Raw genomic sequence first — 115,343 nt, forward strand, 5'->3', positions numbered from 1 at the left:
ATGGAAAATTTTTGGCAGTCCTGTTCGACGCAACTGGAACTCGAGCTGACGCCGCAGCAATACAGTGCGTGGATCAAATCACTGGTCGTCATCGATTACGAGGACGGCAAGCTGCGCATTGGCGCGCCGAACCGCTTCAAGCTCGACTGGGTCAAGACCCAGTTCGCCAAGCGCATCACCGAGCTCGCCTGTCAGTACTGGGAAGCACCGGTCGAAGTGCAGTTCGTGCTCGACCCGAAGACCAACCCGCCGCGCAAGCCGGTAGCGCCGGGCTCGTCGGAAGTGCCTGCCAATACCCCTGCGCAAGGCGGCATGGTGCGCTCGATCGACCAGCCCAGCAGCCAGGGCAATCTCAATATCGCCAATTCGCCCAAGCGCGAGCAGAGCCGGATCAACACCGACCTGACTTTCGATAGCTTCGTGACCGGTAAGGCCAACCAGCTGGCGCGCGCTGCCGCGATCCAGGTGGCCAACAACCCGGGCGTGTCGTACAACCCGCTGTTCTTCTACGGCGGCGTCGGCCTGGGTAAGACCCACCTGATCCATGCGATCGGCAACCAGGTGATGGCCGACAACCCGAACGCCCGCATCCGCTACATCCACGCCGAGCAGTACGTGCGCGACGTCGTCACCGCCTACCAGCGCAAAGGCTTCGACGATTTCAAGCATTACTACCATTCGCTCGACATGCTGCTGATCGACGATATCCAGTTCTTTGGCGGCAAGAGCCGCACGCAAGAAGAATTCTTCTATGCGTTCGAAGCCCTGATCGCGGCCAAGAAGCAGATCATCATCACCTCGGATACCTATCCGAAGGAAATCACCGGCATGGACGACCGCCTGATTTCACGCTTCGACTCCGGCCTGACGGTGGCGATCGAGCCGCCGGAGCTGGAAATGCGCGTGGCGATCCTGCTGAAAAAAGCCCAATCCGAAGACGTGACGCTGTCGGACGACGTCGCCTTTTTCGTGGCCAAGCACCTGCGCTCGAACGTGCGCGAGCTCGAAGGCGCACTGCGCAAGATCCTGGCCTATTCGCGCTTTCATGGCAAGGACATCACCATCGACGTGGTGAAAGAAGCCTTGAAAGACCTGCTGTCGGTGCAGAACCGTCAGATCTCGGTAGAGAACATCCAGAAGACGGTCGCGGACTTCTTTAACATCAAGGTCGCGGACATGTATTCGAAGCGGCGCCCGGCAAACATCGCCCGGCCGCGCCAGATCGCGATGTACCTGGCCAAGGAATTGACCCAAAAAAGCCTGCCCGAAATTGGCGAGCTGTTCGGCGGCCGCGACCACACCACCGTGCTGCACGCGGTGCGCAAGATCTCGGCCGACCGCCAGAAGAATGCCGAGTGCAATCACGAGCTGCACGTGCTGGAGCAGACGCTCAAGGGGTAACACGCAGGGCGGCCGGCTTGCCGGCCACCCCAGGGTTTGTGTTCTTTCTTAGCAGTTGGCAAAATAGTGCACTAGCAATAAACATCTAATAAACAAACTGAGGATATCTATGCAACTGGTCAAAACCACCCGAGACACGCTTCTCCGGCCACTGCAGATCGTGAGCGGTATTGTCGAGCGTCGGCACACTATGCCGATTCTGGCCAATATCCTCATTCGCAAAGATGGCGCGAGCGTCTCGTTCCTCTCGACCGATACCGAAGTGCAGATCACCACGCTGGCCAATATCGGCTCGGGCGATGATGTGACCGGCACCACGGTGGCCGCGCGCAAGCTGCTCGACATCCTGCGCGCGCTGCCGGAGTCGGGCGACGTCACCATGACGCTGACCAACAAGCGCCTGGCCGTACAGAGCGGCAAGTCGCGCTTCGCGCTGCAGACCCTGGCCGCGGAAGAGTTTCCGACCGTGTCGGTGGCCGACAGCTACAACGCCTCGGTCACGCTGCCGCAAAAGACGCTCAAGCACCTGTTCAACATGGTGCACTTCTCGATGGCCCAGCAAGACATCCGCTACTACCTGAACGGCCTGCTCCTGGTGCTGGACGGCCAGAACATCATCGCCGTGGCCACCGACGGCCACCGCCTGGCCTTCTGCCAGGTGGCCACCGAGCAGACCTTCGAGCGCCAGGAAGTGATCATTCCGCGCAAGACCATCATCGAACTGCAGCGCCTGCTGGAAGAAAACGACGACACGGTTCGCCTCGACATCGCCGCCTCGCAGGTAAAACTGACCTTCGCCGACATCGAGCTGGTCTCAAAGCTGGTTGAGGGCAAGTTCCCTGACTACACCCGCGTGATCCCGAAGGGCTACAAGAACGAGTTCACGATGAGCCGCGACGAGCTGCTGCGTTCGCTGCAGCGCGCCGCGATCATGACCAGCGACAAGTTCAAGGGCGTGCGCTGCATCATCGAGCCGGGCGTCATGAAGATCAGCTCGACCAATGCCGACCAGGAAGAAGCAGTCGAAGAAATCGAAATCGACTACGGCGGCGACTCGATCGACATCGGCTTTAACGTCACTTACCTGCTCGACGTGCTCAACAACCTGAAATGCGACCAGATCAACATCGCCCTGGGCGATTCGAACTCGTCGGCGCTGATCTCCATTCCCGAGAATGGCGATTTCAAGTATGTCGTGATGCCGATGCGGATTTAAGCATTCGCGCAGTCGATATTGTTGAATGAAGAAATAGCCTATGTACGTCATTTGCGCGCAGGCGGAAGTGACGTCACTCAGGCTGCAGGTTCCGGTAATTGCCTGAATCACCCGTTTTATAGAGAAAGCAGTCCATGTCCGAGAACACCCAAGCACAAACGTCCCCCGCTCCTCCAGCGGATGATTACGGCGCCTCCTCGATCCAGATCCTGGAAGGCCTGGAAGCGGTTCGCAAGCGTCCGGGCATGTACATTGGCGATACCTCGGACGGCACCGGCCTGCACCACCTGGTATTCGAGGTGCTGGACAACTCGATCGACGAATCGCTGGCCGGCCACTGTACCGAAATCCACGTGACGATCCACGCCGACAATTCGATTTCGATCATCGATAACGGCCGTGGCATCCCGACCGGCGTCAAGATGGACGACAAGCACGAGCCAAAGCGCTCGGCGACCGAGATCGCCCTGACCGAACTGCACGCCGGCGGCAAGTTCAACCAGAACTCCTATAAAGTCTCGGGCGGCCTGCACGGCGTGGGCGTGTCGTGCGTCAATGCGCTCTCGAAGCTGCTGCGCGTGACCGTTCGCCAAAAAGGCAAAGTGCACCAGATGGAATTCGTGCGCGGTGTCCCGCAAGAGCGCATCATCGAGATCGTCGACGGCTTCGAGGTCTCGCCAATGAAGGTCATTGGCGACACCGACAAGCGCGGCACCGAAGTGCATTTCTGGGCCGACGAAGACATTTTCACCCACGTCGAATTCCACTACGAGATTCTCTCGAAGCGGATCCGCGAGCTGTCGTTCCTGAACAATGGCGTGAATATCCGCCTGAGCGACCATCGCAACGGCAAGGAAGAAGTCTTTGCCTTCGAAGGCGGCACCCGCGGCTTTGTGGAATACATCAACAAGACCAAATCGGTGCTGCACCCGACCGTGTTCCAGGCCACGGGCGACCGCATGTCGGACCAGAACACGAACATCTCGGTGGACGTGTCGATGCAGTGGAACGACGCCTACAACGAGCAGGTGCTGTGCTTCACGAATAACATCCCGCAGCGCGACGGCGGCACCCACCTGACCGGCCTGCGCGCGGCGATGACCCGCGTGATCAACAAATACATCGACGAGCACGATTTCGCCAAGAAGGCGAAAGTGGAGATTTCGGGCGACGACATGCGCGAAGGCCTGACCTGCGTGCTGTCGGTGAAAGTGCCGGAACCGAAATTCTCGTCGCAGACCAAAGACAAACTGGTGTCGTCGGAAGTGCGCGGCCCGGTAGAAGAAATTGTCGCCAAGACGCTCACCGACTTCTTGGCGGAAAAGCCGAACGACGCCAAAATCATCTGCGGCAAGATCGTGGAAGCGGCCCGTGCCCGCGAAGCGGCGCGCAAGGCGCGCGACCTGACCCGCCGCAAGGGCATCATGGATGGCCTGGGCCTGTCGTCGAAACTGGCCGACTGCCAGGAACGCGACCCGGCGCTGGCCGAACTGTACATTGTCGAGGGTGACTCGGCAGGCGGCTCGGCCAAGCAGGGACGCGACCGCAAGTTCCAGGCGATCCTGCCGCTGCGCGGCAAGGTGCTGAACGTGGAAAAGGCACGCTTCGAGAAGATGCTGTCGTCGGAGCAGATCACCACCCTGATCGCCACGCTCGGCACCAGCATCGGCCCGGACGAATTCAACGTCGACAAGCTGCGCTACCACCGCATCATCATCATGACCGACGCCGACGTCGACGGCGCCCACATTCGCACCCTGCTGCTGACCCTGTTCTACCGCCAGATGCCGCAGTTGGTGGAACGCGGCCACATCTACATTGCGCAGCCGCCGCTGTACAAGGTCAAGGCCGGCCGCGACGAGCGCTACCTGAAGGACGACATCGAGGAAGCCAGCTACATGATGGCGGTGGCGCTCAACAGCGCCTCGCTGATTCCACGCGAAGGCGCCGAGCCGATCACCGGCGAGGCCCTGGGCGAACTGGTAAAACAGTACAACCTGGCCAACGCCATCATGATGCGCCTGACCCGCGTGATCGACCGCGCGGCGCTAACCGCCATCATGAGCGGCGTGACGCTGCAAATGGACACGCTGGAGCATTCCGTCGCTTCGGCCCAGGCCATGGAAGCGGCGATCAATGATCCGGCCGTGAAAGTGCTGGTGCGCTCGGACGAACTGAGCGAAAAGCATTCGCTGCGCATCGAGCGCATGCGCCACGGTAACGTGCAGGTGACCTCGATCGATGCCGACTTCGTGCTGAGCAACGACTACGCGGTACTGGCCAACGCAGCCGCCACCTTCCAGGGCCTGATGGGCGAAGGCGCCATCATGCGCCGCGGCGAAGGCGAGAAGATGAAGGAATTCGCCGTGCGCGAATTCCACGAAGCGATGATCTGGCTGCGCGAAGAAGCCGAGCGCGGCGTCAGCAAGCAGCGCTACAAGGGTCTGGGCGAGATGAACCCGGAGCAGCTGTGGGAAACCACGATGGACCCGAAAGTGCGGCGCCTGCTGCGGGTGCAGATCGAAGATGCGATTGCGGCGGACCAGATCTTTACCACCTTGATGGGCGATGAAGTGGAACCGCGCAGGAACTTCATTGAGAGCAATGCGCTGAGGGCGGGGAATATCGACGTCTGATGCGCGCAGCCAGTGCCGCTACGCCGGCACTGGCTGCATCAATTGAATCGATCGTTACTGATTGACCGTCTAGCGACACGGCGGGATGTCTGCGCCTGGCAAAGGAAGATCAATGTGAGTGCTGCGGCATGCGTCACCCGCCCCGCCCCCGGGCGAATGGGCGCTGCACTCGCGCTCTCCCTGCTGGCGCACGTACTGCTGCTGAGCATGACCCTCGGCGGCAACGGTGCCGGACTTCCAGGACTGCAGCTTCCCTGGAAAGAACGGCGACTCGCCGCAAACGATTTGCAGGTGCTTCTGGCGCCAGCGCGGCCTGCTAGTCCTGTACCGGCGGCGCTGCCGCCGGCAGCAGTCGCCGCACCTTCCAGTATCGTCCAACCCGCCGCGGTGAGCGCGCCGCTGCCCAGGGACCTTGTACCGCCAGTCGTCCAGCCGCGCGACGTGCCCGGCGTGTCGTTCTCGCCTCCTCCCCTCGCCCTTGCATCCCCGCCCGCGCCGACACCAGCGCCAACGAGCACGCCGGCCCCGTCCCAGGCAGCCGTTGTGGCACCCCTCCCGCCCGCTGTGAAGCTCCCGATTGCATTGGACGCTACGCCGACGCCACTGCCCGCCGACAACTTGGCGCGCGCCGTTCCGGCACTGGGAAGTGTTGCACCCGCGCCCGGCAATACTGACAGCGCCGCCCAGAAGCAAACCGACAACTTGGCGCGGGATCGGGCGCTTTCGCAGGCCAGGCTCGAGCAGGAGCAGCGAAATACCGAACTGCTGCGTCAGGCGACGCTGGCGGCAGCGCAGCGAGAAGCGGCACGACAGGAGCAGCAGCAATTGGAAACTGCCCGTGCCGAACAAGCGGCCAGGAGCGAGGCGGCACGGCTGGATGCTGAACGCCAGGAGCAGGCGCAGCATGACGCTATCAAGGTAGAGGCGGCACGGCAGGCACAGGCAAAGCAGGAAGAGGCGCAGCGGGAGCGCGCCCAGCAGGAATCCAAGCGCGAGGAGCGCTTGCGCGCGATTGCCAATCAGCTCAAGCAGGAAGCGGCGCAGCCCACGACGAGCAGCCTGCGCCGGGGCTGGCTGTTTGGACGCGCCGACCCGAACGCCGATCTGGTGCTCTACGCGGAAACCCTGCGCCGAAAAATCGAACTGAACATGACCTTCGACATGGTGCGCGATGTAGTCAAACGCCCACATACCCAGCCGATCGTCACGGTGGCAATCCGTGCCGACGGCACCGTCGAAAAAGTGAGCTTCGTGGTGTCCAGCGGCGTGACTGCCATCGACGACGCAATCCGCAAGGTCTTGGCCAGCCAGGCTCCCTACGGAGCCTTTCCGCCGGGCCTGGCGCGTCAGTACGACGTGATTGAAATTCGCCGCACCTGGCTCTTCGATACTGCTATTCGGTTGCAGTGAAGACGCAGCTGTGAGGCCAACTCGCCTCACCGGCTCCTGCTTGCCGGAGGCGGCTCGATATTCTCCTCGAACTCGTTCAAACGCTTCATCACGGCTGGATTCTTGGCGTACTTGCGCTTTAACTTGACGAGCTTCTTGTTGGTGCCGTTACAGAGCTTGCGGATCTCGCGTTCGATTTCCTGTATTCGCCGCTTGTGCGGCGGGTCCGAGATCTCGCCTCGGAAGTAGTCGCAGGCTTCGCGCTGCTCTACGTAGTTGGCGGCATCAGCGGGGAGGCGGGCTTGCGCCACCGCTGCTGCACCGAGACCGATGCATAGTACGGCAAGCGCTGATGTTATCGTAAGGCGCACTTACATGCGCCCGTGTCTGACCAATGAGGATCGTCGCGACCCCTGCGGTTATATTTTGACAACGCCATAGTTCGCACCAAGGTCGTGCTGTTGCTGCTTCAGTCAGCGCGCTACTTCCGCCTGGACTGCCGGAGACCCCTGAACGCGTTGCGAAGCTCGATGGGCAGCGCGTCGAGATCAACCCGCTGGCGCTTCAACTCCACCGCCAGCCTGTCAACGCCTCCGAACGCCCCCGCGAGCCGGGCAACGAAGTCGGTGGCAAGCCGTTGGAGCACGTCTTGAGGCAGCTCCTCGTCGAAGATGCGGTCATCGAAAACCTGCCGAGCGTCGGCGTCGATGAGCGCGCATTGATCACCCTGCACGCTCACGAGCATCCCAAATCCGCCTGTCTCGTATTTCGGAAGATCGGGCGGCGCCGGACGGCGCCTGATCTCATAGCCGTTCACGAGATAATAGGACTTCCCCGTGGCGTCCCGCGCCCGCGCGTAGACGAACCACACTCCGCCCATGTTCTCGGATCCGGCCAGCACGGAGCACTTCGCCGCCAGGTCGGCTGGCAGCGGCTCGAACCTGGTTGTCGCGACTTCATAACGCAAGCCGAGGAGCGGGTCTTGGAGAACGCTGAGTGAGGCGCTGACAGAGGCCAGCGGGGCCGTTATGACGATAGCGACGGCTACAGCGACGATTTTATGGGCGATAGAATGCATGAGCGGGCCTCTTTGTGCGATAACCTCGTCCAGACCAAAAGTCTCGCAGCTTGAAGTCGGAGATCCAGATCTGTGACTCGCCTTTGATGCCGTCGATGTGCAAATAAACGTCGGTTGCCATGCTGTTTTCGTTTGAGCGTTGGAATGCGAAAATCCATTCTGGCTCAGCGCCACAGTAGGAGAGTTAGGCGCTCTCAAGAGCAAGAGCTCCCTGGCTTGAGAGTTGTCCTTGGCCGCCGCCCTCGGCGAGCGGATGAGCATAGCGAAAGCAGGTGAAAGCAGGTAAGCGTGCAGCTTAGTCCTGCTCAGGTATAGACCGGACAACCAGGAATTGATAAGCCATCGCTCCCAAAAACGCGATGCCAGCACCAGTCAACAATGCCGGCACAAAGGACCAGGTCTGCGCTATGAAGCCTGTCAGAATCGGTGCCAGTGCTCCGCCGATAAAGCCGCCGAAATTCTGGATCGCGCCCAAGGACCCAATCCGGCTACGCGGCGCCACGACGGTGACCAGCGACCAGGAGCAAGCCGAGGCTGCATTGGCCAGGAAAATCACGATCGAGATGCAGGCAATTGCCACGGTATTGCTCTCGACCAGCGCTGCCGGAATGGTAAACGCCACCATGCCCAGCATCGAGGCTACTACCGCCCTGCGGCGACCGGCCAGCGGCGAGACCGAACGGCGCGCTACCTGGTCTGACGCCCAACCGGCCACCAGGGCGCCAGCAAACCCACACGCGAAGGGAATCGACGCCGCGATGCCGGCGTAGGCGATATCCATGTTGCGCTCGGTCCGCAGATAACCCGGCAGCCAGGTCAGGTAGACCCAGTTCAGGTAGACCGATCCGGAAAAGCCGAACAGCATGCCCCAGGTAGCGCGATGCCGGAACAGCGCACGCCAGGATGCAAACGTGGTTTCAGGCACAGGCTCCGATGTTTGGCCGGCGTCCAGATAAGCGAGCTCGGCTTCGGACATTTGCTCGCGAGCCGGGTCGCGATAGAGCGCGACCCAGATCACGGCCGCCACCAGGCCCATCGCGCCAGTCACAAAAAAGGCCCAGTGCCAGCTTGTTGCCACGATCAATGGCGACAAGAGCAGCGGTGCTAGCGCGACGCCCAGCGGGGATGCCGAGTTATAGATTCCTGTCGGCGTGCCGCGTGCCCGGATCGGAAACCAATTGCTTACGACCCGCGCCGCTGCCGGGAACTGCGGCGCTTCGCCAATGCCAAGCACAATGCGCGCAATCACGAACCAGCCAAAGGTCGACACAAGGCCACCTGCCGCCTGTGCCAACGACCACACCACTAACCCTATGCCGAGCAGCCAGCGCGGGCCAATCTTGTCGACCAATGCGCCGACCGGCAGTTGGCAGAGCGCGTAGCTCCAGGAGAACGCCGACAGCAGCAGGCCCATCTGGCCGAGCGAAAGATCGAGATCGGCGCGGATGTACTCGTTGGCAACGGCGAGGGTAGCGCGGTCGAGGTAGTTGATGACGCCGGTGACGACCAATAGCACCAGGGCTAGGTTTTGGCGACGGCGGATGCTCGGAGGGGCGGCGGCGTAAGCGGGGATGGCGTTCATTTCAGAATGCTATCAAATGAACGTTGATAGGGGGAAAGGTATTCCAACAAGCCTGCGAGAAATTCTGACAGGCTCGCGCGCCATCAGCCAACGAAGCCCTCGTTGGCTGATGGCGCGAGCCCCAATCTGCTTGGTTCCCGCTTCATGCATGCTCGTTCATGAACACCTTCCATACGCGTAATACCCCGCCGACGTCCTCCTGACGTCCGTATACGCCGTCGTCATGTAATACCCCAGGTACTGATTTGAATTCACCGCATACACCTGCCCATTAGCCCCGACGTACGCGCGGCCGGCCGTCACATGCGAGTAGTTGCTGCTGTACCAGGAGCTGCAGCTGAACGGCGCCGCCACATTTCCACCGACGATCTTGTCGATCATGGTCTTGATCGCCACCATCTGCCCGCCGCTCTTGCCCGGGAAGTTGGCATCGTCATATCCCCACCAATCCCAGCAGCCGCCCGGATTGTTAAAAGTGCTTGTCGCCTGCGGGTACAGGACGACGATCTTGTTCGTATCCGCCCAGCGGTTGTAGCCGGCGTTCTGGTAAAAGGCCGTGCCGACACTCGCGACGTTCTGCGTGCAACCGTGGAAGGCCACGTGCAGGCGGCAGGATTGTCCCGCGGCGCAGGCGGCGGGCACGTAAGCGTAGCCGCTGCTCGCCATCCCGTGCGTGTTCGGATTGCGGTTGCCCCAGAATGCGGCCTGGTCGAAGTTGACGAAGCTGCCGCCCAGGGTGCTGACGTTCTTCGCGCTCAAAAGCCCGTAAATCCATTTCAGGATCTCGCCCGCGGTATCGAAGTTGCAGTTATTGACGTAGGGCGAACTGTTGACGCTGCAGCCGCTGCCAAAGAAGTCCGTCGGGATCGAATGCTCGGCCGTCAGGTTGTTCTTGTAGCTGATGTTCGCGGTTGGCAGGTAATTGCCGTACATGCTGTGCAAGTCGTTCATGACCGGCTGCTTGACCGTCGAATCGATCGTTCCCGACAGCAGGTACACCTTCGATGCGGCCATGTTACTGGTCGGGTCGATATAGCCGTTGCCCGACCAGGTATTGACCACCGACAGCAGGTAAGGCAGATTGCGCGATCCGTTATCGCGCATGCACGGACCGACCGAAATGCTTACGCTGCCCTGGGAGCAGTAGACAGGACCGCCGGCGACAATGCCGGCGCCCTTCTTCACCGTCTTCGAATAAGCAAAATGCATCTGCGCTGCCATGTGGGCGCCGGACGAAAAACCGGAAACCGACACTTCGCTGACGCTGACGTTATAGCTCGGTAAAGCAACCACCGCGCCGTGGGCGCTCGTGGCGAGCAGGCTGATGGCCAGGGCGGCGAGCCCCATGGATGCGCCAGATTGAACTGTCATTCCGTCTCCGTTGTCATTGTCTTTGTGGATCGTTCTAGATGACGATCCAGCCAAATTGCAGGTGGCGGATTCAGAATAGTTGAGCTAGGGACATAGTCAAGGGAACATCGGTCGCATGGACGCACAGGGGGTGTGCATGATTGCGCCGATGCCATCCCATGTTCAATTCGTTCCGATACCTTATGGCAGCCGGATCTTGATGACGGCATTGCCGGTGGTGGCGTACAGGCTACCCTTGCCGTCCGTGGTCAAGCCTTGGATGTTCGGCAGGCTGCCCGGCAATGCACCGGTCGCCAGGGTCGTTGCCTTGAGCGTACCGGCAAACGTCGACACGACGCCGTCAGGCGTGATCTTGCGGATCAGGTTGTTAGTGTTGTCGGCCGCGTACACATTGCCCTGCGGGTCGACCGTCATCGCCACCACGTCTTCGAACCTGGCCGCCGCGCCCGTGCCGTCGGCGTAGCCACGCACATTCAGCGCGCCGGCCAGCTGCGTCAGGGTGTTCGAGCCGTTGGTACGGGCGATGGTGCGCTCCAGCGTGTACACATAGACGTCGTTTTTGCTGTCGGTGGCCACCCCGCGCTGCAAGAACGCGCGGGTGCCGCCGACGCCGGTCAGCACCTGGCTGCCTTCCAGCATGGTGATGGCGCCATTCTGGGTGATACGGCGCGTGCTGTGGCCGTTGGTCACGATGACGTCGCCACGCGTGTCGACCGCGATGCCGCCGATGTCCAGCAGCGGTGTGCTGCGGCTGTCCACATTGCCGCGCGGGATCTCGGAAAAAGTATCGACCTGCCCGCCCGTGCCCACCCGGCGCACCAGGCGGTAGTCGCCTACGTACAAGATGTTGTTTGGACCAATGGCGAGCGCCAGCGGATTGCTGAAACGGGCGCCGCCGCCGACGCCGTTGATGAACTCGCTATCACCTGCGGAGCCGGCCAGCGTAGTGACCACGCCGCTTGCGGTAATTTTACGGATCGTAAAATTACCCCGGTCCGCCACATACAGGTTGCCTGCGGAATCGACGGCAATGCCATGCGGATTACGGAAACGCGCGGCGCTGCCAGTGGCGTCGATGGCACCGGCGGTGGTGGCATTACCGGCAACCAGCGTGATGGCCGCCGGCGGCGGCGCGGGCGGCTTGTCGCCATCCGGCTTGTCCTTGGGCGGATGGTCGCCGCAAGCCGCAAGCAGCACCAGCAATGCCGATGCGCCCAACACATTAAGGCGCAGCCGTTCGGCCTTTGCAGGCACCTGTTTCTTCATCACGTAGTCCCCTTGAATCGATTAGCAAAATGCTAGCACGCGTCAGGCAAGGGGCAACCCTGATTTCCATCCCGCCCGCATAAAACGCAGGCAGCAGATGCATTTATGTCGGCATCACACGTTGAAGGCGCCGTTATTGCTCATCCGGTCGAGTATCTGCACCGAGGCGCGCTCGCTCATGACCAGCACCAGTTTCAGGCGCGCGCGGGTCATGCCCACGAACAGCTTGCGCAAGGTGAGTTCGTCCATCTCCTCGAAATCGATCTCGGTGAAGATCAGCGCCGGTGCCGACTGTCCCTTGAAACGATAGACCGATTCGGCCAGCAGCCCACCCTCGCGGAACACCGGGTTACCGAACAGGTCGTACTCGCCGGTGAACGAACGCAGCGTGTGGGCGTCGTTGAGTTTGTCGAGCTTGAGGATGCTGGATTTTTCGCGCCCGCGAAACGAGCAGATGGCAATGTCCTGGCGCCCGAAACCGGCCGCCAGGCAAGAGGTGACGGCGCGCCGGGTCTGGGCCAGCATCGCATCAAGATCGCCTTCAGGGTAGGTCAGCTCTTCGATGTCGGCGCCCTTGAACGGGCTGCCGGCCTCCACCGGCTGGCTTACCGCGCCGATCGAGGTGAGCATCTGCACGATCTGGCGCGGGCTGCGGTAGTTGGTGTTCGAGTGCAGCACCACCCAGCCGGGCAGCGGCACCATGGCGCGGCCGTACAGGTTCTGGTCGGGGTCTTCCAGCCAGATGGCGCGGCCACTATCCTTGAGCATGCGCAGCACGATGTCGCGCCACATGGTCGAAAAATCCTGGCCTTCGTCGATGATCACGACGTCGTACTGCCAGGTCTCGGGCAGCGCGGCCGTTACCAGCGCGGCTTCGATGTCGGCCCAGACCTTGGACGAAGCGTAGTCGGGCGTCTGGCCCTGGGCACGCAGCCAGGCGTCGCACAGTTCGTGGAAGTTGGCGACGCGTCCGCCAGGCGGCACCAGGCGCTGAATATGGTCGGCCAGCGGCCGGTTAAAGCAGACATAGAGCGGGCGCAGGCCGGCGTCGAGCGCTGCGGTGTATTCGGCCAGCGCCAGCTGGGTCTTGCCGCTGCCGGCAGTGCCCATCACGCGCAGGCGGAACGGCGAGAATTCGAGCCGGCGCGCCCAGGTGGCCAGGCCGCCGGACAGGCGCGTGACCATGCGCGTGGCGCAGCCGATCATCGAGCTCGGGTCGGGGCGCAGGCTCAGGGTGTCGCCGAGGTAGCGCGTGACCTTGTCGAATGCTTCGGTGCGTTCTGTGATGGGCAGGATGTCGCGGATGGTTGCGCCCAGCTTGCCCTTGTTGGTGGCATCGATGATGTGGGTCGGGTCGATGCCGGCTTGCTGCGGGTCGCGCACGATGTAGTCGGGGCAGTACAGCAGGTAGTCGATCGACAGCTCGCCCTGGTAGCGCTTGGAGAAGCCTTCGATGGTATGCAGGATCTGGTGCCGGATCTTGCGCGGCTTACCCTGGTAGTTCTTGACGAGCCCGTCCTTGGATTCGTTCAGGAAACCGGCGATCTGCTCGATGAGCAGAACCCTGCCATTGGGTGCGACGATAATGAAATCGATGTCGCCATAGGCCGAAAAGCCATGCTCGACATTTGTCCAATGGACGCCGTGGTAGATCTCGTAGGGTGCATCCGACAGCCGCTTGTCGAGGAGGGTGAGCGTTTCGATCTCACGTACGGCAGAACCGGTGACGGACATTTCGCGCCAGCCGGCAGGATGGATATGGGCCATGGATCATCGGTGCTTGTCGTTTTGTGAACACATTGTAAAGCTGTTCACGCCACGCAATCACACCGTTGGCACTGGGGCCAGGCGATCCGCCGGTCTGTCCTGGAAAGGACGAGACCGGCGCCTGCTGGGATCAGCGGCGGCGCGGTGCCGGACGCTGGCCGCCGGTCGATGGGCCACGGGTTTCGATGTGGCGGAACACGATGCGACCCTTGTTCAGGTCGTATGGGGACAGCTCGAGCGTGACACGATCACCCGCCAGGATGCGGATGTGGTTCTTCTTCATGCGACCCGAGGTGTAAGCGATCAGCTTGTGGCCGTTGTCGAGGTCTACGCGGAAACGCATTTCCGGCAGGATTTCGGACACGAGGCCGTTCATTTCAATCAGTTCTTCTTTTGCCATGCTGGTTCTCCTAAAGCGTGCGTTACGGCCCGGGCGGCGCGCGGGTTCGTTAAATTCGGTCGCACCGCCAGACATGTCACGAAGGCGGCGATTGGTGCTGGCCTGACCGGAGCCAGGGCTGAAAACGGAAGCGCGCAACCTGGAAAGATGCGGAGGCTCGGGCGGTGGCGTATTGCAGCATTGCCAATACGGCATTGTTGCTGGTACGTCACCGGGATGGTGCCGCGAAGCACTAAAGCTTCAGCGACAGGGAAAGCACAGTATACCAGTAAACATCGTGCGGTGCAGAAAGAGGTGTTGAGCGAGGTCGTGGCGTCCGGAGATTCCTGGGTCCGCCGGGCGTGCTCGCCACCTCGGCGCGGTGGTTTACCGCAGCGCACAAAATATGCTTGACATGCCCTTCCCTAGTCTTTTACAGTCAATGCATGTCTTTTCACCCGCATCTGTCGATTTCCCTACCTGCCAGCGGCGCGCTAACGCCCGCTGCCCTGCTACTACGCGCGTAAATCACGCCGTAGGTCCCCGGCTCCCATTCCCTGCCGGCCGAACAAGCATAGTAGTCCAGGAAAGTTTGACCAGATGTCCAGGCTCCCACCTTCAGCACCATCGCTTTGCGCTACCAGCTTCACCCTGGCTACCGGCGCCCGTGCGAATTGTCGCCTGCTGCTAAAGCTACCGACCGGTTGCCGGGCCTGGCGTTTCGCGGCCCGTCCGGCAGCCCTCTTTGCCGCATTCCCGCCCCGGTAGCCCGCCCGCCGTGGGCCTAGAGCCTTACCGCATCAGGAGCAAACGATCATGTTGAAGAATCCAGCCGCCAAATACCGTCCCTTCCCCGCCGTTCCACTTGCCGACCGCCAGTGGCCGTCCCGCTCGATCACCCAGCCCCCGGTCTGGATGAGCACCGACTTACGCGACGGCAATCAGGCGCTGATTGAGCCGATGAGCCCGGAAAAAAAGCTGCGCTTCTTCCAGATGCTGGTGAAGGTCGGCATCAAAGAGATCGAAGTGGGTTTCCCGTCCGCCTCGCAGGCCGACTTCGACTTCGTGCGCATGCTGGTGGAAGAGCGCCACATCCCTGACGACGTCACCATCATCGTGCTGACCCAGGCGCGCGACGAGCTGATTCGCCGCACGGTGGATTCCGCCGTGGGGGCGCGGCGCGCCATCGTGCACGTCTACAACTCGGTGGCGCCGGTATTTCGCCGCGTGGTGTTCAACATGGAGCGCGACGACATCGTGCAGATCGCCGTCAACGGTACCCGCCTGATCAAGGAACTGGTGGCGCAGCATCCACAGACCCAGTGGGGCCTGGAATATTCACCGGAATCGTTCTCGACCACCGAACTGGACTTCTCGAAGCAGATCGTGGACGCGGTCAGCAATGAGTGGCAGCCCACGCCGCAGCAGCCGATGATCGTCAACCTGCCCTCCACGGTAGAGGCCAGCACGCCAAATGTCTACGCCGACCAGATCGAATGGATGTGCCGTAACCTGGAGCGGCGCGACTCGCTGGTGATCAGCGTGCACCCGCACAACGACCGCGGTACCGCCGTGGCGGCGGCCGAACTGGCCATCATGGCGGGCGCCAACCGGGTTGAAGGTTGCCTGTTCGGTAACGGCGAGCGCACCGGCAACGTCGACCTGGTGACGCTGGCCATGAACCTGTACACCCAGGGTGTCGATCCGGGCCTGGATTTCTCGGACATCGACGCCGTGCGCCAGCTGGTGGAAGAATGCAACCAGTTGCCGGTGCATCCGCGCCATCCGTATGCGGGCGACCTGGTGTTTACCGCGTTTTCGGGCTCGCACCAGGACGCCATCAAGAAAGGCTTTGCCCAGCAAGACAAGGATGGGATCTGGGAAGTGCCTTACCTGCCGATCGATCCGGCCGACTTGGGCCGCAGCTACGATGCCGTGATCCGCGTCAACAGCCAGTCGGGTAAGGGCGGCATGGCCTATCTGCTGGCGCAGGAATACGGGCTGGAGCTGCCGCGCCGCCTGCAGATCGAGTTTTCGCGCGCGGTGCAGCGCATGGCCGACGAAACCGGCCGCGAAATCGCCGCGTCGAGCATCCACGCATTGTTCTCTCAAGAATACCTGGAGCAAGAGTCGCCCTATCGGTATGTCTCGCACCGCATGACCGAAGACAGCCAGCACGGCGTGCAGATCGATCTGAACGTCATGCGCAGCGACCTTCCGCAGGCGTGTCATGGCGAAGGCAATGGTCCGATCGACGCCTTCGTGAAGGCGCTGGGCCTGGACATTCGCCTGATGGATTACCACGAGCACGCGATCGGCCGCGGCGCCGATGCGCGCGCTGCCTGCTATGTCGAACTGCGGGTGGGCAACGGCCAGACCCTGTTCGGGGTTGGCATCGACAGCAATATCGTCACCGCCTCGTTCCGCGCGGTACTGTCGGCGGTCAACCGTCACCAGGGCTCGGCGGTGCAGGGCGAGACGGCAATCGCCGCATAAGACAGAGGCTGGCCAGGGCCTGCACGGCGCTGCAGTGTGGCCCCGGCGCAAAGAAAAGCATTGCTTTAGCGAAATTCATTGTCGCTTTGCGGCAACTGATGCACACTTTCGGGCATTGATGCTCGTTGATGCTTTGATGCAGGCTAAGCCTTGTCCATACCGTCCCTCTTCGCGATCCTGTTCGCCCCTGCCCACCTGCCGCGCCGCCGCGTCTTCGCGCCCTGGCTGCCCGCGCTCGTGATCGCGCTGGCCGGGCTGCTCGGCAGCAGCCTGGCCCAGGCGACGGTCTATACCTTCAATGGCAGTACCGACGTCTACGGATGCTCCCGATCTGGCACGGTCTATACCTGCCCGAACCCGGCGTATCTCAATGCCGACGATGGCATCATCATCAACAGCGGGGTGACGGTTCGGGTAACCAACAACGTCATCGTCAAGTACGGCCAGTTCCTGCAGATGTCCGGAACCGCCAAGCTGATCGTGACCGGCTACCTTGATCTTTCCGCAATCAATCCTGCCAACCTGAGGGTGTCCGGGGGCACGATCGATGTCGGCGGCACCATGACCGTGGGCGATATCGCGCAATCCCTGACAGCCAATATCATTGCCGGAGCAGTCGAGTTCGGTCCCGACCGGGTGAGCATCACCGGAACAATCGTCTCCAGGGGCGCGGTCAACCTGAGTGCGTATTCAAAGATTACTGCGCCCGGCGGAAGTACGGCGCTCAGCGGCACCGTGATTACCACCGGCGCCGGCGTGAGCATTACCGGTAACGTGCTTGCGAGCAGCTCGTTGACGATGGGGTCGGGCAGTTCGATCGCCGGCAACGTCGATACCGGCAACCTGATGCTGCAAGCCTCGAACGCCACCATCACCGGCGACGCCAGCGTCAATTGGGCCACGCTGGAACAAGGTGGCCGGGTGACCGGCACCATCTACTGCAAGAACGGCACCGGGCGCAATAAATGCGACTGCGTGACCAACAACAGCGGCTACCAGGTCAACAAGAACAACGGCCCGTCCTGCGAAAGCCTCCAGCCGAAAGGTCCGCACCATTTCCTGATCACGCACGATGGCGTGGGCGATACCTGCGTGCCGGAGAAAATTACGGTGCTGGCCTGCGCCAATGCCACCTGCACCGCGCCACATTACACCGCAGGCGTGAGCGGTACGCTCGGGCCCTTCGGCACCGCGTTCAGCATCCCGGTCAATGCCTCGACCACTGTGGTCGACGCCATTCGCACCGTCTCCGGTACGGCGACGCTCGAGATCCCCACCGCCACGCCCCAGCCGCAATGGGCCGACGTCTGCTACAACGATGTCAAGCGAACCAATAGTTGCGCCATGGAGTTCATCGGCGGGGCCAAGCTGCTGCTGGGCCCCGTCGGGAGCCATATTGCGGGAGAGAGCAAGACGCTCGCGATCAAGGCGGTCAAGCAGAGCGCGGACCAGTCGGCCTGCGTCACCGCCTTTGGAGGCGCCACCTATGATGTGCAATACCGCTGCGACTACAGCAAGCCAAAGACAGGCACCGTCGCGCTCACGCTCAACGGCAACCCACTGACATGCAATGCCGCGGCAGGCACGATCCAGACCCGCAGCACGACCTTCAACGGCAATGGCGAAGCGTCGTTGCCACTGCTCTATGCCGATGCCGGCGAACTGGACCTGAGTGGATCGATCAACACCGGCAAGGGCATTACCGCCAACGGCAATACCTCGTTCATCACCGCCCCCAAGGAATTCGAGCTCGTCAAGCCGGCCGGACCGCTGCGTGCTGGTGCCGATTTTTCGGTCACTATCCGTGCCAGGAATGCCAATGGTGCGGTCACGAAGAATTTTGACACCGACGGTTTGAACGGCGCCGGCGCCAGCGGCCACACGGTCGCACTGGACGTCGCCTGCCGCGCCCAGGCAGGTGAGCCAGGCACCCTGAGCACGCGCGCCATCACGTTCCGGGATGGCGAAGCGAGCGTCACGACCTCATGGTCCGAAGTCGGCAAGATCGAACTCGAAGCCAGCTTGACCAGTTTCCTCGGTGGCGGCGTAAATGTCGCGGGAACTACCCGGGGCACGCTCACGAGCTGCCCGGGCAACGTGGGGCCCTTTGTTCCGGCCTACTTCGAGCTGTCGCGGGCAGACGCACGGCCCTCGTATTACTCGGGCGAGCCGATCGAACTCAAGGTCTCTGCCATGGGCGCGGGCGGCGCACCGACCAGGAACTATGCGCACGCACTGGGTCTGAGCGAAACGGTCACGCTGGCGGCCGTCAAGCAGGACGGCACCGCGTTCGCGCTGCCGGCGCCGGGCGCGCTCGCCCCCGCCACGGTTGCGGCGGAAACCTTCATCAATGGCCTTGCCACGGTCAAACCGGCTTATACCTTCACTGCCTATCCCAATAGTCCGCTGCAGATCCGCCTGCGCGCCAGCAACGGCAAGACCGGCGCACTCGAAGTCGTGTCGTCCGCTCCGGCTTCGGCCGAAGCGCAGGTGCAGCCTTTCATCCGCAGCGGGCGCCTGCGCCTGGGCAACCGCGTCGGCAACCTGCGCTCGCCCCTGGCAATTCCGGTGACAGCCGAATACTGGACCGGCCGCAGCTGGCTGATCAACGACGAGGACGACTACACGGTCATTCCGCCCGGCGCCTTCGTCTTTACGCCAAACGCCACCGGCATGACGCTACAAAAAACCTTCGCGCCAGATCCTTTCAAGCTGGCCAAGGGCGCGGCGGCCTTCACGCTGCAACTGAGCGGGGGTGGCCCAGGCTGGTACGACATCGCGTCGAACCTCGGCAGCACCGGTACCGACAATGCCTGCCTGGGCGCTGCCCGTCCGGCGTCGACCGGGGCCGGCGTGCCGTGGCTGCGGCCCATGGTGTCGACCTGTTCGCCAGCAGGGCGCCGCGACCCGGCAGGACGCGCGAGCTTCGGCATCTTGCCACCGGAACAGCGCCGCCTGATCCACGTGCGCGAGGTGTTCAATTGAAGGTTGCCACCCTTGGGCGTGCGAGCGGCTTCACGATGGTGGAGCTGGTGATGGTGATGGTGCTGATCGGCGTGATCGCCGCCATCGGCGTGCCTCGCATGATGGGCAACAACACGATGGCCGCAGCCGCCTTCGGCGACCAGGTCGTGAGCGCCTTGCGCACCGCGCAGAAGTCGGCCGTTGCGCGGCGCAGGCTGGTGTGCGCAAGCGTGGGCGCCAGCGCCGTCACCTTGACCATGTCCCCCTCGTCCACCAGGCGCAACTGCACGGAGCCGCTCAATGCCGAGACCTACTCCACCAGCGCCAGCGGCGTGACGGCGGCGGCAAGTCCGTCCACCCTGTACTTCCAGCCGAACGGCATGATCACGTCGGACGCGGACGGCCGCACGCCAGTCAGCGGCACGGTCGTGATCCAGAGCGACACCAGCCGCACCATTACCTTCGAAGGAAGCACCGGCCATGTACAAGTTGTACCGTAAGCGCATGGCCGGGGTCACGCTGATCGAACTGATCGTGGCCATCGTCATCGTCAGCGCGGCACTGGCTGGACTGGTGGGCGCGTTCATGCAGGCCAACCGCGCCAGCGCCAATCCGGTGGTCACCCAGCAAATGCTGGCGATCGGCGAGAGCATGATGGAAGAGGTGCTGCTCAAGCCTTTCAGCGATCCTGACGGCGCGCCGCCTGCCACGGCCCGCAGCCAGTTCAACGACGTGCGCGATTTCGATCCGGCCGACGACGCCCGCGACGGCTACGCAACAAGCGGCATCAAGGATATCGACGGCGCCGCCATTGCCGGCCTCGAAAACTACAGCATCGGCGTGCGCGTGAATGTGAATGGCGTCGTGCTGCCCGGCGTCGCACAGGGCGACGCCCTGCGCGTGACGGTCACCGTCGCCAACGGCGCCCAGCAACTGGCGCTGACTGGCTGGAGAACCCGGCCATGAGGCGGCAGCATGCGGCGGCAAACCAGCGCGGTTTTTCGCTGGTCGAGCTGGTGATCGTGATCGTGCTGACCGGCGTCATCGGCGGCATCGTGGCGATGCAACTCGGTCCGACGATCCAGGGCTACATGAAGGTCGGCCGGCGCGCCGGCCTGACCGACCAGGCCGACACAGCGCTGCGCCGCATCGTGACCGATGTGCGCGCAGCAGTACCGAATTCGCTCAGGCTGCAGGGCGCGCAATGCCTGGAGCTGGTGCCGACCAGCGCCGGTGGCCGTTACCGTACCGGGCCCGATGTCGCCCAGGCCGGCAATGAAGCCTTTCTCGAGCATGACGCCGCCACCACCCGCTTCGACGTGGTGACATCCTTTAACGTGGTACCGGCCGGAGGCGACCTGGTCGTCATCGGCAACCAGAACCCGGACGACGTCTACAACCGGCGCAACGCGGTCTTGATCGATACCGTGGAAACCCGCGACGCCGGCTCGGCCAATGCCTGGATGGGTCCACACCGGATCAACCTGAGGGCGCCCATCAGCATTCCGTTCGGCTATGACGGCGGGCGCTTCGTGGTCGTGCCTGCCGCACAGGCAACCAGCTATGTCTGCAACGGCGACAAGCTGTTTCGCATCACCCGGCCGATCGCAGCGACCCAGGACTGTAGCGTGCCGTCCAATTCTCCAGTACTGGCGACCGGGGTCACGGACTGCCAGTTCGTCTTCAGTCCCAACCAGGGAGCTACGCAGCAGAGCGGCTTTATCCAGCTGCAGCTGACCCTGAGCGCCGGCAATGAATCGGTGCCGCTGACGCTCGGCGCCCACGTGAGCAACGTACCATGAGCGGCGCCGTGAACCAGCGCGGGCGCCAGTCCGGATTTGCGTATATCGCGGCGGTCGTCCTGTTGATCGTGGTGGCCGGCGTGTGCGTGGCGCTGCTGCGGCTATCTGGCACCCAGCAGGCCACCACTAACCAGGCGATACTCGGTGCGCGTGCCAACCTGGCGGCGCGCGCGGGCATCGAATGGGGCTTTCACCAGTTGCGGGCGGGCGGCGCCTGCTTCTCCGGCCAGACCTTGAGCGCGTTCAACGCCGACAGCGGCTTCATGGTGCGCGTCGACTGTACGGCACGGGGCTTCAATGAAGGCGAGTCCAGCCCCGGGGTCGCCATCGGCAAGACGATCTACACAATCGATGCCCTCGCCTGCAATGCTTCTGTATGCGGGTCCGACGATCCTGCAATCGTCACGCAGCCGGATTACGTCGAACGCCGCCGCGTCGCCATGACCTGCATGGTCGACGGCGCCCCGGCCACGGACTGCTGATGGCGCGTCTTGCGTAACACCGGGTCGAGGATAGTGGCCTGGTTGTTGAGACGCCGCAAAAGTGTAGTGCCGGGCGATTTCCGTAAAATGCTTCATCATGGTGGCTATCCCTTCCATACGCCAAAGGAGCATCCGTGAATCAGGACACCCTACAGGGCCCCGTGTCGCAGCCGGACGCATCGAGCTCGATCTGCGGATTTATCGCTTGAGCGAAACGGCAGCGCCGATGCCCTACCGTCTCGCCATCTTCGACTTCGACGGCACGCTGGCCGATTCGTTTCCCTTTTTTGTGAGCGTGTTCAACCAGATCGCCGACCAGCACGGCTTTGGGCGCATCCAGGCGGGCGAAGCACAAGCGCTGCGCCACCACGACCTGCGCGCCATCATGCGCCACCTCGGCATGCCGGCCTGGAAGCTGCCGCTGGCATCGCGCAGCTTCATTGCCCTGATGCGCGAGAACGCGGCGCGCATCCCGCTGTTCGATGGCGTAGGCGAGGTGTTGCACGCGCTCGACCGCGCCGGCGTGCGGCTAGCGATCGTGTCGTCGAACTCGGAGCAGAACGTACGGCTGGTGCTGGGGCCGGTCTTGAGCGGTTTGTTCACGCAATACGAATGCGGGATGGCGATGTTCGGCAAGGCCGGGCGCATCCGCAAGGTGGTGCGGCGAGCCTGCCTGGCGCCAGGCCACGCGCTGTATGTGGGCGACCAGGCGCTCGATGCCGCAGCGGCGCGCCAGGCCGGGGTAGCGTTCGGGGCGGTCAGCTGGGGATATGCGCCGATCGAGACCTTGCGAAAAATGGCGCCGGAGCGCGAATTCGGCATGCCGTCCGAGCTGCTGGACATCCTGCGCGGCTAATCAATGGCAGGCTGGGCGCGCCGGGATCACCGCGCCCAGGGTCGGGGTGTCGAAGATCGCGCACATTGAGAAACCGGATTGTCCGAATTGAACCCAGCCATTTGCTGTTGCAGATCAATAAGGTCGTCAGGGAGAGGTCAAGACTGGAGGATATTTCAATAAAGAAAGGACGACCATGCGCACCGCGGCCAGCGTCATCACCCTCCTCGCCTGCCTGCATGCGAGCGCCTGCAGCGCCTCCGAGGCCCGCTACGTCACCTGGGACAACGATAGCTGGTTCAAGACCGACCGCTATTACACCAACGGCATCCAGTTCAGTTCGCGCACCACCGATGATACCCGGGGCGAATCCACCCGGCGCTGGACCGACGCCGCCTGCCGCTGGTTCGGCTGCGCCGATGCCCGCTTGCTGTTGAGCCAGCACAGCGTGGGGCAGCTGATGTACACCCCCGCCGACATCACGATCGCCGCCCGGCAGCCCTTCGACCGGCCTTATGCCGGCCTGCTGTATGTCGAGCGGGCGTGGTTGTTCATGGAAGCGGATGGCCAAGCGATCACGACCTTGAGTGCCCAGGCCGGTGTGACGGGCAAGCTGTCCTTGGCCGAACCCGCCCAGAAACTGTTTCACCGCATTTTCGATCGCCCGGAACCGCGCGGGTGGGATCACCAGGTCGGCAATACCCTGGCCGTGCTGGTCTCGGCCGAACGGCGCTCGGCCTGGCCGAGCCTGTCCGGCGCCGTGGTTGGCAATATCCGCCTGCACAGCGCGGGTCATTGGCGCCTGGCGGTGGGCAATCTCATGAGCTATGCCGCCGGCGGCGTCACTGTCACGTTGGGCAAGAACCTGCCACCAGTGTCGCCGGCCCCACCCGGCATCGTGAACCGGGCCGCGCCGCTCGACACGGCGTGTCGCTGGCAATGGGTCCAGTGCACGGTGACGGTGGGCGCCGAAGTGCGCGGCATGGCGTACAACCTGTTCTTGCAGGGCCGGCCATGGCGCGACGATCCGGGAGTGCGGCCACGGCGCTGGGTTGGCGACCTGACGGCTGGCCTGAGAATGGATTTTCCGAGCACGCGTGGCCGCGACCACGGCCCATGGTTCGCGCAGCTGCGGGCAACCCGCCGTACCGCCGAGTTCCGGGTGCCTGCGGGAGAGGCGCTGCGGGTGCCGCGCCATACGATCGGCTCGCTCACCCTGGGCGTCGACTTCTAGCCGGTGAGCAGGTCGAGTCCGGGCGCGGTTGCGCACGCTCCATGGCGCTTCTATACTCCGTCACGCGATGCACTTCTGCATCACCGCTACCGGACCCGCCCATGCGCCATCCCTATTCCCTGCTCCTGCCGCTGCTTGCACCACTGCTCCTGACCGGCTGCGTGAACGATTCCGCCAGCTACCGGATCGACAACAACGACCACGCGCTGACTTTACGTGTCGTGCAAGATTATTTCTGGAGCAAGGAAGGCCAGGTCAAGCTGACTGCCGCGCGGCTGCCGGACTGCCAGCGCATGATCCAACTCGGGCCACGCACCTTGACGGGCCTGGAAATCGAACTGTTCGCCAGCGGCCCGAACCTGTACATCCTGCGCTCGGGCGACGACACCTGGCAGGTCGATACCGGAGATTGCACCGAGCTCGCAGCGCCGGCAGCGCAAGCCGTGACCGGCAAAGCGCTGGGGGTATTCCACTTAAATGACGACAAGAAACTGATATTCGAGGCGGTAGACGCCGCCCCGTAAGGCTCGCTGTTGGTCGCGATGAATACTCAAGGCCGTAGCCACCCGCGGCCGATTGGCAGTGCCAGTACGCGGCGGTAGATGTTTTCAAGCAAAGGCAGCTGCTGTGCGCAAGCGGCGCGCAGCGCTGGCGTGCTCACCAGCCAGGCCATTGCCGCTGACATTACCAGTGCGCCAGCCATGTCTTTTGGCCAATGCACGCCGAGATAAACACGCGACCAGGCCACCACCAGCGACAGCGGCAGCAGCAGCAAGCCGATGCGGCGCGCCAGTGGAGCCTGACTGAAGGCCAGCACCAGCGCTACCGAAAGCATACTGGTGGCATGGTCGCTCGGAAACGAGCTGTCGGCTGCATGGAACAGGAAGGTATGGCCGATCTCGGCGACGAAGGGACGCGGGCTGTACCAGAATTGTCCGATCAAGCCATTGAGCGTGAGCGCGCAAACGGCCGCAACCAGGGCGTGCAGCGCGGCTTCGCGGCCGGCCCTGCCGCCGCCGGTCCAGAGCAGTACCAGCGACAGCGGCATCAGGTAGATCAGCCATTGCGCCGCAAAGACGGCACCGATCAATTGCCAGCCGGTCAAATCGGCATCCGCGTTCAGGACAGAAAACAGGGTGAGGTTCAGGTACTCGAGCATGGAAATCGCCAAACGATATTATATTGATAACTTTATCGCTAGCTTAACCCATCCATGCCCGCGCACATTTCGATCATGGCAACAATGTGGCGATGAATCGACAATTGCGCCATGTAGAACGTCAGGCTAGCGGCGACCCTGGATCTTGCGCAGCTGGGCCAGTTCCACCTCGCGCCCCGATTTCTCGAGCACGCTCTCGAGCAGGCTACGGTCGCCGGCCCGCATCATGGTCCATTGGGTGAAATATTCGTGCACGGTTCGCCACGGCGGAAATCCTGGCGGCATGTTGCGCCAGGTCGTACCCGTATTGAGAAAATACAGCACCGCGCAGAACACGTCGTACAGGTCGTGCTTGCGCGGCCGGGTCTTGCGGCGTGCCGCTTCCAGCACGCCACGCAAGGCCTCGAAGCCTTCGCGAGAAATATCGCTGGGATAGGCGGGACGTTCCATGGCAATCCCCCAAACTAGCTTGGAGGCGCGGATCCGGAACAGGTTCCCAGGCGAGGGCGGCAATGAGCCGCAGCGTGAACCGCGCCCTTAATCGCGCGCCAGCGCGAGAAACTCGGTGCGCAGCCCGAGATTCGGCTGCAGTTCGCCCAGCATGGCCGAGGTGATGGTCTCTTCGCCGATGGCGCGGATGCCGCGGCTTTCCATGCACAGGTGGCGGCATTTGATGACCACGCCGACCGCTTTTGGCTCGAGCACTTCCATCAGCGCATTGGCGATCTGGATCGTCAGGCGTTCCTGTACTTGCAGTCGCTTCGAGAAAATGTCTACCAGACGAGTCAGTTTCGACAGGCCGACGATCTTCCCGCTGGGCAGGTAGCCAACGGTGGCCTTGCCAAAGAACGGGGCCAGATGGTGCTCGCAATGGCTATACACCGGAATGTTGCGCACCACGATCAGCTCGTTGTACTGCTCGGCGCCGTCCTCGAACGCCTTGAGCACTTCGACCGGATCCTGGTCGTAGCCCGAAGTCCAGTGTTTCCACGCCTTTGCCACGCGGCTTGGCGTCTCGATCAGGCCGGGACGGTCTGGATTCTCGCCCAGGCTGGTGAGCAGGCGACGCCAGTCGTGCTCGGTGAAAGTTTCATTGTCAGACATGGTGAATCCCAGAAAAATCGATTTGCCGCAAGTATATAGAAAATGCGCTTGAGGGTCGGGGTGCTGCCGGTTTCTTGAGCAAGCTTAATGTCTCGGCGTCAGGTCCGGCGTAGCGTGGACAGTGGTTCCAGCCTCGGGAGATCACCATGTTCGGCAGCACGGTCCTTGAAGTGGCCATCGGCCTGACGTTTTGCTACGGCACGCTGGCACTGGTTGTCAGTACCTTGCAAGAAGCATTGGCGGCGGCCTTCAGACTGCGCGCCAACATGCTGCTCGCGGCCATCAAGCGCATGCTGGCCGACCCGCGCTGCGAGGCGCTGGCGCAAAGCCTGTACGACCATCCGCTGGTCAATCCGCACGGCAGTTCGACTGCGCGGCGCCCATTGTCGGTGCGGCCATCGTATATCGAACCAGCGCATTTCGCGATCGCGCTGCTCGATTCCCTGCGCACCAGCCCGGCTATCCCGCTGCAGGCGGCCATCGAGGCCTTGCCCGACGAGCAGGTGCGGCGGGTCTTGCTGGCGCTGTACCGCCAGTCGGGCGGCGACCTGGCGCGCTTCCAGGAAGGCATCGCCGGCTGGTTCAACAGCGCGATGGAACGACTGTCCGGGGTCTACAAGCGGCGCCAGCTCCTGATTTCTTTTCTGCTGGCCCTGCTGCTGGCGATCATGCTCAATATCGACAGCATCCACCTGTTCCAGACGCTGTGGCAGACTCCAACCCTGAGCGCCCAGATCAAGCTGGCTCCGACAGCGCTCGACGCCGAAGCGCTACGCCAGCTGTGGGCAATGCCGATCGGTTGGACCAGCTTCCCGCCCGTGCTCGATGCCGCCTTTGCGCTGCAGGTGGCCGGCTGGCTGATCAGCGCCGGCACTACCCTGTTCGGCGCGCCGTTCTGGTTCGATCTGTTGCAGCGCGCCGTACAGCTGCGCAGTACCGGCGCCAGGCCGCAAGCTAGCCGCAACGCCGGCGACAACCCGGCGTTGCAGCCATGATGCGGTCCCTTACCGGCCTGGCGGGCGGTGCGCGTCGACCAGCACGCTGGAGATCGATACGTGCGGTATCCGTTCGGGCCATTCGTCGTGCGGCCCGAACCAGCGCGCGTCCGCGATCTCGGTGGCGTCGACCCGGATCTCGCCATCGAGGTAGTCGGCCGTAAAGGCCAGCATCAGCGAATGCGGGAAAGGCCACGACTGGCTGGCGAAATACTGCAGGTTGTGCACCCGCAGCCCGACCTCTTCGTACACTTCGCGGTGGATCGCTTCCTCGACCGATTCGCCGGCCTCCAGAAAACCCGCCAGCGGCACATAGCGCTTGGTGGGCGAGGCCAGGTGCATCGCCAGCAGCACGCTGTCTCCCTTGCGGATCAAGACCATCATCGCCGGCGAGATGCGCGGATAGGCCATGTGGCCGCAGGCGCTGCACTTGAAGCAGCGCTCGCCCGCCGTGAGCGCGGTATCCTTGCCGCAGGCGCCGCAGAAGCGGTGGGTACGGGCCCATTCCGCCACCTGCGCGGCGCGCGCCGCCAGGCCCACCAGCTCTGAGTGCATGTCGGCGAACAGTGAGCGCAGGCTGCGCCAGGCAAAGCCGGGCGGTGGCAGCGGTTCGCTGTCGAACCAGCCTGCCTGGCAATAACGTTCGCCGTACATGCCGAGCGGCTGCAGGCGGGCGCGGTCGACGCCCAAGGCATCGAGCACCAAGCCATCGGGCAGCGACAGGTCGCTTTCGCGCACCAGCAAGCGGCCATCGTGGAACAGGAAACTGCAGGGCGCAGGGTCGGGGCGTGCCGCGAACAGCGGCGTAAAGGAGGCGGGAGTCTGGAGCATGGTTGCTTATCCGGGCGAGTCGATCCCTGATGATACCGCCAATCCAGGCTCCGCCTCCGGGCCGCCGTCAGTCCTTGACTTACTTGAGCAGCCGGGTACGGCTAGCCACCAGGGCGATGACGATCGACAGACCGCCGAGATAGCCGATCGCGGCCTGCATGCCGACGAAGTGGGCGACCGCGCCAATGATCGGCGGGCCAATCAGGCTGCCGCTATAGGCCATGCTGGCCACCGCCGCCAGCGCCATCGGGCCCTGGGCGCCGGCTGCGCTGAATACGAAGGGGAACAGCAGCGCCAGGCCGACGCCAGCGACCGCGAAACCGCCCAGGGCGACCGGGGCACTCGGCGCCGCCACCGCGAAGAACAGGCCGGCGGCGGCCACCAGCGCGCCGAGCGAGACCAGTCGCTGGGCGCCGAAGCGGCCCTTGAGCCTGTCGCCCACCAGGCGCGAAAGCAGCATCATCAGCGAGAAAGCCGACAGGGCCAGCGGCGCCATACCGGCAGGGGCGCCGAAGTGCGCTTTCAGGAACACGCCACCCCAATCGGCAATGCTGCCTTCGGCCATCGAGCCCATGAAACCGAGCAGCCCCAACAGTGCCAACGGACCGCGCGGCAGCGCGAACGATTTCTTTTCCACGGCTTCGGCGCTGTCGCCCTCGTCCATCATGGCGAAGGCGCACCACAGCACCACGACCAGCGGGCCGGCCAGCATCAGGAAGTGGGTGCCAGGAGCGATCTTCAAGCTGGCCATCAGGCTGCCGAGGGTGGCGCCGGCCAAGCCGCCGGCGCAGCAGATACCATGCAGCGTCGACAGCCCAGCCTTGCCGGTCTGCTTTTCACGCCGGGTGGCGGCCGAGTTGATGGCGACATCGAAGGTGCTGGCGGCCAGTCCCAGCATCAGGACCGCCATCATCAGGCGCGACACGTTCGGCGCCAGGCCGATCGCCACCAGCACCGCCAGCAGGGTCATGCCCGAGCCGAGAGCCAACTTGCGGGCGCCGTAGCGACCCATCAGGAAGGACGACACCGGAAACGACAGCACGGCGCCCACTCCGCCGCACAACAAGACCATCGACAGCGCCGCGTGCGACAGCTGGATCCGCTCGGCCAGTGCCGGAATGCGGCCGGCCCAGGTGCCCATGATGAGGCCGAATAGCGCGAACAGGACCGGCAGTGCGAACTGATTGCTTAGCGCGAAAGAGATCCTCCGCGGAGCGGAAACAGAAGTGTGCATTGAGCGAAATGAATTGTTAAATGTTGGGAGAAAGGCCTGCCGGTGAGGGGCCTTGAAATGCACGAGCTGACCTGGACAGAAAACGTGGAAAGCTGATGAGAAGAAATTTTACCGTCTGGAAAAATTCTGTGTTTGTCGTACGAAAAAAAATCTTCGGACGTTGTAACGGCTCCACACAATTAAAACAACTTTATTAACTGTGTATCAACCAAATCCTGAGATTCGGGACTAAAAATTCAAAAATACCGAAATATGTAAGCAAATATTGCTGAAACTATCGAAAACCTTCAGTTCTGAAGCATTGTCAAAAAGCATCTATCAGAACATGGCCCAAACCTTGGCTGCCTAAATTGTATGCAAGCAGACATGACCAACTTGCGTGGCAAGACGATATATTCCAGGCAGCGACATTACACATCGGCATCTGCTTCAATTGTGAAATAGCGTGTCCTGCCTGGACGCACATCGCGTGATGCTGCTTGCCGGATCCGGTGCCTGGCGTGGACGTGTATTTCTGGTAACCCCGGCATTCGTGCATGCTGGCGTGTGACCTATGCTGCCGCGGGATCGGAATGCTGGTCTAACGCGTTGCCGTATCCCATGCAAAAACGGTAAAGTGGACATACTTACCACTTGACCCGGCCCGGAGAACAGCGTGAACGACAGTACCCATGCTTTCCCTCCATGGCACCCGCTGCTTGCAAGCGGCCTGCGTGCGGGCCGCAACCGGAACGCAGCGGCGATGGCTGACGGCCGCATCCAACCGGGCCGTCGCCCGCACGGGAGCTGAGCGGCATGCTCCTGTTGCTGCTCCTGCTGCCCTTTGCCGCTGCCATCGTCGCCGCCAGCATGCCGGGCAAGTCGCGTGAGCGCCCGGCGGCCGTCGCCGGTAGCGCCACCCTGGTGGCGCTGCTGCTGGCCATTTCCCAGTTCAAGAATATTGCCAGCGGCGAGGTGCCGCAGGAGCGCTTCGCCTGGCTGCCTGCGCTCGGCCTCGACATTATCCTGCGCATGGATGGCCTGGCCTGGGTGTTCACCATCATGGTGCTGGGCATCGGCCTGCTGGTGCTGCTGTATGCGCGCTACTACATGTCGCGGCGCGACCCGGTGCCGCGCTTTTACGCCTATATCATGGCGTTCATGGGCGCGATGCTCGGCGTGGTGCTGTCGGGTAACCTGATCCAGCTGGTGGTGTTCTGGGAACTCACCAGCGTTACGTCTTTCCTGCTCATCGGTTACTGGCAAGAGCGCAACGACGCGCGGCGCGGCGCACGCATGGCCTTCACGGTCACCACCGTCGGCGGCCTGTGCCTGCTGGCCGGCGTGCTGCTGCTGGGCCAGATGGCGGGCAGCTACGAGCTCGAGACCGTGCTGGGTGCAGGCAACCTGATCCGGGCGCATGACTGGTACGTGCCAACGCTGGTGCTGGTGCTGCTGGGCGCACTGACCAAGAGCGCGCAATTTCCCTTCCACTTCTGGCTGCCGCATGCAATGGCCGCGCCGACACCGGTGTCGGCCTACCTGCACTCGGCCACCATGGTCAAGGCCGGCATTTTCCTGCTAATTCGCCTGTGGCCGGCCCTGGCCGGCTCCGAGCAATGGTTCTGGATCCTGGGCTCAGCCGGGGTCTGCACCCTGCTGCTGGGATCCTTCTTTGCGATCTTCCAGCACGACATGAAGGGGCTGCTCGCCTATTCCACCATCAGCCACCTGGGCCTGATCACAGTGCTGATGAGCATCGGCACGCCGCTATCGGTGGTGGCAGCGATTTTCCACACCATGAACCATGCTGTATTCAAGGCTTCGTTGTTCATGGCCGTAGGCATTATCGACCACGAATCCGGTACCCGCGACATGCGCCAGCTGCGTGGCCTCAAGCGCGCCATGCCGCATACCGCGGCACTGGCCATCGTGGCCAGTGCCGCCATGGCCGGGGTGCCGCTGATGAACGGCTTCCTGTCGAAAGAAATGTTCTTTGCCCAGACCATGATCGTGGGCGGTACCGACAACTGGTGGATGTCGGTGGCCGCGGTGCTCATGGGCCTGTTCAGCGTGGTGTATTCGCTGCGCTTCATCAGCGTGTTCTTCGGGCCGCTGGCGCGCGATTTGCCGGACGAACCGCACGAGCCGGCGCGCTGGATGCGGGTGCCGATCGAATGCCTGGTGCTGCTGTGCATTGCGGTCGGCGTGATGCCCGAGCGCGTGGTGGGCGACGTGCTGGCGGTGGCGGCGGTCTCGGTGCTCGGCCCCACCATGCCGGCCTACGACCTGGCGATCTGGCACGGCTTCAACCTGCCTTTCATGATGAGCCTGGTGGCCCTGGGCGGTGGCGTATTGTGCTACCTGCTGCTGCGCTACCGCTTCGAGCTGGCCCAGCGCGACCGGGTGCCGCTGCTGCATCGCCTGAAGGGCGCGCAACTCTACGAAAGCGCCATGCTCGGAATGTCGCAGGGCGCCGCCTGGCTGATCCGCCTGGCCGGCACGCGCCGGCTGCAGCCGCAGTTGCTGGTGCTGCTGAGCGCTTTTGTAGCGGCGCCTTTGCTGCTGACCCAGCCGCACTGGCCGGCGCTGGATAGCTGGTCCGGGCCGGCGCTCGGCGATATCCACCCCTTGTTCGCGCTACTCTGGCTGATCGGCGCCGGTAGCGCGCTGGCCGCTGCCTGGAAGGCCAAATACCACCGGCTGGCGGCGCTGGCGCTGGTCGGCGCCACCGGCGTGGCCACCAGCGTCACCTTCCTGTGGCTGTCGGCCCCCGACCTGGCGCTGACCCAGCTGATGGTCGAAACCGTCACCACGGTGCTGATCCTGCTCGGATTGCGCTGGCTGCCGCCGCGTTTGCGCCCTCCCCACCTGGCCGAGCGCGCGCCGCGCAGCACCCGGTTGCGGCGCGCCCGCGACGCGGCGGTGGCGGTGGCGGGCGGCCTGGTGCTGGCCGTGGCAAGCTATGCGGTGCTGAACCAGCCGGCCGTGCCCAGCATCCGCGATTTCTTCGTGCTGCGCGCGCTGACCGAAGGTGGCGGCGCAAATGTCGTCAACGTGCTGCTGGTCGACTTCCGCAGCATCGACACCCTGGGCGAGATCACGGTGCTGGCGGCGGTGGCACTGACCGTCTACGCGCTGCTGCGCCGCTTCCGCCCGGCGCCGGAAAGCATCGCCATTCCGCTGCAGCAGGCCAGCGACGTCGATCCGGCCATCACCCAGAAACCGGCGCAGCAGGCGCGCGACGGCTACCTGATGATCCACGCGGTCTACCTGCGCTTCCTGCTGCCGGTGATGGGCGTGATCGCCGTGTATTTCTTCATGCGCGGCCATAACCTGCCGGGCGGCGGTTTCGTCGCCGGCCTGATCTTCGCCACCGCCCTCATCGTGCAGTACATGGTGGCCGGTACCGACTGGGTCGAATCGCACCTGCGCCTGCGGCCGCACCAGTGGATCGGCTGGGGCCTGGTATGCGCCTGCGCCACCGGCCTGGGCGCCTGGCTGCTCGGCTATCCGTTCCTGACCAGCCACACCGCCCACGTTACGCTGCCGCTGCTGGGCGAGCTGCACCTGCCCTCGGCCTTCGTGTTCGACCTCGGCGTATTCTTTGTGGTGGTCGGCACTACCATGCTGATCCTGGTGGCGCTGGCGCACCAGTCGCTGCGTAGCCGCCGCGCGCCATCCGGGGTCAGCGCCAGCCGCAAGGCAGTGCTGGCGATACTTCCGCCCACCAAGGAGATCAGGTAATGGAGTTCGTCATGGCGCTGGCCATCGGCATCGTGTTTGGCTCGGGCATCTGGCTGGTGCTGCGTCCGCGCAGCTTCCAGGTCTTGATCGGGTTGTTGCTGATGTCGTACGCCGTCAACCTGTTCATCTTCGCCATGGGCGGGCTGACCGTGGACCGGCCGCCCCTTACTCCCAGCGGCACGGTGCCCGACCCGGCGGCCCTGGCCGACCCCTTGCCGCAGGCGCTGGTGCTCACCGCGATCGTCATCGGCTTCGCCACGACCGCGCTCTACCTGGTGGTCATGATCGGCGCACGCGGCCTGACCGGCACCGACCATGTCGATGGCGAGGAGCCTGAAGCATGAGTCTTGACTGGACCTTGCACCTGGTGATCCTGCCGGTTTTGCTGCCGCTGCTGAGCGGCGCGGTGCTGGCCACGGTCAAGCAAGGCCGGCACCGCCTGAAGTTCGCGCTGTCGTATGGCTGCGCGCTGGCGCTGCTGGGCAATGCGCTGGCGCTGGCCGGCCTGGCCGACGGCGACTGGCCCGACGGGATCGGCGTGTATTTCGGCGCCAACTGGGCCGCGCCGTTCGGTATCGCGCTGGTGGCAGACCGCTTGTCTGCCGCCATGCTGGTGCTCACGGCGCTGCTGGCGCTGGCGGCCCTGCATTACGCACAGCCGCGCTGGAGCCGCATCGGCGTGCACTTCCACTCGCTGTTCCAGCTCCTGCTCATGGGGATCAATGGGGCCTTCCTGACGCACGACCTGTTCAACCTGTTCGTGTTCTTCGAGGTGATGCTGGCGGCCTCGTATGGCCTGGTGCTGCACGGGTACAACGCCGCGCGCCTGCGCGCCAGCTTGCAGTACATCGCCGTGAACCTGGTCGCCGCCTTGTTCTTTCTGGTCGGCGTAGCCCTGATCTACGCGACCACCGGCACCCTGAACATGGCCGACATGGCAGGACGGATTGGCGCCATGGCCGTGGGCGACATTGGCTTGCTCAAGACCGGGGTGGCGGTACTGGCGCTGGCCTTCCTGGTAAAGAGCGCCATGTGGCCGCTGGGCTTCTGGCTGCCCACCACCTATGCCGCCGCATCGCCGCCAGTCACGGTGATGCTGGTGCTGATGACCAAGGTCGGCACCTATGTCGTGCTGCGGATCTGGCTGCTGGCATTCCCCGAAAGCGCCGGCGAGATGGCGCACTACGGCTACCAGGTGCTGCTGTGGGGCGGCATGGCGACCATCGTGTTCGGCGCCGCCGGCATGCTGGCCACCGATACCGCCGGCCGCCTGGCGGGCTACGCGGCGGTCGTCTCGTCCGGCACCCTGCTGGCCGTGATCGGCTACGGCCAGGCCTCGCTCGTCACCGCCGGCCTGTACTACTTTGTTGTGTCCACCGTGGCCCTGACTGCCTTTGTGCTGCTGATTGAACTCATCGACCGCATCCGCACTCCGGCGGCGGCGCTGCTGGCGCTGACCGCCGAAGCCTATGCGGTCGAAGACACGCCGGCCGAACCGAAGGGCAAGGGTGTGCCTGCCGCCATGGCTTTCTTGTCACTGGCCTTTGCCGCCTGCGCGTTGACCATTTCGGGTCTGCCACCGCTCTCGGGCTTCGTCGCCAAGTTCGGCATGTTCCATGCGCTGCTCAATCCGGAAGCGGGCGCGCCGGCGATTGCCGTTGCCGGCTGGACTTTCATGGCGCTGGTGTTCGTCTCTGGCCTGATCGCCATCGTATCGTTGATGCGCTTTGGCGTGCGCACCTTCTGGACCGCCGAAGCGGCCGGCCCGCCACGTCTGCATACCGCCGAGGTGATGCCGGTGGCGGCGCTGCTGACCGTCTCGATCCTGCTCACGGTGCAGGCCGAACCCATATTCGCCTATCTTGACCGCGCCAGTGCCGACATTCACCGTCCGGCCTTGTACATCGACCGGGTATTGGGCACGCCGCCAGTACCCGGCCCCATCCCCCCGGCGGAGGCGCCATGATCCCCTGGCTGCCCTTTCCCATCGTGTCGCTGGCGCTGTGCGCGCTGTGGCTGCTGCTTAACCAGACGCTCGACCCGGCCAACCTGCTGTTCGGGGCAGCCCTGGGCATCGCGGCGCCGCTGCTGTCGCGCCGGCTGCAGCCGCTCGGCTACCCGCGCCTGCACGCGCCGCTCACCGCCGTGCGCCTGATCGCGGTGGCGACGGTAGAAATCGTGCGCTCCTGCTTCAACGTCTGCTACGTCATCTTGTTCCGCGATTTCAGCACCGTCAAATCGCAGTTCATCCGCATTCCCCTGGACTTGCACGATCCTTATGGCCTGGCGATGCTGGCCTGCCTGATCAACATGACACCCGGTACGGTGCTGGTCGAGATCTTCCCAGACCAGCACGAGATGTCGCTGCACGTTTTCGACCTGCATGACGAGACCTGGTGGGTCGAGATGATCAAGACACGCTACGAGCAGCCCCTGATCGCGATCTTTGAAACCGCCCCCGTTTAAATCGGAGAATGACTATGGACACCCTGCTCGAGCTGTCAATTGGCTACGCCATGGTTTGCGTACTGGCCGCGATGGCCTTGTGCGCCATGCGCCTGTTGCTCGGTCCTTCGGCACATGACCGGGTACTGGCGCTGGACACGCTCTGGATGTGCGGCATGCTGCTGGCCATCGTGCTGGGCATCCGCTTCGGTACCCAGGTCTATTTCGAAGTGGCGATCCTGGTCGCGCTGCTGGGTTTTGTGTCGACCGTGGCGATGGCGAAATTCCTGATGCGCGGGGAGATCATCGAATGAGCCCGGCCTCGAACAGCATCGAGCATCTGCCCGGCTGGGCGGCGCTGCCGGTGGCGCTGCTGCTGATACTGGGCGCCACCATCATCCTGATCGGCGCTCTTGGCCTGCTGCGCCTGCCCACGTTTTATCAACGTATTCACGGACCGGCCATCACCGTGACGCTCGGCGCCGGCTGCCTGCTGCTGGCCTCGATGGTCTATTTCACCGTCACCCAGTCGCGCCTGGTGATCCACGAGATCGTCATCTCGCTATTTCTGCTCATGACCGCGCCGGTGGTGGCAATGACGATCATGCGAGCCGCGGTCTACCGCGACCTGCGGGCGCGCAAGCACGAGACCGGAGCGACCGAAGGCGACGTGTACGCCATTGCCGACGATGAGCCCGACAAGGCGCCGGAGGCGCCGCCATGACGTGCCGCAGCCAGGGATGCTGGCAAGGCTGCCGGGTCCGCCCTGTCGGGGCCGCTTAAGCGGCAGCTTTTTAGTCGCGCAATTCGCGCCGCAAGATCTTGTGCAGACGATAAAATGCCCCGCTTGTCGGTGACATGCGGGGCATCGATGACTGCTTCTTTGCGGCTAGGCGTCAGAACGGGATGTCGTCATCCATATCCGAGAAGTTCGGCGCCGGTTTCGGCTGCGGACGGGCCGCCGGTGCCGGAGGCGCCTGGCGTGGCGCTGGGCGCTGTTGCTGCTGTTGTGGCTCGTAGCCACCGCCGTCATCCATGCCGCCGCCCATGTCGTTGCCGCCCATGCCCTGGCGACCGCCCAGCATTTGCATGTTTTCGGCGATGATGTCGGTCGCGTAGCGCTCGATGCCATCCTTGTCGGTGTACTTGCGAGTCTGCAGGCGGCCTTCGACGTAGACCGACGAGCCCTTTTTCAGGTACTGGCCGACGATCTCGGCCAGGCGGCCGAAGAACGAGATGCGGTGCCACTCGGTCAGCTCTTTCTGCTCGCCGGTGTTCTTGTCTTTCGACTTGTACGAGGTGGCTACTGCGATATTGGCGATCGCGTCGCCGCTCGGCATGTAGCGGATTTCCGGGTCGCGGCCCAGGTTGCCGACGATAATGACCTTGTTAACTGATGCCATGGTATTACTCCAATTAATTTTGTAGAGCCCTGACTCTGCGCGTTTCTAAGCGTCAGGGAACGAGGTGTTGCAGTCAACTATTATGAGGCCGAAGGGCCTCTAACTCAACGTAGATTTGCGACCGGCGGGTCGGCGTCGGACAGCATGCACCGAGCCGCACAAACCGTCGCATCCAGGTTCACACTCGCACGGAAAAAATTATTTCAGGAAGCTGAACGCTTTGTCATTGAACAGCAGCGGAAACGGCCCACATACGAATGTCCCTGCCGAACCCTGCTGTCGAAAACCGGCTGTAATTGTATCCTGGCGGCACAAAAGTGCTGGATGGACGTACAGCATTTCCGAAAACGGGCTACACTAATGGGTTCCCCTGATAGGCCCGCTCACCGCGACCGTTTCTTGTGCGCCGGCCCCGCAAACTTATTGAAAGCCTCCAACATCTAATGGAAGAAATTCGTATCCGCGGTGCACGCACGCACAACCTGAAGAACATCAACCTGAACCTTCCGCGTAACAAGCTGATCGTCATCACCGGCCTGTCCGGTTCGGGCAAGTCGTCACTGGCCTTCGACACGCTGTACGCCGAAGGCCAGCGCCGCTACGTCGAGTCGCTGTCGGCCTACGCGCGCCAGTTCCTGCAGCTGATGGAAAAGCCGGATGTCGACCTGATCGAAGGCCTGTCGCCAGCGATCTCGATCGAGCAAAAGGCGACGTCGCACAATCCGCGTTCGACGGTTGGCACCGTCACCGAGATCCACGACTACCTGCGCCTGCTCTACGCGCGCGTCGGCACCCCTTATTGCCCGCAGCACCCGGACCATCCGCTGGCGGCCCAGACCGTGTCGCAAATGGTCGATGCGGTCCTGAGCATGCCGGAAGGTACCAAGCTGATGATCCTGGCGCCGGTCGTGGCCGGCCGCAAGGGCGAGCATGGCGACCTGTTCCAGGCGATGCAGGCGCAGGGCTTCGTGCGCTTTCGCGTGGCCAGTGGCGTGGCTGCCGCCAGGATCTATGAGATCGACGAGCTGCCGAAACTGAAAAAGACCGAGAAGCACAGCATCGATGTCGTGATCGACCGCGTCAAGGTGAATCCGGAAATCAAGCAGCGCCTGGCAGAAAGCTTCGAGACCGCGCTGCGCCTGGCCGACGGCCGTGCGGTCGCCTACGAAATGGATACCGAGAAGGAAACCGTCTTCTCGAACAAGTTCGCGTGCAACGTCTGCGGCTATTCGCTGCAGGAGCTGGAACCGCGCCTGTTCTCGTTCAATAACCCGATGGGCGCCTGCCAGGAATGCGACGGCCTCGGCCATATCGAATTCTTCGATCCGAAGCGGATCGTGGCCTTCCCTCACCTGTCGCTGGCGTCCGGCGCCGTCAAGGGCTGGGACCGCCGCAATCAGTTCTATTACCAGATGCTGCAGAGCCTGGCATCGCACTACGACTTCGACCTCGACAAGCCGTTCGACACCTTGCCCGCGCCTGCGCAGGACGCGGTGCTGTTCGGTTCGGGCAAGACCTCGATCCCGTTCAGCTACGTCAACGAGCGCGGCCGCACTGTGATCCGCGAGCACACCTTCGAGGGCGTGGTCAACAACCTGCAGCGGCGCTACCGCGAGACCGACTCGATGGCGGTCAAGGAAGAACTGGCCAAGTTCATCAACGAAAAGAAATGTCCGTCCTGCGCGGGCGCGCGCCTGCGTACCGAAGCGCGCTTCGTCAAGATCGGCCAGGGTGCGCAGCAGCGCGCGATCTACGAAGTATCCGACAAGCCGCTGCGCGATTCGCTGGCTTTCTTCGAGACGCTGGAACTCGTCGGCGCCAAGAAAGAGATCGCCGAGCGGGTGATCAAGGAAATCATCGCGCGCCTGAAGTTCTTGAACAACGTTGGCCTGGATTACCTGTCGCTCGACCGCAGTGCCGATACGCTCTCGGGGGGCGAAGCCCAGCGCATCCGCCTGGCCTCGCAGATCGGCTCGGGCCTGACCGGCGTCATGTACGTGCTCGACGAGCCATCGATCGGCCTGCACCAGCGCGACAACGACCGCCTGATCGGCACCCTGAAGCACCTGCGCGACATCGGCAACAGCGTGCTGGTGGTCGAGCACGACGAGGATGCGATCCGTACCGCCGACTACATCGTCGACATGGGGCCGGGCGCGGGCGTGCATGGCGGCCAGATCATTGCCGAAGGCACGCTCGAGCAGATCATGCAGAACGAGCACTCGATCACCGCCCAGTACCTGGACGGAAGGCGCCGTATCGAGGTACCCAAGCAGCGCACCCAGATGGATCCGGCGCGCCAGCTGGTCATCACTGGCGCCACCGGCAACAACCTCAAGAACGTGACGCTCACGCTGCCGGTCGGCCTGATGACCTGCATTAGCGGCGTGTCCGGTTCCGGCAAGTCGACCCTGATCAACGATACGCTGTACCCGGCGCTGTCGCGCCACCTGTACGGTTCGCAGACCGAGCCGGCGCCGCACGAGGCAATCCACGGCCTGGAGCACTTCGACAAGGTGATCTCGGTCGACCAGGCGCCGATCGGGCGCACGCCGCGTTCGAATCCGGCGACCTATACCGGCTTGTTTACACCGATCCGCGACCTGTTCGCAACCGTGCCGACCGCCAAGGAACGCGGCTATTCGGCTGGCCGTTTCTCGTTCAACGTGAAAGGCGGCCGCTGCGAAGCCTGCCAGGGCGACGGCGTGATCAAGGTCGAGATGCACTTTTTGCCGGACGTGTACGTGCCCTGCGACGTCTGCCATGGCAAGCGCTACAACCGCGAAACGCTCGAAGTGCACTACAAGGGCAAGAACATCACCGAAGTGCTGGACATGACGGTCGAGGACGCGCACGTGTTCTTCAAGCCGGTGCCGGTGATTGCGCGCAAGCTCCAGACCTTGCTGGATGTCGGCCTCGGCTACATCAAGCTGGGCCAGAGCGCGACGACCCTGTCGGGCGGCGAAGCCCAGCGTGTCAAGCTGTCGTTGGAACTGTCCAAGCGCGATACCGGTCGTACCCTGTATATCCTGGACGAGCCGACCACCGGCCTGCATTTTGCCGACATCGACCTGCTGCTCAAGGTGATCCATCGCCTGCGCGACCAGGGCAACACGCTTGCCATCATCGAGCACAACCTGGACGTCATCAAGACGGCCGACTGGGTCATCGACCTGGGGCCGGAAGGCGGCGCCGGGGGCGGCATGATCGTGGCCAGCGGCACCCCGGAAGACGTGGCGAAGAACAAGGCTAGCGCGACGGGCAAATATCTCAAGCCGCTGTTAAAAACCCGCGCCGCCCCACAGCGGTAATGACAACGGGGATGCCGCCATGGCATCCCCGTTGTTGATGGAAACCGCGCCGGCGCCTAGCGCTTGTATTCCTTGTCGGTCGTGGTCATGTCGTGCTGGTTTTTCTTCATGTCGGGCGTATGGGTCTTGCCCGGCTTGGCGGTCGTCATGTCCGACGTCGTGCCGCGGGTACCGCTGGCGCCCATGCTCGCGGCGGCCTTGTCACCGGTCATGCTGGCCAGCGACTTGCTCAACACAGCCGCATTAGGATTCTTGACCTTCCCGGTCAAGACATCGCGCGCGGCAACCTGGCGCCGGTAATAGGCCGCGGTTTCCTCTTCGTCGTAGTCGATGTCGGTCACGCTCAGGTCGACGCCGGCAAACAGGCCCTCGGTGTCAGACCAGACCGTGACGTTGCCCCAGCCGGCCGTGCCCATTCCCTTGCGCGACCAATCCACCAGCGTCAGGCCGGCGCCGGCGTTGAGCGAAAACTTGTTGTTCTCCATAAAACTGTTCAAGGCCTTCTGGTCGTTCAGCACGAAAGCAACCGCGCCCGCTTCGGCCCCCGCCTGCAAGCCGACACTGACGCCGCCCATGTTATAGAAGGCCGGGTTGCTCCAGGTGTTTCCGATGCGGGTGAGCAAGACGCCGGCGCCGCCACGCACGCCCACGCCCAGGGCCGCACGGCCGTAGTCCGGCACGATGAACACGCCTTTCGAGCGCGACAGCAGCGTCGCCATTTCTGGCGTTGCCTGCATCTGGCGCAGCACTTCCAGGGACTTGTTGATGTGTTCGTTTGCGTTGTGCAGCTTTTCGCGGTGCTCCTCGGTGCCAGGGGTGGCGGCTTCCTTGGCCGGTCCCACCTGGGCCAGCGCAGCCCCGGCTGTTCCCGCCATTAGCACGGTCAGCGATGTCGCGATGATTTTCTTCATGGTAGCGTTCATATCTAGTGCTCCTTTGGGTGACAGTAAAAGAACATCAAGCCTAAACGTAGAAGTGATCGGGAAGCGCCAGCTTGACTCCAAGAAAGCTTTAAAAAACAACAGGGGCGGCGCCCGCCGGCGCCGCCCCTGTCTGTGCACGCTGTCAGCCTGGCTCAGGCGCCCAGCTGCTGCTCCAGCCTGGCCTTGGTATCCACCAGCTCCTGGGGCAGACGGTAGGCCAGCTTATCGAAGAGCTCGCTATGGAGCTTCAGCTCCTCGGTCCAGGCATCCTTGTCGATCGAAGTGATCTGCTCGAACTGCTGTTCGGTGAAGTCGATGCCGTTCCAGTTCAGGTCGCCGTACGACGGCGAGCTGCCGAACAGGTGCGCGTTGCCGGCCGGGACGCTGTTGTCGGCACGGTCGAGGATCCACTTGAGCACGCGCATGTTGTCGCCATAACCCGGCCAGACGAAGCTGCCCTGCTCGTCGGTGCGGAACCAGTTGACGCAGAAAATCTTTGGCGCAACACCCTTGGCTTCGATTTTCTTGCCAAGGTCGAGCCAGTGCTGGAAGTAGTCGCTCATGTTGTAGCCGATGAAAGGCAGCATCGCGAACGGGTCGCGGCGCACCACACCCATCTGGCCGGCAGCGGCGGCGGTGGTTTCCGAGCCCATGGTCGCGGCCATGTAGACGCCTTCGACCCAGTTGTTAGCTTCGGTTACCAGCGGCACCGTGGTCGAGCGGCGGCCGCCGAAGATGAAGGCCGAGATCGGCACGCCAGCCGGGTCGTCCCAGGCCGGGTCGATCACCGGGTTCTGGGTGGCGGCCACGGTAAAGCGCGCGTTCGGGTGAGCGGCCTTGGTGCCAAGCGCCGGGGTCCAGTCCTTGCCCTGCCAGTCGATCAGGTGCGCAGGCAGCTCTTTGGTCATGCCTTCCCACCACACGTCGCCGTCGTCGGTCAGCGCCACGTTGGTGAAGATAACATTCTCGCGCAGCGATGCCATGCAGTTCGGATTGGTCTTGTCATTGGTGCCCGGGGCCACGCCGAAGTAGCCGGCTTCCGGATTGATCGCCACCAGCTGACCATCCGGGCCCGGCTTGATCCAGGCGATGTCGTCGCCAATGGTCGTGACTTTCCAGCCATCGAAGGCCTGGGGTGGGATGAGCATGGCGAAATTGGTCTTGCCGCAAGCCGAAGGGAAAGCGGCGGCGACGTATTTTTTGTCGCCCTTTGGCGATTCGACGCCCAGGATCAGCATATGCTCGGCCAGCCAGCCAGTGCCGCCAGCCTGTGCTTCCTGGTAGCCCATGTTCGATGCAATGCGCAGCGCGAAACACTTCTTGCCCAGCAGCGCGTTGCCGCCGTAGCCGGAGCCGAACGACCAAATTTCGCGCGTTTCCGGATAATGGACAATGTATTTGGTGGGGTTGCACGGCCACGGCACGTCTTTCTGGCCGGCGCCCAACGGCATGCCGACCGAATGGATGCAAGGCACGAACTCCCCGTCTTGGCCCAGGACATCGTAGACGGCCTTGCCCATGCGCGTCATGATGCGCATGTTAACCGCGACATAGGGCGAATCGGACAGCTCGACCCCGATGTGGGCGATTGGCGACCCCAGCGGGCCCATCGAGAACGGCACCACGTACAGCGTGCGGCCAGCCATGCAGCCGTCGAACAGGCCGTTGAGGGTACGGCGCATCTCGGCCGGTTCCATCCAGTTGTTCGTAGGACCGGCCTGCTCTTTAGTCGCGGCGCAGATATAGGTACGGTCTTCGACGCGGGCGACATCGGTAGGATCAGACCAGGCCAGATAGGAGTTCGGGCGTTTTGCCGGGTTCAGCTTCTTCATCGTGCCGGCATCGACCATCTGGGCACACAAGCGGTCGTACTCTTCTTCGGAACCGTCGCACCAATAGATGCTGTCAGGCTTGGTCAGGGCGGCAATATCGGCCACCCAATTGATGAGCTTTTGGTGTTTGATGTAAGCTGGAACGTTCAAAGCGGCGACGCCGCCCATCACGGGCTGGTTCATAGTTACCTCCGATGCCAATTAAGAATACTGTGCGTCCCGGATTGACGACTCTCTGTCTGGCCGTGCCCAGGTGGCATGACGCTCGATGGGAGCGCGGCGCTGACAGCGGTCGTGTCGGCAGCCTCTTGGGCAAGCCGGGAACTTTGCTGCTGGGACAACACAAACGTGTCATCCCCTCAATTAATTGGCCGATTGTACACCTCTAAAACAACGATTCGGACGCTGTTACTACAAAAAAGTAGCCAATAATGTCCGACTAATGTAGTAGGCTATTTCCCATCTTTTTGGAACCTGTTATTTCGCTACGCGATAAACCTTAAACGGAAGAAACTCCAATGCGTATAGCTGTTCTCGACGATTACCAGGATGCGGTGCGCGCTCTGGCTTGCTTTCGCCTTCTCGACGGCCACGAAGTCAAGGTGTTCACCCATCCAACCCGGGGAGTCGGTCAATTGGCGGTGCGCCTGGCGCCTTTTGACGCGCTGGTGCTGATCCGCGAGCGCACCGCATTCCCGGCGGCCTTGCTGGCCAGGTTGCCCAACTTGAAACTAATCTCGCAGACCGGCAAGGTCAGCGGGCATATCGACGTTGCCGCGGCGTCCGAGCACGGCATCGTGATCACCGAAGGAATCGGTTCGCCGGTGGCGCCGTCCGAGCTGACCTGGGCGCTGATCATGGCGGCCAGCCGCAAGATCGTGCCATATGCGAACAATCTGAAAGATGGCTTGTGGCAGACCGCCTCGAGCAACCCGGTACTGAACGGCCTGGGCCGCTCGCTGCGGGGGCGTACGCTTGCGATCTGGGGCTATGGCAAGATCGGGCGGCTCGTGGCGGGCTATGCACGCGCCTTCGGGATGCGGGTACTGGTCTGGGGAAGCGAGGCCAGCCGTCAAGCGGCCGTGGCCGACGGGTACGACGCGGCGCCATCGCGCGAGGCCATGTTTGCGCAAGCAGACGTGTTGACGCTGCACCTGCGGCTGCTTGAGTCGACCCGCGGCATCGTCAAGGCAGACGACCTGGCACGCATGAAGCCGGATGCACTGTTCGTCAACACGAGTCGGGCGGAACTGGTCGACGAAGGCGCGCTGGAGCAAAGCCTGCGCGCCGGCCGGCCGGGTCATGCGGCGCTCGACGTGTTTGCCAGCGAACCGCTGCGTGCCGACTCGCCTCTGCTGCGCATTCCCACCGTATTGGCTACGCCGCACCTGGGGTATGTGGAGCAGGACAGTTACGAGATCTATTTCCAGGCGGCGTTTGACAATGTGCTGAGGTTTGCGCAGGGGCAGCCGGATAACGTGCTCAATCCAGAGGCGGTGGGCAGGCGCTAGGTTGTGCAACGCTAGGTTTGTGCCGCTAAGTTCGTGCAGCTAACGCAGCGCCGGCTCGCCAGTGAGATTGACTTTCGGCGCCGGCAGCGCATGCCGGCCCGACCACAAGCCGGCCCAGCCCGGTGGCCAGCCGATTTCCGGCCCGGCATACGGTGGCAAGCCGGCCCGCACCGGAATCACGGGCACCGGCGGCGCGTCGATCAAGCCTGCGCCCGGCGGGCGTTCGATGTTGAGGCTGTACATATAGCCCGGCAGCAGCGCCTCGCAGGCCTGCGCGAACCAGGTCGTATGGTCTTCGTCGCGGCCCAGGGCCTGCGCCAATCCCTGCGGGTCGAATTTTGCCAGCGCATGGATCAGCTCGTCGGTGGTGGCGCCAGGCAGGTCGCCCCAGCCCATCACTGGGTTATTGTTGTACTCCGCCCCCGATCCATACCAGCCTTCGCGCCAGGTGCGCTGCATCCAGTTGCGCGGACCGGTAAACAGATGCCAGCGCCAGTGCAGGCCCGAGGGCTTGGGCCACGAATACAGGTAGAGCTTCTGGTAGCCCGCCTCGTGCAACGCGCGCACCATGTCCATCAGGCGCGCATGCGGCATGCGGTCAGGCGGGGCGCGGCGGAACAGGATCGCTTCGCCGTCGGCATGCTGCACTTCGTCGGTCGACAGGTTCAGGTCGAGGGTGCGCGCTTCGTCACCGAAACGCGCGGAAATCCAGCCGGTCAGCAGGTTGACGTGGGTGATCACGCCATAGCCGCGATGGCGGTGGAAGATAACGGTGCCCGGTGCAACGGTTTTCATGGACTCAGTTCTACATCTGGTGGAAAGAAAGAGCGAGCGAAGATGCTACTCAACCGATCCAACCGATTCTAGCGCAGCCGCCCTTCGAACCACTACGGTTTGCGGCTATCATTACCCACCTTTTTTCAGTACGTGGACAAATCAACATGACCTTGCGCATCATCGCTACCGGCGGCACTTTCGACAAACACTATAACGAACTCAATGGCGTGCTCGGCTTTGCAGAAAGCCACTTGCCGGCCGTGATTGCCCGCTCACGCATGACGGTTCCAGTCGAGCTCGACATACTGCCGCTGCTCGACTCACTCGACATGCAAGACCCGGACCGGCAGCGCGTTCTGGCTTCATGCCAGGCAGCGCCTGAACAGGCCATCGTCATCATCCACGGCACCGACACCATGCGCGACACCGCCGCGGTACTGGGCGCCGCCGGGCTCGGCCAGACCATCGTGCTGACCGGTGCCATGATCCCCTACGAGATCGCCAACTCGGACGCACTGTTCAATCTCGGCTTCGCCTGCGGCGTGGCGCAGGTCTTGCCGGCTGGTGTGTATGTGGCGATGAACGGACAGGTCTTCCCGTGGGATAACGTTACCAAGAACCGCGCCGAAGGCGTGTTCCAGCAGCTGTAGTTAACAGCGCTGGGAACCGATCACGCCTTCGCTTCCCCACCCAGCGCTTCGACCACGTCTGCCATCATCTTGGCCAGCTCGCCCGTCATCAGCATGATGTCGTTATCGAAGCGCTCATCGTCGCTATAGGTCGCGGCTTCGCCCTCCTTGATGACGTCGAGCGGCTTGATGCCCTTGATCGCCAGCGCTTCGGTCAGCACAAAGCTGATCCGGTCGGTCCAGGTCATGGCCAGGCGGGTGCACTGCTTGCCGGCGGCGATGTGGCGGCGAATATCGTCCGGTTCCAGCGTGTGCTTCACATAGCGTACGGCCGCGCGGCTTTCGCCGGTGGCGCGCAGTTCGGTGTCCTGGTCGATCGTGAAGCCGTACGGCGCTTCGTCCGCTTCCAGCCAGCCGGTCATCACTGCCACCGGCGAGCGCTGCACGCGCAGCGACTCCAGCGGCATGCGGTCGACCGCCTTGAGCAACAGCTTGATGACGTCATCCGCCTTCGATGGGCTGGCCGCATCGACCACCAGCCAGCCATTGACCGGGTCGATCCAGACCCAGACGTTGCTACGGATTGAAAACGCGCGCGGCAGCAGTTCGTCGGCAACGCGCTCTTTCAGTTCCTTCATGGCCTTCTTACCTGGCGGGAAGCCCTGCTGCTCTTCCATCTCTGCGGCCCTGGCCTTGGCGACCTGGTTGATGACCGACGATGGCAGCAACTTTTTCTCGGACCCGAGCATCATCAGCATCTGCTTGTTGACGACGTGGACCAGCTTGCCGTTGGCGCGCGGCGAATCCCAGCCCTGGCGCAGCAATTCGTTGCTGCTTGCAGGAGCAAACGCCTGCGACTGCAGCGCTTCTTCCATCTGTTCTGGGGTAAATGCCCATGGGGCGGGCAGGCGATATATCTGGAGATTCTTGAACCACATGGCTGTTATCCGATTGTTTCAGTATTTCAAGGGAACGACATTCTACGCTGCCCTTGCGGGCAGCGAGTACGAGAATTATGCAGTTGACGCGTCGTCAACAATACGGGCGATGGCCTCTGGCGCGGTGTCGTCGAACAGCCGCAATTGCTCGACCACCTCGGTATCGCCCAGGCGCACGCCAACGCCCAACAGGCGCACCGGACGGCTGGCGCGGGCCCAGCCGGTTTCCATCAGGCGCGCATAAGTCGGGATATGTGGCGCATAGCCAACACACTCGACCGTGGTCTGCTGGAAGTCCGAAAACTTGATCTTCACGAACAGCTTGTTGACGAATTTTTCCGCCTTGTTGCGCTTGATGCGACCCAACAGGTGCTGGTGCAGCTCCGGCAGCAGCGCCAGGCAGGCGGCCAGGTCGGGCACGTCGGGCGTGTAGGTTTCTTCGGTACTGATCGATTTACGCTCGCGCGAGGTGTTAACTTCGCGCACGTCGATACCGCGGCTCAAGTCATATAAACGGGCGCCGAAGCTGCCGAAATGCTCTTGCAACCGGTCGATGCTCCAGCTGCGCATGTCGGCGCAGGTCTGCAAACCCAGCCGGTGCATCTTGTCGGCCGTGACCTTGCCCACGCCATGCAGTTTCTTTACCGGTAGCGCCGCTACGAAGGCATCCACTTCTTCCGGGCGGACCAGGAACAGGCCATCGGGCTTGTTCCAGTCGCTGGCGATCTTGGCGACGAACTTGTTCGGCGCCACGCCGGCCGAGGCGGTAATGCCGACGGTGTCGACGATGCGCTGCCGGATTTCCTGTGCAATCAGGGTGGCGCTGCCCTTGCAGCGGGTCGCATTGCTCACGTCCAGGTAGGCTTCGTCGAGCGAGAGCGGCTCGACCAGCTCGGTGTAGTCGCGATAGATGTCCATGATCTGGGTCGAGGCCAGGCGGTACTTGTCCATGGCCGGGGCAATCACGAGCAGGTCCGGGCACAGCTTCATGGCCTGGGCCGTGGCCATAGCCGAATGGATACCGAAGCGGCGCGCCTCGTAGTTGCAGGTGGCAACGACGCCGCGCTGGTCCGCACGGCCGCCCACCGCGAGCGGGCGTCCGCGTAGCGACGGGTCATCGCGCATCTCGACCGATGCGTAGAAGCAGTCGCAGTCACAGTGGATAATTTTACGGGGCGAAATGGTCACACGACAGGGTCAACTACTGTAATTGCATACAGTATCAAGCGAAAATGGATTTTGCGCAATACGCAGTACAGCCAAACACCGCGCACGAAAAAAAACGCGCGGCAAGCCGCGCGTTCCCGGATGAAACCAGCGCAGGGGAGCCGCGCCGGTTCGCCGATCGAAACGATTACCAGGTCATTTTCAGCGTGTACTTGCCGTTGACCGAACCGGTGCCACCGCTGTAGTACACCACACGCACGTAACGGGCAAAGGTGCTGGTGCCAGTGTTGGTGGTGCTGTAGCTGTCCACGGCGCCCGCGCCGTTCTCGCTCTTGCCCAGCAGCGTGCCGGCACTGTTGTACACGTACAGATCGTAGTCGATCGTCGCCGAGCCCGGCGTCAGGACCGAGTTCAGGGTCTTGCCAGCAGGCAGGTCAACACGGAAATAATCGGTGTCGGTCGTGCTGCTCAGGTCGCCAGTCATGGTGGTGCCGCTGACAGCAACCAGGTCGGCGGTGCCGGTGGTGTTGTTCGACTCGGTTTCAGCCACGGTCGGGCCTGGCGGCGGCGTGGTGCCCAAGGCTGCATCCACAGCCGCGGTAGCGTCCACGATACCGGTGCCGCAACCCGAACAGGTTCCAGGGAAGGCGCGGGCAGTCGACTTGAGCATGCTCTCGACGTCATCCACGGTCAGGGTTGGCTTGGCAGCAAACATCAGCGCGGCGACACCAGCCACGTGCGGGGTTGCCATCGAGGTGCCCTGGTAGCCTGCGTAGTTATCCGAACCTGGCGCGCTGGTACCCGTGTTGAGGGTCGAAAGCACGCTGAAGCTGCCGTCGCCGCCTGGGGCTGCGACGTCGACCAGGGTGCCGTAGTTCGAGTACGACGCCCGTGCGCCGGTCTTGCCGGTGGCCGCCACGGCGATGACGCCGGAGCAGTTCGCCGGGTTGGCGTTGCTGACGTTCATGTTGTCGTTACCAGCTGCCACCACCACGACCGAGCCGCGCGAACGGGCGCCATTGATGGCGGTCTGGGTGGTGGTATCGCAGGCACCGCTACCGCCCAGCGACAGGTTCAGCACCTTGGCCTTGTTGGCATTGGCCGGCACGCCCGAGACGGTGCCACCCGACGACCAGGTGATTGCATCGGCGATGTCCGACGTGTAGCCGCCGCACTTGCCCAGCACGCGCACCGGGACGAGCTTGGCGTTGTAAGCAACACCGGCGACGCCCAGGCTGTTGTTGGTCTTGGCGGCTACGGTGCCGGCCACGTGGGTGCCGTGCCAGCTCGAATTCGATGCAGGCGAACCCACGCCGCATTCGCCTGCCGCGACCCAGTCGCCGGGATCGGTCGGATCGCTGTCGCGGCCGTTGCCGTCGTTGCCGATGGCTGCGGTGCTGATGAAGTCATAGCCGGCCAGCTGCTGGCCGCTCAGGTCGGCATGCGGACGCGAGCCGGTGTCGATCACCGCGACCACCACGCCGGTGCCGGTGGACTTGTCCCAGGCGGTCGGCAGGCGCAGGCCGCCGGTAGCATCGGTGTAATGCCACTGCTGCGAATACATCGGGTCATTCGCCGTGGCCATGTGCGTCATGATGCGGTCCGGCTCGGCGTATTCGATGGCAGGATCGCGCGCCATCATTTCGGCAGCCAGTGCCTGCACTTCTTTCAGGCCCTTGCGGCCATTGAGCTTGAACACGCGGGCGCCGGTGGAGATTGCATGGCTTTCGCTGACCAGCATGCCGAACTGCTGTCCGGCGCGGTCGAGCTTGGCCTTGCGGTCGGCACCCAGCGCAGCCTTGCGTGCTTGGCCCTTGTTGTCAGGAACGGCGTCCTTGTACTTCACGATGATACGGTCAGTCTCGAGGATGAACTTCTGCTCGGCCGCACCAGCCATGGAGGCGGCGAAGGCGAGCGAAACTGCGGCACAGATCTTCAACATTGCAGGATGAATCGAATGCGATTGCTTCATGTTTCTTCCTTTTTTTGTATAGTTTTCCGTCAAGCGAAATGAACCTCGCCCGTGTCGTTGGTATAACCGGCGTCTTGCAAATAACCGGTGCCGTCTGAACGCGGCGAAAACCAGCGTATCGCGAAAGGAAGAGGTCGTGCGTGACAATTCGATACAATTTCAGCGGATAAACAACACTCCGGCAAAATAATGCTGATGAAAAATTCTTTCTTCGGCAAAAGATCCGAAATGGCAAATAAAATATGGCACTAATTCGTTGACAATTTTGAAAATATGTTTCCCATAGAAAAAGGGCCGCGCATTTGCGCGGCCCTTTTTCATCATGATTTCCAGGGCGCGCAACGCGCCCACGGTGGAAATTTAGAAATTACCCTTAAACTGCATTCCCCACTGGCGTGGCTCGTTGGTAAAGCCGGTCAGGTTGTTGAAGTCGATCCCGCCGGTGACGCGGCGCTGGTCGAGCACGTTGCGGCCGAAGGCCGCCACTTCATACTTGCCACCGCCAAAGATATAGCCCAGACGCACGCCGCCTTCGGTCAGGGGTGCACCGGTGAACTCGGTCGATTCGTACAAGAAGAAATTGATCTTGCTGCGATACGACCAGTCGGTGAAGAAGTACAGTTCGCCGTCGCGGAATGGCACGCCATAGCGCGCGGTGGCGTTGACGGACCAGCGCGGCGCTTGCGGCAGTGCATTGCCATCGATGACGACTCGGCCGGCTGCGTTGAGCGGATCGAGCACGGTGCACTGCGCGCACTTGTTGACCGACAGGCTGCCGTCGCGGATCTGGGTGTAGTTGTAGCTCGCGCCTGCACTTACGCGCAGGGCGGTGCTCAGCGCCGCTTCAAAGTCGAACTCGGCGCCCTTGCCCTTGGTCTTGTCGGCATTGATCAGGCGGTTGACGTTCGAATTGCCGCCGACCACGGTCAGCTGCTGGTCCTTGACGGTGAAGTCATAGATCGAGAACGAGGTGCGCGCACGGCGCTCGAACAGGTCGGCCTTGACGCCCAGTTCCACCGAGGTGATGGTTTCCGAATCGGCGACCGTGATCGGCACCGCTGCCGACGCGGCCGCGATACTCGGCGCGCGGAAGCCGGTAGCGACGCGGCCATACACGTTGACGTCGTTGTTGAGCTTGTAGGTCGCCGACAGGTCCCAGTTGGTCTTGTCCTGGGCGGTGTTGACCGAACGCGGGCCGATCTGCACGACATTGGTCGCTTCGATGGTGCGGAACTGTTTCTCGTCCTTGGTATAACGCACGCCGCCACGAACGGTCCAGTTCGGGTTGATGGCGTAGTTCAGCGAGGCAAACACGGCCCAGGCTTCGTTGGTCTGGTTGCTGACCAGGCGCGAGGTGCGGGCGCCGGCATCGTTGAAGTTGTCGCTGCCGCCGGTCGCGTCTTCGTCGAAGAAGTAGACGCCGGTCTGCCAGTTGAGCGGGCCGGTGTTCTTCGACTCGATGCGGAATTCCTGGCTGAACTGATCGAGGTTGCTGATATAGCCGCCGGTCTGGACCTGGAACGGAATGAAGCCCGGGCCGGTTGGGGTACCGCCGTCGATGTCGCCGCGGCTGAAGTAGTCGCTGACGTGCTCGTAACCGGTGATCGAGAAGACGCGGAAGTCTTCCAGGTCCCAGCTCAGTCGCATGCTGGCGCCGTTGCTGTTAAGGCGCTGGAAGTTCTCGGCATTGGTGACGATCTTGTCGAGCTCATAGCCCGGCGCGACCTTGTTGCTGCCCTTTTGCATCAGGTTCGCACGGAACAGGCGTGCGCTGCCCTTGGTGTGGCGCTGGTGGACATTGAACAGCGCATTGAAGCTGCTGTCCGGGCTGAACAGCACCTGGATGCGCTCGGCGTGTTCATTGTAGCCGTCGAGCTGGCCGCGCTTCTGGGTCATTGCCACGTCGCCGAAATGGTCGATGTGGTCATCACGGTGCTGGCCAGTGGCCGACACGCGCATGGCCCACTTCTCGCCCAGCGGCACATTGACGGCGCCGTCGGCGTTCATCGTGTAGTGGGTCGCGGCCGACAGGTTGTAGTAACCCTCGACCTTGCCCAGCTTCGGACGCTCGGATTCGAACTTGACCACGCCGGCCGGGGTGTTGCGGCCGAACAGCGTGCCCTGCGGGCCGCGCAGCACTTCGACACTGGCCAGGTCGAAGATCGGGAAACCCTTCAGGATCGGATTTTCCTGCACGACGTCGTCATAGACCAGCGAGACCGGCTGCGAGGCGAAGGTATTGAAATCGGTATTGCCGTAGCCGCGGATATAAAAGCGCGGGAAGGTACGGCCGTTCGAGGATTCGACGTTCAGACTCGGCACCTTGCCGGCCAGCAGGCGGATATCTTCGCCGCCGGAGACCAGCACGTCGAGCTTTTCGCCCTTGAGCGCAGTGACGGACACCGGAACTTCGCGGATGTTTTCAGTGCGGCGCTGCGCGGTTACTGTGACGGTTTGCAGTTCTGGCGCCTGGGACGACGGCGTAGTCTGGGCCTGGACCGGCATCGCGGCGGCGGCCAGCGCGAGCGCGGCGCCGTGGGCGCCGAGTACGCGCTGGTGCATCTTGGACATCTTAATCATGGAGTTTTTTCCTAACGATTGATAAAAGAACCGATGTCCCCGTTCTTTTTCGACGCCGCTTTCGGCAGCGCGAGCGGATATGTCCCGCCCCCGGCAATCGCACCTTGGTGGTGTCTTGAGCTTGCCGACTTGTAAAGGCGGTATTGTCAGTGATCGAAAGGCGCCCTAGCAAGCGAATTGCTGAGCTTTAGCGCTTCTTACAACACTTGCGCCTCAATCACGATGGCGCGCAGGTCGTTGACGTTGGTGCGGCTCGGGCCGGTCACCACCAGTTGGCCGAGCGCACTGAAAAAGCCGTAGCCGTCGTTGTCGAGCAGGCGCACCCGTGCTTCCAGGCCCATCGCGCGGGCGCGCGCCAGCGTACCGGGCGCCAGCCAGGCGCCGGCATTGTCCTCGGTGCCGTCGATGCCGTCGGTATCCACAGCCAGGGCATGCACGCCAGGCAAGCCGTCGAGGGCCACCGCCAGCGCCAGCAGGAACTCGGCATTGCGCCCTCCCCGCCCACGCCCGCGCACGGTCACGGTGGTTTCGCCGCCCGACAGGATCACGCAGGGGGCGCGCATGGGTTGTCCATGGGAGACCACCTGGCGCGCGATACTGGCGTGGACCAGCGCGACCTCGCGCGCCTCGCCTTCCATGCTCGAAGACAGGATCAATGGCGTGTAGCCGGCCGCGCGCGCAGTGTCGGCCGCCGCATCGAGTGCCTGCTGGGCAGTGACGATGACCCGGGTGGCGTTGCGCGCCAGCCGCGGGTCGTCCGGGCGCGGCGCAGCCAGCGACGGATCGGCCAGCACCCCACGCACCGCGCCGGAAGCAGCAATGCCGTACTTGTCGAGGATTGCGAGCGCATCCAGGCCAGTACTGCCATCGGGCACAGTCGGTCCCGACGCCACCACGGCCGGGTCGTCGCCCGGCACGTCGGACACGACCAGTGTCACCACGCGCGCCGGATAGCAAGCCAGCGCCAGCCTCCCACCCTTGATGCCGGAGAGGTGGCGCCGCACGCAGTTCATCTCGCCGATCGGTGCCCCGCTGCGTAGCAATTCACGGTTCAGGGCGCGCTTGTCGTCGACGCCGATGCCCGGCGCCGGCAGCGACAGCAGCGCCGAGCCGCCGCCAGATACCAGGAACAGCACCAGGTCGTCCGGCCCGAGGCTACTGGCCAGCGCCAGCATGCGGCGCGCCGCTTCTTCGCCGGCCGCGTCCGGCACCGGGTGGCCCGCTTCGATCACCTCGATCTGGCGGGTCGGCGCACCATGGCCGTAGCGCGTGACCACCAGGCCGCTCAACTCGCCCTGCCAGGCATGCTCGACCGCCTCGGCCATGCGCGCTGCCGCCTTGCCCGCACCCAGCACCAGCGTGCGCCCGGCAGGCGGTGGCGGCAGATGCTGCGCGACCAGGTGATAGGGGTCGGCCGCCACCATTGCAGCGTCGAACAGGTGCTCCAGCAGCGGGTGCGCAGAGATCATCGGGCAGCCTCTTGACAGGGTAAGCCACGATCTTTGCACAAAAGCCAGAAGTCCGCGTAAAAACACCAGGCGGCCCCCGCTTTAATTATTTTTCGAAAAACCCTTGCATACCCCGAATTGCAGCCTCTATAATTCGGGCCTCTTCGGACGCAATGACAAGCGTCAGACAGAAACCTCTGGAGAATACGGGCGCTTAGCTCAGTTGGTAGAGCGCATCCCTTACACGGATTAGGTCGGGAGTTCGAGCCTCTCAGCGCCCACCAAAATTCAGAGGCGATCGAAGTAACGATCAGATTAAACGGAGCGGTAGTTCAGTTGGTTAGAATACCGGCCTGTCACGCCGGGGGTCGCGGGTTCGAGTCCCGTCCGCTCCGCCAGCTACAAAGCAAAAGGATCCTTCGGGGTCCTTTTGCTTTTTATAGGTACAAAAAGGGTTCCCCCTGCGGGGAACCCGGCTTGGGATTCGAAGGGATTGCCTTGCAAGGCAATCCGCGGCCCGCGGCACGTGGGCGAGTCCCGTCCGCTCCGCCAGCTACAAAGCAAAAGGATCCTTCGGGGTCCTTTTGCTTTTATAGGTACAAAAAGGGTTCCCCCTGCGGCGAACCCGGCTTGGGATTCGAAGGGATTGCCTTGCAAGGCAATCCGCGGCCCACGGCCCGCGGCACGTGGGCGAGTCCCGTCCGCTGCGCCAGCTACAAAGCAAAAGGATCCTTCGGGGTCCTTTTGCTTTTATAGGTACAAAAAGGGTTCCCCCTGCGGGAATCCGGCTTGGGACTCGAAGGGATTGCCTTGCAAGGCAATCCGCGGCCCGCGGCACGTGGGCGAGTCCCGTCCGCTCCGCCAGCTACAAAGCAAAAGGATCCTTCGGGGTCCTTTTGCTTTTGACGACGAGCATCGCCGTGCCGTCGCCAGGCCGTAAGTGCGGCCCAAGCATGAGATTGTTCAGCGTCAAGTTGATCGTCGTTTCAGGTACGTACCATTGATTTTTGGAACGTACCAGAAACCGATATCACAGGCGCATGCTACGCTCAGGGAGCTCGAATGAATCTCAAGGATCTGCTCCACGGGGCGTCTGGCTTGACCGAGGCGAATCGCCCCATTCGCTTACGGCTTTACCAAGAGAAGGGCGTGCTCGACGACGCCCTGCTGGTCAAGCGAGTCACGGGTAGCGAAACCCTGTGCGGCGGGCTGGAATATCGTCTTCTGTGTGTATCGGGGCGCGCAGACCTCCCCTTGAAGCAGCTCATCGCTTTACCCGTTGAGCTGCAGTTTGTTACGGACCGCGGCAACATGCGCGTGGTGCACGGCATCGTCGCGCAAGCTGCTGCCGGCCAGAGCGATGGTGGCTTGGCGACCTTTGAGCTGGTGCTGCGCGATGCATTGGCGCTGATGGAGCAGCGTACCAATACCCGGGTCTTGCGCAACATGAACGAACTGGACATCACTCGGGTCTTCGTGGACGAGTGGCGCCGGAACAATCCGGTACTGGCCAGGTCATTCGACATGGACTGGTCGCAGGTGAAAGGCAGCTTCCCGGCCCGCGAATTCACCATGCAGCATAACGAGTCCGATGCCGACTTTCTACGCCGCTTGTGGAGGCGGCGCGGCATCACGTGGTTCGTGCGGCCAGGGCTCGCCAGCCAATCACAGGGAAAGGACATGCCGGGACACACTTTGGTGCTGTTCAACGACGGATTCACGCTGGCGCAAAACGCCGCCGGCGTGGTGCGCTACCACCGGGACGACGGCACCGAACAAACCGATACCATCTTTGCGTGGAGCCCGGTACGCAAGCTCGTCCCGGGTAACCTCAACCGTCTTAGCTGGGACTACCGGCAGGGCCGGCCGATGACCGTCAACAGGCCGGCATGTATCGACCAGGGCGCTGCCGGCAACCGTTTCGCGCTCGGCCTCGATGACTACCTGATCGACGGGCCGCATGCTGGGGAGGACGGCGACGATTACCGCGCGCTTGGCGAACTGCGCATGAAGCGTCATGAGTACGAATCCAAGTGCTTTTATGGCGAAGGAAGTGTGCGCGCGCTTCGTGTCGGAGAATGGATCGCCTTGAGCGGCCATCTGGATATCGACACCCACTTGCCGCAGGACCGGGAATTTGTCATCACGCGCCTGGAGGTCGATGCAGAGAACAACCTGCCGAAGACACTCGACGATCGGATACAGCGCCTGTTTGCGCTCAACCGATGGGATGACGCCCATGTCGACAGCGCTCTGCGCCAGGCCAGCCAGGGCAATATCGCGATCGGCGCGAAAACACGTTTCGATATGCTCAGCAGCTGACCATCAACTCCAAAGCGGCATGTTCAAGGGAGTTTTCCGCAAAACAGGTATGAACATCAGTCCAGTTATAAAGACCCTCTGGCCATCGCTTCAACCCTGTACAGCATCGTGCGCATTGCCCAGCAGGCAAGTTGGAAATGCTGAAAGGATTACCCATGTACGTAGCCGCTTTCAAACGCGTATGCCCTGTCGTTCTTGCAAGCACGCTGATTCTGATTATAGCGCGTGACCGTTATCCCAGACAATGGAAGTCCCCGAATATGACCGCACTCACACCCCGTCTGCAACCGATGTTCGAGAAAATTAAGCCGGTCTGCTTCGGCCGCTTCATGGTCGATGTGCCGGCATCGGCTACCGTTGCATGGGGCGGTACCGATGTTCCGCTGGGCGTGACCATTTACCGTGACGGCGTAGGTGAGATAAAGGCCTTGGCGCAGAAGTTCATCGAAGAACTAAATAGCGAAAAGGCCCTCAACCATGATGATGTCCCCTTGCTGCTATCAGTAGAAAAAATGGCCGATCCTGAAGGTAAGATTGTGACCGGTTATGAGAGCTTCCAGTCCATCAACGGGCTCAAAATCAATGGTTACTTCAAGCTGAACAGCGATGGCGTGATTATCGATGCACGGCCTTTGAGAGACGGGTGGGATGAAACAATAGCAGATATCAAAAGCATCGCGCGCCGCCTGCGCCAGCGTCCCGAAAACGACATCCCCACCGAGCCAGGCAACTGCCTCGAACATACTTTTTTGCCAGATAAGCAAAAGCCTACACAGGATGACCTTATGGAGCACATCCGCATTGGCTTTCGTCTGAAAGAATTCCCCGACGCGCATTTCTCGATTTATGTCGCGCCCTCGAATCCCCACAACCCTGAGGGCGACTCACTCAAAACCCAGTGGAAGCGCATCAAGGAAAACCCAACCACGCCCGAAGAGAAAGCAGCGCTCGCTAAAATTAACTACTTCCGCGAAAGCTCGCGCCAGATACATGACTGGAAAACCGGCTACGAGGTCCTGGTGCGTAATCCCGACGAAGAACGCGTCCATTCTTATCACGACTTCCAGGCCAAATTCACGGGCGTTCCCCATGACCCGTTCAGACCGTACGCCGACATCCAGTTTCAAACCGGCGTCGGCAACAATGCCGCCGGCTCCATCAAGGCCAGCCTGACCGACGAAGAAGCCATCGCAGTCTGGGACAGAATCACCAGCACAATCCGCGTGCGTCCGACCAGCCTAAAGCCCGTGGAATCGACCGACACCGGCCCGCGCCTGCCGCTGGGCGAACTCGCGGCAACCGGGCGCACCTGCCCGCAAACCGGCTGGTGGGAGCATGATGCGCCGGGGCCAACGGGTGACAGCCGGCGTCGGCACTTCCGGGCCGGCGAACGTATGCCGCATACGGTCGCGATCGGTGAGCCGTCGATCTGGCAAAAACTCCAGGGAGAACGACCGTCCTACCGAACGGCGACGGTCTGGAAACTGGTCAGCTACGATGATGCCCCTCCCGTTGCAGACGTGATCGCGCAGCCAACCTCGATCGCGCAAAGCGCTCCCCCTGATGCCCTTTCAAACGACGCTACCAATACCAGGCACGAAGCTGGCCATGGTGAAGGGACAGCGCCCGTTAAGAAGCGCTGATTCACGCGACAATTCTTCCAGCAAGTGCACCTGGCGATCAGACGGTACCCGCCAGGTCCGCCGACCACCAGCTAAACACCGGCATGTTCAAGGGCATATTCCGCCAGACGGGCTACGAACACCAGTCCAGCTACAAGGATCCACTGGCTGTCGCCTCGACCTTGTACAGCATCGTGCGAATCGCCCAGAACGCAAGCTGGAAATGCTGAAAGGAATACCATGTGCCCGACCGCCATCAGACGCCTCATCCTTGTTCCGCTTGCTGCGGCGAGCCTGCTGCTGGCGGCATGCGCCCCCCACCCGAGAGAATGGAAGACGCCGAACATGACCGCCCTTGCTCCCCGCCTGCAACCCCTTTTCGAGAAAACGAAAACCGTCTGCTTCGGACGGTTCATGGTCGACGTGCCGGCATCGGCCAGTGTCGTCTGGGGAAGCACGGGTGTCCCGCTGGGCGTCACCGTCTACCACGATGGCGTGGAGGAAGTGAAGGGATTGGCCCAAAAGTTCATCGACGAGTTAAAAAGTGAACAGGCCATTTACCTTAATAACATCCCCTTGCTGATTTCGGTTGACGATATACGCCAGCCGGAGGGAAAAATCGTGACTGGGTACGACGGTTTTGAAGCAATTGGCTTGCTGAAAATCAGCGGTTACTTCAGGATGAACAGCGATGGCTTTATCATTGATGCGCGTCCGTTGGAAGAGCAAAAAGACGAAGTCATCGCAGACATACAAAGCATGGCCCGCCGCCTGCGGCAACGTGCGGACGACGAAGCCCCTGCCGAGCCCGGCAACTGCCTCGAGAGGGCCTTCCTGCCCGACTCGCCGGATGACGAGAAGAACCATCCTGGCGAATTCATCAGCATCGGCTTCCGCCTGAAGGAGTTTCCGGACGCCCATCTGTCAATTGAAGTCCGTCCCACCCCACGCGACCCGGAACGTGCATCGCTCAAGGCACAATGGAAGCGCATGAAGGAACCGTTGACGCCCGAAGTGGATGAAGTGTTCGCCAAGGTCAAATACTTCCGCGAAAGCCCACGTCATATCAGGGACTGGACAACTGGCTACGAGGTGCTGATGCGCGCACCCGATGAAAAAGGCGTCCATTCTTTCCATGATTTCGAGCTGAGGTTCACCGGCGTACCTAACGACCCCTTTAAGCCCTATGCGAGCGTCCAGCTCCAAACCGGCGTCGGCAACAATGCCGCCGGCTCCACCAAGGCCAGCCTGACCGACGAAGAAGCCATCGCAGTCTGGGACAGAATCACCAGCACGATCCGCGTGCGTCCGACCAGCCTAAAGCCCGTGGAATCGACCGACACCGGCCCGCGCCTGCCGCTGGGCGAACTCGCGGCAACCGGGCGCACCTGCCCGCAAACCGGCTGGTGGGAGCATGATGCGCCGGGGCCAACAGGTGACAGCCGGCGTCGGCACTTCCGGGCCGGCGAACGTATGCCGCATACGGTCGCGATCGGTGAGCCGTCGATCTGGCAAAAACTCAAGGGAGAACGACCGTCCTACCGAACGGCGACGGTCTGGAAACTGGTCAGCTACGATGATGCCCCTTCGGTGGCAGACGTGATCGCGCAGCCAACCTCGATCGCGCAAAACGCTCTCCCGGATGCCCTTTCAAACGACGCTACCAATACCAGGCACGAAGCTGGCCATGGTGTAGGGGACCAATCCAACAAGAAAGGCTGAGCGATGCCCAACGTGATTCGATTAGGTGACGCAACGTCTCATGGTGGCAAGGTCGAAAGTGTGAGCGCCACGTATTTTACAGTCGACGCAATACCGGTAGCCTGCGTCGGTGACGTTTGCAGTTGTCCCATCCAGGGACATGACAAATGCACGATTGCCGAGGGCGATCCGAGCCACGTCATCAATGGCCGTGCCGTCGCCTACGATGGGCATAAAACGACCTGTGGTGCCGTGTTGATAGCGTCCGTCGACAACTTCAGTGGGCGATGACCCGGCAATCCGTCGATTTCATGGGGCGCTTTCACTTTTCTGATCAGCGGTTCACACAGGTTGAACACGGGTGCGGCAGGGCTGCTTACGCTAACGCATACCGCTGTGGCTGTGGCTGCGGCATCCCAGTCTCAACCCGGTCCCGGCCGCCGTTCTTGGCCACGTACAGCGCATGGTCAGCGCGCGCCAGTGCGGCGCCAAGCGCTTCGCCCGGGTGAAGCACGACCACGCCGATGCTGACCGTCATCGTGTACGAGGTACCGCTGGTGATCACAGTCGCACCCCGCACCGCCAGGCGCAGGCGCTCGGCAGCCTGGCGGGCGCCAATCAGTTCTGTGCCTGGCAATATCGCCGCGAACTCTTCGCCGCCGAGCCGCCCCAGGAGCTCATGCGCGCGCAGGACGCCGCGCGCGGTACGTGCGAATTCGGCCAGCGCCTCGTCCCCCGTAGCGTGGCCGAAGCGATCGTTGATTTGCTTGAAGTGGTCGATATCGATCATGACCAACGCCAGCGGCTGCTGCATGCGCAGCGCGGCCTGGCGCGCAAGGTCGGCGCGCTCCAGGAAAGCATGGCGGTTGGGCAGGCCGGTGAGCGAATCCGTCGTCGCCAGGCGCGTCATCTCCAGATCATCCTTCTGCTTGCACAGGAGCAGAAAGCCGAATCCGTTGACGATCATCAAGAGGTAACCAGCCATGAAAACGCCCTCCTGCGCCGCGCCCTGCCCCATCGGCACGCTACTCACGCCACTGGCAGCCCACAAAGCCACCATCACTGCAAATAGGCCGTCATTGGCGCCAATGATCCGCTGCAGCAGCGAAACGCGATGGCTCCGTGGTCGCAGCAGGATCCAGGCCATGGCTGCAGCGAACAGAGCGACGATGGAAGCAACCAGCATGCTCACAGACGACACGGGAGCGCCGGCGCTGGCGGCAGCAAAGACGACCCCCAGTGCGAGTGCCGAAATTGGCACCAATACCCGCCTCCAGCGCTCGAAACCGAAAAACATGCAGTACGCTGCGACTTCAAGCGAAACGGCGAGCACCCAGCCGGCGCCCTCGATACTGTTCAGGGCGGGAATGCCCAGATAGGGACGCGACCAGCCCAGCAGCTGGCAAACGCCAATGCCGAAACGGGCCCACATCCATAACCGCAAGCCAGGATTGGGCGGGCCGCCATGGGTGTAGCCGGCCATCAGCACTGCGAAGGCGATGTTACCGACGCCGAGCGCAAGCATAAATGAAGGGATGTCGATCACTGACCGTTCCTTGTGTGGCAAACATGCCAGAAGTTAATAAATTGCTTACTTATATTTCTGTATGGAATCATTTTACACGGTTTGCCAAACCATCGTTCACACGTCTGCAGCGACAGCGGGTCAACTGTATAAAGCGCAACAGTCTGGCAAGCGTGCAGCATGGCAACGCAGCTTTTTGATGCGCTGCAGCACGCCTTGGTAGATAATCAACTGACACATTTCAACGCACCAGGATGGAGCACTCGTGATTTTCGGTTTTCTCAAGCCGCCCAAGATGTCGCCGCGCCAGCACCGGCTAAAGAATTCGTCGCTGTTTTCTGCATTGACACCGCTGGAACTGAAGATCGTCGATGGTCTGCTGCACGAGCGCCGCTACCTGACCGATGAGATCGTGTTTGACGAAGGCGAGGAAGGTCAGGCGCTTTACCTGATCATGAGCGGCAAGGTAGTCATCACCAAGTCGCATGCCGGCACCAATCAGGTCGTCGCCGAGCTCGAGCCGGGCAGCTTCTTCGGCGACCTGGCCCTGCTCGACAACTCCCCGCGCAATGCACAGGCGCGGGCGATGGAGCCCTGCGAGATGGCCGTGTTCTTCCGGGCCGATTTCCTTGGCCTGCTGGAGACCGATGCCGTGATTGGCTACAAGATCTCGCTGGCGCTGGCGCGTCACATCGGCCTGCGCCTGCGCGAATGGATGGGCACTGGCCGGCCCCAGCTGGAAGCGCTATGAACGGCGGCGAGCGGGCCGGGCCGGTCGTCTGGACAGGAATCATCGCGGCCACCTGCGTGCTGGTGCTGCTGGTACAGCAGGTGCTGTGGCTGGCGCTGCCCTTCATATTCGGCGCGGTACTGCATTACATCTTGCTGGGACCAATGCAGCGCCTGGTGCGCGCCGGTTTTAGCCGCAATACCGCCGCCCTGATGGTGTGCCTGCTGTTCTTCGCCTTCTTCACGCTTGCCCTGACGGCGGCGTTCTCGTGGAGCGGTGGCCCCGAAGAAGATTCGTGGGAAAAAACCATTGGCCTCTACCTCGATGGCGGCGTCGCCTTCGTGCGCAACACGATGGCCCTGCTCGAGAAGAAATTCCCGCTGCTAGCCGAGATGCACCTGACCTCCACCGTCAACGCAGCCTTCCGCACCTTCACCGACAACTTCGCCGAGCAGCACCTGGGCGAGATCGTGGTCGCGGTGGCGACCTGGATTCCTTCGCTGCTGCTGGTGCCATTTTTGACCTTCTTTTTCCTGCGCGACGGCCTGCGCTTCAAGAGCTTTTTGGCGCGTGCGGTACCAAACGCCTACTTCGAACGCGCTCTTAATTTACTGCACGAGGTCGACCAGACCGCGCGCCGCTACTTCGAAGGCCTGATCAAGCTCACTTTTCTCGATACCGCGGTGCTGGCGCTGGGCCTGTGGGCGATCGGCGTGTCGTCACCCTTGCTGCTGGGCCTGATATCGGCCCTGCTGGCTTGGGTGCCCTTTGTCGGTTCGGTGGCGGGCTGCGTGCTGGTGGTGATCGTGGCCTCGACCGACGCCCCCGACAACCCCCTCATCGCCTACGGCGCGATCGGTGTGTTCGTGCTGGTGCGCCTGCTGGATGACTTCATTTTCATGCCGCTAACCCTGGGCCGCAGCCTGCGCGTGCATCCGCTGGTGACGGTGCTGATGATCTTCGCCGGCGGCGCGCTGGCCGGCGTGGTGGGCCTGATGCTGGTGCTGCCGCTGCTGGGCGTGGTGATGGTCATTGGCGAAACACTGGGTCGACTGGTGACCAATCCGCGCCTGCGAGCGCGGCACCGGTACGCGCGCGCGCTGCGCACCCGGCAGGCCAGCGTGGATCTCGATATCGCGCGCGAGCGGCGCGGAGCGCCCACGCCGAACGCTGGCTTGTAACGAACAAACCGGAGCCTGAGCTCCGGTTGTTCATTCATCTCAGCGCTTGCTGCCGCTTGCCTTGGGTTTGGACTTGATGGTCGACAGGATCGACGGCTTGACCCGGGACGGCGGCGCCATGAACGGCGTGCCGGCAGGCGCACTGCGGCCCCCCGTGCGGCCTTCCGGCGCGCGCGGGGCACGCTTGGACGCTACTTCGATCACGCGGCCTTTCGGCGCGGCGCTTGGCGGGCGGCGCTCGTCGCGCATGCCATGCATGGCGCCATCGTCGGTCGCCGGAATCAGGTGGCGTTCGCCGTTGCCGATCAGGTCGGCGCGGCCCATGCGGCGCAGCCCCTCGCGGATGATCGGCCAGTTTTCCGGATCGTAATAGCGCAAGAACGCCTTGTGCAGCTTGCGCGTCTTGCCGCTCTTGGCCGTCTCGACGGTTTCCGAATCTTCGGTGACCTTGGCCAGCGGGTTCTTGCGCGAGTGGTACATGGTGGTCGCCATCGCCATCGGCGTCGGCGTGAAGGTCTGTACCTGGTCGAGCTTGAAGTTGTTCTTCTTCAGCCACAGCGCCAGGTTCAGCATGTCCTCGTCGGTTGAACCGGGGTGGGCCGCGATGAAATACGGGATCAGGTACTGCTTCTTGCCCGCCTCGAGCGAATACTTGTCGAACAGGCGCTTGAATTCATCATAGGCGCCGATCCCCGGCTTCATCATTTTGGAGAGCGTGCCGGCCTCGGTGTGCTCCGGCGCGATCTTGAGCAGGCCGCCCACGTGGTGGGTGACCAGTTCTTTCACGTATTCGGGCGAACGCACCGCCAGGTCGTAGCGCAGGCCGGAACCGATCAGGATCTTCTTGATGCCAGGGATCGCGCGCGCCTTGCGGTACAGCGAGATCAGCTTGCTGTGGTCGGTACCGAGATTGCTGCAGATGGTCGGATATACACACGACAAACGGCGGCAGGATTCCTCGATCGTCTTGTCCTTGCAGGCCAGGCGGTACATGTTGGCGGTCGGGCCACCAAGGTCGGTGATCGTGCCGCCAAAGTTCTTGGTGGTGTCGCGAATCAGTTCGATCTCGCGCAGGATCGAGGGCTCCGAGCGGCTCTGGATGATGCGGCCTTCGTGCTCGGTGATCGAGCAGAAAGTGCAGCCGCCGAAGCAGCCGCGCATGATGTTGACCGAATAGCGGATCATTTCCCAGGCCGGGATATGGGCCTTGCCATAGCTCGGGTGCGGCGCGCGTGCGTACGGCAGGTCGTAGACGTTGTCCATCTCGTCCATCGCCAGCGGCAGCGGCGGCGCGTTGAGCCAGACGTCGCGGTCGCCGTGGGCCTGCACCAGCGCCCGCGCATTGCCCGGATTCGACTCGAGGTGGAACACGCGCGAGGCGTGCGCATACATGACCGGGTCGACACTGACGGTGTCGAAACTGGGCAGGCGCACCACGGTCTTGCGCGCCTTTTCACGGGCGGCGGCCTGGCGCTCTTCGCGCGTCATGATGATGATGGGTTTGGCCACCGGCTCCGGCGCGGCGTTGTCGAGCGCGCAGGCGGTCGGGTCTTCCAGCGCCATCGCATAGGGATTCGGCTGCTTGTCGATGCGGCCCGGCACGTCGACCCGGGTCGAATTATGCACGCTCCATTCGTCATCCGGCAGCCAGCCTTGCGGCACCAGGAAGGCGGTGCCACGCAGGTCGCGAATGTCGCGGATCGATTCGCCCGCGGCCAGGCGGCGGGTCACATCGACCAGCGCCCGCTCGGCATTGCCAAAAATGAGCAAATCGGCTTTCGATTCGAACAGCACTGAGCGGCGCACCTTGTCCGACCAGTAGTCGTAGTGGGCAATGCGGCGCAGCGACGCTTCGATGCTGCCGGCGATGACCGGTACGCCTGGGAAGGCTTCACGGGCGCGTTGGCAATAGACGGTCACGGCGCGGTCGGGACGCTTGTTCGGCTCGGCGTTCGGGGTATAGGCGTCGTCGGAACGGATCTTGCGGTCGGCCGTGTAGCGGTTGACCATCGAGTCCATGTTACCGGCGGTGACACCCCAGTACAGATTCGGCTTGCCCAGCGCGCGGAACGGCTCGACCGAGGTCCAGTCGGGCTGGCTGATGATACCGACCCGGTAGCCCTGCGATTCGAGCAAGCGGCCCACCAGCGCCATCCCGAAGCTCGGATGGTCGATATAGGCATCGCCGGTAATCAGGATGATGTCGCACGAGTCCCAGCCCAGCGCGGTCATTTCGGCGCGGGTCATCGGGAGGAAAGGCGCGGCAGGGCCGCGGCTGGAGCGCTTGACGACGCTCGCGAAAAGGTTTACTGGGGAGTTCATTGGCCGGTATTGTACCGGAAAACCCGTTCGGGTCGGCCTGCCGGCCGAAAAATGGCTTACTTATCAATGACTTGTGGTAAGTCAGCAGGCCAGTACCAGTTCAAATGCCCATATTCGACAGGATATTGCCTAATTCGCGCAGGCCGGTCGAGACGGTCGGGTGGCGGGCATTGAAGCGAGCCGCCAGTTCCTGGGTGCGCGAGGACAGGCCATACGTATTGTTGTCGAGCTCTTGCTCGGCTCGGCGCTCGAGCACTTTGTCGATGTCGCCGTCGAGCTGGCGCAGCAGGGTTTCCAGTTCGGGGTCGACGTCGCCGGTTTCCTGGAGCTGGCGGTGCAGGGCTTTGAGCCGCGTTTTCAGGATGGCATCGCTATCGTTGATATTCTCGTTCAGCATTGTCGTTCTCGCTAGTTGGTAAAGCGGGTTTCAAGGTACAGCGCCTCGACCTGCTCGCGCGCCCACGGGGTGCGGCGCAGAAACTTCAGGCTCGACTTGATGCTCGGGTCTTTCTGGAAGCAGTTGATATCGATCCGGCGGCCAAGTTTTTCCCAGCCATAGTGCTCGACCAGGCGGGTTAACACCGATTCTAAAGTAATACCTTCGAGGGATTGAACACGCATTGCTTGGGATTTGTTCTGGAGATGGAGTCATGTGCAGTTATACACTGGATCGGAACAATGCCTGCGGGTGCGGCGCTTCGTGCGCTGGTTGAACCGCACCGCGGGCAAGCTAGCGGCTGCGTTATCGCAGCCGCTAGCAGCATCAGTTCCCGGTCAGGCCCCGACGCTCCAGCAGCGGCTGCACCTTCGCATCGCGTCCGCTGAAGTTGCGGTACATCTGCATCGCATCGAGCGTACCCCCGCGCGACAGCAGCGTCTTGCGGAAGTGGTCGCCGTTCTTGCGGGTCAGGCCGCCGTTTTCCTTGAACCAGTTGACGGTATCGGCATCGAGCTTCTCAGCCCACAGGTAGCCGTAATAGCCGGCCGAATAGCCGCCCGAGAAGGTGTGCGAGAAATACGTCGTGCGGTAGCGCGGCGGCACCAGTGCGAAGTCCACGCCGGCTTTCTTGAGCGCTTCGGCTTCAAAGGCCAGTACATTCGTCGGGATCTGGTCCGGCCCCAACTGGTGCCAGGCCTGGTCCAGCAGCGAGGCGGCCAGGTACTCAGTGGTGCGGAAACCTTCGTTGAACTGCTGCGAGGCTTGTACCTTCTCCAGCAACTCTTTAGGCATCGGCGCGCCGGTCTGGTAATGCTTCGCGTAGTTGGCCAGCACTTCCGGATAGGCCATCCACATCTCGTTGACCTGCGACGGAAATTCGACATAGTCGCGCGGCACGCGCGAGCCCGAGAAGCGCGGGTATTTCACATCCGAGAACATGCCGTGCAGCGCGTGGCCGAACTCGTGGAACGTGGTGCGCACTTCGTCATACGTCAGCAAGGTCGGCTCGCCCGCGGCCGGCTTGGCAATGTTCAGGTTGTTGGCGATGACCGGTGTCGTCCCCATCAGCTTGCTTTGCGCGACCAGGGCATTGGCCCAGGCGCCGCCACGCTTGTTGGCGCGTGCATATGGGTCAAAGGTGAAGATGGCGAGCTGCTTGCCATCGACGTCGAACACGTCGAACATGCGCACGTCTTCGACATAGCTTGGCAAGTCCTTGCGTTCCTTGAAGGTAATGCCGAATTCCTTGGTCGCGGCGAAGAACACGCCATCGACCAGCACGCGGTTGAGCTCAAAGTACGGTCGCAGCTGGCTGGCGTCGAACGCATACTTGGCGGCGCGTACCTTGTCGCTGTAGAAGGCCCAGTCGTGGGCGGCGGCCTGGAAGCCTCCTTTTTCGGCATCGATCACCTGCTGGATCTCGGCCGCCTCCTTGCGTGCATTGTTCACGGCCGGCTTGGCGAATTCGGCCAGCAGGCTGTTGACGGCACCGGTGGTCTTGGCGGTCTGGTCTTCCAGGCTGTAGGCGGCGTGGTTCGGGTAACCCAGCAGCGTGGCGCGCTCGGCGCGCAGCTTGACCAGCTTGAGCACGAGCTCACGGTTATCGAATTCACCGCCGCGCGAACCGCGCGCCATCGAGGCCGCCAGCAGCTTTTCGCGGGTGGCGCGGTTGGTCAGTACCGACAGGCCGGCCTGCTGCGTGGTGTTCACCACGGGAATCACGAACTTGCCTTTCAGGCCACGCTTTTCCGCTTCCGCAGCAGCGGCATCGATCGCCTTTTCCGGCATGCCGGCCAGTTCAAGGCGGGTGTCGACGACCAGCGCCGATGCATTGGATTCTTTCAGCACGTTCTGGGCGAACTGGGTCGACAGCGCGGCCAGTTCACCGTTCATCGCCTTGAGCTTGAGCTTGTCGGCATCGGACAACTTGGCGCCGGCGCGGACGAAATCGGTGTGGTAACGCTCGACCAGGTATTGCGATTCCGCGTCCAGGCCCAGCTTGGTGCGCTTGTCGTACAGTGCTTTTACGCGCGCGTACAGCTTCGGGTTCAGGCGGATGGCGTCGCTGTGGGCGGACAGTTGCGGCGCCAGTTGCTTGTCGAGCGCCTGCAGGGTCGGGTTGGTGTACGAACCGTTGAGGGTGCCGAAGACAATGCCGACACGGTTGAGCAACTGGCCCGAACGCTCCATCGCGACGATGGTGTTTTCAAACGTTGGCGCGGCCTTGTTGTTGGCGATCTTTTCGATCTCCGCGGCCTGCTGGCGCATGCCCTCAAGGTAGGCCGGAGCGAAGTGCTCGTTCTTGATCTTGTCGAAGGCAGGGTACTGCAATGGCAGGGTGCTCGGCTTCGCGAACGGGTTCGACGCTTCGAGCATCGAGCTTGGTGCGGCATAGGCCAGGTTGGCGGCGACGCTGGCAGCGGCGACCAGCAGGATGTGGGGACGGGTCATGGGCTCTCGTTATGGTGGGTAGTGAGAACAACACGCCGTTCCTTTCCGCGGCTTATGGCTGCAGAAAGGAACGGCGCAGGGATTAATTATCGGTCAGGCCGGTCTGCGTCAGGCCGCGGCGCTCGAGCAAGGGTTCGATCACAGGATCGCGGCCGCGGAAGTTGCGGAACAGGTCCATCGCATCTGCCGTACCGCCGCGCGAGAGCAGCGTCTTGCGGAAGTGGTCGCCGTTCTTGCGCGACAGGCCGCCGTTTTGCATGAACCACTGCACCGTGTCGGCATCGAGCTTTTCACTCCACAGGTAGGCGTAGTAGCCGGCCGAATAGCCGCCGTTCATCGAGTGCGAGAAATACGTGGTGCGGTAACGTGGCGGCACCGGTGCGAAGTCCACGCCGGCCTCCTTGAGCGCCTGGGCCTCGAACGACAGCACATCAAGCGGGACCTGCGAGGGCTTGAGCTGGTGCCAGCGCTGGTCGATCAGCGAAGCGGCCAGGTATTCGGTCGTCATGTAGCCCTGATTGAACTTTTTAGAAGCGACCACCTTGTCGAGCAGCGCCGATGGCATCGGCGCGCCGGTCTGGTAGTGCTTCGCATAGTTGCTCAGCACTTCTGGCCAGATTGCCCACATCTCGTTGACCTGCGACGGGTATTCGACGAAGTCGCGCGGCACGCTGGTGCCCGAGAAATGCGGGTATTTCACGTTCGAGAACATGCCGTGCAGCGCGTGGCCGAACTCGTGGAACATGGTGCGCACCTCGTCGTAGGTCAGCAGCGTCGGCTGCCCGGCGGGCGGCTTCGGGATATTCTGGTGGTTGCCGACCACCGGCTTGTTGCCCAGCAAATGAGACTGCGAGACGTATTCGTTCATCCAGGCGCCGCCCTGCTTGTTGCCGCGTGCATAAGGGTCGAACAGGAAGATCGCCAGCTGCTCACCGTCGTGGTCGAACACATCGAACACACGCACATCCGCGTCGTACACCGGCAGGTCCTTGCGTTCCTTGAAGGTGATGCCGTATTCCTTGGTGGCGGCGAAGAACACGCCGTCGGTCAGCACGCGGTTGAGCTCGAAATATGGGCGCAGCTGGTTCTCGTCGAAGTTGTACTTCGCGGCGCGCACCTTGTCCTGGTAGATCGGCCAGTCGTAGCTGGCAACCTGGAAGCCCCCTTTCTCGGCGTCGATCACCTTCTGGATCTCGGCAGCTTCCTTGCGCGCGTTGTTTACGGCCGGCTTGGCCAGTTCGGCCAGCAGCTTGTTGACGGCAGCCGGGTTCTTGGCGGTTTCCAGCTCCTGCGAATAAGCCGCATAGTTCGGGTAACCGAGCAGCACGGCGCGCTCGGCGCGCAGCTTGGCCAGGCGCAGCACCAGCGCGCGGGTATCGAATTCGCCGCCGCGGCTGCCGCGGTTGAGGGACGCGGCCATCAGCCGCTCGCGCGTGCCGCGGTTGGTCAATGTTGCCAGCGGCGGCTGGCTGCTGGTATTGACGAGGGCGATCGCATATTTTTCTTTCAAGCCGCGCTTTTGCGCCTCGAGCGCGGCGGCATTGATCTCGGCATCCGAAAAGCCGGCCAGCTCGGCGCGCGTATCGACGATCAGCGCCGATGCATTGGCTTCCTTGAGCACGCGCTGCGAAAAGTCGGACTGCAGCGAAGCGATCTCGCTATTGTATTTCTTGAGCTTGTCCTTGTTGGCGCTGGACAGGTTGGCGCCGGCGCGTACGAACTCCTTGTACACGCGCTCGAGCAGGTGCTTCGACTCAGCGTCCAGGCCAAGCGTGGCGCGCTTGTCGTGCAGCGTCTTGACGCGCTTGAACAGGGCCGGATTAAGGTAGATCGTGTCGTTGTGCGCCGCCAGCTTGGGCGACATCTCGCGATCAACCGCGTCGAGCGTATCGTTGGTGTTGGCGGTTTGCAGGTTCGAGAACGTTGCGGCTACGCGCGAGAGCATCTGGCCGGCCCGCTCCATTGCCACGATGGTGTTGTCGAACGTCGGCGCAGATTTGCTGGCCGCGATCGCGTCGATCTCGCGCAGGTGCTCGGCCATGCCGGCCGCGTACGCAGGCAGGAAGTGCTCGTTCTTGATCTTGTCGAAGGCCGGGTAGTGCAGCGGCAGGCTGCTTGGCCGGGCGAACGGATTGGAGGCGTCGAGCGAGGCTGCGGCAGGCGCCGCGAATGCAGCCGCGTGCGCAAGCGCGAGGCTGGCGGCAACGATGAGCAGGTTTGGTCGGTTCATGAGTTCTTTCACGGGCTCTTGGAAAGGAGCTGCCGGACGTGCTCGACAGCCGTTGCGCGAAGATCATAGCAGGCTTGGTCGCACATCGTCACGTCAAAGCGCGTACGCGTAGCGCATGTAATTACGCGCCGTATTGACGTTTGCGCCTGTCCGGCCAGGCCGGCGCAGGGTTGCTACGAACGCCTTGTTCGCAGCTGGCGCGGGCGCCGCGGGGTAGTGCTGGCGGGGTGGCGGTAATGGGCAGCGTCGACAGCGATTTGCAGGCTGTGTCTGGGACAGCGCTTGGGGCTAACGCTGACACGCGAAGCTAATGGTGCGCAGTGAAGCCGGCACCGATCAGTAATGCGGCGGGCGTTCGTTGACCGGCCCCTGGCGGCTGGTCTGCAGGTTACGGACATGGTCCGCCAGCGCGGCCACCATCGCTTCGAGCTTGTCGATACGGCGGCCTTGCTGGTAGATAGTCTGGTTCAGGGTCTCGACCAGGTCTTCCTGGTGCGCGACCTTGATTTCAATGTCGACGAAACGGTCTTCTTGGTTCACAGCAGGATCCTCGCGCTAAAGCCGGCATTATGCCAGCCCAAGCGCTCCATCCTGCTTAGACCCACGGCGTGTAGTCCATGCCGCCACTAATCGTGCCAATGACCTGCGCCTGGTTCTCGAAGCCCTCACTGAACTCGACCATGATCTGAGCGCGGCTGCTGCTCTCGATGCGGCCCACCCAGTACTCGTAACCGGCGGCATCCGGTTCGCGGTCCAGGATGTTGAGGTAGAGCTGGCGCAGGAACTGCGCGTCGGTGGGCGCTGCGCCGTAGATGGCGGCGAACTCGGGCTGCTGTGTGAATTCCTGGGCAACCGTCACTAACGAGGTACCGCCTTCCATGCGCCACATCCAGTAACCGAGCCCTGCCTTTTCCGCCGGACGGCCGAGTGCTGCTTCGTACAGGCGGTAAGCCTGACCGCCAATGCCGTCGATGTCGATCGCCTTGAAGCCGTCGCTGAACTGAATGCGCTCGACGTTGATCAGGGTGTCCTTGCCGTCAGTGCCCGATTTGGCCGCCACGGTATAGCCCCAGATGGCGCGCGCCACCGTATAATTTGCGCTGCTGCCGGCATATATCGCAGTGTCGACACCAGCACCGCCGTCGATGGCATTGTCGCCGGCGCCGACGATGAACTTGTCGTTACCCGCGCCGCCGGTCTGGTTGGCGCTGCTTGCAATGGTGAAATTCATGCGGGTGGTGGCGCTGGTGACGTTGTCGGCAATGTCTACCGACGAGGCACCCACGACATAGTCGCCGTTTGGCAGCGCGTCGGATGCCAGGGTCCACCTGCCGTCTGCGCCTACCGTGGTACGGCCGATTTCAATGGCTTTCACGGCGTGTACCATCACGATGCTCGTGCCGGCTTCGCCGCTACCGCTGAAGACTGGCTTGTTCCCGCCCGCGTCCAGCGAATACGTGTTGGTCGGCGCGGTCGGCGCCTTGCCGTCGACATTGAACGTGTCGAACCCGCTAGTTGCAGAGACGTTGCCTGCACTATCGGTTGCAGTCGCATACACCCGGTAGTCGGTGCCATCCGGCAGTGTGCTGCCGGTGACCTTGAACACACCGTTCGCGCCTGCCGTAGTCGTGGCGATCAGGGTTTGGCCCAGATAGATCTTCACCGTCGAATTGGCTTCGGCGACACCGGTGATGAGCGGATTATTGCCGGTTGTATAGCCCTTGGCATTCTTGGTGACGGCGAAGCTTGGGGCCTCCGGCGGCACTGAATCGATCACCATCGCGCGCTCGACGGTCATGTCCGCGAAGCGCAACTGCTCGATCGAAATCAGGGTATCGATACCCTCTGCCGCGCTGGTCACGGTAAGATTGCCATCCGCGGTGCTAGTAATGTTGTAGTTATTGCGTACGCCGGTAAATACCGCCGTGTCGTTGCCATCGCCGCCATTGATCACGTCATTTCCTCCATTGCCTTGCAGGGTGTCATTGAATGCGGTACCAACCAGCGTCTCGGCGCTGTTGGTACCGGTAAGGTAAATCGCTTCAGTGGAAGCGTTGAAACCAAGCGCTCCGCCCAGGCCGTCGCCGCCGTAGATCCACTTCAGCGCAGCGATGTCGTACGGACTGAATTCGGCATGATTATTCGTATGTGGCGCATAGGTCATCAGGGTATTGCCGGCATTGTCTTGCCCTGCCGACAATACGATATCGCCCTCGAACGGATGCTTCAGGCCCACCGCATGACCCAGTTCGTGCAGCAGGGTTTCATAGCCTTCGGTCCCTGGTGTCAGATCGCGGTTGCGCATGCGCCACTCGGCATTGTCGAGGTAAACCCAGGCATTGGCGTTATAGCTAACGACCTCGTTGGTAACGGGGTTGAAGCTGTAGCCGCCCTGCCAGCTGCACAGGCCAACGGTGTTGCTGCTCGTGATGTCGATATTGCACAGATGGATCTGCGCGGCGGCACCGTTCGATGTTTCGACAAATTCGATTCCAGTCAGCGCGCGCAACTCGTCGAATGCGATGCGCACGTTGTTCTGCTGCGCCAGCGTAAAGGCTTCCTGCCCGGTCTTTCCGGCCTCGGTACCCGAGGTAATCGAGAACGTGTAGTACAGGGTATTGGCCGGCAGGCCAGTAATAAAATTCCAATGGGGTCCCTTATCGAGCAGCGCATCGATATGTTGGTAACCCGAAAGGGGCAAATTTGTCAGTTCTGCTACCGTTGCCATACAAACCTTTGAAAACTATCAGGAATTTCTGCTGAGCTTACTTGTTCGGGAAGTATTTGCTCTAGGACAAGCGAAGTCAAATACGAATTTCAATCGTGCGCACGACTTGTCAAGTCCTCAAGGCTTCTACGCCACGCTCACGCTTTTTCTGAAACAAATTCTTACAATTTGGGCGTCGCCAGCAGCGCTTTCAGGCTGGCCAGCCTTTCCTTTGGCGTAATAATTTCGGTTTCCTTCGGCGGCGCATCGCCGACGTCGAGCGCCATTTCCTTGATGAAGCGCGATGGTTCGCAATGCACCAGCTCGCCGGCGCGCTTGCGCTTCTTGCACCAGCTCAGGCGCAGGGTGCGCTGGGCGCGGGTAATGCCCACGTACATCAGGCGCCGCTCTTCCTGGATACGCGCGGCGATGATTTCCACTGGCGCGTCGGGATCGCCCTTGTGCGGCAAGATGCCTTCTTCCACGCCGACCAGGAACACATGCGGGTATTCCAGCCCCTTGGAGGCGTGCAGGGTCGACATGCGCACTGCGTCCTGTTCATCGTCCTGCCCCTCGAGCATCGACATCAAGGCCACCATCTGGGTCAATTCGAGCAGGTTCTTTTCTTCGCCATCCCGCTCGCGCCCGCCCCTGCCGCGTTCCTTTAGCCAGTTGGTAAATTCGAGCACGTTCTGCCACTTGGCCTGGGCCGCGCGGTCGTCGAAATTTTCGTAAAGATAGTGCTCGTAGTTAATCTCTTTCATCATGTCATCGAGTACTTCGGCGGCATTGTCGCCACTGCCCGACGGCCCCGGCCGGGTAGCGCGGTCTTCCAGGCCGTTCATGAAATGGCAAAAGCCGCGCAAGGGCAAGAGCTGGCGGTCCGGCAGCTTGGCTTCCAGGCCGCCTTTCTGGGCCGCATCGAACAGCGAACAATTCCACTGCTTGGAGAATTCGCCCAACACCTCCAGCGTAGCCATGCCGACCCCGCGCTTGGGGGTGGTAACGGCGCGGATAAAGGCCGGGTCGTCGTTCTGGTTGGCAATCAGGCGCAGGTAGGCGATCACGTCCTTGATCTCCGCCTTGTCGAAAAAGCTCTGGCCGCCTGACATCGTGTACGGGATGCGCTCCTTGCGCAGCGACTGCTCGATGACGCGCGCCTGGTGGTTGCCGCGGTACAAAATCGCGTAGTCGGCCCAATGATTCTTGCGCTGGAAATGGTCGGCCGAGATCATGATCGCCACCTGCTCGGCTTCCTGCTCGTCGCTCTGCATGCCCAGCACTTCGATCGGCTCGCCCAGGCCATGCTCGGACCAGAGCGACTTTTCGAACAGCTTCGGGTTGTTGCCGATGACGGCATTGGCCGCCTGCAAGATGCGCGTGGTCGAGCGGTAGTTCTGCTCGAGCTTCACCACCCGCAGGTCGGGAAAGTCGGTCTGCAGGGTTTTCAGGTTTTCCACCGAGGCGCCACGCCAGGCGTAGATCGCCTGGTCGTCGTCGCCCACGGCGGTGAACATCGGCTTCTTGCCGATGCCCGTTACCAGCAGTTTGACCAGTTCGTATTGGCAGGTGTTGGTGTCCTGGTACTCGTCCATCAACAGATAGCGCAGGCGCCGTTGCCAGCGGTCGCGGATCGATTCGTTGTTGCGGAACAGTTCCACCGGCAGGCGGATCAGGTCGTCGAAGTCCACCGCCTGGTATGCCTGCAGGGTCGCCAGGTAGCTGCGGTAAACCCGTGCCGACATGGCTTCGTCCTCGTCTTTCGCCCCTTGAATAGCGTCCTCCGGGTCGACCAGGCCATTCTTCCACAGCGAAATCGCGTTCTGGATGCGGCGGATTTCCTGTTTATCCGTGGTCAGCGCCAGGTCGGAGACGATGGTGTAACAGTCGTCGCTGTCCATAATCGAAAACTTGTCCTTCAGGCCGACCCCGGCAGCTTCCTGGCGCAGGATCTTGACGCCCAGCGAGTGGAAGGTTGATACGGTCAGCTGCTTGGCCTGCTTCGGCTGCTTGAGCAGCTTGGCGATCCGCTCCTGCATCTCGAGCGCTGCCTTGTTGGTAAAGGTCAGGGCGGCAATCGTGCGCGGATCATAGCCACGGTCTTCGATCATGTACGCAATTTTTTGCGTGATGACGCGCGTTTTCCCCGAACCGGCCCCCGCCAGCACCAGGCACGGACCGTCCAGATAGAGCACGGCTTCGCTTTGCGGCCCGTTGAGGCCGAATTTTGGTGCGTTGGACATGGGAAGGTTTTCTGCAGGATGGCCGGGTATTGTAACGATGAGTTGGCGGCCACGCTAAAATGCCTGCATGAATAAATTGCTCGGCATCTTGTTTGCAACACTGCTGGCCCTGCCTGCTACGTCAGCTACGGCCGCGCCGCTGCTGGTGGCTGCGGCAAGCGACCTGGTGTATTGCATCGACGAGCTGGCGGCGGCCTTCCGCCAGCAGGCACCCGGTACCGAGATCAAGATCTCCACCGGTGCTTCCGGCAATTTCGTTGCCCAGATCCGCAACGGCGCGCCCTTCCACGTGTTTCTGTCGGCCGACATGCTGTATCCCACCCAGCTGGCGAAACTGGGCGCGGCCGATGGCGCCACCCTGCGTCCTTACGCGATCGGCCGCATCGTGCTGTGGACCACCGATGCGCGTTTCGACCTGAGCCAGGGCATGAAGGTGTTACGCGATTCACGCATCAAGCGCATCGCCATCGCCAACCCCGACACCGCGCCATATGGCCGCGCCGCCAGGGCAGCGCTTGAGCGCGACAAGCTGTGGGAGGCGCTTCAGCCGCGCCTCGTGATCGGCGAGAACATCGCCCAGGCGGCGCAGTTCGTCCAGACCGGCAACGCCCAACTGGGCATCGTGTCGCTGGCCACCGTGCGCGCGCCGAAGATGGCGGGCGTGGGGCGCTACCACCTGATCAGCGAGCTTGGGGTGGCGCCGATCGAACAGGGCGCCATCGTCACCAATGCGGGCAGCAAGGAACCGATGGCACTGCGCTTCGTGCGCTTTCTCGGTTCGCCGCCGGCGCGCGCCATCCTCGAACGCCACGGCTTCGGCCTGCCCCCTGCTTCAGATGATTGACCTCGGGAGTTTCATGTTCCCGCCCGAACTGTGGGCCGCGCTCTCGCTCACGTTGCGGCTTTCGCTGGTGACCTCGCTGGTGCTGCTGGCGATCGCCATCCCGCTCGCCAACTGGCTCAATACCAGCCGCATGCGCGGCATCTTGTTGATCGACACCTTGGTCAGCCTGCCGATCGTACTGCCGCCCACGGTCATCGGCTTTTATCTCTTGATGCTGATGGCGCCGCAACGGCCGCTGGGCGCGGCCTGGCTGTCGGTGTTCGGGCACCCGCTGCCGTTCTCGTTCGCAGGACTGGTGGCCGGCTCGGTCGTCTACAGCCTGCCGTTCGCGGTGCAGCCGATCCAGTCGGCCTTTCGCAACGTCAGCCGCGACCTGGTGCAGTCGGCGCTGGCGCTGGGCTTGAGCCGGCGCCAGGCTTTCTTTTCGGTCGTGCTGCCGCTGTCGCGCAACGGCATCTTTACCGGCCTGTCGCTCAGTTTCGCCCACACGATGGGCGAATTCGGCGTGGTGCTGATGTTGGGCGGGAACATCCCTGGCCAGACCCGGGTCGCATCGATCGCGCTCTACGACGAGGCGCAAAAACTCAACTATGATGCCGCGCACGCGTATGCGCTGGTGCTGCTGGCGATCTCGTTTGCGATCCTGGTGACGATCGCCTTCTTCCAGCGCAAGCAGCACGCGCCGCTGCTGGGCAACTGAAGCTGGCAATCAGCAGCACTGGCGCGACGCCTGCGCGTGCAATCGGGTACCATTTCGCCCTTGCAGCGCAAACAGCGCTGGCGCTTTTTTGGACACCGCATTATGAAATTTGAACATCTCATCCAGATCAACGATCCGCTCAACCCGCTGGTCGACACCCTCACCACCGAGCAATTGTGGCGCGGCCTGGTGCTGCGCGCCGAATCGCCCGAGCTGTTCGTGCCGCACCTGGACGAATGCCAGATCGGCGAACGCACCAGTGGCAGTTTCACGCGCCGCCTGCGCTATGGCGATCTGGTGATCGACGACGTCGTGCACATGACGCCGCTGCAAGAAGTGCGCTTCGAGGTACCTGCGCAGGGCGATATCGCCGCCTCGAGCCTGAAGATGATCATCGAAACCCCGACCAACGCCATGCTGCTGGTGCGCTTTTGCTACGACGATGGCCAGGGCGAGCATGTCGACGAAGCCAACAAGATGTATGACGACTTCAAGCGCTCGGCCTACCAGGAGGCCGATATCGATACGGTGCGCATCCTGCGCCAGCTCGCGGCAGAGGGCAAGCTCGACGCGAGTTATCTGAACTGAGCTGAACTGAGCTGAACTGAGCTGAACTGAGTCGGCCCGCAGGGTGGGCGGATTCTGCTCACCCTGCACGGCGCGGCCACGCCCGCGTCAGATCCCCGGTTTGCTGTCCGACGCGTCGACCTTGCTCTCGCCCTCGGCCAGGCAGCGCGCCAGGTCGCGCAGCGCGGTGCGCACGCCTTCTTCGATCACCGGATGATAGAACGGCATCTCCAGCATCTGTTCCACCGTCATGCGCATCTGGCAAGCCCAGGACAGCGTGTGCGCCAGGTGCTCGGCGCGCGGTGCGATCATTTCCGCGCCCAGGAAGCGGCATGAGCCGAATTCGGCGTACACCCGCAGCAATCCCTTGTTCTGCAACATGACCCGGCTGCGGCCCTGGTTCGCGAACGATACCTGCCCCACCGCGAACTTGTACTGGCCACCCTCGCACAGGCTGCGGTAGCTGGCGCCGAGCGTGGCGATGTTCGGCTCGGTGAAGGCGACCGCGATCGGTGTGCGACGCAGGCCGGGACGTACGTCCGGATAACGGCCCGCGTTGTCGCCGGCGATCTTGCCATTGTCGGCCGCGTCGTGCAGCAGCGGACGTTCGTTGTTGGCGTCGCCGGCGATGAAGATATGGCTGCTGCCACATTGCATTGTGCGCGAATCGAACACCGGCACACCGTGCTTGCCGCGTTCGATGCCGGTTTCTTCGAGACCAATGTCGTACACGTTCGGGGTGCGGCCGGCCGCCATCAGCACGAACTGGAAGCGTTCGGTGGATTCCTTGCCGAGTGCATCGCTGACCGTTAGCGCCACCTCATCGCCTTCCTGCACCGCGCCCACCACCTTCGACTGGAACTGTATGTCGAGTTCTTCGTTCAGCACGCGGCCGGCTTCGTGCAGCACCTCGGGGTCGCTGATGTGGGCGATGCTGCCCCCGCGCGTGTAGAACTTTACGCGCACGCCAAGACGGTTCAAGGCCTGTCCCAGTTCCAGCCCGATGACGCCGGTGCCGATCACCGCCACCGAGCGCGGCAGATCTTCCCAGTAGAACACGTCGTCGCTGGTGACAATGCCGGGGCCGACGTTCTCCAGCTCGGGCAGGCGCAGCGGCGTGGAGCCGGTGGCGATCACGATGCGCGCCGCGGTGATCTCGGTGTGCTCGTCCACCACCAGCGTATGCGGACCGGTAAAGCGTGCATGGCCACGCAACTTGTCTTCGGCCGGCATGGCTTCGACGCCGTCAACGACAAAGCCGACGAAGCGGTCGCGCTCGCGGCGCACGCGCTCCATCACGGCCCGCCCGTCGATGCGGACCTCGCCCGCATGCACGCCAAACGGCGCCGCATGCTGCATCGAATGGGCCGCCTCTGCAGCCGCGATCAGGAGTTTGCTCGGCATGCAGCCCACCAGCGCGCAGGTGGTGCCGTATTGGCCGCCCTCGATCACCACGGTGCGCGCACCCTGCGCCTTGGCTGCCCGGTATGCCGTCATGCCGGCGGTGCCGGTGCCGATGACGGCAACATCGATATTCAGTTTGTTCATCTTTTTCTCCAGATCTCCATGTCTGAACGATACGCGATTTTCAGCGCGGCTGTCGGGAAGCGGCTGTCCGACGCGTCCCTGGGCGAAACGGTGCGATCCTGCGGCGGCAGGATGGCCGTACAATCCATGCATGACCGAACACCACGTATCGTTTCGCCACATGGGCCCGCCCGAGCTGGAGGCGGCACTGCGCAGCGCGCGGCAGCACACGCTGGCCCTGTTCGATGCCCTGGCCGCGGCTGGCCACGACCAGGCGGCGCAGGTACCGCGCCTGAGCGTGTTGAACCTGCCGCTATGGGAGCTGGGGCATATCGCCTGGTTTGCGGAATGGTTCGTGCTGCGCGAGGCACGCAGCAGCCTGCCGGGCGATGCCGTCAAGCCTTCGCTGCTGGCGCAGGGTGACCACTGGTTCGATTCCAATACCGTGGCCCACGATGCGCGCTGGGCGCTCGACCTGCCCGAGCCGGAGGCAATCAAGTGCTATTGCAGCGAAGTGCTCGAGCGCATCGGTGAGCAGCTGGCACGCAGCCCTGGGCACGACGCGGCGCTCTATCCGTACCGCTTGGTGCTGGCGCATGAAGACATGCATGGCGAAGCCCTGCTGTACACCCTGCAAACGCTGGGAGCTGCCGCGCCCGCGTCCTGCGCCACCATGGACGCGGACGAGACCATGGCGACGGGCCAGCTTGCCTTCGCCGAGGCCAGCTTTTCTTGTGGCGGCGAGCAGTCAAGGGGCTTTAGCTTCGATAACGAGCGACCGCCGCTGCCATGCCGCCTTGCCCCGTTCGCGATCGACGCCGGCCTGGTATCGAACGCCGCCTATCTGGCCTTCATGCGCGCCGGCGGCTACCAGGATCCCGGCTACTGGAGCGACGCCGGACGTGCATGGCTGGCGCAGCAAGGGCGTTCGGCACCGCGCTACTGGCAGCGCGATGGCGCGGGCGATGGTTGGCACACCGTTCGCTTCGGGCGCCGGGCAGCCCTGGAGCCGTGCGCGCCGGTGCGCCACGTCAGTTTGTTCGAGGCGCAGGCCTATTGCCGCTGGGCCGGACGGCGCCTGCCGACCGAGCAGGAGTGGGAATACGCGGCCGCCTCGCGCCGGCCAGGCTTCGACTGGGGCCAGCTGTGGGAATGGACCGCTTCGGGCTTCCTGCCCCACCCCGGGTTCACCGCTGACCGCTACCGCGAGTACTCGGCGCCCTATTTCGGTAGCCGCCAGAGCTTGCGCGGAGCCTCGTTCGCCACCCCGGCGCGGCTGCGCTCGCCGCATTTCCGCAACTTCTACCCACCCGAGCGGGACGATATCTTCGTCGGCTTTCGCACCTGCGCTGCCTGAGCCGGGTCTTGCCGGAAGCGCTTTAGCGCAGCGGCTGCGCTCCCGCCACGTTGGGCCCTGCGTGATTTTCAGATATCGAGCGGATCGACTTCCAGCGACCAGCGCACACGCGACTTCATGGCGCGCAGGATCTCGACCCACTCGCGCAGGAAGGCCTGCAATGCCGGGCGCGAGTTCGATTCCACCAGCAGCTGGGCGCGGTCGACGTTGTGCACGCGCGTCATCGTCATCGGAATCGGGTCGTTGATCATGATCGCCTCGTGCGGATAACAGTCGCGCGCCGCTTCCAGGAAAGCGATCGCGGCGCTGAGTTCGGGCGCCTCGGCGCGCAGCAGCGCCTGGTACATGTAGGGTGGCAAGCCGGCCTGGCGCCGTTCATCCAGCAAGCTGCCGGCGAAGCGGTCGTAGTCATGGCGCACTACGGCGCCATACAACGGATGGCTGGCATAGCGGGTCTGCACCAGCACCTCGGACGCCGCGCCGGCACGCCCGGCGCGGCCGGCCACCTGCATCAGCTGGGCGAACAGGCGCTCGCTGGCACGGTAATCCTGTGAGAACAGGGCGGTGTCCGGATTCAGGATACCCACCAGGGTAAGCTTCTTGAAGTCGTGGCCCTTGGCGACCATTTGCGTGCCGATCAAAATATCCACTTCGCCCCGGTGCACGGTATCAAAGGCGGCCTGGGCGCTGCCCTTGAGGCGGGTGGAGTCGGCGTCGATGCGCAGGATGCGCGCTTGCGGGAACATCGCCTGCAAGCCTTCTTCCACGCGCTGGGTGCCGCGCCCGAGTGGCTGCAGGTCGACGTTGCCGCAGGTGGGGCAGTGGCGCGGGATGCGCAGCTCCAGGCTGCAGTGGTGACAGCGCAGCCGGTGTTCGGGCTTATGCAGCACCATGAACGAGGTGCAGCGCGTGCAGTTGCTGATCCAGCCGCAGGCCTCGCAAGTGATCACCGGGGCGTAGCCGCGCCGGTTCAAAAATAACAGCGACTGTTCGCCGCGGTCGAGCCGCTGGCGCAGGGCCGCGACCAGCGCGCCGCTCAGGCCATCCTTGGGACGGTCGCGCTCGAGGTCGACCAGCTTCACGGTCGGCAGCACGGCGTCGCGCACGGCGCGCTCGCGCAGCTCCAGCTTGCGGTAGCGACCAGTCTGGGCGTGGTGCCAGCTCTCCAGCGACGGCGTGGCCGAGCCCAGCACGATCGGGATCGCTAGCTGGTGCGCCCGCCACACCGCCAGGTCGCGCGCCGAATAGCGCAGGCCTTCCTGCTGCTTGTACGACGGGTCGTGTTCTTCGTCGATGACGATCAGCTTGAGGTGCGGCAGCGAGGCCAGGATCGCCAATCGCGTGCCCAGCACGATGCGTGCCTGGCCGGCATGCGCGGCCATCCAGTGCAGGGTACGCTCGCCTTCCGACAGGCTGCTGTGCAAGGTGGCGAGCATCACGCCGGGGAAACGCGCCCGGATATTGCCTTCTAGCTGAGGCGTCAGGTTGATCTCGGGGACCAGGATCAGGATCTGGGCGGCGCCATCGCGTGCCAGCACTTCGGCGCAAGCCTGCAGGTAGACCTCGGTCTTGCCGCTGCCGGTTACTCCGTACAGCAAGATCGGCGTGAAGCCCTGCGCGCCGCCGATGGCCGCGGCGGCCTCCTGCTGCGCCGGGTTCAGGATCGGCATGTTCGATGGCCTGGGATCGTGCGGCGCTTCATCCTTGGCCAGTTTCTTGAGCGCGCGGTCGAGCGCCACGGTTTTGGGCAGGCGCAGGTTCTTCGGTAATCCGGGCAGTGCCACCTCGCCCAGCGGGCGCTGGTAATAGTCGGCGGCGAAACGGGCCAGCGCCAGCCAGCGCGGCGACAGCGGCGATAATTGACTGCGCACCGCCATTGCATCCTTGAGCTTGTCAGGCGGAACCGCGCTGTCCGCCTTGACCGCCACGATCAACCCGACTACCTCGCGCCGTGCGAACGGCACCAGTACCAGCTGACCTACTATTGGCTCGGTGCCGGGCTCGCATGGCCAGCGGTAGTCGAAGCAGCTGTTGAGCGGCGTATCGAGCGCGACTTCAAGAAAACAATGTGCCAAGTCCAACCTTCATATCTGCCTGCAACCTGTGGAAAACTTTGTGAATAGTGCGCCACTTGACCCCGCCGAAGGTTTACGTTAGATCAACTCAAACCCTGGAATTCATCGGTAAATCGATAAAATAGTCAATAAAATCAATGACTTGAAAATCGCAAGTTATTCCTGTTAACAAGTCCACGTACAATCTGCTTGCTGTGCATAACTGCACAGGTGGTGTGGGAAAACTCGCTGCGATGCACCACACTCTTCAGACCTTACTTGAAGAGTTGGGCTAAGTCCCCGTAAACGAAAGGGTTTTAGAATTTGTTCAGCCTGCCTGTTGATAACTTTGTGAACAAGGCAGATAAACCTGGGACATTTCACCCAACCGCCATCCGGGCTACTGTGTAAATCCACAGTTCTTTAGGCATAAATCCCTTAAGAATCAATAGCTTACTTTTTTGCCTTGCACACAAAGATGTCCACAGGAATAAATTTACCGATTTACGCAGTTGTGAACAAGTGTGATTTTTCTGCGGCAGCGGAGCTGCCGCAGCAGGCAGGCCACCGGCTTATTTGCCGCGTTGCTGGCGGCTGATGCTATGGACTGCCTCGACCATCGCCGTGACCGATTCCGGCGGCGTAAACTGCGAGATGCCGTGGCCCAGGTTGAAGACGTGACCATGCCCTGCCGATGGGGTGCCATAGGCTGTCAAGCTGCGCTCGACCTCGGCGCGTATCTGCTCTGGCGCGGCGAACAGGATGGCCGGATCGAGGTTACCCTGCAGGGCGACGCGATCACCCACCAGCGCGCGCGCGCGGCCCAGGTTCACGGTCCAATCCAGGCCCAGCGCATCAGCGCCGATGTCGGCCATTTCGTCCAGCCACAGGCCGCCGCCCTTGGTGAAGACGATCGCCGGAATGCGCACGCCGTCTTTGTCGCGTTGCAGCTGTCCCAGGATCTGGCGCATGTAGTTCAGCGAGAACTCCTGGTAGGCGCCGTCGGCCAGCGCTCCGCCCCAGGAATCGAAGATCATCACGGCCTGAGCGCCGGCATCGATCTGGGCGTTCAAGTACTGCGCCACGGCGCGCGCATTGGTTTCCAGGATGTGGTGCATCAGGTCCGGGCGCGTATACATCATTTTTTTGACGGTGTGGAACTCGCGCGATCCGGCGCCTTCGACCATGTAGCAAGCCAGCGTCCATGGGCTGCCCGAAAAGCCGATCAGCGGCACGCGGCCATTGATCTCGGTGCGGATCTGGGTCACCGCCTTGAAGACATAGTCGAGCGACGCCATATCCGGCACATGCAGCGCGCGTACCGCTTCTTCGGTGCGCAGCGGACGCTCGAACTTCGGGCCTTCGCCATCGGCGAAATACAGGCCCAGCCCCATCGCGTCGGGCACGGTCAGGATATCCGAGAACAGGATCGACGCGTCCAGCGCAAAGCGATCGAGCGGCTGCAGCGTGACTTCGGTAGCAAAGTCGGGATTCTTCGCCAGCCCCAGGAACGAGCCGGCGCGGGCACGCGTGGCGCGGTATTCCGGCAGGTAGCGGCCCGCCTGGCGCATCAGCCACACCGGGGTGTAATCGGTCGGCTGGCGCAGCAGCGCACGCAGGAAGGTGTCGTTCTGGAGCGGGGCAAATTGTGGCATGGCTGGCAAAGTAAGACAGAAGGAAACGCCTATTATCGCATCCCCGGGGCCGCACTTATAATGCGATTCCAGTCTATGAAAGAACCCGCCATGACCAAACAGCAAGCATCTTGCGGCACGTGGACCTCCCCGATCAGCGCCGCTGTCGTCGCCGCCGGCGCCACCCCGCTGGCATCCTTGACGCTCGACGGCGCCAATCTTTACTGGCTGGAAGGACGCGCCAGCGAGGCCGGGCGCTCGACGCTGGTGGGCAGCACCGGGGAATTGACGCCGGCGCCGTTCAACGTACGCAGCAAGGTGCACGAATACGGCGGCGGCGCGTATGCGGTGGCCGGCGGCGTCGCCTGGTTTTCCAACCATGCCGATGGCCGCCTGTACCGGGTAGAGGCGGGCGGCGCGCCGGTCGCGCTCACGCCTGACAACGCCCATCGCTATGCCGACTTCGTCGTCGACGCCGGGCGCCAGCGCCTGGTGACGGTGCGCGAAGACCATTCTTGCGGCGGCCACTACCCGATCAATACGATTGCCGCCATCGGCTTCGACGGCCTGGAAACCGTGCTCGTGGACGGCAACGACTTCTATGCCGCGCCGCGCATCTCGCCGGACGGCCGCCAGCTCGCCTGGCTGTGCTGGGACCACCCGCGCATGCCCTGGGAAGGCACCGAACTGTGGCTGGCCGATATCCTGCAAGACGGCAGCCTGGCCAATGGCCGGCTGGTGGCAGGTGGGCCGCAGGAATCGATCTGCCAACCCGAATGGTCGCCCGGCGGCCTGCTGCACTTCGTCTCCGATCGCACTGGCTGGTGGAATCTGTACCGCTACGAGCATGGCGTGGTGCACGCCCTGTGCCCGCGGGCGGCCGAATTCGGCGCTCCGCACTGGAACTTCGGCGGCTCGCTGTACGGTTTCCGTTCCGAGCACGAGATCGTCTGCGCCTATGTCGAAAACGGCGTCAGCAAGCTGGCGCGCCTGCACGGCGGCGAACTGATCGATATCGCCACGCCTTACCAGGAAGTCCGCGAACTGCGCGTGAATGCCGTGTCGGTGGCACTACTGGGCGGCGCGCCGACGATCGCGCTGGAACTGGCCCGGATCGACCTCGACACTGGCACGCACGCCGTGCTGGCCCGCTCGATTGGCGCGCTGCCACCGGCCGGCTTCCTGTCGGTCCCGCGCAGCATCGGCTACCCGAGCGCGAATGGACGCACCGCTTACGCCTTCCACTATCAGCCGGCCAATGCCGATTTTGCGCCAGCGGCGGGCGAACTGCCGCCGCTGATCGTCATCGGCCACGGCGGCCCCACCGGCATGGCCACCAGCACCCTCAAGCTGGCAACCCAATTCTGGACCAGCCGTGGCTTCGCCGTACTCGACGTGAATTATGGCGGCAGCACCGGTTTCGGGCGCGCCTACCGCGACCTGCTCAAGGGCCAGTGGGGCGTGATCGACGTCGAAGATTGCGTGGCCGGCGCGCGCTATCTGGCCGAACAGGGCCTGGCCGACCCGCAACGCCTGCTGGTGCGTGGAAGCAGCGCCGGTGGCCTGACCACGCTGTGCGCGCTGGCCTTCCACGACGTGTTCAAGGCCGGCGCCTGCTATTACGGCGTGTCCGACCTGGCCGGACTCGATGCCGACTCGCACAAGTTCGAATCGCACTACAACCAGTACCTGATCGCGCCACCGGAACGTGCCGACGCCGTGTACCGCGAACGTTCGCCAATCCACCACACCGACAAGCTGGACCGCCCGATGATCTTCTTCCAGGGCCTGGACGACATGGTGGTGCCGCCGCAGCAATCCGAGACCATGGTCGAGGCGCTGCGATCGCGCAAGCTGCCGGTGGCTTACATTACCCTCGAGGGCGAAGGCCACGGCTTTCGCAAGCCCGATTCCGTGGTGCGCACGCTCGAAGCGGAGTGGTATTTTTACCTGCGCGTGTTCAGGCTCCCTATCCCCGCAGGCTTGCCCGCGGTGCACATCGATAACCTGTCCGAGAAACTGCCCGCGAAACTGCCGCCTGCATGACCCCGACTGAACCAGACCCGGGCGAGCACGCGATCCTGGCCTTGCTGGCGCTGGCCGGCGAGCCGATGGGCCGCCAGCGCATTCTCGAACACCTGATGGCCGCCGGCTTGCCGCTGCCGCCCGAGCAATGGGCGGCCGAGCTGGAACGCCTGCGCGCTGCAGGACTGGTGACCGACATGGTTGGGCGCGGCTTTTCCATTGCCCCTGCCGCGGCCTGGCCGGCGCTGGTCATGGCGCTCGATACCGGATTGTTCCTCGCCTTGCAAGCTGCCTACGAGCGCGTGACCCCGTTGCGGCGCGACTGGCAGGGTACGCCGGTGCTGCGCAGTTACCGCCAGGGCCTGGCGCTGCTGCGCATTGCCCTGCTCACGCGCGAAAGCCCGGCGGTGGTGGCGCCGCTGCTGGCCGCCTGCCTGCGCTGCCACGAAGCGTCTTATTTGCACCCGCTGGTCGAGGTCTGCGCCCGGCCCTTCGATGCGGCCATCCTGGACTACCTCCATCCGTCGCTGGTGGACGGCGTGCTGGCTACCCTGGTGCAGCACACCCAGCGCGAGCCGGAGATGGCCCCGGTCATCCGCGCCGCCGCCGAAGCGCAGGTCGACCCGTCGGTCGCGCTGCGCCTGGCGCTGGGCGAGCACCTGATCCTGTGCGCTCGCCTGGACGATGCTTTTTCATTACTGGCTGAGGTCGACGACGCGGCCGGCCTGTTTTTGCGTAACGCCATTGCGCTGCTGCGCGACGACGCCGATATCGCCCTGCCCGGCATCGAGGCGGCCCTCAAAGCGCTACGCCGCGAAACCGGCAAGCGCAAGGCCATCTTCGAGGGCATCGGCGCCCACCTATACCTCGCCGCCCTCTTGCGCAGCAACCAGCCAGTCCAATTGAAACTGGCCGACGCCTGGCTCGACATCGCCACCCGCGCGGTGCAGCGGCCTGATACGGCCGTGGTTTTCCAGCTCAGCATGCTGCAAGAAATCCGGCGCGGCACGGTGGACGCCGAGGTGCTGGCGTCGCGCAACTGGGAGATGGCGCTCGAGCCGTTTACCTTTCGCGCGCTCATGCACCACTGGCTCGGCCTGCCGCAGCTTCAAGCCAAGCGCAAGGAGATCGAGGACATGCTGGCGCAGTCCGAGCGCGCCGGCTTCGATTTGCTATCGGCCACGTTGGCGGCGCTGCTCGGCCAGCTCGGCTACGTTGGCCAGGAAGCCTATGCCAGCGAACTGCGAAAAAAGCACCGCTTCACCGATCTGACCCACTGGTTCGAGCGCGAGGAGCCCTGGGAGCGCCAGCTCAATGCCCTGATCAACCTGCAGCCGGCGCTCAATACCGAAGTGGTGCGCGAGTCGCGCCTGGTCTGGTTGATCCGCTACGACGAGCGCATGGGCGTGCAGGTGCTGGAGCCGCGCGAGCAAAAGCGCGACGCCCAGGGCGGCTGGAGCCGCGGCCGCGCCGTTGGCCTGAAACGCCTGGCCGACGACGCCGCGGCGCTCGACTTTCTGAGTGCGCAGGACGTGGCGGTGGCGGCGTCCATCGGTGGGCGCCGCTACTACGGCAGCACCGGTATCCGCTTCGAATTCGAACTGGACAAGGCGCTGGCCGCGCTGGTTGGCCATCCGCTGCTGTTCTGGATGGACTCGCCCGGCACACGCGTGGAACTGCTGCCGGGCGAGCCGGAGCTCCTGGTCAAGGCGCGCGGCGGCAAGGTCTCGATTACCCTGCACCCGGCGCCGGGCGACCAGGACGGCGACGTGATCGTCACCCGCGAGACGCCGACCCGCCTGCGCCTGGTGCGCATCCTCGAGGAGCACCGCCGCATCGCCGCCATCGTCGGCGCAGGATTGGAGGTGCCGGTGCAAGCCGAGCGCCGCGTGCTGCGTGCGATCAGCGCGATCTCGGGGATCGTCACCGTGCAGTCGGATATCGGCGCCAGCCCGGATGACATCGAGCAGGTGACGGCCGACCCGCGCCTGCACCTGCACCTGCGCCCCTACCAGCAAGGCTTGCGCCTGCAGATCCTGGTGCGTCCGCTGCCTGCCAGCGGCGCCTATTACGCGCCTGGCACTGGCGGCGACAATGTCATTGGCGACGTCGATGGCGTACGCACCGAAGCCAAACGCGACCTGAACGCGGAGCGCGAGGCCGAGCGCGCTCTGGTAGGTGCCTGCCGTGCCCTCGAGCAGGGAGAACTGGACCATGGCGAATGGCTGCTCGGCCAGCCCTTGCTCTGCCTGGAATTCGTCGAGGAGCTGCGCAATCTGGACTCCGACAAGGTGGTGGTGGCCTGGCCCGAAGGCGAGAAATTCCGCGTGGCGAAACGCGCGAATGCCAAATCGGTGCGGGTCCAGATCCGGCGCGACAAGGACTGGTTCGCAGCCAGTGGGGAAGTCGTGATCGACGAGAACCGCGTGATGGACCTGGGCGCGCTGCTGGCACGCATGCGCGAAGAGAAGAGCCGTTTCGTGGCCCTGGGCGAGAACGAATACCTGGCGCTGAGCGACGAGCTGCACCGCCGCCTGTTGGAATTGGCCGACTACGGCAGCCTGGTGGGGGACGAGCTGCGAGTGCATCCGCTGGCGAGCTTCTCACTGGCCGAGCTGGCACGCGATTGCGGCAGCGTGGCAGCCGACGAAGAATGGCGCAAGCACCTCGAGCGCATGGTCGCCAGCGAAGCCTTCACGCCCGCGCTGCCCTCGACCCTGCAGGCCGAGCTGCGCGACTACCAGCGCGAAGGTTTCGAGTGGCTCGCGCGCCTGGCCCACTGGGGCGTGGGCGCCTGTCTGGCCGACGACATGGGACTGGGCAAGACGCTGCAGGCGCTGGCCCTGCTCCTGATGCGCGCGCCCGCTGGCCCGGCCCTGGTAGTGGCCCCGACCTCGGTCTGCCTGAACTGGATCGCCGAAGCCGAGCGCTTTGCGCCGACGCTGAACCTGGCACTGTTCGGACCGGGCGACCGCGCAGCGATGCTAGACCAGGCAGGCCCTTTCGACGTGGTCGTGGTGAGCTATGGCCTGCTGCAACTGGAGGCGGCCTCGTTCGCCAGGCGCCCGTGGCACAGCATCGTGCTGGACGAAGCGCAGGCGATCAAGAACATGCACACCAAGCGTTCGCAGGCCGTGATGGCCCTGACCGGCGATTTCCGCATGGTGGCCACCGGCACCCCGCTGGAAAACCAGCTGGGCGAGTTGTGGAACCTGTTTCGGTTTATCAATCCGGGCTTGCTGGGCAGCGCCGACCAGTTCCAGCTGCGGTTTGCCGGCCCGATCGAGAAAGCCCAGGACAAGCGTGCCGAAGCCGGTGCGCGCATGCGCCTGCGGCGGCTGACGCAGCCCTTCATCCTGCGCCGCACGAAAGCGCAAGTGCTGAGCGAACTGCCGCCGCGCACCGAGATCGTGCTGCCGGTCGACCTGACCCCGGACGAAAGCGCGCTGTACGAATCGCTGCGGCGCCAGGCGCTCGACAAGCTGGCCGCGCTCGAAGCTCCCGAGAACCAGAAATCGATCGAGATCCTGGCCCAGATGATGCGGCTGCGCCGCGCCTGCTGCAATCCCGAACTGGTGGCGCCGGGCGCCGGTATCGCCAGCAGCAAGCTGGCGGCCTTTGCACATCTGGTCGACGGCCTGCTGGAAAACAGGCACAAGGCGCTGGTGTTCAGCCAGTTCGTCGACCACCTGAGTTTGATCCGCAAGTATCTGGATGAGAAAAACATCCCCTACCAATACCTCGACGGTTCCACCCCGATCCAAGAGCGCAAACGCCGGGTAGACGCTTTCCAGGCCGGCGCGGGCGAGCTGTTCCTGATCAGCCTGAAGGCGGGCGGCGTCGGCATCAACCTGACCGCGGCCGACTACGTCATCCACATGGACCCGTGGTGGAATCCGGCGGTGGAAGACCAGGCCTCGGACCGGGCCCACCGCATGGGCCAGCTGCGGCCAGTGACCATTTACCGGCTGGTGGCGCGCGGCACCATCGAAGAAGGCATCGTTGAACTGCACCACCGCAAGCGTGGCCTGGCCGACAGTCTGCTGGAAGGCACCGACATGGCGGCACGCCTGTCGCCGGGCGAGATGCTGGCGATGCTCAGGCAGGGCATGGCGGCGTAACGCGCGGCAGGAAGGCTGTCCGCGCTACGGCAAGATCCACAGGCTGGCGCAGCCGCGCATTCCATGTGATCATGCCGCCTTTTACAGCAGGGTTAGCGCACATGGAACTGGACAAAGCGGCAACGACGGCGCAAGCCCATGTCATCGGCGTCAAATCCTGGGTGGCATACAGCGGCGTGGTCGCCCTGGCCGTGGTGCTGCTTGGCGGCGCGCTGCGGCTGGCCTTCTTGTGGAGTGACCTGGCCGCGGCAGGCGTGCTGGCCGTATCGGCCATACTGCTTGCCTACCAATTCCTGCGGGTGCGCAACGTGCAGCTGTACTACGACGACGTCGGCGTCTGGGTGCATGCGGGTGTTTTTCCCTGGGCGAAGGGCGTCAGCGGCGTGAAGTGGCGCGATATCGACGAGGCGACCTATGTCAATGGCTTCATCAGCTGGGCCACCCGTTCGTACACCGTGCGCATCCGGCACCGCTTCACCACGCACAGCGAGATCGTCCTGCACAATATCGCGGGCGGCCGCCGGGCGGTCGAAACGATCAACGCCATCCACCAGGACATGATTCGCAGCGGCGGTATCGATTGAGCGTGGAATAGACCGGCACCACGTGTCGGAATGTTTCAGCGGTGCGCAAGCGGCCTGAATGGTGCTACTCTTCTTGCGCCCCGCTTTGCGCTTGCCGCGCAAACGACGCCTGGCTTTATATTTTTGCAGGGTTCGAACAGAATGATGAAAACGAAAATCGCGCTGGCTGTGCTGCTGGCGAGTTTCGCACTGACGCCCGTCAGTGCCAAGACCACCAAGCCCTCCAAGGGCAAGGCGAAAGCCGGCAAGGTGGTCAAGTCGACAGCGTCCGACAAGCGCAAGAAGGCGCCTGTCAAGAAGGCCGCCATGGCGGCGGCGGCGGCCGCGCCGGTAGCGGCAGCGGCCGCCCCGGGTGCCGCCACGTCTGAAAAACGCCTGGACCGCCGCTTCGACACCATGAGCATGCAGTACGTGACCGCGCTGTGGCGGCTCGATCCGGAAGGCGGCATCTATGTCGGCAAGTTCGATCATGCCGCCAACCTGACCCTTCCCGACGCCGCCACCCGCGCCCGCAAATTTGCCTTCGCCACCGAATGGCGCGAGAAGTTCGGCAAATTGGACGTGCGCCAGCTCTCGCCGCGCCAGCGCACCGACCTGGCCCTGCTGGTGAACAAGCTCGACAAGGACCGCTGGCACCTGAGCACCTGGCGCGAGCACGAGTGGAATCCCTCGATGCACAATATCGCCCAGCCGCTCGACCTGATCCTCAATACCGACTATGCGGCCAAGCCGCAGCGCCTGCGCACCATCCTCAAGCGCCTGGCCAATGTGCCGGCCTATTACGATGCGGCGCAGGCATCGATCGTCAACCCGACCCGCGAACACACCCAGCTTGCCATCGGCCAGGCGCCGGGAACCCTGGCGGTGCTGGCCGACCTGGGCAAGGCGGCCCAGGAATCGATCCTGACTGCCCAGGAAAAAGCCCTGTTCGCGCGGCGCGTGGCAAACGCCGGCAGCGCGGTGCTGGGTTATGTGGATTTCTTGATTACGCAGGACAAGCGCATGACGACCGGTGCCACCACGCCGCGTCCTTTCCGCGCCGGCAAGAGCCTGTACGAGCAGAAGTTCGCGCTCGAGATCGCCTCGTCGAGCAGCGCCGAGCAGACCTTCCGCAAGGCGCTCGCCACCCGCGAGGAGCTGCTCACCCGGATGGACACGATCTCGGACGAACTCTGGCCACGCTACATGGCTGGCGTGAACAAGCCGCGCGAGCGCTTCCAGAAGATCGGCATGTTGATCGACAAGCTCTCGGCCCGCCACGTCGCGCGCGAGAACTTCTTGCCCGAGATTCGCCGCCAGATTCCGCTGCTGCACAAGTTCGTCACCGAGCGCGACTTGCTGACCCTGGATGCCGACAAGCCGCTGGAAGTGCGCGAAACGCCGATGTACCAGCGCGGGGTGGCCGGCGCCAGCATCGATGCGCCGGGTCCCTATCGCCCCAAAGACAAGACGTATTACAACGTCACTCCGCTCGATGGCCTGAGCCCGCAGCAGGCCGAGAGCAGCCTGCGCGAGTACAACGAATGGATCCTGCAGATCCTGAACATCCACGAAGCCATCCCCGGCCATTATGCGCAGCTGGTCCATGCCAATCGTTCGCCCTCGCTGGTCAAGTCGCTGTTCGGTAACGGCGCCATGGTCGAAGGCTGGGCCGTCTACGGCGAGCGCATGATGCTGGAGAACGGCTATGGCGACAACGCGCCCGAGATGTGGCTGATGTACTCGAAGTGGAACCTGCGCAGCGTCACCAACACCATCCTCGACTACAGCGTGCACGTGCTGGGCATGCAGCAGCCAGAGGCGATCGACTTGCTGGTGCGCCAGGCTTTCCAGACCCGCCAGGAAGCCGACGAGAAGTGGCGCCGCGTGACGCTGACATCGGTGCAGCTGACCAGCTACTACAGCGGCTACGAGCAGATCATGGAACTGCGCGAACGCCGCAAGCAGCAACTGGGCGAGCGCTTCAACCTGAAGGAGTTCCACGACCAGTTCCTCAGCTACGGCAATGCGCCGGTCAAGATGATTTCGGAACTGATGCAGTAACGATCGCCCTGCGACCGTTTCATCGAGCATGCCGGGTTCCCTGTAAAACCAATGCGTAAGGCCTTACGATGATTCTAGTAACCGGTGGCGCAGGATTCATTGGTTCGAATTTTGTCCTGGATTGGCTTGCCGGTTCCGACGAGCCGATTGTCAACCTCGACAAGCTCACTTATGCCGGAAACCTGGACAACCTGCAGTGCCTGCAGGACGATCCGCGCCATGTTTTTGTGAAGGGCGATATCTGCGACCAGCAGCTCGTGTCCACGCTGCTGGCGCGTCACCAGCCGCGCGCCATTGTCCATACTGCGGCAGAAAGCCACGTCGACCGGTCGATTCACGCACCCGCGGCCTTTATCCATACCAATATCAACGGAACCTTCACGATGCTCGAGGCGGCGCGCGCCTATTGGGCCGGCCTGTCCGGCGCCGCACGCGCGCAGTTTCGCTTCATTCACATGTCGACCGACGAAGTCTACGGAACGCTGGAGCGCGACGATCCGGCCTTTGCGGAGACGACCGCTTACCAGCCCAATAGTCCCTACGCCGCGAGCAAGGCGGCGTCGGACCACCTGGTGCGCTCTTACCACCATACCTATGGCTTGCCGACCCTGACGACAAATTGTTCCAACAACTACGGTCCTTATCATTTTCCTGAAAAGCTGATTCCGCTGGTCATTGCCAATGCCCTGGCAGGCAAGCCGATTCCCGTCTACGGTGACGGCCAGCAAATCCGCGACTGGCTGTATGTGGGCGACCATTGTTCGGCGATCCGTACGGTCCTGGCGCGGGGCCGGGCCGGCGCGACCTATAACGTGGGCGGCCGCAACGAAAAAACCAATCTCGCGGTCGTGCATACGCTGTGCGACATGCTCGACCAGCTGGCGCCACGTGCATCGGGCAGTTATCGCGAGCAAATCGCTTTTGTTGCCGATCGCCCTGGCCACGATCGCCGCTATGCGATCGACGCCACCAGGATCGAGCGCGAGCTCGGCTGGAAACCGGCAGACACGTTCGAGACCGGCATTCGCAAGACGGTCCACTGGTATCTCGACAATAGCGAGTGGGTGGCCCGGGTGCAATCCGGCGCTTACCTGGACTGGCTGGACCAGAACTACGCGGGCCGCGCACTGGAGAACCGCACATGACGCTTGCCACCCAGCGCAAGGGCATCCTGCTGGCCGGCGGTTCGGGCACCAGACTCTATCCGGTCACGGCCACCGTGTCCAAGCAGCTGCTTCCTGTCTACGACAAGCCGCTGATCTATTACCCGCTTAGTACCATGATGCTGGCCGGACTGCGCGACATGCTGATCATTTCCACGCCCCACGACCTGCCCCGCTTCCAGGAACTACTGGGAGACGGCCAGCAATGGGGATTAAACCTGAGCTATGCGATGCAGCCTGCGCCCGAGGGACTGGCGCAGGCGTTTTTAATCGGCCGCGAGTTCGTGGGCAACGCTCCCTGCGCGCTGGTGCTTGGCGATAATATTTTCTATGGCACCGACCTGCAGGCAAAACTAACGGCCGCGAACGCGCGCCAGCAGGGCGCCACCGTGTTTGCGTACCACGTGCAAGATCCTCAACGCTATGGTGTTGTTGAATTCGACGCCGAGCGCCGCGCCGTGAGTATCGAAGAAAAGCCGGAACATCCCAAGTCCAACTTTGCGGTCACCGGCCTGTACTTTTACGATAACACTGTCTGTGACATCGCCGCCGCTATCCGTCCGTCGCCGCGTGGCGAACTGGAAATCACCGACGTCAACCGGGAGTACCTGCGCCGTCAGCAATTGCAGGTCGAGCGGATGGGCCGTGGAACGGCATGGCTCGATACCGGCACGCCGGACTCGCTGCTTGAAGCGGGGCAGTTTATCGCCACCATAGAAAAGCGGCAGGGCTTGAAAATCTGCTGCCCGGAAGAGATCGCATTCAACCAGGGCTATATCGACGCCGAACAACTTCTACGCCTGGCGCATCCACTACGCCACAGTGCTTATGGGCATTATCTGACCCGACTCGTCCAGGGTTGAGCCAGCGCCAGCTGACCTCGCCTGCGAGGTCGGATTGATGCGGTGATAATGTGTTGATATTGCACAAGCGCATTGCTGTGCAAATGCGCACAAGCATCGTGCTCGCACGCCTGCTTGTGCGCACTTTCTTCGGGTCTAGAATGGTAGTGGACTCGCGCTAACGCGAGCGCTCACAACAACCACAAGCTGGAGACATCCCCCCATGAACTTCCTTCCTTCGCCGTCGTCTTAGCACACCGGCCGCCTTTCGCTCTTGTTTCACCGATTGCCGGTCACGAACGGGCGCAGCCATCTCGCACCTGCCATTTCCGGTCCTGCAGTGCTTGCAACGAACAGAACGGAGACTTCAATGGCATTCCTTCTCAAACAGGTGGCGGCCGCGGCCGCCTGCATGGCGCTCGCCGCGCCGGCATCGGCACAACTTCAGGCCGGACCCGGTACCTGGAGCGCGAACCAGACCTGGGCCACCGATACCACCAACGGCGGCGCCCTCACCGGCTATTACTACTGGCCCTCGAGCGCCCCCACATTGGCCGGAAAACGCGCGCTGGTACTGGTACTGCACGGCTGCGCCCAGACCGCGGCCAACGACGTGATCCAGGGAACCGGCGACGCCGGCTATAACTGGAAAGCGGCAGCCGACCAGTACGGCGCCGTCATCCTGGCGCCAAATGCGACTGGCAACCTGTATGGCGCGCACTGCTGGGACTGGGCCGCTACCAACCGCAGCCGCAGCTACGGCCACAATGCGGTGCTGCTGGACCTGATCAACCGCTTCGTCAGCAATCCGCAATATGCGATCGACCCCAAGCAGGTGTATGTCACTGGCCTGTCCTCGGGCGGCGCCAAGACGATGGTGATGGGCTGCGTGGCGCCGGACATCTTCGCCGGGATCGGCATCAACGCCGGCCCGTCGCCGACGGTATCGAGCTCGCAGATTTCATCGGTTCCGGCGGGCACGACATCGACCAGTGTGGCCAACAGCTGCACGGCGTGGGCAGGCACGAATGCCAGCCAGTTCCAGACCCAGGTCGCGAGCGTCATCTGGGGCACCAACGACTACGTGGTGGGCCAGGCCTATGGCCCGCTGAACGCGGCTGCGATGCGCCAGGTGTATGGCGGCACCTACACCAAGGGCAGCACCACCAGCGTGCCGACTGGCGGCAGCAATGTGCCCTATAAAGACGCCAACGGCAAGCTGCGCACCTCGGAAATCGTGGTCACTGGCATGGCCCACGCGTGGCCGGCGGGCACCGGTGGCCAAAACAGCAATTACGTCGACGCCACCAAGGTCAATTACCCGGCTTTTGTCATGGACTTCTGGTTCAAGAACAACCTGCGCGCGGCGCAGGCGGCGCCGCCCGCAATGAACTCGTGCAGCGCCAGTGTCTCGGGATCGACGGTCACGGTCACCGGTGCGGCGAGCGACGCTGCAGGCGCCATCGGCAGCTACCACGTGGTGCTCAATGGCCCGACCCCGGTCAACGATAGCGCAGCCGGCAGCGGGGCCAGCTTCAGCAAGGCCTATGCATCGCGCGCGGATGGCTATTACTCGGGGTCTGTCACTGCCAGCAACAACACGACCGGGCTGACTTCGGGTACCTGCGCGATCTCGCAGTTCCTGGTCGGCAGCGCGCCGGCGCTGCAGCCTCCGGCCGGGCTGACGATCGGTGCCCGCACCGCCAGCAGCATCGCGCTATCGTGGAACGCTTCCAGCGGCGCCATCGGCTACAACGTCTACCGCAACGGCGCCAAGGTCAACGGCGCCGCGCTGACGGTTACCGGCTATACCGACGGTGGCCTGGTGGCCTCGACCAGCTACACCTACCAGGTATCGGCACTCGGTAACGGCGGCGTGGAAAGTGCGAAATCTGCCAGCGTCGCCGGATCGACCACGTCCGGTTTCGTGTGCACCACGACCACTGCCAGCAACTACGCGCACGTGACGGCAGGACGCGCGCATAACAGCGGCGGCTATGCGCTGGCCAACGGGTCGAACCAGAACATGGGCTTGTACAACACCTACTACAGCTCGACGCTGGCGCAGACCTCGAGCGGGTATTACGTGATCGGAAATTGCCCGTAACGATAGCGCCAGCAATGGCGCCAGTCCCCGCCCGTCATCACCATGCGGGCGGGGATCTGGGTTCAGGCATCCTGCGGCGCGCGGGTAATGCGGGCGAACATCGGTGCGACCAGGATGCCCAGCTCATAGAGCAGGCACATCGGGATGGCCAGCGCCAGCTGGCTGACCACGTCCGGTGGCGTCACGATGGCGGCGATCACAAAGGCGCCAACGATCACGTACGAACGGATTTCCTTGAGCTTGGCAATGCTGACGATTCCCATGCGCACCAGGATCACCACCACCACCGGCACTTCGAAGGTAGCCCCGAAGGCCAGGCACATCGACATGACAAAGTCGAGGTAGTTCTCGATGTCGGGTGTCACGGCGATGGATTTGGGCGCGAACTCGCCGATGAACTGGAACACCCGGCCAAAGACAAAGAAATAACAGAAGGCGACGCCGCCAATGAACAGCAGCGACGACGAGATCACCAGCGGCAGCACCAGGCGTTTTTCGTGCGCATACAGGCCGGGCGCGACGAATGCCCACAGCTGGTAGAACACCCAGGGCAGCGCAATGATAAAGGCCAGCAGCAGCGTGACCTTCATCGGCACCAGGAAGGGCGAGATCACGCCGGTGGCGATCATGGTGGAACCGGCGGGCAGCGAGGCGACCATCGGCGCGGCCAGCAGGTCGTAGACCTGCGAGGGTCCCGGCCAGAAGAACAGCGCCGCGCAGGCAATGGCAATCCCGATCGACGCCTTGACCAGGCGGTCACGCAGTTCGACAAGGTGGGAAATGAAGGTGTCTTCGCCTGCGGCTTCTTCGGTCATTTAGAAAAACGAACTCTTGGATTTGCTGGAGCTTGGGCGGAACTTGCGCACGCGCGCCGCGCCCGACAGCACATGGGTCTTGCCGCCGTTGCGGTGCTTGTACCAGGTCGGCACGCTTGATGTGCGCACGAGCTTCTTGCGGCGGAAGTCGCGCGCCTTGCGTTCGATATCGCTCGTGCTGAGGAACGACGACGAAGAAGAACCGGAGTGCGCCGAGGTCGCCTCGCGTCCGTCCCATAGTGCCTCGACCTCGTCGACTTGGCTGGAAACCGAATGCTGGAAGTCGTCCTTGAACGATTGCGCGCTTTCGTGCACTTCTTTGTGCAGGTTGCGTAGCTCGTCGAGTTCGATTTCTCGGCTGACTTCGGATTTTACGTCGTGCAGGTAGCGCTGGGCGCGGCCATACAGCGTGCCGGCCATGCGCGCCACCTTCGGCAGCTTTTCAGGGCCGATGACGATCAGGGCGACAACGCCGATGATCGCGATTTTCGACAGTCCGAGATCGATCATGCCCGGCGATTAATGACGGGTCTTTTCGCGGGTTTCCACATCGATCGTGGACTTGTCGGCGACCTGTTGCGTGGTGGTGGTGGTCGTGGTGCCAGGAGCGCCAGCCTCGGCATTGGCCTTGTCTTCGTCACCCTTCACGCCATCCTTGAAGCCCTTGACCGCCTTGCCGAGGTCGCCACCGATACTGCCGATCTTTTTGGTGCCGAAAATCAACATCACGACGACCAGTACGATGACCCAGTGCCAAATACTCATTGAACCCATGTTTATCTCCTAGCAAGGCGCACGCGCCTGTAAATCGGAAAGCGTATGTTTTGAGTATACGCCATGCGGAAGCGTCTTGCCCCCATTAAAACTTGATCGCCTGCCGCGATGGCAAGCTGTCAGGTACCGAGGCCGCGCCAGGGGCGCTTGCCACCATAAACATGCATGTGCAGATGATAGACCTCTTGCCCGCCATCCGGTCCGGTATTGATGAGCGTCTTGAAGCCACCGCTGCGCTCGCCATTGCCGTTATTCGTTACGGCAATGCCATGCTCTTGCGCCAGCTGCGGCGCCAGCGCCAGCATCTTGCCCAGCACCGTCGCATGCTCGGCGCTGCAATCGGACAGCGTGGCCACGTGCTGCTTGGGGATGATCAGCAGGTGTACCGGGGCAGCCGGGTTGATGTCCTTGAACGCCAGCACTTCGTCGTCTTCGTAGACGATATTCGCCGGTATCTGTTTATCGACGATCTTGCAGAAAATGCAGTTGTCCATCTTGTCTCCAGATTGCTTGAGCGCGTTCCATTAGGAACCTTTGCATCGTACCAGTGCGCCACGATAAGAATATGGCCGCGAAAAACCGATTATGACACCGGTTACGCGTCTGGCAAGGGAAGGGACGCGCTTACTGAACCGGCCGGGACGCTTTTTCATCGATGCCCGAGACGCCTTCGCGGCGCCCGAGTTCGTCGATGACCTGCTGGGGGGTCAAGCCGAACTGGGCCAGCAGCACCATCGTGTGGAACCACAGGTCGGCGGTCTCGTACAGCACCTTGGCGGCGTCGCCCGAGACCCGCGCGTCCTTGGCGGCCATCACGGTCTCGGTGGCTTCCTCGCCGATTTTTTTCAGGATCGCATCGTCACCCTTGCTGAACAGCTTGGCGACATAGGAAACTGCAGGGTCGCCGCCATTGCCGGGCTTGCGCGATTCGATCACGGCCGCCACGCGGGCCAGAATGTCGCTCATGAGGGTTTCTTAGAGTAAATAGTGTCTGGATCTTGCAATACCGGATCCACCGCCTGCCAGTCTTCGCCGTCGAACTGCTGGTAAAAGCAGGAATGGCGCCCGGTATGGCAGGCGATGCCTCCCGCCTGCTCGATCTTGAGCAGCACCACGTCTTCGTCGCAATCGAGGCGCATTTCCACCACCCGCTGCGTGTGGCCGGACTCTTCGCCCTTGTGCCACAGCTTCTTGCGCGAGCGGCTCCAGTAGACGGCCTGCCCCAGCTCCACTGTCTTTGCGAGCGCGTCGCGGTTCATCCAGGCGAACATCAAGATGTCGCCGGTCGCCGCTTCTTGCGCGATCACGGGCACCAGGCCGTTCTCGTCCCAGCGCACCTTGTTAAGCCATTTGTGCGCCATGTTCATTCCAGCCGCATCGAAATGCCACGATCGAACATGTAGCGCTTGGCTTCGCCAACCGTGTGCTGACCGTAATGGAAGATACTGGCTGCCAGCACCGCGTCGGCATGACCTTCCAGGATGCCGTCGGCCAAGTCTTGCAGGCCGCCCACGCCACCCGAGGCAATCACGGAAATGCCGACCGCATCGGACACCGCGCGTGTCAGGCCCAGGTCGAAACCGACCTTGGTGCCGTCACGGTCCATCGAAGTGAGCAGCAGTTCGCCGGCCCCCAGCGCTTCCATCTTGCGCGCCCATTCGACCGCATCGAGCCCGGTCGCATTGCGGCCGCCGTGGGTGAATACTTGCCACTTGCCTGGTGCGACCTGCTTGGCGTCGATCGCCACCACGATGCATTGCGAACCGTGCTTTTGCGAAGCCTCGAAAACCAGCTGGGGGTTGGTCACGGCCGAAGTGTTCATCGACACCTTGTCGGCGCCGGCATTGAGCAGGCGGCGCACGTCTTCAACCTTGCGCACGCCGCCACCGACGGTAAGCGGAATGAACACGGTCGAGGCGACCGCTTCGATGATCGGCAGGATCAAGTCGCGACCGTCGCTCGAGGCGGTGATGTCGAGAAAGGTGAGTTCGTCGGCGCCTTGCCCATCGTAGCGGCGCGCGATCTCGACCGGGTCGCCGGCATCGCGCAGCTCGGTGAAATTGACGCCTTTTACGACACGGCCGCCGGTGACGTCGAGGCAGGGGATGATGCGTTTTGCGAGCATAGAGCTTAGGCCTGGGTGCCCTCGGTGAGTGCGTCGGCGCGTTCCTGCGCCGATGCCAGGTCGAGCGTGCCTTCGTAGATCGAACGCCCGCAGATCACGCCTTCGATGCCTTCGTCCTGCACCGCGCACAGCGCCTCGACGTCGGCCAGCACGTGCACGCCGCCCGAGGCGATGATCGGGATGCGCACGGCCTGGGCCAGCTTGACGGTGGCATCGATATTGACGCCGCCCATCATGCCGTCGCGGCCGATATCGGTGTAGACGATCGACTCCACGCCATAGCCTTCGAATTTCTTGGCCAGGTCGATGACTTCGTGGCCCGACATCTTGCTCCAGCCGTCGGTGGCGACCTTGCCGTCGCGCGCGTCCAGGCCAACGATGATCTGGCCCGGGAAGGCGCCACAGGCGTCGTGCAGGAAGCCCGGATTTTTCACCGCAGCGGTGCCGACGATGATGTAGCTGATGCCGTCGTCCAGGTAGCGCTCGATGGTGTCGAGGTCGCGGATGCCGCCGCCCAGCTGGACCGGGATTTCGTCGATGCCGTGTTCTTCGGCGTATTCCTGCACCACCTTCAGGATGGCCTTGACCGCCCCTTCGTTTTTCGGCTTGCCGGCGAAGGCGCCGTTCAGGTCGACCAGGTGCAGGCGGCGCGCGCCCTGCTTGAGCCAATGCAGGGCCATGTCGGCGGGATCTTCGGAGAACACGGTGGCGAGTTCCATGTCGCCCTGTTTCAGGCGAACGCAGTGACCGTCTTTCAGGTCGATGGCGGGGATCAGCAGCATGGTGATTGTCGGTAGGTGGAAGGAAAAATCAAGGAGCCCAGTGGACGAAATTGCGGTACAGGCGCAGGCCGGCGGCCGCGCTTTTTTCAGGGTGGAACTGGGTCGCGACCAGGTTGTCGCGCGCCACGGCGCAGGTGTACATACCGCCGTAGTCGGCTTCGCCGATGGTGTCGCTTGCGTCGTCGGGGGCCGCGTAATAGCTGTGCACGAAGTAGAAATAGCTGCCGTCCTCGACGCCGTCCCAGAGCGGGTGGGCCCGGGTCTGGCGCACGCGGTTCCAGCCCATCTGCGGCACCTTGAAGCGCGAACCGTCGGCCTGCAGCTTGCCATCGAGCTGGAAGCGCACCACCTTGCCTGGCAGTAGGCCCAGGCCCGGCGTGCCGTCGTTTTCTTCGCTTTCGTCGAACAGCATCTGCTCGCCGACGCATACGCCCATTACCGGTCGCGATTTGATTGCGCGTAGCAGCGCTTCTTCGGCGCCGGATTCGCGCAGGCTGCGCATGCAGTCGCGCATTGCACCCTGACCCGGCAGCACGATGCGGTCGGCCGCATCGATGTCCGCGGCCTGGTTCGACACCACGATATCGGCTTCGGGCGCGGCCGTGCGCAGCGCCTGCGCCACAGAACGCAGGTTACCTAGGCCATCGACCACCACAATTTTGTTCGTCATAGTCGATGCTTACAGGCTGCCCTTGGTCGACGGGATAATGCCGGCCGCGCGTTCATCGAGCGTGGTGGCCATGCGCAGCGCGCGCCCGAATGCCTTGAACACGGTTTCGCACTGGTGGTGCGCATTCACGCCGCGCAGGTTGTCGATGTGCAGGGTCACGCCGGCGTGGTTCACGAAACCGCGGAAGAATTCGCCGGTCAGGTCGACATCGAAGGTACCGATCATGGCGCGCGTCCAGGGGATGTGCATTTCCAGGCCCGGGCGGCCCGAAAAATCGATGACCACGCGCGACAAGGCTTCGTCCAGCGGCACATAGGAATGGCCATACCGGGTCATGCCCTTCTTGTCGCCCACAGCCTTGGCCACCGCCATGCCGAGCGTGATGCCGGTATCCTCGACGGTATGGTGGGCATCGATATGCAGGTCGCCGACGGCTTCGACTTCGAGGTCGAACATGCCGTGGCGCGCGATCTGGTCGAGCATGTGGTCAAGGAAAGGGACGCCGGTATTGAGCTTTTGGCGGCCGGTGCCGTCGAGATTGATCGCGACGCGAATCTGCGTCTCGTTGGTGTTGCGCGTGATGTCGGCAGTGCGGTTCATTGCTGGGTGCTCTTCCAGGTTGCCTGTATTAAGGCAGCCGTTTTTTAAAGGGACGCTTTCAGCGCGTTCAAGAGTGCGGTGTTTTCTTCGGGTGTGCTGACCGTAACGCGAATGCAGTTAGCCAACAACTTGTCCATTTTACTCAAATTCTTGATCAGTACCTTCCTGGTGCGCAGTTCTGAACAGGTCTTGTCAGCATCGGGCACGCGCAGCGAGATGAAATTCGCCGCAGATGGAAACACTTCGACCCCGGCCAGCGCCGCCAGTTCGGCGGCCAGGCGCGTGCGCTCCTGGTTCAGCAAATCGGCCTGGGCGTCGAGCACGTCGAGGTGCTCGAGCGCGAATTCGGCAGCCACCTGGGTCAGCACGCTGACGTTATAGGGCGGGCGCAACTTCTCGAACTGCTCCAGCAGGGCCGCATCGCCCGACAGGTAGCCGAGGCGGATGCCGGCCAAACCCAGCTTGGACAGGGTGCGCATCACCACCAGGTTCGGGAAGGCCGGCAGCCGGTCCATGAAGCTGGTGCGGGCGAAGGGCTGGTAGGCTTCGTCGACCACCGCGATGCCGGTCTCGCCCAGTGCGCGGATGATGGCCTCCATGTGGCCGGCGTCGAACAGGTTGCCGGTCGGGTTGTTCGGGTAAGCCAAAAATACCAGCGCCGGACGGTGCTGCTCGATCGCGGCCAGCATGGCCTCCAGGTCGAGCGAAAAATCGGCCTTGACCGGCACGCCGACGAAGTCCGCGCCGGCAAACTGGGCCGCGCGCGAGAACATCACGAACGCCGGAGTCGGCGCCATCACGACGGCGCGCCGGGCGTCGCCGCCACGGCCCTGGCGCGCGACGGCGGCGGCCATCAGCGAAATCAGCTCATCCGAGCCGTTGCCAAGCATCACATCGTAACCGGCAGGCACGCCGAGGCTGGCGCAGATCTTGGCTTTGAGCGTCGGATAGCTCACCGGGTAGCGGTTGAGCGCGGCATCGGCCAGGCGCTGGCCGAGTTCGGCGCGCAGCGATTCGGGCAGCTGGTACGGGTTCTCCATCGCGTCGAGCTTGATGTAGCCGCTGGCATCGGGCACATGGTAGCTGGCGACGGCGCGGATGTCGTCACGGATGGTGTTCTCGATCAGCTTGGCGATCGCGTCCTTACTCGAAGTCATGCGGTTTCCTCGTCTGCGAGCGCGCGCTTGGCGGCGCTCTTGCGTTTTTTGTTGATCTTTCCTGCCAGCGGCACCTCGGGGGCGGCCAGCCGCTCCTGGATGATCTCGCAATACGCCGGATTGAGTTCGAAGCCGGTAAAGTGGCGCCCGGCCTGGCGCGCGGCGATCGCCGTGGTACCACTGCCCATGAAGGGATCGAGCACGATGCCGCCCGGCGGGCACGACGCCTTCACCATGCGTTCGATGATCTCGACCGGCTTCTGGGTCGGGTGGTCGGCACGCTCCGGGTGCTCGCGGTGCAGGCGCGACACGCTCCACACGTCTTTCGGGTTGTAGCCGATTTCAAGCCATTTGGCGCCAATGAAGATCGAGCGCGAGCGCGCTTTCTTGGTCTGGGCATCATACGGAATGCGCACGGCATCGAGGTCGAAGTAATAGTCCTTGCGATTGACGAACAGGCCGATCGTGTCGTGCACCGAACTGAAACTGCGCACGCTGCCACCCATTGAGGGCACGCGGCGGTCCCAGATGATCTCGTTCATCATCGTCATGCGCTTTTTCAGCATGACGAAGATCTCTGGCGCGAAGCGCCAGGTGAGAAAAATATACAGGCTGCCGTTGGGCTTGAGCTTGGGCAGTGCGGCGTCGATCCACTGCTCGGTCCAGGCCAGGTAAGCCTCGACGCTTTGCTGGTCGGAAGCGTTGCCGTAGTCCTTGCCGAGATTGTAGGGCGGGTCGGTCAGGATCAGGTCGATGGACCCGTTCGGGATGCGCGCCATACCAAGCAGCGCATCTTCGCAAAATACCTGGTCGACCCAGTCGCTCATGACTTGATTCTCAACTCTGCACTGCGGGCGTGCGCCTGCAAGCCCTCGCCATAGGCCAGTTCGGCCGCGATCTTGCCAAGGGTCTGGGCGCCCTGCTCGCTCACCTGGATGATCGACGAGCGTTTCTGGAAATCGTAGACACCCAGCGGCGACGAGAAGCGCGCGGTGCGCGAGGTCGGCAGCACGTGGTTCGGGCCGCAGCAATAGTCGCCCAGCGATTCGGACGAGAAGCGCCCCAGGAACATCGCGCCGGCGTGGCGGATCCGGTCGGCCCAGTGCAAGGGGTCTTCGGCCGATATCTCGAGGTGTTCGGCGGCGATGGCATTGGCAATCTCGCAGGCCTCTTCCATGTCGCGCACCTTCACCAGTGCGCCGCGCTCGCCCAGCGAGGTGGTGATGGTCTGCGCGCGCGGCATGGTCGGCAGCAGCTTGTGGATGCTGGCCTCGACCTGCGCGATATAGTCGGCGTCGGGGCACAGCAAGATGGCCTGCGCCAGCTCGTCGTGCTCGGCCTGCGAGAACAGGTCCATCGCCACCCAGTCGGGGTCGGTGCTGCCATCGCACAGCACCAGGATTTCCGACGGGCCGGCGATCATGTCGATGCCGACGGTGCCGAACACGCGGCGCTTGGCGGCCGCCACATAGGCATTGCCCGGACCGACGATCTTGTCCACCGCCGGGATGGTGGCGGTGCCGTAGGCTAGCGCGCCGACCGCCTGCGCGCCGCCGATGGTGATCACGCGGGTAACACCGGCGATCGCGGCAGCTGCCAGCACCATCTGGTTTTTCACGCCGTCGGGGGTCGGCACCACCATGACGATTTCCTGCACGCCCGCCACCTGCGCCGGAATCGCGTTCATCAGCACCGACGACGGATAGGCGGCCTTGCCGCCCGGGACATAGATGCCGACCCGATCCAGGGGCGTGACGCGCTGGCCCAGCACGGTGCCGTCAGGCTCGGTGAAAGAGAAGCCGTTGAGCTCCTGCTTCTGGCGCTCGTGGAACACCCGGATGCGCTGCGCGGCAACCTGCAGGGCCTGGCGCTGGGCATCGGGCAGTGCGTTCAGGGCCGCATCGAGTTCGGATTGCTGGACGTCGAAGGCCGCCATCGAGGTGGCGCCGCCATCCGGGATGCGGTCGAACTGGTTGGTGTACTCAAGCACGGCGTCGTCACCGCGCCGCTTGACGTCCGCCAGGATCTTCGCGACGCTGGACTCGATGGCATCGTCGGTTTCGGACTCGAACGCCAGCAAGGCGTCGAGCGTCTTCTTGAAGTCGGGTGCGGAAGAATCGAGCTTGCGCATCTGTACTGCCATCGGAATATCCTTAGCTTGGTTGGGAAGCGCGCTGGAACGCATCGAGAATCGGCTGCAGGCGCTCGCGCTTGAGCTTGAGCGCGGCCTGGTTGACCACCAGGCGCGACGAGATGTCCATGATCTTTTCGACTTCGACCAGGTTGTTGGCGCGCAGGGTGCCGCCGGTCGAGACCACGTCGACGATGGCATCGGACAGGCCCACCAGCGGCGCCAGTTCCATCGAGCCGTACAACTTGATCAGGTCGACGTGCACGCCCTTGCTGGCGAAGTGCTCGCGCGCGGTGTTGACGAACTTGGTTGCCACGCGCAGGCGCGCGCCCTGGCGTACCGCGGTTTCGTAGTCGAAGCCGGCGTTGACAGCGACCGACATGCGGCAGCTGGCAATGCGCAGGTCGATCGGCTGGTACAGGCCCTCGCCGCCATGCTCGAGCAGCACGTCCTTGCCGGCTACGCCGAAATCGGCGGCGCCATGCTGGACATAGGTCGGCACATCGCTGGCGCGCACGATCAGTACCCGCACACCCGGGTCGTTGGTCGGCAAGATCAGCTTGCGCGAGGTTTCGGGATTCTCAAGAACGGTGATGCCGGCCGCCGCCAGCAGCGGCAGGGTGTCCTCGAAGATGCGGCCCTTGGAAAGCGCCAGGATCAGTCCGGGCTCTCCGGTTTTGCTCATGCTAGTCATGTGGCTTGCGTCGCTTTCACTTGCTTTCCTTGATACGCACGATATCGGCGCCCACCGCCGACAGTTTCACTTCCATGCGGTCGTAGCCGCGGTCGAGGTGATAGATGCGGTCGATCAGGGTGGTTCCCTCGGCGGCCATGCCGGCAATGACCAGCGAGGCAGACGCGCGCAGGTCGGTCGCCATTACCGGTGCGCCGACCAGGCGCTCGACACCATTGATGATGGCGGTGTTGCCTTCGGTGGAGATCTGCGCGCCGAGGCGGTTCATCTCCTGCACATGCATGAAGCGGTTTTCAAAAATGGTCTCGGTGACCTTGCTCGAACCCGCAGCGAGGGTGTTCACCGCCATGAACTGGGCCTGCATGTCGGTCGGGAAGCCAGGATATTCGGTGGTGCGGAAAGATACCGGTTGCGGGCGCGCGTCCATGCGGGCACGGATGGTGTCGCCCTGGATCGTCAGCTGCAAACCGATCTCGCGCAGCTTGTCGAGCGCCACGTCGAAGGTGTCGGTGCGGGTATTGCGCAACAAAATGTCGCCGCCGGTTGCCGCGACCGCGCACAGGAAAGTGGCCGCTTCGATGCGGTCCGAGATCACGGCGTGGCGCGCGCCATGCAGCGCATCGACGCCCTGGATCACCAGGCGGTCGGTGCCGATGCCTTCGATCTTCGCGCCCATCGCCACCAGCAAATTGGCCAGATCGGTCACTTCCGGCTCACGCGCGGCGTTTTCCAGCACGGTTTCGCCCTCGGCCAGGGTGGCGGCCATCAAGAGGTTCTCGGTGCCGGTGACGGTGATCATGTCGGTATGGATGCGCGCGCCCTTCAACTTTCCTGGCGCCTTGGCATGGATGTAGCCGCCCTCGATCGTGATCTCGGCGCCCATCTGGCGCAGGCCCTTGATGTGCTGGTCGACCGGGCGCGAGCCGATCGCGCAGCCGCCTGGCAGCGAGACCTTGGCTTCGCCAAAGCGCGCCAGCAAGGGGCCCAGCACCAGGATCGAGGCACGCATGGTCTTGACCAGCTCGTACGGCGCCACCAGCGAGGTAATGCTGGCGCCATTGAGCGTCACGCGCTCGTCGTCCTGCGTGACCTTCAGGCCAGTCTGCGCGAGCAGTTTCAGAATGGTGCGCACATCATGCAGGCGCGGTACGTTCGACAGTTCAAGGTCGCCTGCAGTGAGCAGGCCAGCGCACAGGATCGGCAATGCCGCATTCTTGGCGCCCGAGATCGAGATATCGCCCTGCAGGCGCTTGCCGCCAACGATCTGGAGTTTGTCCATGATTAGCCTCGGTACTCTTCAGGGGTGAGCGTCTTCATCGACAGCGCATGGATCTCTTCACGCATGCGGTCACCCAGCACGGCATAGACCAGCTGGTGGCGCTGGATCGGGCGCTTGCCAGCAAATGCCGACGACACGATCACGGCGGTGAAATGCTGGCCGTCGCCATCGACTTCCAGGTGGGTGCAATCGAGGCCATTGCTGATATAGCTGTGGATCAGTTCGGGTGTAGTCGCCACGTTAACTCCAGTAGATTCTTGATAGCGCGCTTAGTGGCGCAATTTGTAGCCGCGTTTGAGCAGATTGACCGCAATGGCCGCCAGCACCGCGAAGAACACCGACACGATGGCCAGGCTGATCCAGGGTGAGACGTCGGACTTGCCGAAGAATCCATAGCGGAACCCGTCAATCATATAAAAGAACGGGTTGAAATGCGAGACCGCCAGCCAGAACGGCGGCAGTTTTTGAATCGAATAGAACACCCCGGCCAGGAAAGTGGCGGGCATGATCAAGAAGTTCTGGAACGCGGCCAGCTGGTCGAACTTCTCGGCCCAGATACCGGCGATCACGCCCATCGTGCCCAGGATGGCAGCGCCGAGAAAGGCAAACAGGACGATCCACAAGGGCGCCACGAAACTCAGGTCGGCAAACCAGGCGGTAACGACGAACACGCCAAACCCCACCACGATCCCACGCAATACCGCGGCCGCAACGTACGCCGACAGGATCTCGGCATGCGACAGTGGCGGCAGCAGGATGAATACCAGGTTGCCAGTGAGCTTGGACTGGATCAGCGACGACGACGAGTTGGCAAAAGCATTCTGCAGCACGCTCATCATCACCAGGCCCGGGATCAGGAAGGCGGTATAGCTCACGCCATCGAGCATCTCGACGCGGCCGTCGAGCACATGACCGAAGATCAGGAGGTACAGCATGGCCGTGACGATCGGTGCCGCCACGGTCTGGGTTGCGACTTTCCAGAAGCGCAGCGATTCCTTGTAAAACAGGGTCCGGAAACCCACCGAGATCAGCTTCATTGCGGGCCTCCCGGCTGAGTGCTTCCGACCACCTGCAAGAAGATGTCTTCCAGGTCGGCCTGCTCCAGCTGCATGTCGTCGACGATGGCGCCACTGGTGCGCAGGCGCGCCAGGATCGGTTCGACTTCGTTCACATGATTCACGCGCAGCGTGTACTTGTTGCCGCCGCCATTGTTCTGGTCGTGCTCGTCATGCGCGATCAGGTGGCGCAAGTCTGGCGGCAGCTCGCCGCCAGACAGGTGCACCACCAGCTGCGAGCCGGACACCCGGCGCAGCAGTGCCGCCATGGTGTCCAGCGCCACCACCTGGCCAAGCTTGAGCATGGCCACGCGCTGGCACATGGCCTGCGCTTCTTCGAGATAGTGCGTAGTGAGCACGACGGTATGGCCTTCGCGGTTCAGGCGCGCGATGAATTTCCACAGCGTCTGGCGCAGCTCGACGTCGACGCCGGCGGTCGGCTCGTCGAGCACGATCACCGGCGGCTTGTGTACCAGCGCCTGGGCCACCAGCACGCGCCGCTTCATGCCGCCCGACAGGGCGCGCATGTTGGCGTCGGCCTTGTTGGTCAGGTCGAGGTTGTGCATCACTTCGTCGATCCAGGCGTCGTTGTTCTTGATCCCGTAATAGCCCGACTGCAGGCGCAGCGTCTCGCGCACGGTAAAGAAGGGATCGAACACCAGCTCCTGCGGCACCACGCCCAGGCGCCTGCGCGCTTCACGGAAGTCGGTGACGACGTCATGGCCATGGATCTTGACGCTGCCCACGTCCGGGCGGATCAGCCCCGCAATGGTGGAAATCAAGGTGGTCTTGCCGGCGCCGTTCGGACCGAGCAAGCCAAAGAACTCACCCTCTTCGATGCTGAGGGAAACGCCCTTGAGCGCCTGGACGCCCTGGTAGCTTTTCTCGACGCTGTTAATCTGGATCGCTGTCATTCTTGTGGAGGATGGCGCGAGCGCGCCGGACCGTGCGGGGAAACGGTCCATTATAGGGGAAATTGCAAATACTAGAGGTCGGTGGGGATTTTGAAGCAGGGGGGACTGAGGGTGGCCGGCGAAGCCGGCCACCCTGCAACATCAGGACTGCGGCAGCAACTGGTCCACGCCATAGAGCGCAGCCAGCTTTTGCACGTTCACGGGAACGTTGGTAAAGGTCAGGCGTTGTCCGGCCTTGTTGGCCAGGCGCTGCCAGCCCAGCAGCACCGCCACGGCCGACGAATCGGCCGTGCTGACGCCGCCCAGGTCGAACTGCGTCTCGCCAGCCGCGATCGCCGCACAGCCCTGCTCCAGGGCGCCGCGGGCGCTGTCGAAGGTCAAGGCATCGAGCGTGAGCATCGGATTGGCTTCGGCCATTACGTCGAGGCTTTCAGCGGCTTGGATGCCAGCTGCTGGTTGCGCTCGGCCAGTCGCTTGATCAGGCCATCGATGCCGCCCTTGTTGATCTCGCTGGTAAAGGTGCTCTTGTAGGTCTCGACCAACCATGCGCCCATCACGTTGATGTCGTAGATCTTCCAGCCCTGTGGACCATTGGCCAGGCGGTAGTTGAGCGTGATCGGCTCGCCGCGCGCGACGTTGACCTGCGAACGCACTTCGACGTCAGAAGCGCCGGCTTCGGCACGCATCGGCTTGAATTCGACTGTTTCGTTCTTGATGGTCGACAGCGCGCCCGAGTAGGTGTAGACCAGCAAGGTGGTGAATTCCTGGGTCAGTGCCTTTTTCTGCTCGGGGGTGGCCTGGCGCCAGAAACGGCCCGCCGCCTGCTGCGTCATCTTTTCGGTGTCGACGTGCGGCAGGATCTTGGAATTGACCAGGTCCATGATCTTGCTACGGTTACCTGCCTGAATGTCTTTGTCGGACTTGACGGTATCGATCACGTTGGCGCTGATGCGCTTGACCAGGACGTCCGGTGCTTCGGCGGCGATGGCGCTGGTGGCAAAAGCGAAAGTGGCGGTAGCGGCTGCAATCAGTTGAATGACTGGTTTCATGTGTCGGTTTCCTTGTTGTCGGGTGCGCGCCGTGCGAAGTTGCCGGCGCGCCTATACCCAGTTAACTCGTCTTACTGCTTATCGGATGACACCGGTTGTGTAAGCACTTGTGACGGGAGCGCCGTCGCATCGGTCGCGGCGGCGTCCGCCGGCACCGCAGCGGCTGCCGGTGCGCCGTCATGATCCTTGCGTGGCACGTTGCCGTCGTAGACCTGGCTCTGGCGGCGCTGCATGTAACCGTCGCGGATGAATTCATAACGGTCGAACGCGGCTTCTTCGAGCAGGTTCGTCGCGTCCAGCAGCGTAGCGCGCTGGTCGACGATATTGACTGCCTTGCCGACATTGCGCCAGTTGACCGGTTCCTTGTACGCCCACGGGTCGCCAGCCATATCGGCCGGCAATGCCGCAGTGTCACGTACCGTAGATGGGCCCAATAATGGCAACATCAAGTAGGGACCGCTTGGAACGCCCCAGGTACCCAGGGTCTGGCCGAAATCTTCGTTGTGCTTCTGGATGCCGGCTTCCGAGGCGATGTCGAGCAGGCCCAGGATACCAAAGGTCGAGTTGAGGGCAACGCGGGTAACGTCGCCCATGCCAGCTTGCCCTTTGCCTTGCAGCAGGTTATTCACCGCGCTCCAGGCGTCGGACAAATTACCGAAGAAATTATTCACGCCCGTTTGCGCAAAGCTCGGCAGCGTGTTCTTGTAGGCGGTGGCGGTCGGCTTCAGGACAGTGCGGTCAATTGCATCGTTAAGGGTGAAGACGGCGCGGTTGTACTTCTCAAGCGGATCCTTCGGATTCTGCGGCGTGGCGCAGCCCGACAGCACCAGGGCGGCGGCACACACCGCGGCCAGGCGCATGTGGCCGTGGGTCAAGACTGGAACTTTTTTCATTCAGTACTTTCCTTTCCTTCAGCGGCCTTGCTGTAGATAAATTGATTAATTAAGTCTTCGAGCACTGTCGCCGACTGGGTGCGGTTGATGCGATCACCGTCGACCAGGTTCTCGGTGGCTCCACCCGGCTCGATGCCGATGTACTGCTCGCCCAATAGGCCGGCGGTCAGGATCTTTAGCGAACTGTCTTTAGGGAATTTATATCCTGGCTCCATTTCGAGGCGCACGAGCGCCTGGAAGGTAGTGCCGTCGAAGGTGATTTCTCCGACACGGCCAACCACCACGCCGGCGCTTTTCACGGGCGCCTGCGGCTTGAGTCCGCCGATATTGTCGAACTTGCCAGTGATGGCATAGGTCTTGCTGAACGACAGCGTGCTCATGTTTCCTACCTTGAGAGCCAGGAACAGCAGCGAGACCAGGCCCAGCAGGACAAACAGGCCAACCCAGACGTCGATAGTTTTGCGATGCATACGAATACCTTAATGAACTTGCTTATTTGATGATGTTTGCTTAGGTGCTGATTTACTTATTGAACATCAAGGCGGTCATGATGAAATCCAGCCCCCAGACCAGCAACGACGCAATGACGACGGTACGCGTGGTAGCGCGCGAGACGTCTTCCGGGGTTGGCTTGGTCTGGTATCCCTGGAACAGCGCAGTGAACGTGACCGCCACGCCGAAGACAAAGCTTTTGATTACGCCATTGAGGACGTCGGCACGAACATCCACGCCGGCCTGCATCTGCGACCAGAACGCGCCTTCGTCGACCCCGATCAGCTGGACGCCAACCAGGTAGCCGCCAAACACGCCGACCGCCGAGAACACGGTGGCCAGGATCGGCATGGCGATGACACCGCCCCAGAAACGCGGTGCCAGCACGCGCTGAACCGGATTAATGGCCATCATTTCCATCGCAGACAATTGCTCACCGGCCTTCATCAGGCCGATCTGCGCTGTCAGCGAGGTGCCAGCGCGGCCGGCAAACAGCAGCGCGGTCACGACCGGACCGAGTTCGCGCACCAGCGCCAGCGCCACTACCTGGCCCAGTGCCTGCTCGGCGCCGTACTGGTTTAATGTGTAATAGCCCTGCAGGCCAAGCACCATGCCGACGAACAGTCCGGACACGATAATGATCACCAGCGAATAATTGCCAATGAAGTGCACCTGCTCGGAAATCAGGGACGGGCGCCGGAAGGCGCCGGGCGTGACGCCCAGCAGATTGAAGAAAGCGCGCGTGGCGAAGCCAACGCTGGCGATGTTCTCGCGCGCGGTGCGGCCAATGGTTTCCAGGATGCGGCTGATCATTTGAGCGCCCCCAGGCCCAGGTCGTCGGCCAGCGACTTGCCTGGGTAATGGAAGGGCACCGGGCCGTCCGGCGCGGCATTCACGAATTGTTTCACGTACGGATCTTCCGAAACCCGCAACTCGGCCGGGGTGCCTTCAGCGACGATCTTGCCGGCTGACATGAAATAAATATAATCGGCGATCGCAAAGCACTCGTGCACGTCGTGCGACACCAGGATCGAGGTCGAACCGAGCGCATCGTTCAGGTTACGAATCAAATTAGCCGTCACACCCATCGAAATAGGGTCGAGGCCGGCAAACGGCTCGTCGTACATGATCAGCTCGGGATCGAGCGCGACGGCGCGCGCAACGGCGACGCGACGCGCCATGCCGCCCGAAATCTCGGCCGGCTTGAGACGGTGCGCATTGCGCAGTCCGACGGCATTGAGTTTCATGAGCACCAGGTCGCGGATCAGTTCTTCTGGCAAATCGGTGTGCTCACGCAGCGGAAAGGCGACGTTGTCGAACACCGACAAGTCGGTAAACAGCGCGCCGAACTGGAACAGCATGCCCATGCGGCGGCGCAGGCGGTACAGGCCGTCTGTGTCGAGCTTGTGCACGGCCTCACCGCCCACACGCACTTCGCCACGCTGCGGACGGATCTGGCCGCCAATCAGGCGCAAGACCGTCGTCTTGCCGCAGCCGGAGCCACCCATGACGGCCACGAGCTTGCCGCGTGGGAAGTCCATACGGAGGTTCGACAGGACGGAACGCTCCCCGTAGGCAAAGTGCAGATCACGGATTTCGACTAGGTTCGACACAGCGTGTTTTGTATTTGAGTAATCCGTTATTGTAGTGCAGAAAGCTTAAGCTTCGCTTGCGCTAGCCCATTCTGGGCTGCCGCGTCGATGCCGTATGACATCCAAAATAACTGACGAGTCAGCTATTTTTGATGGTAAGCGATTGATTCCATTGCATTTACGCTGAGTTGCAATATTGCATGATGCCTAGAAACAACTATAGCTTCCCTGGCGCAATTTGCCACGACTCGTTCAGGGGTGGTCTGCGAAACCGCCCGCATGATGCGCTGCAATAAGCCTTAGCTTAAAGATAATCGTCGGTAAACGATCGTGCGGGAGCGCACATAGTTGCCATTGATTTCCGGGCAACACCGGTACGTGTTGGGTTGTTTCCACAAAAACGGGAATACTGAAGCAGAAAAGCGGCTGCGCCGCTTTTCTGTACGTTCTATCAAAGCTTGTTACGGCCGGATTTAGCGTGGCAGTACTGAGCTTCCCATCAGGAATTCGTCGACAGCGCGCGCACATTGCCGTCCTTCGCGGATCGCCCATACAACCAGCGACTGGCCGCGGCGCATGTCGCCTGCCGCAAATACCTTCGGCTGGGAAGTGTGATAACAACGCTCGCCATCCGTCGTGGCGCGCGCATTGCCGCGTGTATCCTTCTGCACGCCGAAGGCGTCGAGCACGTTCTGCACCGGCGACACGAAACCCATTGCCAGCAGCACCAGGTCGGCCTTGAGTTCGAATTCGGAATCGGGCATTTCGGTCATCTTGCCGTCCTTCCACTCGACACGGCAGGCAATCAGGCGTTCTACCTTGCCGCCCTTGCCTTCCAGGCGCTTGGTCGCTACCGCCCAGTCGCGCTGGCAGCCCTCCTCGTGCGAAGACGAGGTGCGCAGGCGGGTCGGCCAGTAAGGCCAGACCAGCGGCTTGTTCTCGTGCTCCGGGGGCTGCGGCAGCAGCTCGAACTGGGTCACGGACGCGGCGCCATGGCGGTTAGAGGTGCCGACGCAGTCGGATCCGGTGTCGCCCCCGCCGATCACGATCACATGCTTGCCTGTCGCCTTGAGCTGGTCCTTGAGCTTGTCGCCGGCATTGACGCGATTTTGCTGCGGCAAAAAATCCATCGCGTAATGCACACCCTTTAATTCGCGGCCCGGCACCGGTAAATCGCGCGGCTGCTCGGCGCCGCCAGCCAGAACCACGGCGTCAAATTGCTTGTCGAGATCTTCCGGGAAGATGGTGTCGCGCGCCATATTACTGACTGCGGCCGGAAAGTCCTTGCCGATCAGGACACCGGTGCGGAACGATACTCCCTCCGCGCGCATTTGCTCGATGCGGCGGTCGATCAGGTCTTTCTCCATCTTGAAATCGGGGATGCCGTAGCGCAGCAG

Annotated in this window: 96 protein-coding genes, 2 tRNA genes and 3 pseudogenes (1 of these 101 running past the window's edge); 42 read left to right on the top strand and 59 right to left on the bottom strand. The window is 62.9% G+C overall.

Annotation, left to right across the window (positions count from 1 at the left end; genetic code table 11):
* The 4 genes from dnaA (at nt 1) to NRS07_RS00020 (ending at nt 6,663) form a co-directional block, all read left to right on the top strand.
* A complete protein-coding gene (dnaA, locus tag NRS07_RS00005; protein WP_259209801.1) occupies nt 1–1,401 on the top strand; it encodes a chromosomal replication initiator protein DnaA in 1,401 nt (466 codons plus the stop codon).
* Nucleotides 1,402–1,510: 109 nt separating this feature from the next.
* Entirely contained in the window at nt 1,511–2,617 is a 1,107-nt protein-coding gene (dnaN, locus tag NRS07_RS00010; RefSeq protein ID WP_259209803.1) for a DNA polymerase III subunit beta, read from the top strand.
* Between the two features lie 134 nt (nt 2,618–2,751).
* A complete protein-coding gene (gyrB, locus tag NRS07_RS00015) occupies nt 2,752–5,253 on the top strand; it encodes a DNA topoisomerase (ATP-hydrolyzing) subunit B (RefSeq protein ID WP_259209804.1) in 2,502 nt (833 codons plus the stop codon).
* Between the two features lie 582 nt (nt 5,254–5,835).
* On the top strand, nt 5,836–6,663 hold the full coding sequence (locus tag NRS07_RS00020) for a TonB C-terminal domain-containing protein (protein ID WP_259209807.1): 828 nt from the start codon (nt 5,836–5,838) through the stop codon (nt 6,661–6,663).
* 26 nt (nt 6,664–6,689) lie between these two features.
* Here the strand turns inward: NRS07_RS00020 and NRS07_RS00025 are convergent, their stop codons facing one another.
* From NRS07_RS00025 to infA, 7 genes are all read right to left on the bottom strand, one after another.
* The gene (locus tag NRS07_RS00025) at nt 6,690–6,953 is read right to left on the bottom strand and encodes a hypothetical protein (protein WP_259209809.1); all 264 of its coding nucleotides are present in this window, start codon (nt 6,951–6,953) and stop codon (nt 6,690–6,692) included.
* Between the two features lie 170 nt (nt 6,954–7,123).
* A complete protein-coding gene (locus NRS07_RS00030; protein WP_259209810.1) occupies nt 7,124–7,720 on the bottom strand; it encodes a hypothetical protein in 597 nt (198 codons plus the stop codon).
* A gap of 295 nt (nt 7,721–8,015) precedes the next feature.
* Entirely contained in the window at nt 8,016–9,302 is a 1,287-nt protein-coding gene (locus NRS07_RS00035; RefSeq protein WP_259209812.1) for an MFS transporter, read from the bottom strand.
* Nucleotides 9,303–9,458: 156 nt separating this feature from the next.
* Entirely contained in the window at nt 9,459–10,673 is a 1,215-nt protein-coding gene (locus NRS07_RS00040; RefSeq protein ID WP_259209816.1) for a PHB depolymerase family esterase, read from the bottom strand.
* A 180-nt stretch (nt 10,674–10,853) separates the two neighbouring features.
* Nucleotides 10,854–11,939: a hypothetical protein gene (locus tag NRS07_RS00045; protein ID WP_259213397.1), complete on the bottom strand. Its 1,086-nt coding sequence runs from the start codon at nt 11,937–11,939 to the stop codon at nt 10,854–10,856.
* A gap of 114 nt (nt 11,940–12,053) precedes the next feature.
* Nucleotides 12,054–13,706: an ATP-dependent helicase gene (locus NRS07_RS00050; RefSeq protein ID WP_259209817.1), complete on the bottom strand. Its 1,653-nt coding sequence runs from the start codon at nt 13,704–13,706 to the stop codon at nt 12,054–12,056.
* A 130-nt stretch (nt 13,707–13,836) separates the two neighbouring features.
* On the bottom strand, nt 13,837–14,106 hold the full coding sequence (gene infA / locus NRS07_RS00055; RefSeq protein WP_259209818.1) for a translation initiation factor IF-1: 270 nt from the start codon (nt 14,104–14,106) through the stop codon (nt 13,837–13,839).
* 792 nt (nt 14,107–14,898) lie between these two features.
* On the opposite strand from infA, the gene leuA reads away from it, so the two are divergent.
* The 9 genes from leuA to NRS07_RS00100 all read left to right on the top strand — a co-directional run bounded on the left by leuA (nt 14,899) and on the right by NRS07_RS00100 (nt 24,422).
* Nucleotides 14,899–16,581, top strand: a complete 1,683-nt coding sequence (gene leuA / locus NRS07_RS00060; RefSeq protein ID WP_259213399.1) for a 2-isopropylmalate synthase — start codon at nt 14,899–14,901, stop codon at nt 16,579–16,581.
* 150 nt (nt 16,582–16,731) lie between these two features.
* Nucleotides 16,732–19,566: a DUF6701 domain-containing protein gene (locus NRS07_RS00065; protein WP_259209820.1), complete on the top strand. Its 2,835-nt coding sequence runs from the start codon at nt 16,732–16,734 to the stop codon at nt 19,564–19,566.
* The gene (locus NRS07_RS00070) at nt 19,563–20,045 is read left to right on the top strand and encodes a type II secretion system protein (protein ID WP_259209822.1); all 483 of its coding nucleotides are present in this window, start codon (nt 19,563–19,565) and stop codon (nt 20,043–20,045) included. Before NRS07_RS00065 ends, NRS07_RS00070 begins: the two co-directional genes overlap by 4 nt.
* The gene (locus NRS07_RS00075) at nt 20,026–20,511 is read left to right on the top strand and encodes a prepilin-type N-terminal cleavage/methylation domain-containing protein (RefSeq protein WP_259209825.1); all 486 of its coding nucleotides are present in this window, start codon (nt 20,026–20,028) and stop codon (nt 20,509–20,511) included. Before NRS07_RS00070 ends, NRS07_RS00075 begins: the two co-directional genes overlap by 20 nt.
* Nucleotides 20,508–21,347: a type II secretion system protein gene (locus NRS07_RS00080; RefSeq protein ID WP_259209829.1), complete on the top strand. Its 840-nt coding sequence runs from the start codon at nt 20,508–20,510 to the stop codon at nt 21,345–21,347. The genes NRS07_RS00075 and NRS07_RS00080 overlap by 4 nt, the downstream gene beginning before the upstream one ends.
* Nucleotides 21,344–21,829 (top strand): MSHA biogenesis protein MshP, encoded by a 486-nt coding sequence (locus tag NRS07_RS00085; protein WP_259209831.1) that lies wholly within the window; start codon nt 21,344–21,346, stop codon nt 21,827–21,829. Before NRS07_RS00080 ends, NRS07_RS00085 begins: the two co-directional genes overlap by 4 nt.
* Nucleotides 21,830–22,034: 205 nt before the next feature.
* Nucleotides 22,035–22,685, top strand: coding sequence for an HAD hydrolase-like protein (locus NRS07_RS00090; RefSeq protein WP_259209833.1), 651 nt, complete (start codon nt 22,035–22,037; stop codon nt 22,683–22,685).
* Between the two features lie 175 nt (nt 22,686–22,860).
* Complete coding sequence (locus NRS07_RS00095) at nt 22,861–23,898, top strand: lipid A deacylase LpxR family protein (protein ID WP_259209836.1); 1,038 nt, start codon at nt 22,861–22,863, stop codon at nt 23,896–23,898.
* A gap of 101 nt (nt 23,899–23,999) precedes the next feature.
* Nucleotides 24,000–24,422 carry a hypothetical protein gene (locus tag NRS07_RS00100; RefSeq protein WP_259209838.1) on the top strand — a complete coding sequence of 141 codons (423 nt, stop codon included), beginning with the start codon at nt 24,000–24,002 and terminating at the stop codon, nt 24,420–24,422.
* Between the two features lie 26 nt (nt 24,423–24,448).
* Here NRS07_RS00100 and NRS07_RS00105 read toward each other — a convergent pair whose 3' ends face one another.
* The 3 genes and pseudogenes from NRS07_RS00105 to folE all read right to left on the bottom strand — a co-directional run bounded on the left by NRS07_RS00105 (nt 24,449) and on the right by folE (nt 26,161).
* The gene (locus NRS07_RS00105; RefSeq protein WP_259209839.1) at nt 24,449–25,057 is read right to left on the bottom strand and encodes a phosphatase PAP2 family protein; all 609 of its coding nucleotides are present in this window, start codon (nt 25,055–25,057) and stop codon (nt 24,449–24,451) included.
* 127 nt (nt 25,058–25,184) lie between these two features.
* Nucleotides 25,185–25,507: pseudogene (locus NRS07_RS00110) on the bottom strand (transposase); the annotation flags it as partial.
* A gap of 87 nt (nt 25,508–25,594) precedes the next feature.
* Nucleotides 25,595–26,161: a GTP cyclohydrolase I FolE gene (gene folE, locus NRS07_RS00115; protein WP_259209841.1), complete on the bottom strand. Its 567-nt coding sequence runs from the start codon at nt 26,159–26,161 to the stop codon at nt 25,595–25,597.
* A gap of 146 nt (nt 26,162–26,307) precedes the next feature.
* Between folE and NRS07_RS00120 the strand changes: the two genes are divergently transcribed.
* On the top strand, nt 26,308–27,156 hold the full coding sequence (locus tag NRS07_RS00120) for a hypothetical protein (RefSeq protein ID WP_259209843.1): 849 nt from the start codon (nt 26,308–26,310) through the stop codon (nt 27,154–27,156).
* Nucleotides 27,157–27,165: 9 nt separating this feature from the next.
* Here NRS07_RS00120 and nudC read toward each other — a convergent pair whose 3' ends face one another.
* Both nudC and NRS07_RS00130 read right to left on the bottom strand, forming a co-directional pair.
* Nucleotides 27,166–27,987 carry an NAD(+) diphosphatase gene (gene nudC / locus NRS07_RS00125; RefSeq protein WP_259209844.1) on the bottom strand — a complete coding sequence of 274 codons (822 nt, stop codon included), beginning with the start codon at nt 27,985–27,987 and terminating at the stop codon, nt 27,166–27,168.
* A gap of 79 nt (nt 27,988–28,066) precedes the next feature.
* Nucleotides 28,067–29,221, bottom strand: coding sequence for an MFS transporter (locus NRS07_RS00130; protein WP_259209846.1), 1,155 nt, complete (start codon nt 29,219–29,221; stop codon nt 28,067–28,069).
* A 795-nt stretch (nt 29,222–30,016) separates the two neighbouring features.
* On the opposite strand from NRS07_RS00130, the gene NRS07_RS00135 reads away from it, so the two are divergent.
* The 6 genes from NRS07_RS00135 to mnhG are packed head-to-tail and all read left to right on the top strand — an operon-like array spanning nt 30,017 to nt 36,116.
* Nucleotides 30,017–32,947 carry a monovalent cation/H+ antiporter subunit A gene (locus NRS07_RS00135; protein ID WP_259209847.1) on the top strand — a complete coding sequence of 977 codons (2,931 nt, stop codon included), beginning with the start codon at nt 30,017–30,019 and terminating at the stop codon, nt 32,945–32,947.
* A complete protein-coding gene (locus NRS07_RS00140) occupies nt 32,947–33,291 on the top strand; it encodes a Na+/H+ antiporter subunit C (protein WP_259209849.1) in 345 nt (114 codons plus the stop codon). The genes NRS07_RS00135 and NRS07_RS00140 overlap by 1 nt, the downstream gene beginning before the upstream one ends.
* A complete protein-coding gene (locus NRS07_RS00145) occupies nt 33,288–34,913 on the top strand; it encodes a monovalent cation/H+ antiporter subunit D (protein ID WP_259209851.1) in 1,626 nt (541 codons plus the stop codon). Before NRS07_RS00140 ends, NRS07_RS00145 begins: the two co-directional genes overlap by 4 nt.
* Complete coding sequence (locus NRS07_RS00150; RefSeq protein ID WP_259209852.1) at nt 34,910–35,413, top strand: Na+/H+ antiporter subunit E; 504 nt, start codon at nt 34,910–34,912, stop codon at nt 35,411–35,413. The genes NRS07_RS00145 and NRS07_RS00150 overlap by 4 nt, the downstream gene beginning before the upstream one ends.
* Before the next feature lie 14 nt (nt 35,414–35,427).
* Nucleotides 35,428–35,706: a K+/H+ antiporter subunit F gene (locus NRS07_RS00155; protein WP_259209854.1), complete on the top strand. Its 279-nt coding sequence runs from the start codon at nt 35,428–35,430 to the stop codon at nt 35,704–35,706.
* On the top strand, nt 35,703–36,116 hold the full coding sequence (gene mnhG, locus NRS07_RS00160) for a monovalent cation/H(+) antiporter subunit G (protein WP_259209856.1): 414 nt from the start codon (nt 35,703–35,705) through the stop codon (nt 36,114–36,116). The genes NRS07_RS00155 and mnhG overlap by 4 nt, the downstream gene beginning before the upstream one ends.
* 172 nt (nt 36,117–36,288) lie before the next feature.
* On the opposite strand, the gene ssb is transcribed toward mnhG, so the two are convergent.
* Entirely contained in the window at nt 36,289–36,795 is a 507-nt protein-coding gene (gene ssb, locus NRS07_RS00165) for a single-stranded DNA-binding protein (protein WP_259209857.1), read from the bottom strand.
* Nucleotides 36,796–37,238: 443 nt separating this feature from the next.
* On the opposite strand from ssb, the gene uvrA reads away from it, so the two are divergent.
* On the top strand, nt 37,239–40,106 hold the full coding sequence (gene uvrA, locus NRS07_RS00170) for an excinuclease ABC subunit UvrA (RefSeq protein ID WP_259209858.1): 2,868 nt from the start codon (nt 37,239–37,241) through the stop codon (nt 40,104–40,106).
* A gap of 56 nt (nt 40,107–40,162) precedes the next feature.
* Here uvrA and NRS07_RS00175 read toward each other — a convergent pair whose 3' ends face one another.
* Together NRS07_RS00175 and NRS07_RS00180 are read right to left on the bottom strand one after the other, a co-directional pair.
* The gene (locus NRS07_RS00175; RefSeq protein WP_259209859.1) at nt 40,163–41,029 is read right to left on the bottom strand and encodes a lipid-binding SYLF domain-containing protein; all 867 of its coding nucleotides are present in this window, start codon (nt 41,027–41,029) and stop codon (nt 40,163–40,165) included.
* 152 nt (nt 41,030–41,181) lie between these two features.
* Entirely contained in the window at nt 41,182–43,044 is a 1,863-nt protein-coding gene (locus NRS07_RS00180) for a phosphoenolpyruvate carboxykinase (GTP) (protein ID WP_259209860.1), read from the bottom strand.
* 335 nt (nt 43,045–43,379) lie between these two features.
* On the opposite strand from NRS07_RS00180, the gene NRS07_RS00185 reads away from it, so the two are divergent.
* Nucleotides 43,380–44,372 (top strand): D-2-hydroxyacid dehydrogenase family protein, encoded by a 993-nt coding sequence (locus NRS07_RS00185; RefSeq protein ID WP_259209861.1) that lies wholly within the window; start codon nt 43,380–43,382, stop codon nt 44,370–44,372.
* A gap of 39 nt (nt 44,373–44,411) precedes the next feature.
* Here the strand turns inward: NRS07_RS00185 and NRS07_RS00190 are convergent, their stop codons facing one another.
* Nucleotides 44,412–45,167 carry an L-asparaginase gene (locus NRS07_RS00190; RefSeq protein ID WP_259209862.1) on the bottom strand — a complete coding sequence of 252 codons (756 nt, stop codon included), beginning with the start codon at nt 45,165–45,167 and terminating at the stop codon, nt 44,412–44,414.
* Nucleotides 45,168–45,313: 146 nt separating this feature from the next.
* Here NRS07_RS00190 and NRS07_RS00195 point away from each other — a divergent pair, with 146 nt between their 5' ends.
* Nucleotides 45,314–45,799 (top strand): asparaginase, encoded by a 486-nt coding sequence (locus NRS07_RS00195; RefSeq protein ID WP_259209863.1) that lies wholly within the window; start codon nt 45,314–45,316, stop codon nt 45,797–45,799.
* 20 nt (nt 45,800–45,819) lie between these two features.
* Here NRS07_RS00195 and NRS07_RS00200 read toward each other — a convergent pair whose 3' ends face one another.
* The 5 genes from NRS07_RS00200 to NRS07_RS00220 all read right to left on the bottom strand — a co-directional run bounded on the left by NRS07_RS00200 (nt 45,820) and on the right by NRS07_RS00220 (nt 53,904).
* The gene (locus NRS07_RS00200) at nt 45,820–46,716 is read right to left on the bottom strand and encodes a recombination-associated protein RdgC (RefSeq protein ID WP_259209864.1); all 897 of its coding nucleotides are present in this window, start codon (nt 46,714–46,716) and stop codon (nt 45,820–45,822) included.
* A 75-nt stretch (nt 46,717–46,791) separates the two neighbouring features.
* Entirely contained in the window at nt 46,792–47,898 is a 1,107-nt protein-coding gene (gene dinB, locus NRS07_RS00205) for a DNA polymerase IV (RefSeq protein WP_259213407.1), read from the bottom strand.
* Between the two features lie 172 nt (nt 47,899–48,070).
* On the bottom strand, nt 48,071–49,855 hold the full coding sequence (locus tag NRS07_RS00210) for a S8 family serine peptidase (protein ID WP_259209865.1): 1,785 nt from the start codon (nt 49,853–49,855) through the stop codon (nt 48,071–48,073).
* A 360-nt stretch (nt 49,856–50,215) separates the two neighbouring features.
* Nucleotides 50,216–52,435 carry a TonB-dependent receptor gene (locus NRS07_RS00215; RefSeq protein WP_259209866.1) on the bottom strand — a complete coding sequence of 740 codons (2,220 nt, stop codon included), beginning with the start codon at nt 52,433–52,435 and terminating at the stop codon, nt 50,216–50,218.
* Nucleotides 52,436–52,632: 197 nt separating this feature from the next.
* Entirely contained in the window at nt 52,633–53,904 is a 1,272-nt protein-coding gene (locus NRS07_RS00220; protein ID WP_259209867.1) for a glycerate kinase, read from the bottom strand.
* A gap of 187 nt (nt 53,905–54,091) precedes the next feature.
* Here NRS07_RS00220 and NRS07_RS00225 point away from each other — a divergent pair.
* The 3 genes and pseudogenes from NRS07_RS00225 to NRS07_RS00235 all read left to right on the top strand — a co-directional run.
* Nucleotides 54,092–54,167 (top strand) — tRNA-Val (locus tag NRS07_RS00225).
* 37 nt (nt 54,168–54,204) lie between these two features.
* Nucleotides 54,205–54,281 (top strand) — tRNA-Asp (locus tag NRS07_RS00230).
* A 664-nt stretch (nt 54,282–54,945) separates the two neighbouring features.
* Nucleotides 54,946–56,046, top strand: a pseudogene (locus tag NRS07_RS00235) (type VI secretion system Vgr family protein); the annotation flags it as partial.
* 65 nt (nt 56,047–56,111) lie between these two features.
* On the opposite strand, the pseudogene NRS07_RS20325 reads toward NRS07_RS00235, so the two are convergent.
* A pseudogene (locus NRS07_RS20325) lies at nt 56,112–56,159 on the bottom strand (hypothetical protein); the annotation flags it as partial.
* 306 nt (nt 56,160–56,465) lie between these two features.
* Here NRS07_RS20325 and NRS07_RS00240 point away from each other — a divergent pair.
* From NRS07_RS00240 to NRS07_RS00255, 3 genes are all read left to right on the top strand, one after another.
* On the top strand, nt 56,466–57,848 hold the full coding sequence (locus NRS07_RS00240; RefSeq protein WP_259209869.1) for a T6SS immunity protein Tli4 family protein: 1,383 nt from the start codon (nt 56,466–56,468) through the stop codon (nt 57,846–57,848).
* 219 nt (nt 57,849–58,067) lie between these two features.
* The gene (locus NRS07_RS00250; RefSeq protein WP_259209870.1) at nt 58,068–59,549 is read left to right on the top strand and encodes a T6SS immunity protein Tli4 family protein; all 1,482 of its coding nucleotides are present in this window, start codon (nt 58,068–58,070) and stop codon (nt 59,547–59,549) included.
* Nucleotides 59,550–59,552: 3 nt separating this feature from the next.
* Nucleotides 59,553–59,819, top strand: coding sequence for a PAAR domain-containing protein (locus tag NRS07_RS00255; protein ID WP_259209872.1), 267 nt, complete (start codon nt 59,553–59,555; stop codon nt 59,817–59,819).
* An 85-nt stretch (nt 59,820–59,904) separates the two neighbouring features.
* Here the strand turns inward: NRS07_RS00255 and NRS07_RS00260 are convergent, their stop codons facing one another.
* A complete protein-coding gene (locus NRS07_RS00260) occupies nt 59,905–61,074 on the bottom strand; it encodes a diguanylate cyclase (protein WP_259209873.1) in 1,170 nt (389 codons plus the stop codon).
* A gap of 244 nt (nt 61,075–61,318) precedes the next feature.
* Between NRS07_RS00260 and NRS07_RS00265 the strand changes: the two genes are divergently transcribed.
* Together NRS07_RS00265 and NRS07_RS00270 are read left to right on the top strand one after the other, a co-directional pair.
* Nucleotides 61,319–61,804, top strand: a complete 486-nt coding sequence (locus tag NRS07_RS00265) for a cyclic nucleotide-binding domain-containing protein (protein ID WP_259209874.1) — start codon at nt 61,319–61,321, stop codon at nt 61,802–61,804.
* The gene (locus NRS07_RS00270; protein WP_259209875.1) at nt 61,801–62,964 is read left to right on the top strand and encodes an AI-2E family transporter; all 1,164 of its coding nucleotides are present in this window, start codon (nt 61,801–61,803) and stop codon (nt 62,962–62,964) included. Before NRS07_RS00265 ends, NRS07_RS00270 begins: the two co-directional genes overlap by 4 nt.
* 39 nt (nt 62,965–63,003) lie before the next feature.
* On the opposite strand, the gene NRS07_RS00275 is transcribed toward NRS07_RS00270, so the two are convergent.
* The 8 genes from NRS07_RS00275 to NRS07_RS00310 form a co-directional block, all read right to left on the bottom strand.
* On the bottom strand, nt 63,004–65,286 hold the full coding sequence (locus tag NRS07_RS00275; protein ID WP_259209876.1) for a YgiQ family radical SAM protein: 2,283 nt from the start codon (nt 65,284–65,286) through the stop codon (nt 63,004–63,006).
* 100 nt (nt 65,287–65,386) lie between these two features.
* Complete coding sequence (locus tag NRS07_RS00280; protein ID WP_259209877.1) at nt 65,387–65,683, bottom strand: DUF4404 family protein; 297 nt, start codon at nt 65,681–65,683, stop codon at nt 65,387–65,389.
* Nucleotides 65,684–65,694: 11 nt separating this feature from the next.
* A complete protein-coding gene (locus NRS07_RS00285; protein ID WP_259209878.1) occupies nt 65,695–65,907 on the bottom strand; it encodes a VF530 family protein in 213 nt (70 codons plus the stop codon).
* Between the two features lie 142 nt (nt 65,908–66,049).
* A complete protein-coding gene (locus NRS07_RS00290) occupies nt 66,050–68,176 on the bottom strand; it encodes a M3 family metallopeptidase (RefSeq protein WP_259209879.1) in 2,127 nt (708 codons plus the stop codon).
* A gap of 82 nt (nt 68,177–68,258) precedes the next feature.
* On the bottom strand, nt 68,259–70,406 hold the full coding sequence (locus tag NRS07_RS00295; RefSeq protein WP_259209880.1) for a M3 family metallopeptidase: 2,148 nt from the start codon (nt 70,404–70,406) through the stop codon (nt 68,259–68,261).
* Nucleotides 70,407–70,742: 336 nt separating this feature from the next.
* A complete protein-coding gene (locus tag NRS07_RS00300; RefSeq protein WP_259209881.1) occupies nt 70,743–70,946 on the bottom strand; it encodes a SlyX family protein in 204 nt (67 codons plus the stop codon).
* A 55-nt stretch (nt 70,947–71,001) separates the two neighbouring features.
* Complete coding sequence (locus tag NRS07_RS00305) at nt 71,002–73,134, bottom strand: DUF4214 domain-containing protein (protein WP_259209882.1); 2,133 nt, start codon at nt 73,132–73,134, stop codon at nt 71,002–71,004.
* Nucleotides 73,135–73,295: 161 nt separating this feature from the next.
* Entirely contained in the window at nt 73,296–75,356 is a 2,061-nt protein-coding gene (locus NRS07_RS00310; protein ID WP_259209883.1) for a UvrD-helicase domain-containing protein, read from the bottom strand.
* 67 nt (nt 75,357–75,423) lie between these two features.
* Here NRS07_RS00310 and modA point away from each other — a divergent pair, with 67 nt between their 5' ends.
* The 3 genes from modA to NRS07_RS00325 all read left to right on the top strand — a co-directional run bounded on the left by modA (nt 75,424) and on the right by NRS07_RS00325 (nt 77,488).
* A complete protein-coding gene (gene modA / locus NRS07_RS00315; protein ID WP_259209884.1) occupies nt 75,424–76,200 on the top strand; it encodes a molybdate ABC transporter substrate-binding protein in 777 nt (258 codons plus the stop codon).
* 13 nt (nt 76,201–76,213) lie between these two features.
* Nucleotides 76,214–76,900, top strand: a complete 687-nt coding sequence (gene modB / locus NRS07_RS00320; protein ID WP_259209885.1) for a molybdate ABC transporter permease subunit — start codon at nt 76,214–76,216, stop codon at nt 76,898–76,900.
* Nucleotides 76,901–77,002: 102 nt separating this feature from the next.
* Nucleotides 77,003–77,488 (top strand): SRPBCC family protein, encoded by a 486-nt coding sequence (locus NRS07_RS00325; protein ID WP_259209886.1) that lies wholly within the window; start codon nt 77,003–77,005, stop codon nt 77,486–77,488.
* Between the two features lie 87 nt (nt 77,489–77,575).
* On the opposite strand, the gene NRS07_RS00330 is transcribed toward NRS07_RS00325, so the two are convergent.
* A complete protein-coding gene (locus NRS07_RS00330) occupies nt 77,576–79,015 on the bottom strand; it encodes a dihydrolipoyl dehydrogenase (protein WP_259209888.1) in 1,440 nt (479 codons plus the stop codon).
* Between the two features lie 130 nt (nt 79,016–79,145).
* On the opposite strand from NRS07_RS00330, the gene senA reads away from it, so the two are divergent.
* The gene (gene senA / locus NRS07_RS00335; protein WP_259209889.1) at nt 79,146–80,351 is read left to right on the top strand and encodes a selenoneine synthase SenA; all 1,206 of its coding nucleotides are present in this window, start codon (nt 79,146–79,148) and stop codon (nt 80,349–80,351) included.
* A gap of 68 nt (nt 80,352–80,419) precedes the next feature.
* Here the strand turns inward: senA and NRS07_RS00340 are convergent, their stop codons facing one another.
* Both NRS07_RS00340 and hemE read right to left on the bottom strand, forming a co-directional pair.
* A complete protein-coding gene (locus NRS07_RS00340) occupies nt 80,420–82,426 on the bottom strand; it encodes a primosomal protein N' (RefSeq protein WP_259209891.1) in 2,007 nt (668 codons plus the stop codon).
* Nucleotides 82,427–82,977: 551 nt separating this feature from the next.
* Nucleotides 82,978–84,060, bottom strand: coding sequence for a uroporphyrinogen decarboxylase (hemE, locus tag NRS07_RS00345; RefSeq protein WP_259209893.1), 1,083 nt, complete (start codon nt 84,058–84,060; stop codon nt 82,978–82,980).
* 90 nt (nt 84,061–84,150) lie between these two features.
* On the opposite strand from hemE, the gene NRS07_RS00350 reads away from it, so the two are divergent.
* From NRS07_RS00350 to NRS07_RS00380, 7 genes are all read left to right on the top strand, one after another.
* Nucleotides 84,151–86,085 carry a prolyl oligopeptidase family serine peptidase gene (locus NRS07_RS00350; RefSeq protein WP_259209894.1) on the top strand — a complete coding sequence of 645 codons (1,935 nt, stop codon included), beginning with the start codon at nt 84,151–84,153 and terminating at the stop codon, nt 86,083–86,085.
* Nucleotides 86,082–90,185 (top strand): DEAD/DEAH box helicase, encoded by a 4,104-nt coding sequence (locus tag NRS07_RS00355; RefSeq protein WP_259209895.1) that lies wholly within the window; start codon nt 86,082–86,084, stop codon nt 90,183–90,185. The genes NRS07_RS00350 and NRS07_RS00355 overlap by 4 nt, the downstream gene beginning before the upstream one ends.
* A 101-nt stretch (nt 90,186–90,286) precedes the next feature.
* Entirely contained in the window at nt 90,287–90,769 is a 483-nt protein-coding gene (locus NRS07_RS00360; protein ID WP_259209897.1) for a hypothetical protein, read from the top strand.
* A gap of 141 nt (nt 90,770–90,910) precedes the next feature.
* Nucleotides 90,911–92,812: a DUF885 domain-containing protein gene (locus tag NRS07_RS00365; RefSeq protein ID WP_259209898.1), complete on the top strand. Its 1,902-nt coding sequence runs from the start codon at nt 90,911–90,913 to the stop codon at nt 92,810–92,812.
* A gap of 68 nt (nt 92,813–92,880) precedes the next feature.
* On the top strand, nt 92,881–93,957 hold the full coding sequence (gene rfbB, locus NRS07_RS00370; RefSeq protein ID WP_259209899.1) for a dTDP-glucose 4,6-dehydratase: 1,077 nt from the start codon (nt 92,881–92,883) through the stop codon (nt 93,955–93,957).
* The gene (gene rfbA / locus NRS07_RS00375; protein ID WP_259209900.1) at nt 93,954–94,838 is read left to right on the top strand and encodes a glucose-1-phosphate thymidylyltransferase RfbA; all 885 of its coding nucleotides are present in this window, start codon (nt 93,954–93,956) and stop codon (nt 94,836–94,838) included. The genes rfbB and rfbA overlap by 4 nt, the downstream gene beginning before the upstream one ends.
* Nucleotides 94,839–95,187: 349 nt before the next feature.
* Entirely contained in the window at nt 95,188–96,924 is a 1,737-nt protein-coding gene (locus NRS07_RS00380) for a PHB depolymerase family esterase (RefSeq protein WP_259209901.1), read from the top strand.
* Nucleotides 96,925–96,986: 62 nt separating this feature from the next.
* Here NRS07_RS00380 and tatC read toward each other — a convergent pair whose 3' ends face one another.
* The 25 genes from tatC to NRS07_RS00505 form a co-directional block, all read right to left on the bottom strand.
* On the bottom strand, nt 96,987–97,739 hold the full coding sequence (gene tatC / locus NRS07_RS00385) for a twin-arginine translocase subunit TatC (RefSeq protein ID WP_259209903.1): 753 nt from the start codon (nt 97,737–97,739) through the stop codon (nt 96,987–96,989).
* Complete coding sequence (tatB, locus tag NRS07_RS00390; protein ID WP_259209904.1) at nt 97,740–98,249, bottom strand: Sec-independent protein translocase protein TatB; 510 nt, start codon at nt 98,247–98,249, stop codon at nt 97,740–97,742. It abuts the gene before it with no gap.
* A 9-nt stretch (nt 98,250–98,258) separates the two neighbouring features.
* Complete coding sequence (gene tatA, locus NRS07_RS00395; protein ID WP_259209906.1) at nt 98,259–98,513, bottom strand: Sec-independent protein translocase subunit TatA; 255 nt, start codon at nt 98,511–98,513, stop codon at nt 98,259–98,261.
* Between the two features lie 119 nt (nt 98,514–98,632).
* Complete coding sequence (locus NRS07_RS00400; protein WP_259209908.1) at nt 98,633–99,007, bottom strand: histidine triad nucleotide-binding protein; 375 nt, start codon at nt 99,005–99,007, stop codon at nt 98,633–98,635.
* Nucleotides 99,008–99,137: 130 nt separating this feature from the next.
* Complete coding sequence (locus tag NRS07_RS00405) at nt 99,138–99,479, bottom strand: phosphoribosyl-ATP diphosphatase (RefSeq protein WP_259209911.1); 342 nt, start codon at nt 99,477–99,479, stop codon at nt 99,138–99,140.
* A complete protein-coding gene (hisI, locus tag NRS07_RS00410) occupies nt 99,476–99,880 on the bottom strand; it encodes a phosphoribosyl-AMP cyclohydrolase (RefSeq protein WP_259209913.1) in 405 nt (134 codons plus the stop codon). Before hisI ends, NRS07_RS00405 begins: the two co-directional genes overlap by 4 nt.
* Nucleotides 99,877–100,638, bottom strand: coding sequence for an imidazole glycerol phosphate synthase subunit HisF (gene hisF / locus NRS07_RS00415; protein WP_259209914.1), 762 nt, complete (start codon nt 100,636–100,638; stop codon nt 99,877–99,879). The genes hisI and hisF overlap by 4 nt, the downstream gene beginning before the upstream one ends.
* A gap of 5 nt (nt 100,639–100,643) precedes the next feature.
* Entirely contained in the window at nt 100,644–101,420 is a 777-nt protein-coding gene (hisA, locus tag NRS07_RS00420) for a 1-(5-phosphoribosyl)-5-[(5-phosphoribosylamino)methylideneamino]imidazole-4-carboxamide isomerase (RefSeq protein WP_259209916.1), read from the bottom strand.
* A gap of 28 nt (nt 101,421–101,448) precedes the next feature.
* Nucleotides 101,449–102,090, bottom strand: coding sequence for an imidazole glycerol phosphate synthase subunit HisH (gene hisH / locus NRS07_RS00425; protein ID WP_259209918.1), 642 nt, complete (start codon nt 102,088–102,090; stop codon nt 101,449–101,451).
* Between the two features lie 9 nt (nt 102,091–102,099).
* Nucleotides 102,100–102,690 carry an imidazoleglycerol-phosphate dehydratase HisB gene (gene hisB, locus NRS07_RS00430; RefSeq protein ID WP_259209921.1) on the bottom strand — a complete coding sequence of 197 codons (591 nt, stop codon included), beginning with the start codon at nt 102,688–102,690 and terminating at the stop codon, nt 102,100–102,102.
* 44 nt (nt 102,691–102,734) lie between these two features.
* A complete protein-coding gene (gene hisC, locus NRS07_RS00435; protein ID WP_259209924.1) occupies nt 102,735–103,847 on the bottom strand; it encodes a histidinol-phosphate transaminase in 1,113 nt (370 codons plus the stop codon).
* On the bottom strand, nt 103,844–104,674 hold the full coding sequence (locus NRS07_RS00440) for a site-specific DNA-methyltransferase (protein ID WP_259209926.1): 831 nt from the start codon (nt 104,672–104,674) through the stop codon (nt 103,844–103,846). The genes hisC and NRS07_RS00440 overlap by 4 nt, the downstream gene beginning before the upstream one ends.
* Nucleotides 104,671–105,990 carry a histidinol dehydrogenase gene (gene hisD / locus NRS07_RS00445; RefSeq protein WP_259209929.1) on the bottom strand — a complete coding sequence of 440 codons (1,320 nt, stop codon included), beginning with the start codon at nt 105,988–105,990 and terminating at the stop codon, nt 104,671–104,673. The genes NRS07_RS00440 and hisD overlap by 4 nt, the downstream gene beginning before the upstream one ends.
* 10 nt (nt 105,991–106,000) lie before the next feature.
* Complete coding sequence (hisG, locus tag NRS07_RS00450) at nt 106,001–106,663, bottom strand: ATP phosphoribosyltransferase (RefSeq protein ID WP_259209931.1); 663 nt, start codon at nt 106,661–106,663, stop codon at nt 106,001–106,003.
* 25 nt (nt 106,664–106,688) lie between these two features.
* Nucleotides 106,689–107,951, bottom strand: coding sequence for a UDP-N-acetylglucosamine 1-carboxyvinyltransferase (gene murA / locus NRS07_RS00455; RefSeq protein ID WP_259209933.1), 1,263 nt, complete (start codon nt 107,949–107,951; stop codon nt 106,689–106,691).
* Nucleotides 107,952–107,953: 2 nt separating this feature from the next.
* Nucleotides 107,954–108,190: a BolA family protein gene (locus NRS07_RS00460; protein WP_259209935.1), complete on the bottom strand. Its 237-nt coding sequence runs from the start codon at nt 108,188–108,190 to the stop codon at nt 107,954–107,956.
* Between the two features lie 30 nt (nt 108,191–108,220).
* Nucleotides 108,221–108,988, bottom strand: a complete 768-nt coding sequence (locus NRS07_RS00465; RefSeq protein ID WP_259209937.1) for an ABC transporter permease — start codon at nt 108,986–108,988, stop codon at nt 108,221–108,223.
* Nucleotides 108,985–109,920: an ABC transporter ATP-binding protein gene (locus tag NRS07_RS00470; RefSeq protein ID WP_259209938.1), complete on the bottom strand. Its 936-nt coding sequence runs from the start codon at nt 109,918–109,920 to the stop codon at nt 108,985–108,987. Before NRS07_RS00470 ends, NRS07_RS00465 begins: the two co-directional genes overlap by 4 nt.
* A 141-nt stretch (nt 109,921–110,061) precedes the next feature.
* A complete protein-coding gene (locus tag NRS07_RS00475) occupies nt 110,062–110,337 on the bottom strand; it encodes a lipid asymmetry maintenance protein MlaB (protein ID WP_259209941.1) in 276 nt (91 codons plus the stop codon).
* Nucleotides 110,337–110,969 (bottom strand): phospholipid-binding protein MlaC, encoded by a 633-nt coding sequence (locus tag NRS07_RS00480; RefSeq protein ID WP_259209943.1) that lies wholly within the window; start codon nt 110,967–110,969, stop codon nt 110,337–110,339. Before NRS07_RS00480 ends, NRS07_RS00475 begins: the two co-directional genes overlap by 1 nt.
* Nucleotides 110,970–111,040: 71 nt before the next feature.
* On the bottom strand, nt 111,041–111,862 hold the full coding sequence (locus NRS07_RS00485; RefSeq protein WP_259209944.1) for a VacJ family lipoprotein: 822 nt from the start codon (nt 111,860–111,862) through the stop codon (nt 111,041–111,043).
* Nucleotides 111,859–112,332, bottom strand: coding sequence for an outer membrane lipid asymmetry maintenance protein MlaD (gene mlaD, locus NRS07_RS00490; RefSeq protein WP_259209946.1), 474 nt, complete (start codon nt 112,330–112,332; stop codon nt 111,859–111,861). The genes NRS07_RS00485 and mlaD overlap by 4 nt, the downstream gene beginning before the upstream one ends.
* Before the next feature lie 52 nt (nt 112,333–112,384).
* On the bottom strand, nt 112,385–113,167 hold the full coding sequence (gene mlaE / locus NRS07_RS00495) for a lipid asymmetry maintenance ABC transporter permease subunit MlaE (protein WP_259209948.1): 783 nt from the start codon (nt 113,165–113,167) through the stop codon (nt 112,385–112,387).
* Nucleotides 113,164–113,967: an ABC transporter ATP-binding protein gene (locus NRS07_RS00500; protein WP_259209949.1), complete on the bottom strand. Its 804-nt coding sequence runs from the start codon at nt 113,965–113,967 to the stop codon at nt 113,164–113,166. The genes mlaE and NRS07_RS00500 overlap by 4 nt, the downstream gene beginning before the upstream one ends.
* Before the next feature lie 452 nt (nt 113,968–114,419).
* Nucleotides 114,420–115,343, bottom strand: the 3' portion of a protein-coding gene (locus NRS07_RS00505) for a glutamate synthase subunit beta (RefSeq protein ID WP_259209951.1). 540 nt of this gene lie beyond the right edge of the window; 924 of the gene's 1,464 nt are visible here — the last part of the coding sequence; its start codon lies off the right edge, out of view; the stop codon is at nt 114,420–114,422.

The organism is Massilia sp. H6 (assembly GCF_024802625.1).
GTDB lineage: Bacteria > Pseudomonadota > Gammaproteobacteria > Burkholderiales > Burkholderiaceae_D > Telluria.

What these genes read in the sequence shown, in the direction of transcription:
- dnaA (WP_259209801.1), top strand. Translation starts at nt 1, where the DNA reads ATGGAAAATTTTTGGCAGTCCTGTTCGACGCAACTGGAACTCGAGCTG.
- dnaN (WP_259209803.1), top strand. Translation starts at nt 1,511, where the DNA reads ATGCAACTGGTCAAAACCACCCGAGACACGCTTCTCCGGCCACTGCAG.
- gyrB (WP_259209804.1), top strand. Translation starts at nt 2,752, where the DNA reads ATGTCCGAGAACACCCAAGCACAAACGTCCCCCGCTCCTCCAGCGGAT.
- NRS07_RS00030 (WP_259209810.1), bottom strand. Translation starts at nt 7,720, where the DNA reads ATGCATTCTATCGCCCATAAAATCGTCGCTGTAGCCGTCGCTATCGTC.
- NRS07_RS00035 (WP_259209812.1), bottom strand. Translation starts at nt 9,302, where the DNA reads ATGAACGCCATCCCCGCTTACGCCGCCGCCCCTCCGAGCATCCGCCGT.
- NRS07_RS00040 (WP_259209816.1), bottom strand. Translation starts at nt 10,673, where the DNA reads ATGACAGTTCAATCTGGCGCATCCATGGGGCTCGCCGCCCTGGCCATC.
- NRS07_RS00045 (WP_259213397.1), bottom strand. Translation starts at nt 11,939, where the DNA reads ATGAAGAAACAGGTGCCTGCAAAGGCCGAACGGCTGCGCCTTAATGTG.
- NRS07_RS00050 (WP_259209817.1), bottom strand. Translation starts at nt 13,706, where the DNA reads ATGGCCCATATCCATCCTGCCGGCTGGCGCGAAATGTCCGTCACCGGT.
- infA (WP_259209818.1), bottom strand. Translation starts at nt 14,106, where the DNA reads ATGGCAAAAGAAGAACTGATTGAAATGAACGGCCTCGTGTCCGAAATC.
- NRS07_RS00075 (WP_259209825.1), top strand. Translation starts at nt 20,026, where the DNA reads ATGTACAAGTTGTACCGTAAGCGCATGGCCGGGGTCACGCTGATCGAA.
- NRS07_RS00080 (WP_259209829.1), top strand. Translation starts at nt 20,508, where the DNA reads ATGAGGCGGCAGCATGCGGCGGCAAACCAGCGCGGTTTTTCGCTGGTC.
- NRS07_RS00085 (WP_259209831.1), top strand. Translation starts at nt 21,344, where the DNA reads ATGAGCGGCGCCGTGAACCAGCGCGGGCGCCAGTCCGGATTTGCGTAT.
- NRS07_RS00095 (WP_259209836.1), top strand. Translation starts at nt 22,861, where the DNA reads ATGCGCACCGCGGCCAGCGTCATCACCCTCCTCGCCTGCCTGCATGCG.
- NRS07_RS00100 (WP_259209838.1), top strand. Translation starts at nt 24,000, where the DNA reads ATGCGCCATCCCTATTCCCTGCTCCTGCCGCTGCTTGCACCACTGCTC.
- NRS07_RS00105 (WP_259209839.1), bottom strand. Translation starts at nt 25,057, where the DNA reads ATGCTCGAGTACCTGAACCTCACCCTGTTTTCTGTCCTGAACGCGGAT.
- folE (WP_259209841.1), bottom strand. Translation starts at nt 26,161, where the DNA reads ATGTCTGACAATGAAACTTTCACCGAGCACGACTGGCGTCGCCTGCTC.
- NRS07_RS00120 (WP_259209843.1), top strand. Translation starts at nt 26,308, where the DNA reads ATGTTCGGCAGCACGGTCCTTGAAGTGGCCATCGGCCTGACGTTTTGC.
- nudC (WP_259209844.1), bottom strand. Translation starts at nt 27,987, where the DNA reads ATGCTCCAGACTCCCGCCTCCTTTACGCCGCTGTTCGCGGCACGCCCC.
- NRS07_RS00130 (WP_259209846.1), bottom strand. Translation starts at nt 29,221, where the DNA reads ATGCACACTTCTGTTTCCGCTCCGCGGAGGATCTCTTTCGCGCTAAGC.
- NRS07_RS00135 (WP_259209847.1), top strand. Translation starts at nt 30,017, where the DNA reads ATGCTCCTGTTGCTGCTCCTGCTGCCCTTTGCCGCTGCCATCGTCGCC.
- NRS07_RS00140 (WP_259209849.1), top strand. Translation starts at nt 32,947, where the DNA reads ATGGAGTTCGTCATGGCGCTGGCCATCGGCATCGTGTTTGGCTCGGGC.
- NRS07_RS00145 (WP_259209851.1), top strand. Translation starts at nt 33,288, where the DNA reads ATGAGTCTTGACTGGACCTTGCACCTGGTGATCCTGCCGGTTTTGCTG.
- NRS07_RS00150 (WP_259209852.1), top strand. Translation starts at nt 34,910, where the DNA reads ATGATCCCCTGGCTGCCCTTTCCCATCGTGTCGCTGGCGCTGTGCGCG.
- NRS07_RS00155 (WP_259209854.1), top strand. Translation starts at nt 35,428, where the DNA reads ATGGACACCCTGCTCGAGCTGTCAATTGGCTACGCCATGGTTTGCGTA.
- mnhG (WP_259209856.1), top strand. Translation starts at nt 35,703, where the DNA reads ATGAGCCCGGCCTCGAACAGCATCGAGCATCTGCCCGGCTGGGCGGCG.
- ssb (WP_259209857.1), bottom strand. Translation starts at nt 36,795, where the DNA reads ATGGCATCAGTTAACAAGGTCATTATCGTCGGCAACCTGGGCCGCGAC.
- uvrA (WP_259209858.1), top strand. Translation starts at nt 37,239, where the DNA reads ATGGAAGAAATTCGTATCCGCGGTGCACGCACGCACAACCTGAAGAAC.
- NRS07_RS00175 (WP_259209859.1), bottom strand. Translation starts at nt 41,029, where the DNA reads ATGAACGCTACCATGAAGAAAATCATCGCGACATCGCTGACCGTGCTA.
- NRS07_RS00180 (WP_259209860.1), bottom strand. Translation starts at nt 43,044, where the DNA reads ATGAACCAGCCCGTGATGGGCGGCGTCGCCGCTTTGAACGTTCCAGCT.
- NRS07_RS00185 (WP_259209861.1), top strand. Translation starts at nt 43,380, where the DNA reads ATGCGTATAGCTGTTCTCGACGATTACCAGGATGCGGTGCGCGCTCTG.
- NRS07_RS00190 (WP_259209862.1), bottom strand. Translation starts at nt 45,167, where the DNA reads ATGAAAACCGTTGCACCGGGCACCGTTATCTTCCACCGCCATCGCGGC.
- NRS07_RS00195 (WP_259209863.1), top strand. Translation starts at nt 45,314, where the DNA reads ATGACCTTGCGCATCATCGCTACCGGCGGCACTTTCGACAAACACTAT.
- NRS07_RS00200 (WP_259209864.1), bottom strand. Translation starts at nt 46,716, where the DNA reads ATGTGGTTCAAGAATCTCCAGATATATCGCCTGCCCGCCCCATGGGCA.
- NRS07_RS00210 (WP_259209865.1), bottom strand. Translation starts at nt 49,855, where the DNA reads ATGAAGCAATCGCATTCGATTCATCCTGCAATGTTGAAGATCTGTGCC.
- NRS07_RS00215 (WP_259209866.1), bottom strand. Translation starts at nt 52,435, where the DNA reads ATGATTAAGATGTCCAAGATGCACCAGCGCGTACTCGGCGCCCACGGC.
- NRS07_RS00220 (WP_259209867.1), bottom strand. Translation starts at nt 53,904, where the DNA reads ATGATCTCTGCGCACCCGCTGCTGGAGCACCTGTTCGACGCTGCAATG.
- NRS07_RS00240 (WP_259209869.1), top strand. Translation starts at nt 56,466, where the DNA reads ATGACCGCACTCACACCCCGTCTGCAACCGATGTTCGAGAAAATTAAG.
- NRS07_RS00250 (WP_259209870.1), top strand. Translation starts at nt 58,068, where the DNA reads ATGTGCCCGACCGCCATCAGACGCCTCATCCTTGTTCCGCTTGCTGCG.
- NRS07_RS00255 (WP_259209872.1), top strand. Translation starts at nt 59,553, where the DNA reads ATGCCCAACGTGATTCGATTAGGTGACGCAACGTCTCATGGTGGCAAG.
- NRS07_RS00270 (WP_259209875.1), top strand. Translation starts at nt 61,801, where the DNA reads ATGAACGGCGGCGAGCGGGCCGGGCCGGTCGTCTGGACAGGAATCATC.
- NRS07_RS00275 (WP_259209876.1), bottom strand. Translation starts at nt 65,286, where the DNA reads ATGAACTCCCCAGTAAACCTTTTCGCGAGCGTCGTCAAGCGCTCCAGC.
- NRS07_RS00280 (WP_259209877.1), bottom strand. Translation starts at nt 65,683, where the DNA reads ATGCTGAACGAGAATATCAACGATAGCGATGCCATCCTGAAAACGCGG.
- NRS07_RS00285 (WP_259209878.1), bottom strand. Translation starts at nt 65,907, where the DNA reads ATGCGTGTTCAATCCCTCGAAGGTATTACTTTAGAATCGGTGTTAACC.
- NRS07_RS00290 (WP_259209879.1), bottom strand. Translation starts at nt 68,176, where the DNA reads ATGACCCGTCCCCACATCCTGCTGGTCGCCGCTGCCAGCGTCGCCGCC.
- NRS07_RS00295 (WP_259209880.1), bottom strand. Translation starts at nt 70,406, where the DNA reads ATGAACCGACCAAACCTGCTCATCGTTGCCGCCAGCCTCGCGCTTGCG.
- NRS07_RS00305 (WP_259209882.1), bottom strand. Translation starts at nt 73,134, where the DNA reads ATGGCAACGGTAGCAGAACTGACAAATTTGCCCCTTTCGGGTTACCAA.
- NRS07_RS00310 (WP_259209883.1), bottom strand. Translation starts at nt 75,356, where the DNA reads ATGTCCAACGCACCAAAATTCGGCCTCAACGGGCCGCAAAGCGAAGCC.
- modA (WP_259209884.1), top strand. Translation starts at nt 75,424, where the DNA reads ATGAATAAATTGCTCGGCATCTTGTTTGCAACACTGCTGGCCCTGCCT.
- modB (WP_259209885.1), top strand. Translation starts at nt 76,214, where the DNA reads ATGTTCCCGCCCGAACTGTGGGCCGCGCTCTCGCTCACGTTGCGGCTT.
- NRS07_RS00325 (WP_259209886.1), top strand. Translation starts at nt 77,003, where the DNA reads ATGAAATTTGAACATCTCATCCAGATCAACGATCCGCTCAACCCGCTG.
- NRS07_RS00330 (WP_259209888.1), bottom strand. Translation starts at nt 79,015, where the DNA reads ATGAACAAACTGAATATCGATGTTGCCGTCATCGGCACCGGCACCGCC.
- senA (WP_259209889.1), top strand. Translation starts at nt 79,146, where the DNA reads ATGACCGAACACCACGTATCGTTTCGCCACATGGGCCCGCCCGAGCTG.
- hemE (WP_259209893.1), bottom strand. Translation starts at nt 84,060, where the DNA reads ATGCCACAATTTGCCCCGCTCCAGAACGACACCTTCCTGCGTGCGCTG.
- NRS07_RS00350 (WP_259209894.1), top strand. Translation starts at nt 84,151, where the DNA reads ATGACCAAACAGCAAGCATCTTGCGGCACGTGGACCTCCCCGATCAGC.
- NRS07_RS00355 (WP_259209895.1), top strand. Translation starts at nt 86,082, where the DNA reads ATGACCCCGACTGAACCAGACCCGGGCGAGCACGCGATCCTGGCCTTG.
- NRS07_RS00360 (WP_259209897.1), top strand. Translation starts at nt 90,287, where the DNA reads ATGGAACTGGACAAAGCGGCAACGACGGCGCAAGCCCATGTCATCGGC.
- NRS07_RS00365 (WP_259209898.1), top strand. Translation starts at nt 90,911, where the DNA reads ATGATGAAAACGAAAATCGCGCTGGCTGTGCTGCTGGCGAGTTTCGCA.
- rfbB (WP_259209899.1), top strand. Translation starts at nt 92,881, where the DNA reads ATGATTCTAGTAACCGGTGGCGCAGGATTCATTGGTTCGAATTTTGTC.
- rfbA (WP_259209900.1), top strand. Translation starts at nt 93,954, where the DNA reads ATGACGCTTGCCACCCAGCGCAAGGGCATCCTGCTGGCCGGCGGTTCG.
- NRS07_RS00380 (WP_259209901.1), top strand. Translation starts at nt 95,188, where the DNA reads ATGGCATTCCTTCTCAAACAGGTGGCGGCCGCGGCCGCCTGCATGGCG.
- tatC (WP_259209903.1), bottom strand. Translation starts at nt 97,739, where the DNA reads ATGACCGAAGAAGCCGCAGGCGAAGACACCTTCATTTCCCACCTTGTC.
- tatB (WP_259209904.1), bottom strand. Translation starts at nt 98,249, where the DNA reads ATGATCGATCTCGGACTGTCGAAAATCGCGATCATCGGCGTTGTCGCC.
- tatA (WP_259209906.1), bottom strand. Translation starts at nt 98,513, where the DNA reads ATGGGTTCAATGAGTATTTGGCACTGGGTCATCGTACTGGTCGTCGTG.
- NRS07_RS00400 (WP_259209908.1), bottom strand. Translation starts at nt 99,007, where the DNA reads ATGGACAACTGCATTTTCTGCAAGATCGTCGATAAACAGATACCGGCG.
- NRS07_RS00405 (WP_259209911.1), bottom strand. Translation starts at nt 99,479, where the DNA reads ATGAGCGACATTCTGGCCCGCGTGGCGGCCGTGATCGAATCGCGCAAG.
- hisI (WP_259209913.1), bottom strand. Translation starts at nt 99,880, where the DNA reads ATGAACATGGCGCACAAATGGCTTAACAAGGTGCGCTGGGACGAGAAC.
- hisF (WP_259209914.1), bottom strand. Translation starts at nt 100,638, where the DNA reads ATGCTCGCAAAACGCATCATCCCCTGCCTCGACGTCACCGGCGGCCGT.
- hisA (WP_259209916.1), bottom strand. Translation starts at nt 101,420, where the DNA reads ATGCTGCTGATCCCCGCCATCGACCTGAAAGACGGTCACTGCGTTCGC.
- hisH (WP_259209918.1), bottom strand. Translation starts at nt 102,090, where the DNA reads ATGACGAACAAAATTGTGGTGGTCGATGGCCTAGGTAACCTGCGTTCT.
- hisB (WP_259209921.1), bottom strand. Translation starts at nt 102,690, where the DNA reads ATGAACCGCACTGCCGACATCACGCGCAACACCAACGAGACGCAGATT.
- hisC (WP_259209924.1), bottom strand. Translation starts at nt 103,847, where the DNA reads ATGACTTCGAGTAAGGACGCGATCGCCAAGCTGATCGAGAACACCATC.
- NRS07_RS00440 (WP_259209926.1), bottom strand. Translation starts at nt 104,674, where the DNA reads ATGAGCGACTGGGTCGACCAGGTATTTTGCGAAGATGCGCTGCTTGGT.
- hisD (WP_259209929.1), bottom strand. Translation starts at nt 105,990, where the DNA reads ATGGCAGTACAGATGCGCAAGCTCGATTCTTCCGCACCCGACTTCAAG.
- hisG (WP_259209931.1), bottom strand. Translation starts at nt 106,663, where the DNA reads ATGAGCAAAACCGGAGAGCCCGGACTGATCCTGGCGCTTTCCAAGGGC.
- murA (WP_259209933.1), bottom strand. Translation starts at nt 107,951, where the DNA reads ATGGACAAACTCCAGATCGTTGGCGGCAAGCGCCTGCAGGGCGATATC.
- NRS07_RS00465 (WP_259209937.1), bottom strand. Translation starts at nt 108,988, where the DNA reads ATGAAGCTGATCTCGGTGGGTTTCCGGACCCTGTTTTACAAGGAATCG.
- NRS07_RS00470 (WP_259209938.1), bottom strand. Translation starts at nt 109,920, where the DNA reads ATGACAGCGATCCAGATTAACAGCGTCGAGAAAAGCTACCAGGGCGTC.
- NRS07_RS00475 (WP_259209941.1), bottom strand. Translation starts at nt 110,337, where the DNA reads ATGGCCGAAGCCAATCCGATGCTCACGCTCGATGCCTTGACCTTCGAC.
- NRS07_RS00480 (WP_259209943.1), bottom strand. Translation starts at nt 110,969, where the DNA reads ATGAAACCAGTCATTCAACTGATTGCAGCCGCTACCGCCACTTTCGCT.
- NRS07_RS00485 (WP_259209944.1), bottom strand. Translation starts at nt 111,862, where the DNA reads ATGAAAAAAGTTCCAGTCTTGACCCACGGCCACATGCGCCTGGCCGCG.
- mlaD (WP_259209946.1), bottom strand. Translation starts at nt 112,332, where the DNA reads ATGCATCGCAAAACTATCGACGTCTGGGTTGGCCTGTTTGTCCTGCTG.
- mlaE (WP_259209948.1), bottom strand. Translation starts at nt 113,167, where the DNA reads ATGATCAGCCGCATCCTGGAAACCATTGGCCGCACCGCGCGCGAGAAC.